General features: G+C 43.3%; 108 protein-coding genes, 19 tRNA genes, 9 rRNA genes and 2 other annotated features (2 of these 138 cut by a window edge). Of the genes, 5 read left to right on the top strand and 131 right to left on the bottom strand.

The genetic code is table 11. The features are described from left to right. On the bottom strand, positions 1 to 636 hold the 5' end (the start) of the coding sequence (locus A361_RS01160; RefSeq protein ID WP_019381206.1) for an efflux RND transporter permease subunit. 2,448 nt of this gene lie to the left of the window's left edge; only the first 636 of its 3,084 coding nucleotides appear in the window; its start codon is at positions 634 to 636; the stop codon falls past the left edge of the window. Positions 637 to 730: 94 nt separating this feature from the next. On the opposite strand from A361_RS01160, the gene A361_RS01155 reads away from it, so the two are divergent. Next, entirely contained in the window at positions 731 to 1,567 is an 837-nt protein-coding gene (locus tag A361_RS01155) for a TetR/AcrR family transcriptional regulator (RefSeq protein ID WP_009336376.1), read from the top strand. Positions 1,568 to 1,652: 85 nt separating this feature from the next. Here A361_RS01155 and A361_RS01150 read toward each other — a convergent pair whose 3' ends face one another. The 9 genes from A361_RS01150 to A361_RS01105 all read right to left on the bottom strand — a co-directional run bounded on the left by A361_RS01150 (position 1,653) and on the right by A361_RS01105 (position 9,713). After that, positions 1,653 to 2,291 (bottom strand): O-methyltransferase, encoded by a 639-nt coding sequence (locus A361_RS01150; RefSeq protein ID WP_019381205.1) that lies wholly within the window; start codon positions 2,289 to 2,291, stop codon positions 1,653 to 1,655. A gap of 15 nt (positions 2,292 to 2,306) precedes the next feature. Beyond that, a complete protein-coding gene (locus A361_RS01145; protein WP_009336380.1) occupies positions 2,307 to 2,633 on the bottom strand; it encodes a hypothetical protein in 327 nt (108 codons plus the stop codon). Between the two features lie 138 nt (positions 2,634 to 2,771). Next, on the bottom strand, positions 2,772 to 3,797 hold the full coding sequence (locus A361_RS01140; RefSeq protein WP_026041659.1) for a siderophore ABC transporter substrate-binding protein: 1,026 nt from the start codon (positions 3,795 to 3,797) through the stop codon (positions 2,772 to 2,774). A 208-nt stretch (positions 3,798 to 4,005) separates the two neighbouring features. Beyond that, entirely contained in the window at positions 4,006 to 4,773 is a 768-nt protein-coding gene (locus A361_RS01135; RefSeq protein WP_009336384.1) for an ABC transporter ATP-binding protein, read from the bottom strand. Beyond that, the gene (locus A361_RS01130) at positions 4,770 to 5,723 is read right to left on the bottom strand and encodes an iron chelate uptake ABC transporter family permease subunit (RefSeq protein WP_009336386.1); all 954 of its coding nucleotides are present in this window, start codon (positions 5,721 to 5,723) and stop codon (positions 4,770 to 4,772) included. The genes A361_RS01135 and A361_RS01130 overlap by 4 nt, the downstream gene beginning before the upstream one ends. Beyond that, positions 5,713 to 6,666, bottom strand: a complete 954-nt coding sequence (locus tag A361_RS01125) for an ABC transporter permease (RefSeq protein ID WP_009336388.1) — start codon at positions 6,664 to 6,666, stop codon at positions 5,713 to 5,715. The genes A361_RS01130 and A361_RS01125 overlap by 11 nt, the downstream gene beginning before the upstream one ends. A 341-nt stretch (positions 6,667 to 7,007) precedes the next feature. Next, positions 7,008 to 7,397, bottom strand: coding sequence for a ribbon-helix-helix protein, CopG family (locus A361_RS01120; protein WP_009336391.1), 390 nt, complete (start codon positions 7,395 to 7,397; stop codon positions 7,008 to 7,010). A gap of 218 nt (positions 7,398 to 7,615) precedes the next feature. Next, positions 7,616 to 8,778 (bottom strand): IS3 family transposase gene (locus A361_RS01115; protein ID WP_099049166.1). Its coding sequence is split into 2 segments (ribosomal slippage): positions 7,616 to 8,520 and positions 8,520 to 8,778, totalling 1,164 coding nucleotides; the frame shifts between segments, so codons are not numbered across the junction. A 554-nt stretch (positions 8,779 to 9,332) separates the two neighbouring features. After that, on the bottom strand, positions 9,333 to 9,713 hold the full coding sequence (locus tag A361_RS01105) for a hypothetical protein (RefSeq protein ID WP_162271995.1): 381 nt from the start codon (positions 9,711 to 9,713) through the stop codon (positions 9,333 to 9,335). A 684-nt stretch (positions 9,714 to 10,397) separates the two neighbouring features. Here A361_RS01105 and A361_RS01100 point away from each other — a divergent pair. Continuing rightward, positions 10,398 to 11,099, top strand: a complete 702-nt coding sequence (locus tag A361_RS01100; RefSeq protein WP_019381140.1) for a hypothetical protein — start codon at positions 10,398 to 10,400, stop codon at positions 11,097 to 11,099. Between the two features lie 64 nt (positions 11,100 to 11,163). Here the strand turns inward: A361_RS01100 and A361_RS01095 are convergent, their stop codons facing one another. From A361_RS01095 to sigW, 14 genes are all read right to left on the bottom strand, one after another. Then, a complete protein-coding gene (locus tag A361_RS01095; RefSeq protein WP_162271994.1) occupies positions 11,164 to 13,062 on the bottom strand; it encodes a TnsD family Tn7-like transposition protein in 1,899 nt (632 codons plus the stop codon). Then, positions 13,019 to 14,728, bottom strand: coding sequence for an ATP-binding protein (locus A361_RS01090; RefSeq protein ID WP_019381142.1), 1,710 nt, complete (start codon positions 14,726 to 14,728; stop codon positions 13,019 to 13,021). Before A361_RS01090 ends, A361_RS01095 begins: the two co-directional genes overlap by 44 nt. Next, positions 14,706 to 16,874 (bottom strand): Mu transposase C-terminal domain-containing protein, encoded by a 2,169-nt coding sequence (locus A361_RS01085; RefSeq protein ID WP_019381143.1) that lies wholly within the window; start codon positions 16,872 to 16,874, stop codon positions 14,706 to 14,708. Before A361_RS01085 ends, A361_RS01090 begins: the two co-directional genes overlap by 23 nt. Before the next feature lie 15 nt (positions 16,875 to 16,889). Then, the gene (locus tag A361_RS01080) at positions 16,890 to 17,654 is read right to left on the bottom strand and encodes a TnsA endonuclease N-terminal domain-containing protein (protein WP_162271993.1); all 765 of its coding nucleotides are present in this window, start codon (positions 17,652 to 17,654) and stop codon (positions 16,890 to 16,892) included. A 378-nt stretch (positions 17,655 to 18,032) separates the two neighbouring features. Further along, positions 18,033 to 18,530 (bottom strand): hypothetical protein, encoded by a 498-nt coding sequence (locus A361_RS01075; RefSeq protein WP_157888515.1) that lies wholly within the window; start codon positions 18,528 to 18,530, stop codon positions 18,033 to 18,035. Positions 18,531 to 18,785: 255 nt separating this feature from the next. Beyond that, positions 18,786 to 21,347, bottom strand: a complete 2,562-nt coding sequence (locus A361_RS01070) for a DEAD/DEAH box helicase (protein ID WP_019381146.1) — start codon at positions 21,345 to 21,347, stop codon at positions 18,786 to 18,788. Beyond that, the gene (locus tag A361_RS01065; protein ID WP_019381147.1) at positions 21,347 to 22,318 is read right to left on the bottom strand and encodes a DUF1837 domain-containing protein; all 972 of its coding nucleotides are present in this window, start codon (positions 22,316 to 22,318) and stop codon (positions 21,347 to 21,349) included. Before A361_RS01065 ends, A361_RS01070 begins: the two co-directional genes overlap by 1 nt. A gap of 502 nt (positions 22,319 to 22,820) precedes the next feature. After that, positions 22,821 to 24,623, bottom strand: a complete 1,803-nt coding sequence (gene glmS, locus A361_RS01060) for a glutamine--fructose-6-phosphate transaminase (isomerizing) (protein WP_009336393.1) — start codon at positions 24,621 to 24,623, stop codon at positions 22,821 to 22,823. Positions 24,624 to 24,718: 95 nt separating this feature from the next. Next, positions 24,719 to 24,844 (bottom strand): hypothetical protein, encoded by a 126-nt coding sequence (locus A361_RS31155; protein WP_019381148.1) that lies wholly within the window; start codon positions 24,842 to 24,844, stop codon positions 24,719 to 24,721. 279 nt (positions 24,845 to 25,123) lie between these two features. Next, entirely contained in the window at positions 25,124 to 26,473 is a 1,350-nt protein-coding gene (gene glmM / locus A361_RS01055; protein ID WP_019381149.1) for a phosphoglucosamine mutase, read from the bottom strand. Positions 26,474 to 26,507: 34 nt separating this feature from the next. Continuing rightward, on the bottom strand, positions 26,508 to 27,839 hold the full coding sequence (locus A361_RS01050) for a YbbR-like domain-containing protein (protein ID WP_019381150.1): 1,332 nt from the start codon (positions 27,837 to 27,839) through the stop codon (positions 26,508 to 26,510). Next, positions 27,832 to 28,659, bottom strand: a complete 828-nt coding sequence (gene cdaA, locus A361_RS01045; RefSeq protein WP_009336400.1) for a diadenylate cyclase CdaA — start codon at positions 28,657 to 28,659, stop codon at positions 27,832 to 27,834. Before cdaA ends, A361_RS01050 begins: the two co-directional genes overlap by 8 nt. Before the next feature lie 177 nt (positions 28,660 to 28,836). Continuing rightward, a complete protein-coding gene (locus tag A361_RS01040) occupies positions 28,837 to 29,472 on the bottom strand; it encodes an anti-sigma factor family protein (RefSeq protein WP_019381151.1) in 636 nt (211 codons plus the stop codon). A gap of 16 nt (positions 29,473 to 29,488) precedes the next feature. Next, positions 29,489 to 30,052, bottom strand: a complete 564-nt coding sequence (sigW, locus tag A361_RS01035) for an RNA polymerase sigma factor SigW (RefSeq protein WP_009336403.1) — start codon at positions 30,050 to 30,052, stop codon at positions 29,489 to 29,491. A gap of 174 nt (positions 30,053 to 30,226) precedes the next feature. Here sigW and A361_RS29200 point away from each other — a divergent pair, with 174 nt between their 5' ends. Continuing rightward, the gene (locus A361_RS29200; protein WP_019381152.1) at positions 30,227 to 30,385 is read left to right on the top strand and encodes an aspartyl-phosphate phosphatase Spo0E family protein; all 159 of its coding nucleotides are present in this window, start codon (positions 30,227 to 30,229) and stop codon (positions 30,383 to 30,385) included. Positions 30,386 to 30,426: 41 nt separating this feature from the next. Here A361_RS29200 and rocF read toward each other — a convergent pair whose 3' ends face one another. The 15 genes from rocF to A361_RS00960 form a co-directional block, all read right to left on the bottom strand. Next, positions 30,427 to 31,332, bottom strand: a complete 906-nt coding sequence (rocF, locus tag A361_RS01030) for an arginase (protein WP_009336405.1) — start codon at positions 31,330 to 31,332, stop codon at positions 30,427 to 30,429. 215 nt (positions 31,333 to 31,547) lie between these two features. Then, positions 31,548 to 31,623 (bottom strand) — tRNA-Ala (locus tag A361_RS01025). Positions 31,624 to 31,630: 7 nt separating this feature from the next. Next, a tRNA-Gly gene (locus A361_RS01020) sits at positions 31,631 to 31,705 on the bottom strand. Between the two features lie 68 nt (positions 31,706 to 31,773). Then, positions 31,774 to 31,846: transfer RNA gene (locus A361_RS01015), tRNA-Lys, on the bottom strand. A 154-nt stretch (positions 31,847 to 32,000) separates the two neighbouring features. Then, positions 32,001 to 32,075: transfer RNA gene (locus A361_RS01010), tRNA-Gln, on the bottom strand. A 65-nt stretch (positions 32,076 to 32,140) separates the two neighbouring features. Next, a tRNA-Tyr gene (locus A361_RS01005) sits at positions 32,141 to 32,224 on the bottom strand. Positions 32,225 to 32,240: 16 nt separating this feature from the next. Beyond that, a tRNA-Thr gene (locus tag A361_RS01000) sits at positions 32,241 to 32,316 on the bottom strand. Between the two features lie 5 nt (positions 32,317 to 32,321). Beyond that, positions 32,322 to 32,397, bottom strand: a tRNA-Val gene (locus tag A361_RS00995). A gap of 4 nt (positions 32,398 to 32,401) precedes the next feature. Next, positions 32,402 to 32,476: transfer RNA gene (locus A361_RS00990), tRNA-Glu, on the bottom strand. Positions 32,477 to 32,503: 27 nt separating this feature from the next. Next, positions 32,504 to 32,576: transfer RNA gene (locus A361_RS00985), tRNA-Thr, on the bottom strand. 35 nt (positions 32,577 to 32,611) lie between these two features. After that, a tRNA-Asn gene (locus tag A361_RS00980) sits at positions 32,612 to 32,686 on the bottom strand. 19 nt (positions 32,687 to 32,705) lie between these two features. Beyond that, positions 32,706 to 32,822, bottom strand: a 5S ribosomal RNA gene (gene rrf, locus A361_RS00975). 252 nt (positions 32,823 to 33,074) lie between these two features. Beyond that, positions 33,075 to 36,010, bottom strand: a 23S ribosomal RNA gene (locus A361_RS00970). Positions 36,011 to 36,216: 206 nt separating this feature from the next. Beyond that, positions 36,217 to 37,766 (bottom strand): 16S ribosomal RNA (locus tag A361_RS00965). Together the 16S, 23S and 5S rRNA genes with 10 tRNA genes alongside form the textbook arrangement of a ribosomal RNA operon. 265 nt (positions 37,767 to 38,031) lie before the next feature. Further along, positions 38,032 to 38,262, bottom strand: coding sequence for a hypothetical protein (locus tag A361_RS00960; protein WP_019382796.1), 231 nt, complete (start codon positions 38,260 to 38,262; stop codon positions 38,032 to 38,034). Positions 38,263 to 38,406: 144 nt separating this feature from the next. Here A361_RS00960 and pdaB point away from each other — a divergent pair, with 144 nt between their 5' ends. After that, positions 38,407 to 39,159 (top strand): polysaccharide deacetylase family sporulation protein PdaB, encoded by a 753-nt coding sequence (gene pdaB / locus A361_RS00955; RefSeq protein WP_009336623.1) that lies wholly within the window; start codon positions 38,407 to 38,409, stop codon positions 39,157 to 39,159. Positions 39,160 to 39,270: 111 nt separating this feature from the next. On the opposite strand, the gene A361_RS00950 is transcribed toward pdaB, so the two are convergent. Further along, positions 39,271 to 39,903 (bottom strand): KinB-signaling pathway activation protein, encoded by a 633-nt coding sequence (locus A361_RS00950; RefSeq protein WP_019382795.1) that lies wholly within the window; start codon positions 39,901 to 39,903, stop codon positions 39,271 to 39,273. A gap of 147 nt (positions 39,904 to 40,050) precedes the next feature. On the opposite strand from A361_RS00950, the gene gerD reads away from it, so the two are divergent. Further along, the gene (gene gerD / locus A361_RS00945; RefSeq protein ID WP_019382794.1) at positions 40,051 to 40,692 is read left to right on the top strand and encodes a spore germination lipoprotein GerD; all 642 of its coding nucleotides are present in this window, start codon (positions 40,051 to 40,053) and stop codon (positions 40,690 to 40,692) included. A 50-nt stretch (positions 40,693 to 40,742) separates the two neighbouring features. On the opposite strand, the gene A361_RS00940 is transcribed toward gerD, so the two are convergent. The 91 genes from A361_RS00940 to dusB form a co-directional block, all read right to left on the bottom strand. Next, positions 40,743 to 41,801 (bottom strand): Mrp/NBP35 family ATP-binding protein, encoded by a 1,059-nt coding sequence (locus A361_RS00940; RefSeq protein WP_019382793.1) that lies wholly within the window; start codon positions 41,799 to 41,801, stop codon positions 40,743 to 40,745. Positions 41,802 to 41,939: 138 nt separating this feature from the next. Further along, a complete protein-coding gene (gene cwlD / locus A361_RS00935) occupies positions 41,940 to 42,662 on the bottom strand; it encodes an N-acetylmuramoyl-L-alanine amidase CwlD (protein ID WP_026041792.1) in 723 nt (240 codons plus the stop codon). A 100-nt stretch (positions 42,663 to 42,762) separates the two neighbouring features. After that, positions 42,763 to 43,206 (bottom strand): YbaK family protein, encoded by a 444-nt coding sequence (locus tag A361_RS00930; protein ID WP_019382791.1) that lies wholly within the window; start codon positions 43,204 to 43,206, stop codon positions 42,763 to 42,765. A gap of 227 nt (positions 43,207 to 43,433) precedes the next feature. Next, positions 43,434 to 44,702 (bottom strand): glutamate-5-semialdehyde dehydrogenase, encoded by a 1,269-nt coding sequence (locus A361_RS00925; protein ID WP_019382789.1) that lies wholly within the window; start codon positions 44,700 to 44,702, stop codon positions 43,434 to 43,436. Between the two features lie 18 nt (positions 44,703 to 44,720). Continuing rightward, positions 44,721 to 45,839, bottom strand: a complete 1,119-nt coding sequence (gene proB / locus A361_RS00920; protein ID WP_009336616.1) for a glutamate 5-kinase — start codon at positions 45,837 to 45,839, stop codon at positions 44,721 to 44,723. Between the two features lie 36 nt (positions 45,840 to 45,875). After that, positions 45,876 to 46,718: a pyrroline-5-carboxylate reductase gene (gene proC, locus A361_RS00915; protein ID WP_019382788.1), complete on the bottom strand. Its 843-nt coding sequence runs from the start codon at positions 46,716 to 46,718 to the stop codon at positions 45,876 to 45,878. A gap of 361 nt (positions 46,719 to 47,079) precedes the next feature. Then, entirely contained in the window at positions 47,080 to 47,472 is a 393-nt protein-coding gene (gene rpsI, locus A361_RS00910; RefSeq protein WP_009336614.1) for a 30S ribosomal protein S9, read from the bottom strand. A gap of 20 nt (positions 47,473 to 47,492) precedes the next feature. Next, positions 47,493 to 47,930, bottom strand: coding sequence for a 50S ribosomal protein L13 (rplM, locus tag A361_RS00905; RefSeq protein WP_009336613.1), 438 nt, complete (start codon positions 47,928 to 47,930; stop codon positions 47,493 to 47,495). 234 nt (positions 47,931 to 48,164) lie between these two features. Continuing rightward, on the bottom strand, positions 48,165 to 48,902 hold the full coding sequence (truA, locus tag A361_RS00900) for a tRNA pseudouridine(38-40) synthase TruA (protein ID WP_019382786.1): 738 nt from the start codon (positions 48,900 to 48,902) through the stop codon (positions 48,165 to 48,167). Positions 48,903 to 48,914: 12 nt separating this feature from the next. Next, entirely contained in the window at positions 48,915 to 49,712 is a 798-nt protein-coding gene (locus tag A361_RS00895; RefSeq protein WP_009336611.1) for an energy-coupling factor transporter transmembrane component T family protein, read from the bottom strand. Next, on the bottom strand, positions 49,709 to 50,578 hold the full coding sequence (locus tag A361_RS00890; protein ID WP_019382785.1) for an energy-coupling factor ABC transporter ATP-binding protein: 870 nt from the start codon (positions 50,576 to 50,578) through the stop codon (positions 49,709 to 49,711). The genes A361_RS00895 and A361_RS00890 overlap by 4 nt, the downstream gene beginning before the upstream one ends. Further along, the gene (locus A361_RS00885) at positions 50,554 to 51,393 is read right to left on the bottom strand and encodes an energy-coupling factor ABC transporter ATP-binding protein (RefSeq protein WP_019382784.1); all 840 of its coding nucleotides are present in this window, start codon (positions 51,391 to 51,393) and stop codon (positions 50,554 to 50,556) included. Before A361_RS00885 ends, A361_RS00890 begins: the two co-directional genes overlap by 25 nt. Before the next feature lie 580 nt (positions 51,394 to 51,973). Continuing rightward, the gene (gene rplQ, locus A361_RS00880) at positions 51,974 to 52,336 is read right to left on the bottom strand and encodes a 50S ribosomal protein L17 (protein WP_009336608.1); all 363 of its coding nucleotides are present in this window, start codon (positions 52,334 to 52,336) and stop codon (positions 51,974 to 51,976) included. 79 nt (positions 52,337 to 52,415) lie between these two features. Beyond that, positions 52,416 to 53,360: a DNA-directed RNA polymerase subunit alpha gene (locus tag A361_RS00875; RefSeq protein ID WP_009336607.1), complete on the bottom strand. Its 945-nt coding sequence runs from the start codon at positions 53,358 to 53,360 to the stop codon at positions 52,416 to 52,418. 173 nt (positions 53,361 to 53,533) lie between these two features. Further along, positions 53,534 to 53,923 carry a 30S ribosomal protein S11 gene (rpsK, locus tag A361_RS00870; protein ID WP_009336606.1) on the bottom strand — a complete coding sequence of 130 codons (390 nt, stop codon included), beginning with the start codon at positions 53,921 to 53,923 and terminating at the stop codon, positions 53,534 to 53,536. Between the two features lie 21 nt (positions 53,924 to 53,944). Next, positions 53,945 to 54,310, bottom strand: a complete 366-nt coding sequence (rpsM, locus tag A361_RS00865) for a 30S ribosomal protein S13 (RefSeq protein ID WP_009336605.1) — start codon at positions 54,308 to 54,310, stop codon at positions 53,945 to 53,947. Positions 54,311 to 54,333: 23 nt separating this feature from the next. Beyond that, entirely contained in the window at positions 54,334 to 54,447 is a 114-nt protein-coding gene (rpmJ, locus tag A361_RS00860) for a 50S ribosomal protein L36 (protein ID WP_000868344.1), read from the bottom strand. 35 nt (positions 54,448 to 54,482) lie between these two features. Further along, on the bottom strand, positions 54,483 to 54,701 hold the full coding sequence (gene infA / locus A361_RS00855; protein WP_009336604.1) for a translation initiation factor IF-1: 219 nt from the start codon (positions 54,699 to 54,701) through the stop codon (positions 54,483 to 54,485). Beyond that, a complete protein-coding gene (locus A361_RS00850; protein ID WP_009336603.1) occupies positions 54,679 to 55,014 on the bottom strand; it encodes a KOW domain-containing RNA-binding protein in 336 nt (111 codons plus the stop codon). Before A361_RS00850 ends, infA begins: the two co-directional genes overlap by 23 nt. Positions 55,015 to 55,030: 16 nt before the next feature. After that, positions 55,031 to 55,777 carry a type I methionyl aminopeptidase gene (gene map, locus A361_RS00845; protein WP_019382783.1) on the bottom strand — a complete coding sequence of 249 codons (747 nt, stop codon included), beginning with the start codon at positions 55,775 to 55,777 and terminating at the stop codon, positions 55,031 to 55,033. Continuing rightward, entirely contained in the window at positions 55,774 to 56,424 is a 651-nt protein-coding gene (locus A361_RS00840; RefSeq protein ID WP_009336601.1) for an adenylate kinase, read from the bottom strand. The genes map and A361_RS00840 overlap by 4 nt, the downstream gene beginning before the upstream one ends. Positions 56,425 to 56,483: 59 nt before the next feature. Beyond that, complete coding sequence (secY, locus tag A361_RS00835) at positions 56,484 to 57,779, bottom strand: preprotein translocase subunit SecY (RefSeq protein ID WP_009336600.1); 1,296 nt, start codon at positions 57,777 to 57,779, stop codon at positions 56,484 to 56,486. Beyond that, entirely contained in the window at positions 57,779 to 58,219 is a 441-nt protein-coding gene (rplO, locus tag A361_RS00830) for a 50S ribosomal protein L15 (RefSeq protein WP_009336599.1), read from the bottom strand. The genes secY and rplO overlap by 1 nt, the downstream gene beginning before the upstream one ends. A 32-nt stretch (positions 58,220 to 58,251) precedes the next feature. Then, positions 58,252 to 58,434: a 50S ribosomal protein L30 gene (rpmD, locus tag A361_RS00825; RefSeq protein ID WP_009336598.1), complete on the bottom strand. Its 183-nt coding sequence runs from the start codon at positions 58,432 to 58,434 to the stop codon at positions 58,252 to 58,254. A gap of 13 nt (positions 58,435 to 58,447) precedes the next feature. After that, positions 58,448 to 58,948: a 30S ribosomal protein S5 gene (gene rpsE / locus A361_RS00820; RefSeq protein WP_009336597.1), complete on the bottom strand. Its 501-nt coding sequence runs from the start codon at positions 58,946 to 58,948 to the stop codon at positions 58,448 to 58,450. Between the two features lie 24 nt (positions 58,949 to 58,972). After that, positions 58,973 to 59,335 carry a 50S ribosomal protein L18 gene (gene rplR, locus A361_RS00815; RefSeq protein ID WP_009336596.1) on the bottom strand — a complete coding sequence of 121 codons (363 nt, stop codon included), beginning with the start codon at positions 59,333 to 59,335 and terminating at the stop codon, positions 58,973 to 58,975. A gap of 32 nt (positions 59,336 to 59,367) precedes the next feature. Beyond that, entirely contained in the window at positions 59,368 to 59,904 is a 537-nt protein-coding gene (gene rplF / locus A361_RS00810; RefSeq protein ID WP_009336595.1) for a 50S ribosomal protein L6, read from the bottom strand. Positions 59,905 to 59,935: 31 nt separating this feature from the next. After that, positions 59,936 to 60,334 carry a 30S ribosomal protein S8 gene (rpsH, locus tag A361_RS00805; protein WP_009336594.1) on the bottom strand — a complete coding sequence of 133 codons (399 nt, stop codon included), beginning with the start codon at positions 60,332 to 60,334 and terminating at the stop codon, positions 59,936 to 59,938. A gap of 29 nt (positions 60,335 to 60,363) precedes the next feature. After that, positions 60,364 to 60,549 (bottom strand): 30S ribosomal protein S14, encoded by a 186-nt coding sequence (gene rpsN, locus A361_RS00800; protein WP_009336593.1) that lies wholly within the window; start codon positions 60,547 to 60,549, stop codon positions 60,364 to 60,366. 25 nt (positions 60,550 to 60,574) lie between these two features. Further along, positions 60,575 to 61,114: a 50S ribosomal protein L5 gene (gene rplE / locus A361_RS00795; RefSeq protein WP_009336592.1), complete on the bottom strand. Its 540-nt coding sequence runs from the start codon at positions 61,112 to 61,114 to the stop codon at positions 60,575 to 60,577. Positions 61,115 to 61,140: 26 nt separating this feature from the next. Continuing rightward, on the bottom strand, positions 61,141 to 61,452 hold the full coding sequence (gene rplX / locus A361_RS00790) for a 50S ribosomal protein L24 (protein WP_009336591.1): 312 nt from the start codon (positions 61,450 to 61,452) through the stop codon (positions 61,141 to 61,143). Positions 61,453 to 61,489: 37 nt separating this feature from the next. After that, complete coding sequence (gene rplN / locus A361_RS00785) at positions 61,490 to 61,858, bottom strand: 50S ribosomal protein L14 (RefSeq protein ID WP_009336590.1); 369 nt, start codon at positions 61,856 to 61,858, stop codon at positions 61,490 to 61,492. Between the two features lie 40 nt (positions 61,859 to 61,898). Continuing rightward, positions 61,899 to 62,162: a 30S ribosomal protein S17 gene (gene rpsQ, locus A361_RS00780; protein WP_009336589.1), complete on the bottom strand. Its 264-nt coding sequence runs from the start codon at positions 62,160 to 62,162 to the stop codon at positions 61,899 to 61,901. A gap of 21 nt (positions 62,163 to 62,183) precedes the next feature. Then, entirely contained in the window at positions 62,184 to 62,384 is a 201-nt protein-coding gene (gene rpmC / locus A361_RS00775) for a 50S ribosomal protein L29 (RefSeq protein WP_009336588.1), read from the bottom strand. Continuing rightward, on the bottom strand, positions 62,374 to 62,808 hold the full coding sequence (gene rplP / locus A361_RS00770) for a 50S ribosomal protein L16 (protein WP_009336587.1): 435 nt from the start codon (positions 62,806 to 62,808) through the stop codon (positions 62,374 to 62,376). Before rplP ends, rpmC begins: the two co-directional genes overlap by 11 nt. Position 62,809: 1 nt before the next feature. Then, a complete protein-coding gene (rpsC, locus tag A361_RS00765) occupies positions 62,810 to 63,466 on the bottom strand; it encodes a 30S ribosomal protein S3 (RefSeq protein WP_009336585.1) in 657 nt (218 codons plus the stop codon). A 3-nt stretch (positions 63,467 to 63,469) separates the two neighbouring features. Then, positions 63,470 to 63,811, bottom strand: coding sequence for a 50S ribosomal protein L22 (rplV, locus tag A361_RS00760; RefSeq protein ID WP_009336582.1), 342 nt, complete (start codon positions 63,809 to 63,811; stop codon positions 63,470 to 63,472). Positions 63,812 to 63,829: 18 nt separating this feature from the next. After that, on the bottom strand, positions 63,830 to 64,108 hold the full coding sequence (gene rpsS, locus A361_RS00755; RefSeq protein WP_009336580.1) for a 30S ribosomal protein S19: 279 nt from the start codon (positions 64,106 to 64,108) through the stop codon (positions 63,830 to 63,832). Between the two features lie 60 nt (positions 64,109 to 64,168). Next, a complete protein-coding gene (gene rplB / locus A361_RS00750; RefSeq protein ID WP_009336578.1) occupies positions 64,169 to 64,999 on the bottom strand; it encodes a 50S ribosomal protein L2 in 831 nt (276 codons plus the stop codon). A gap of 32 nt (positions 65,000 to 65,031) precedes the next feature. Next, positions 65,032 to 65,316: a 50S ribosomal protein L23 gene (gene rplW, locus A361_RS00745; protein WP_009336576.1), complete on the bottom strand. Its 285-nt coding sequence runs from the start codon at positions 65,314 to 65,316 to the stop codon at positions 65,032 to 65,034. Next, a complete protein-coding gene (gene rplD, locus A361_RS00740) occupies positions 65,316 to 65,939 on the bottom strand; it encodes a 50S ribosomal protein L4 (RefSeq protein WP_009336574.1) in 624 nt (207 codons plus the stop codon). The genes rplW and rplD overlap by 1 nt, the downstream gene beginning before the upstream one ends. Positions 65,940 to 65,967: 28 nt before the next feature. After that, a complete protein-coding gene (gene rplC / locus A361_RS00735) occupies positions 65,968 to 66,594 on the bottom strand; it encodes a 50S ribosomal protein L3 (protein ID WP_009336573.1) in 627 nt (208 codons plus the stop codon). Between the two features lie 40 nt (positions 66,595 to 66,634). Further along, complete coding sequence (rpsJ, locus tag A361_RS00730; RefSeq protein ID WP_009336571.1) at positions 66,635 to 66,943, bottom strand: 30S ribosomal protein S10; 309 nt, start codon at positions 66,941 to 66,943, stop codon at positions 66,635 to 66,637. 534 nt (positions 66,944 to 67,477) lie between these two features. Next, complete coding sequence (tuf, locus tag A361_RS00725; protein WP_009336569.1) at positions 67,478 to 68,665, bottom strand: elongation factor Tu; 1,188 nt, start codon at positions 68,663 to 68,665, stop codon at positions 67,478 to 67,480. Positions 68,666 to 68,784: 119 nt separating this feature from the next. Then, on the bottom strand, positions 68,785 to 70,863 hold the full coding sequence (gene fusA / locus A361_RS00720) for an elongation factor G (protein ID WP_009336567.1): 2,079 nt from the start codon (positions 70,861 to 70,863) through the stop codon (positions 68,785 to 68,787). A 51-nt stretch (positions 70,864 to 70,914) separates the two neighbouring features. Further along, positions 70,915 to 71,385 (bottom strand): 30S ribosomal protein S7, encoded by a 471-nt coding sequence (rpsG, locus tag A361_RS00715; RefSeq protein ID WP_009336565.1) that lies wholly within the window; start codon positions 71,383 to 71,385, stop codon positions 70,915 to 70,917. Between the two features lie 42 nt (positions 71,386 to 71,427). After that, positions 71,428 to 71,850: a 30S ribosomal protein S12 gene (gene rpsL, locus A361_RS00710; RefSeq protein ID WP_009336562.1), complete on the bottom strand. Its 423-nt coding sequence runs from the start codon at positions 71,848 to 71,850 to the stop codon at positions 71,428 to 71,430. A gap of 103 nt (positions 71,851 to 71,953) precedes the next feature. After that, positions 71,954 to 72,202: a 50S ribosomal protein L7ae-like protein gene (locus tag A361_RS00705; protein ID WP_009336559.1), complete on the bottom strand. Its 249-nt coding sequence runs from the start codon at positions 72,200 to 72,202 to the stop codon at positions 71,954 to 71,956. 156 nt (positions 72,203 to 72,358) lie between these two features. Further along, a complete protein-coding gene (gene rpoC / locus A361_RS00700) occupies positions 72,359 to 75,958 on the bottom strand; it encodes a DNA-directed RNA polymerase subunit beta' (protein ID WP_019382782.1) in 3,600 nt (1,199 codons plus the stop codon). 130 nt (positions 75,959 to 76,088) lie between these two features. After that, positions 76,089 to 79,643 (bottom strand): DNA-directed RNA polymerase subunit beta, encoded by a 3,555-nt coding sequence (gene rpoB, locus A361_RS00695; RefSeq protein WP_026041789.1) that lies wholly within the window; start codon positions 79,641 to 79,643, stop codon positions 76,089 to 76,091. A gap of 373 nt (positions 79,644 to 80,016) precedes the next feature. Next, positions 80,017 to 80,619: a class I SAM-dependent methyltransferase gene (locus tag A361_RS00690; RefSeq protein ID WP_009336553.1), complete on the bottom strand. Its 603-nt coding sequence runs from the start codon at positions 80,617 to 80,619 to the stop codon at positions 80,017 to 80,019. 301 nt (positions 80,620 to 80,920) lie between these two features. Then, complete coding sequence (rplL, locus tag A361_RS00685; protein WP_009336551.1) at positions 80,921 to 81,286, bottom strand: 50S ribosomal protein L7/L12; 366 nt, start codon at positions 81,284 to 81,286, stop codon at positions 80,921 to 80,923. 57 nt (positions 81,287 to 81,343) lie between these two features. Further along, positions 81,344 to 81,844: a 50S ribosomal protein L10 gene (rplJ, locus tag A361_RS00680; RefSeq protein ID WP_009336549.1), complete on the bottom strand. Its 501-nt coding sequence runs from the start codon at positions 81,842 to 81,844 to the stop codon at positions 81,344 to 81,346. Between the two features lie 33 nt (positions 81,845 to 81,877). After that, positions 81,878 to 82,017 (bottom strand) — a sequence feature (ribosomal protein L10 leader region). A 50-nt stretch (positions 82,018 to 82,067) separates the two neighbouring features. Beyond that, complete coding sequence (gene rplA, locus A361_RS00675; protein ID WP_026041788.1) at positions 82,068 to 82,811, bottom strand: 50S ribosomal protein L1; 744 nt, start codon at positions 82,809 to 82,811, stop codon at positions 82,068 to 82,070. 236 nt (positions 82,812 to 83,047) lie between these two features. Beyond that, positions 83,048 to 83,473 (bottom strand): 50S ribosomal protein L11, encoded by a 426-nt coding sequence (rplK, locus tag A361_RS00670; protein WP_009336545.1) that lies wholly within the window; start codon positions 83,471 to 83,473, stop codon positions 83,048 to 83,050. A 209-nt stretch (positions 83,474 to 83,682) separates the two neighbouring features. Next, complete coding sequence (gene nusG / locus A361_RS00665; protein WP_009336543.1) at positions 83,683 to 84,216, bottom strand: transcription termination/antitermination protein NusG; 534 nt, start codon at positions 84,214 to 84,216, stop codon at positions 83,683 to 83,685. 132 nt (positions 84,217 to 84,348) lie between these two features. Beyond that, a complete protein-coding gene (gene secE, locus A361_RS00660; RefSeq protein ID WP_009336541.1) occupies positions 84,349 to 84,531 on the bottom strand; it encodes a preprotein translocase subunit SecE in 183 nt (60 codons plus the stop codon). Positions 84,532 to 84,666: 135 nt separating this feature from the next. Beyond that, entirely contained in the window at positions 84,667 to 84,810 is a 144-nt protein-coding gene (rpmG, locus tag A361_RS00655; protein ID WP_009336538.1) for a 50S ribosomal protein L33, read from the bottom strand. Positions 84,811 to 84,909: 99 nt separating this feature from the next. Next, complete coding sequence (gene sigH / locus A361_RS00650; RefSeq protein WP_009336536.1) at positions 84,910 to 85,566, bottom strand: RNA polymerase sporulation sigma factor SigH; 657 nt, start codon at positions 85,564 to 85,566, stop codon at positions 84,910 to 84,912. A gap of 70 nt (positions 85,567 to 85,636) precedes the next feature. Beyond that, on the bottom strand, positions 85,637 to 86,146 hold the full coding sequence (locus tag A361_RS00645) for an NYN domain-containing protein (RefSeq protein ID WP_009336534.1): 510 nt from the start codon (positions 86,144 to 86,146) through the stop codon (positions 85,637 to 85,639). 2 nt (positions 86,147 to 86,148) lie between these two features. Continuing rightward, positions 86,149 to 86,892: a 23S rRNA (guanosine(2251)-2'-O)-methyltransferase RlmB gene (gene rlmB, locus A361_RS00640; protein WP_009336532.1), complete on the bottom strand. Its 744-nt coding sequence runs from the start codon at positions 86,890 to 86,892 to the stop codon at positions 86,149 to 86,151. Beyond that, a complete protein-coding gene (locus A361_RS00635) occupies positions 86,889 to 87,314 on the bottom strand; it encodes a Mini-ribonuclease 3 (RefSeq protein WP_019382778.1) in 426 nt (141 codons plus the stop codon). The genes rlmB and A361_RS00635 overlap by 4 nt, the downstream gene beginning before the upstream one ends. 3 nt (positions 87,315 to 87,317) lie before the next feature. Beyond that, positions 87,318 to 88,721: a cysteine--tRNA ligase gene (gene cysS / locus A361_RS00630; RefSeq protein WP_009336528.1), complete on the bottom strand. Its 1,404-nt coding sequence runs from the start codon at positions 88,719 to 88,721 to the stop codon at positions 87,318 to 87,320. Further along, complete coding sequence (gene cysE / locus A361_RS00625) at positions 88,702 to 89,370, bottom strand: serine O-acetyltransferase (RefSeq protein WP_009336526.1); 669 nt, start codon at positions 89,368 to 89,370, stop codon at positions 88,702 to 88,704. The genes cysS and cysE overlap by 20 nt, the downstream gene beginning before the upstream one ends. 127 nt (positions 89,371 to 89,497) lie before the next feature. Beyond that, positions 89,498 to 89,726: a binding site (T-box leader), on the bottom strand. 43 nt (positions 89,727 to 89,769) lie between these two features. Continuing rightward, the gene (gene gltX, locus A361_RS00620) at positions 89,770 to 91,227 is read right to left on the bottom strand and encodes a glutamate--tRNA ligase (protein ID WP_019382777.1); all 1,458 of its coding nucleotides are present in this window, start codon (positions 91,225 to 91,227) and stop codon (positions 89,770 to 89,772) included. Between the two features lie 278 nt (positions 91,228 to 91,505). Next, complete coding sequence (gene ispF, locus A361_RS00615; RefSeq protein ID WP_009336523.1) at positions 91,506 to 91,991, bottom strand: 2-C-methyl-D-erythritol 2,4-cyclodiphosphate synthase; 486 nt, start codon at positions 91,989 to 91,991, stop codon at positions 91,506 to 91,508. 13 nt (positions 91,992 to 92,004) lie between these two features. After that, on the bottom strand, positions 92,005 to 92,691 hold the full coding sequence (gene ispD, locus A361_RS00610; protein ID WP_019382776.1) for a 2-C-methyl-D-erythritol 4-phosphate cytidylyltransferase: 687 nt from the start codon (positions 92,689 to 92,691) through the stop codon (positions 92,005 to 92,007). 85 nt (positions 92,692 to 92,776) lie between these two features. Continuing rightward, on the bottom strand, positions 92,777 to 93,865 hold the full coding sequence (locus tag A361_RS00605) for a PIN/TRAM domain-containing protein (protein WP_019382775.1): 1,089 nt from the start codon (positions 93,863 to 93,865) through the stop codon (positions 92,777 to 92,779). Positions 93,866 to 94,092: 227 nt separating this feature from the next. After that, positions 94,093 to 95,166, bottom strand: a complete 1,074-nt coding sequence (disA, locus tag A361_RS00600) for a DNA integrity scanning diadenylate cyclase DisA (protein WP_009336517.1) — start codon at positions 95,164 to 95,166, stop codon at positions 94,093 to 94,095. 2 nt (positions 95,167 to 95,168) lie between these two features. Then, entirely contained in the window at positions 95,169 to 96,548 is a 1,380-nt protein-coding gene (radA, locus tag A361_RS00595; RefSeq protein WP_009336516.1) for a DNA repair protein RadA, read from the bottom strand. A gap of 313 nt (positions 96,549 to 96,861) precedes the next feature. Beyond that, positions 96,862 to 99,312, bottom strand: a complete 2,451-nt coding sequence (gene clpC / locus A361_RS00590; protein WP_009336514.1) for an ATP-dependent protease ATP-binding subunit ClpC — start codon at positions 99,310 to 99,312, stop codon at positions 96,862 to 96,864. A 4-nt stretch (positions 99,313 to 99,316) separates the two neighbouring features. Next, complete coding sequence (locus A361_RS00585) at positions 99,317 to 100,396, bottom strand: protein arginine kinase (protein WP_009336512.1); 1,080 nt, start codon at positions 100,394 to 100,396, stop codon at positions 99,317 to 99,319. A gap of 2 nt (positions 100,397 to 100,398) precedes the next feature. Further along, positions 100,399 to 100,947, bottom strand: coding sequence for a UvrB/UvrC motif-containing protein (locus tag A361_RS00580; protein WP_009336510.1), 549 nt, complete (start codon positions 100,945 to 100,947; stop codon positions 100,399 to 100,401). Between the two features lie 23 nt (positions 100,948 to 100,970). Beyond that, positions 100,971 to 101,432, bottom strand: a complete 462-nt coding sequence (locus A361_RS00575) for a CtsR family transcriptional regulator (RefSeq protein ID WP_009336509.1) — start codon at positions 101,430 to 101,432, stop codon at positions 100,971 to 100,973. Positions 101,433 to 101,941: 509 nt separating this feature from the next. Then, positions 101,942 to 102,058 (bottom strand): 5S ribosomal RNA (gene rrf, locus A361_RS00570). A 203-nt stretch (positions 102,059 to 102,261) separates the two neighbouring features. Beyond that, positions 102,262 to 105,197 (bottom strand): 23S ribosomal RNA (locus tag A361_RS00565). Positions 105,198 to 105,498: 301 nt separating this feature from the next. Beyond that, a 16S ribosomal RNA gene (locus A361_RS00560) occupies positions 105,499 to 107,048 on the bottom strand. A 163-nt stretch (positions 107,049 to 107,211) separates the two neighbouring features. Next, a tRNA-Ala gene (locus A361_RS00555) sits at positions 107,212 to 107,287 on the bottom strand. Between the two features lie 8 nt (positions 107,288 to 107,295). Then, positions 107,296 to 107,372: transfer RNA gene (locus A361_RS00550), tRNA-Pro, on the bottom strand. Positions 107,373 to 107,377: 5 nt separating this feature from the next. Continuing rightward, a tRNA-Arg gene (locus A361_RS00545) sits at positions 107,378 to 107,454 on the bottom strand. A gap of 14 nt (positions 107,455 to 107,468) precedes the next feature. Then, positions 107,469 to 107,557 (bottom strand) — tRNA-Leu (locus A361_RS00540). Positions 107,558 to 107,564: 7 nt separating this feature from the next. Then, positions 107,565 to 107,639, bottom strand: a tRNA-Gly gene (locus tag A361_RS00535). 8 nt (positions 107,640 to 107,647) lie between these two features. Next, positions 107,648 to 107,732: transfer RNA gene (locus A361_RS00530), tRNA-Leu, on the bottom strand. Between the two features lie 15 nt (positions 107,733 to 107,747). After that, positions 107,748 to 107,823, bottom strand: a tRNA-Lys gene (locus A361_RS00525). 143 nt (positions 107,824 to 107,966) lie between these two features. Further along, positions 107,967 to 108,042 (bottom strand) — tRNA-Thr (locus A361_RS00520). An 8-nt stretch (positions 108,043 to 108,050) separates the two neighbouring features. Further along, positions 108,051 to 108,126: transfer RNA gene (locus tag A361_RS00515), tRNA-Val, on the bottom strand. A gap of 9 nt (positions 108,127 to 108,135) precedes the next feature. After that, a 5S ribosomal RNA gene (gene rrf / locus A361_RS00510) occupies positions 108,136 to 108,252 on the bottom strand. 203 nt (positions 108,253 to 108,455) lie between these two features. After that, positions 108,456 to 111,391, bottom strand: a 23S ribosomal RNA gene (locus A361_RS00505). A gap of 301 nt (positions 111,392 to 111,692) precedes the next feature. Continuing rightward, a 16S ribosomal RNA gene (locus tag A361_RS00500) occupies positions 111,693 to 113,242 on the bottom strand. A gap of 386 nt (positions 113,243 to 113,628) precedes the next feature. After that, positions 113,629 to 115,128 (bottom strand): lysine--tRNA ligase, encoded by a 1,500-nt coding sequence (lysS, locus tag A361_RS00490; RefSeq protein WP_026041724.1) that lies wholly within the window; start codon positions 115,126 to 115,128, stop codon positions 113,629 to 113,631. Between the two features lie 201 nt (positions 115,129 to 115,329). After that, positions 115,330 to 115,343, bottom strand: the final stretch of a protein-coding gene (dusB, locus tag A361_RS00485) for a tRNA dihydrouridine synthase DusB (RefSeq protein ID WP_009336626.1). Its footprint extends 988 nt past the window's final position; the window shows 14 of its 1,002 coding nt (coding positions 989–1,002); the start codon falls outside the window, past its right edge; the stop codon is at positions 115,330 to 115,332.

The following is a 115,343-nucleotide window of genomic DNA, read 5'->3' as shown; positions in this document are numbered from 1 at the left end:
AGCCATGTTGCTTGCCTGAATCATTTCCTTTACTTTATCTTCAGTCAGTTCCAGCTCAGCCAGTTTTTCTTCGTTGTATGTGAGCTGCACCTCTTCCACATGCTGACCAGTGATGGTCGCTGAGGCTACACCATCAATTTTTTCAATTTTTGGAAGTATGATATCTTCTACAGTTGAGGTTAACTCAACAATATCCTCTGATTTACTGCTTACACTCAGTGCAGCAACCGGCATCATATTCATGCTGATAGCCGTGATGGAAGGTTCCTGTGCTCCTTCCGGCAGCTCCACTGTATCAAGAGCTGATTGGAGAGCCCGCTTGGCCTCGACCATATCAATACCATAGTCATATTCCACTTGGATATTTGACATGTTAGAATATGAATTTGAGTAAACTGATTTAACATCTTCAAGGCCTTCTACGGCCTTTTCAATTGGGATGGACACATCTTCCATCACTTTTTCAGGAGTCGCCCCCGGATATACGTCCATTACCATTAAGTAAGGGATTGAGACATCCGGAATGGTCTCCATATTCATCCGCGTACCTGAATAGATGCCAGATACCGTGATAATAATTGTTAACAGCCAGACTGCAAGTTTATTCTGCAGGACGAAATTCACTAAACCTTTCACTTGTGCACCTACCCTTAATTGACTTGTTAGACTCAATTACATATAATAATGACTGGTTGGTCATTTGTCAATCAAAAAGGAGTGACACCATTACATGAGCAAAAAGCAATTAATTATGGAAAGCGCTTTAGAACTCTTTGCGAAGCAAGGGTTTGAAGCTACATCTGTACAGCAGATCACAGAGCACTCCGGTATTTCCAAAGGAGCTTTCTACTTATCATTCAAATCAAAAGATGAACTGATCATGGCCTTGATTGATCATTTTATGGAGCAATTCGTTTCAGATATTGACCATATAGTCAAAGACTCGAATAACACGGGAAAAGAGCTTTTAAGAAAGTTTTTTTATACCACATTCCACTCCTTTCAAAAGCATTCAGACTTTGCCAAGATTTTTATTAAAGAACAGGCACATACATTTAACGAAGAGCTTATATCAAAAGGGCGGCACTTTGACCAATTAATCGATGATATCACCCTATCCATGCTTGATCAGTTATATGGAGAAAGTGTCCAGCATACCAAATACGATTTAATCTATTGCATCAAAGGCTTTATGCATGTGTACTCTCACTTATTTTTATTTTTCAATGTGCCTTTGGATTTGGACCTTCTGTGCAGATCACTTGCAGAGAAAACAGAACTTCTTGCAAACAATTCGACTATCCCGTTTATAACCGACGAGCTTTACGAGATGTTCAGGAAGACGGGACATGAAGAGATGACTCACGGGCAACTAATTGAAATTATGGAGCAAAAAATAGAGGAATTAGAAGACTCGATTGAAAAGGAATCCCTCATCCTGCTAAAGGAGGATATACAGGAGCGCAGCTTGAATCCTGCTATCGTAAAAGGGCTGATTACAAATATCAGAAACAACCCTCATTGCAGATGGATTGCTTATCTGCTTCTCCATTACTATGAGGTTTAAACAATAAAAGGCAGAATGCTTTAGCAAGCATCCTGCTTTTTGTGTATGGTGCATATTTACCTTATATAGATTGCGAATAATGTTTTTATTTTTTTACTTTTGAGATAGTCAGCCCATCACCAATAGGAATAAGCACAGATTCCAATTGAGGATGGTTAGCCACTGTTTCATTAAATTTTTTCATGAATTCAGTATGACGTTCAGGTTCAGCACTCTCGTCTGCTACAGTGCCTCTGGCCAATACATTATCACAAACAATTAATGCTCCATTTTCCGCTAGTCTGATGCAATAATTTAGATAGTTTTCGTAGTTTTCTTTATCTGCATCGATAAAGAAAAAATCAAATTGTCTATTATCGCTAACAAGCTGTTCGAGACTTTGCAGAGCTGGTCCGGTTAAATATGATACTTGACTGCCAAAACCGGCTTTAGACAGATTAGTATTCGCTAATTCTGCGTAGCTCTCCATAAGTTCAAGGGAAGTTAATGTTCCTGACCGATCGAGCCCTCTGGCTAAGCAAATCCCGCTATACCCCCCAAGGGCCCCGATCTCCAGGACATTTTTTGCCCCTGACATGGATACTAGCAGCGTAAGAAGCTTACCAGTAGAAGGAGATACTGAGATGGATCGCATACCGTTCTCTTTTATGGAATTAAGAACCTCCTCTAAAATATCATCTTGGCTGTAAAAAACTGAATCGATATATCTGTTAATTTGTTTCATTTTCCCCGCCCCTTTTTATTTTTTCTCTTCATTGGAATCTTCCTTGTCTTCCGTTTTGCTATTTACTGCTTCCCCTTCTTCAAATTCGTAAAGCTCAAATAACTGTACGAATTCGCTGATCACCATATCAATTGCTTTTAGTTCCCCGACTAGGATCGGATTAATTGATTGCAGCTCTGGTGTTTCTAATTGTTTCTTTAGTGCAGAGCGTTTAAGGCTCATTCTCTCTAAAAAGGTAAGGGCTCTTCCTCTGCGAAATGTTTTTGCACCGCGATCCCTTCGTTCATGACCATCTTTTTGATGTCTGTTTTCACCACGAACTCTATGTTTTTCGTTATTCATAGTAAGCCGCCTTTCTTCGTATACACATGTATACGATGCATCATTTTAAATTGTATACACATGTATACAACCAGTCAATAAAAAGGGACTGCCAGAGGGTCAGTTTTCACTGACATTCTGGACAGTCCCTTACATAGTTTATTTCAACTCAGCTAAAACTTCTTCAATTTTAGCAAGCTCGGATTGTAAACCGCCTCCGCTTAGGTACCATAGAGGTCCATCTAAGTAAACGATTCTTTTATTTTTAAAGGCATCAGTTTTCTTAATGATGTCGTTTTCCATATCAGCTTCAATATTAGAGTCGCCACCAGTAGCTGCTGTTCGGTCAATTACAAATAGCACTTGTGGGTTAAATTCCAGGACGGCTTCAAAACCGAAGTTAGAACCGTGAGAAGAAGACTCGATATCTTCTGTTACCGGCTTGAATCCATAAATGTCATAAATGTAGCCGAAACGGGAGTTTGTTGCAAAACCTGATAATTTTCCTTCATTGTACATTGTAACTAGAGAGGTTTCGTAGTTTCCAGCTAAAGCTTTGATTTCTTCTAAAGCTGAATCATATTTTGCCATGTATTCTTCAGCTTCTGCTTCTTTATCAAACATTTTCGCCGCTAGATCTACAGAAGATTGGAATGTGTTCCAGTAATCAGTCTCAGAAGTACCAACAAACACGACAGGAGCGATTTCTTTTAATTCTTCATAGAATGCTGACTGACGCCCAGAGATAAAGATTACATCCGGATCCATTTCAGCGATATCTTCAAGTAAAGGTTCCTTTAATCCACCAACGCTTTTATACTCATCAGATGCGTATTTTTCAAGGTGAGCTGGCAGGGTAGAATCTTTTGCAACCCCAACAATTCCTTCAACACCTAGAGCATCTAATGTATCTAAGAAACCATAATCGAATACAGCAATTTTTTCTGGCATCTTTTCAAATTTCACATCTTCAAAATTAGTTGTACCACCCTCATTGCCTTCAGTTGAGGCAACTGTTGGAGATACCGTCATTGGATAAGCAGAGCTTCCTTCTGTTCCAGCTCCATTTGTTTCTTCCTCTGCACCTTTATCAGTTGATTCTTCTTTTGAAGCTTCTTCGTTAGAACCACATGCGGCAAGCAATAATACCATAGCTGCTAACAATGCATAAAATAGTTTTTTCATCTTTCTTAACTCTCCCTTTTCATTTATTATTTGATATTGATTATCATTATCAATCATGATGATAATTATTATTGAATAATCTTTATTAGTCAATAACTTTTTGATATTTTTTTAAATTATCTTCCAATTTTTCAATAATCTTACACAAAAAAGCTAATCCCTGAAGAAATCCAATAGATTTCTCCAGGTATATTTAATACTTCATTGTTTACGTATGTGAATTAAAATAGACACAAATTCTGCAGCCATTCTGTTCTTGAATTGGAATATCCATATCATAAATTTCACGAAGCACATCAGAATTTATGATTTCACTGGTCGGCCCATTTTTCATCAGCCGGCCATTTTTCAACGCTACGATACGATCAGAATAAACAGATGCAAAATTTATGTCATGCAAAACAATGACAACTGTCTTTCCAAGTTCATCAACCAGCTTGCGCAAAATTTTCATAATTTGAACTGAATGCTTCATATCCAGGTTATTTAAAGGCTCATCCAGCAGGATATAATCCGTATCCTGAGCAATGACCATTGCAATGAACGCCCGTTGCTTTTGACCACCTGATAATTCATCTAAATATTTGCCTTCCATATCAGCTAAATTCATATATTCAATGGCTTGATCAACAAACTTTTCGTCTTCAGCCGCTAAGCGACCTCTTGAATAGGGATAGCGCCCAAATGACACAAGCTCACGCACTGTCAATCTCACATTAAGGTAATTGGCTTGTTTCAAAATGGATACTCTCTTTGCAAAATCCGAAGACTTCCACTTTTTCACATTATTCTGATCGAGTAATACCTCACCTGTATCTGCTTCTAATAAACGGCTTACCATAGAAAGAAGTGTTGATTTACCAGCACCATTCGGTCCAATAAAAGAGGTGATGGTCCCCGGCTCGATTGTGACTGTAACATCCTCTACAACAGGCTTTTTACCAAATTGTTTTGTTAATCCCTTGATTTCAATCATCCTGCTGCCCTACTTTCCTTAAGTAATAGATAAATAAAGTAAATACCGCCGATAAAGTTAATAATGACACTTAATGTTGTACGCAACTCAAAAATATGTTCCACAAGGAAATTACCGCCGACCAATGCAATAATACTGATCAAGCTCGCCCCTAATATGTGGATGGAGTGTTTATATGTCACCAGATATTGATAGGAGAGATTGGCAACAATTAATCCAAAAAATGTAATTGGTCCGACAAGCGCTGTAGATGTGGCAATTAAAACAGACGATAAAATTAAAATTCTCATTACCATGCCGTCATAATTAATGCCAAGATTTATCGCATTTTCGCGGCCCAGTGACATAACATCCAGTTTATCCATAATAAGGTAGCCATAGAGAAATGCAAGAAATAGGATGCCAATTGAAATAAATAATAACTCAGCCTTTACGTTTGTAAAGGTCGCAAACAACCGGCTTTGAAGACTCAAATATTCGACTGGATCTATCAATACTTGCAGGAATGTGACAAAGCTTCCCAGAAGTGTCCCTATAATCATCCCTATTAATAGAAGAAAATAGATGGGATGCTTATCAGCCCTGAACAAAAATCGATATAAAATCAGGGCAAAGACGACCATGGCAAAAATGGCTGCGCCAAAGTTTAAGTATTTATTTAACACCCACACTGACATCGACCCTGCAAAGAAGTAGATTAATGTTTGTACTACTTGATACATAGAATCAAGGCCCATAACAGAAGGTGTCAAAATACGGTTATGTGTAATTGTCTGGAACACAACTGTAGAATAAGCAATTGCGATTCCTGTTATAACCATCGCTGTAACTCTGAGCATACGCTTAGGAAAGGCATAATCAAAGCCGCCTTTAATATCATAAAAGCCATATAACAAAATAAACACAAGAGCAATAGCTGCTAAAATCATCAGTTTTGTACTATTTCGCATATGCTCTCCCCCTAAGCAGCATCGTTAAGAAGATTGCACTGCCTATCACTGCCACTGTTACATTAACTGGAATTTCATAAGGATGAATGATGATGCGCCCTAGAATGTCACATATTAATAAGAAGACAATCCCTAACACCGCTGTATGCGGAATTGTTTTGCGCAGGTTGTCACCTAAATATAAGGAGACAATATTGGGAACTATGAGCCCTAGAAATGGAATTACCCCGACAGTAAGGACAACCGTTGTCGATATAACCGCAACAAGGACCAGACCAATATTTAGTACTAGCTTATAGCTTAAACCAAGATTTCTCGCAAAATCTTCACCCATTCCGGCAACTGTAAATTTATTCGCATAAAGATACGCTAGAATAATAGCTGGAATACTAACATATAAAAGCTCATAACGGCCAGCAATAATCAAAGTGAAACTTCCCATAAGCCAGGAAGATATATTTTGCAGCAGATCCGCTTCATATCCAAAGAACGTTGTAATAGAAGATAGTATATTTCCATACATAATTCCAATTAACGGAACAAAGATAACATCTTTAAATTTTATACGATCTAAAATCTGCATGAAGAGAAATGTACCCGCTAAAGCAAAGGCAAAACTAAAAATAACTTGCTGTGTATAGGTTACATTCGTAAAAAACAGCATGGAAATTAAAATACCCAGTTTTGCTGCATCCAAAGTTCCAGCAGTTGTTGGTGATACAAACTTATTTCGGCTTAAAGACTGCATAATTAAACCGGCAATACTCATCCCTGCCCCCGCTAATATTATCGCTAATAACCGTGGGATGCGGCTGATAAGGAAAATATGTGTTTCATCTGATTCCCAATTGAGCAGATCCTTTGGCGTTATATCTATTGCTCCGATAAATAGCGAGATAAAAGACAGAACGATGGCTGCAATTCCTAACATCCATAATCTCATTAATAACCCTCATAACATGTTTATTATCAATCAACAATTGAAAAAATCATTATTCCAAGTTAAGGAATAGGAGTAACTCTATAAAACTATTTTTAAAAGAATGATAATCATTATCATCTAATAGCAAAAAAAAGAACCTTGATATGTATAACTTTTTGGTTTATTGAAAATGATTATCAACTTGCCACCACAATTAATGTATCACAAAAAATAATAAAAGAAAAGAGGCAGATTGTAAATTCCGGCAATTGTCTAAATTTATTCTCACTTTAAGATATAGTAGGAAGCTCACATTAAAAGGAGATTCAAACAGAAAAGTTGAAACTCCCATTTGCTTGCCACTATAGTGTTTTAATTAGAACCCGAATAGCTTCCGATACGTCGATCTGATTCTCCTGGCAGTGATTCGTGAGCTGCCGATACGTTTCCTCATCCAGCCTTACATGAACAGTGTGTAAATATTTTTCAGAATCAAGTTTTTTTGGCCTTCCTCTCGTAACTTTTCTTTTGCCGCTGCCATCTTTCCATACATTTATGATGACATATCCGTGTTTTTGAATCCAAAGATCACAATCATACTCTTTCCACATTGTTTTGGCTCTTTGCAGGAACTCAAGTTTGAATTTTACTAGCTCATCACCTTGAAGTCCTTTCATGATCGCTTTTTCCATCGCCTTATGCTCGTTAAATTGGAGAAATTGGTCGTAAGATTTGAATGTTAATTCTTTCATTATTCCGCTCCCATTATCTATTATCTATCTATAAAAATCATACCCTTTAAGAAAACGGTTGTAAATCCTGACTAAATCCTTAACTTCCTTCATTTTATTTACATTAGACGGCAAAATTTTTACTGTTTATATGAATGCTGAATGATATGCAATTTCTTATTAAAAAAAGACCCAATCTGCACATAACCCTGTCAAGTAGACATTGAAAAAAGAGTATACTAAGCTGCGGCCTTTTCTCGATATTCTATCGGGGAAAGGTCGTTTAATTTACTTTGAAAACGGTCTTGATTGTAAAAATGTATATAATCCTGAATTGCTACGTAAGCTTCTTCCATTGTTTTGGGACGTACTAAATAAACTTTCTCCGTCTTTAAATGAGAAAAGAAACACTCTATACAAGCATTATCATGACAGTTTCCTCTTCTTGAATGGCTGCCTATAACTTGGAGGTCCTCCTTCACTTGTTTTTCGTATGCTTTGGTTGTATATTGAAACCCCTGATCTGAGTGGATTAAAGCATTTTTTGCGAACTGCTTGCCTTCTAGCTGTTTTATAGTATCTATGACTAACTTAAGATCGTTCCTTTCAGATAACTGCCATGAAACAATTTCATTGTTATATAAGTCTAAAACAGCTGACAGATAGACAAACTCATCCCCAACTCGGATGTAAGTAATATCTGTGACGAGTTTTTCATACGGTTTTTCAGCAAAGAACTCCCGATTTAAGACATTGGGAAATAAAACGGATCCTTTTCGTCCATAGAATGGACGTTTCTTGCGAATGACAGAACGAATACCTAATTCCCTCATTAATCTTCTGACCCGTTTATGATTAGCTACAATTCCCTCCCGGGAAAGAGCCCTTGTCATTCGTTTATATCCGTAGTAAGGATGCATTTTGTGGATGGCTAAGATATGCTCTTTTACTAAAATATTCTCCTCAAGACGGATTCTTCGTATAGGATTTGTATTGCGCCACTTGTAATATCCTGCTTTTGAAACTTCCCCAATTTTCAGTAGCCACGCAAGGGGATACTTTTCCCTTAAATTATCAATAATTTGAAATCGATCTGCTTTTAGGACCATTCCTTCCCATGTAGATTTGGATTGCGCTTTTTTAAGTATTCCACCTGCGCTTTCAGATAGGCATTCTCTTCTTCCAAATTATTAAAGTTTTTCTTATTCCAATGCCCACGCTGGTCATCAAATGATTCTCCGTTTCGTACTTTTTTAACCCAATTTGCAATTTGGGCATCACTTTTAATACCAAAATGTTCTCGAAGCTGTTTATAAGACCATTTCTCCTCCAACTTCAAACGAACAACTTCTCGCTTAAACCCCTCTGTATAGGTTTTAAAGGTTTGTCCTTTTTTGGCCATAGAAAAAACCCCTCCAAGTAGACTAGTAAGAACATCATATCATGTTCTCTTTTTTTACTGTCTACCTGAAGGGGATAATAACAATCCAGTAGTTGGATTGGGTCTTTTTTGATCAGACAGTATGAATGTTGTGGAGCAGCAGTTTTCAATTCGGCATCCCCGACTTTACTGATCCAGCATTATGTTAAATGACAACAAAGTCGGGTACTGTAAAACACTGAAACCCGCATTCCTATGTTTAAAATTCATTTCGTAAAAAAAGATAGTTGGGTACCGACTTTTTTCTAGCTTTACAACAAAGTTGGGTACTCGACTACCTAAAATATTATATTTTTGTAACTGTTACTTGCTGTTGATCACCAACAAAACGAAGACCATTCTTATTTTGTGTAATCCGTTCAACAAAGAAGGACTTGGGTATATAATAACCAAGTTTCTCATCTCTTTTAATACCCAAATGTACCATTGCATCATTAAATTGATCATGGAATACAATTTCACAGTCTATATTTGTGGGAGTTCCAATTACCTTTGACTTATCAAACAGTACCCCTTTAGTTATCTAATAATTTGGGGAGTATGTAAAAAAATACATATTTGTCCTTATTGTTATTAAAAACTTTTTTTGTGGGTTTCTGACGAAGAGAAGGAATAGTAATTGTTCCGTTTTTCACATTGTTCCACCCGTCAAGGCTTTTAAATTGCTTTAATTCTGTACTGTTCTTTACACGTTGAACAATTTTCTCAATTGCTAATAGATGACAAAAATTTTCTTTATCAAATTTTAAATTAACTGTGAAAGTGATGGGCTTGTCACCAGATGTATCTAATACTCGGTACTGAAATGTGTAAGGATTCAGATAACTATCATAAAAATCACACAATAAACTCAGACTAATTTCATTTATCTTTGGACTTTGAGCTAAATTATACAATTGATGAATAGACGTAATCATAGTTTCTCCCCAAGAATTTCTTTTATATCTATATAACTAAGAGAAAGCCCTGATCAACAATAATCAGGGCTTTCTCTGTTTGCAACTTTAAGTCACGTCTCATTTTTAAGTTCTCCGACGGGGAGAATTCGGGAGTTGCAGCCCGAATGACTTTTCAGTCCCTTATTTTAATATATTCAACTAGTCAAAAAAAAATTCTAGATGTTAACCCATTTTTACAAATTCTGCAACTTTAAAGGTCACGTCTCATTTTTTAGTTCTCCGACGGGGAGAATTCGAGAGTTGCAGCCCGAATGACTTTTCAGTCCCTTATTAATACCCTAGGTAATAAAAATCAAAACTTTGCAACTTTAAAGGTCACGTCTCATGTTTAACCTCTCCGACGGGGAGAATTCGAGAGTTGCAGCCCGAATAAATTAACTACAAACATATACTAACATATAAAATAATATTGGTCAAGGGAAGAATATAGCTTAAATAAAAATTAGATTCAATTACCCCGAATATCCTTTATAAGGATATTCGGGGTAATTGATCGAAAATCCTTTTTTTATCAAAAAATTGTTGCCAGCTCTTTTTCTCGCTCATCCCTTGCTGTTTATTCATGAAATTCTTTGGTAATATAAGGGTATATACTACTTGGACAGGTGAAGGGTGAGGGCCTTGAAAGAAAATACAATTGATAAAGCAGAAAAATATAATGCTTTTTTTTCCGATTCAGATTCCAACTCGCAAGAAGAGGATAGGAAAGCTGATAATAAGAAAAGGTTAGCTCTGGAGCATGCTTTAGATATAAGGAAATTTGAAATTGAAATGTATTGGAAAAGAGCCACCTACTTTTGGACCTTTATTGGGGCGACGCTTGCTGGTTTTTTTCTTCTTATTTCAAGAATGGACTTAGATAAAAGAAATTCAACTGATGGTATAATTTTACTCGCATTGTGCTCTTTAGGATTCACTTTTACATATTGTTGGTATTTAGTAAATCGAGGGAGCAAATTCTGGCAAAATAATTGGGAACGACATGTTGATATGTTGGAGGATGAAATAATAGGTCCCCTTTATAAGACTGCTATAAACATGCAATCTGCAGAATTTTGGAAGTTACATAAGGAATACCCCTATTCTGTTTCAAAGATTAATCAATTACTCTCACTTTTCTTAGTTTTCACCTGGATTGTATTTGGTATTTGGGCATCTATATACTTTGATCTTTTTGATAAACAAAATCTCATTGCATATGCATTATGTCTAATAACATTTATTTTCGTTCTTATGGTATCATTTTTTGGATTATCCGAGTTAAATCTTCAGGAAAAAGATAATCGTGAGATTTTTGTTAAGAGAAATAACTTCCTCAAATAATTTTTGGTTAATGGTTTTCTGTTCTCCATACGCGATCAATAAGGATGCCATATCATTGGCATCCTTATTTTACTTTTATTAAATTGTATTCATTTACTTTTAATGTAACAAAACGTTTTACATCATCGGATACAGATTGCTTTAGTCCCGCTAAGCGGTGTATTTTCCATTCTGAAATAGGTTCGCCAGTATAACTTAATTTCTGAATAATAAATTCCACTCGACGCTTTTGGTAAGCTACTGTATCCTCTGTGTTTTTAATAATATAATCCATTGTAGTTGGTAACTTAACAGCATAATTTTCAATCATTGCAAGTTTCTTTAATTTTTTACCAATTGAAGTAACAGTAATCCTTGTTGGCTTTTCACAATCTCTATCCCAAGTTCGAATCAGTTGCTTTACTTTTTTTAGCAACTCTTTATCCCTTTGCTCCCAATCAACACGTTGATTGGGAGTTTGTATTTTTTTCTTTAAAGGAGAAAATTCATTAAGCCAATCAGGGGCATTCCGATACAAAAAAGCATAAACATCTGGAACCAGCTTCCTTAATTCTGTTTTGGATTTTTCAGGATAATTCTCTTGAAGTTTTATCCATTTATTTTTTCTTTCAGTTAATTGAATTTCATTTTCCCCTAAAGACTGATTGATGTTTTTATTTTTAGATTTTGGCAATGTCCAGGGGACTTTTAATTGAAGTTCTGCGGCATATTTTTTAATCGTTGATCGATCCGCTTGCATTTCCTTTGAAATTTCTGTAAGAGTGTTGCCATCAATGACCAATTCTGTCAATTTAGCTTTCCAAACGTGACCGTAATCTTTTATTGTTCCAATGCAGTATTTATCATCCTTGTTTTTGTCTGGCCCTCTTCTTGAAAAAACAAAACCGCAATCACAACGGAAAGTCCCCACAGGTTTTCTAGTGTTGTAACAAATGGTGATATTTAAATCAGTTACAACTGTTTTTTTATAATTAGAGCACGCTACGTTAAGACATAACCAAGGTCCCTCCCCAAACGGGATGTATTCTTTATTGTCAAACAAATGGTCTATATCTATATCTAAAAAAATCATTACCAATAAGTGCCTTATCGGATGAAAAGACTTACGATGTTTTTGAAAAATCTTAGTCAGCCAATCCGATTCTTCAAAGATTACTGGTGACTGCAATAGTTCCAAAGTTTTGTCGGAGAATCTTGCACCAAAACTTTGATACAGTTTGTCCCTTTTCACCATACCGTTTACAGTTGCATACCCTTTTTGCTTCAGTAGTTCCATATATTTTAACCGTATGGTATTATCCATCGATTGAAGAAGGGTGTTGTTTAAAACAGATTCGGTTGCTTTTGAAATCTTAATCAAGAGATGAAACTCTTCTGTATTTAATTCATTTAAATTTACTCTTTGCCTTTCAACATCTGGGGTTGCAACAATAAACTCATGTTGGTTTTGAGATTTGACTGAGGCATTCGTTTCTTCCAATACAATTTCATGTTTTGGACATACAAAAATACCAGGAGCTTGGAGAACCCGCCTCCAATACGTTTCACCATATGAGCCCATGTCCTCTTTGATGCAATCACTACACACCCAAAGATTCGTTTTTAATTTTACTTTGCTTGCCGCAATGCCAATTCTTGTGTGAATCGTGCTTCCTTTACTCTCCAACATAGACTTCTTGACTTGTTTTGACTGATTCGGAAGCAAGAAAGCTGCATAATAAGGGTACATAGTATGATTAAAAATCAATTGGTCAGCATCACAATAAGAACCCATTTGATTCAGTAAAATATTTATATTAGCAGGCAAATCCCAAACGGAACGAACTGTCCGTTTTCCAAACAGTTCTTCTATTGTCATTTTGGGACTTATATTTCCAGACCACACATGATACCGTGCCAAAACGCTATACAACAGTTCATCAGGATAAGGTGTCGGAAACCAATGCAGCATCTTCTTCATCATCCCAGAATTCATCTAATGTTTGTTTAATGATACCTTTATCCAGAAAATATTCATGTACTGATATTTTCTTTTTCCTTGCTTCTTGCATTAATTGAACCAAGTAATTTTCGCTTGATAAGTAAACCTCTTTTTTCTTGGCGGTTCTTTCTGCTTTCTTTTCGTCTTTATCAATAAGGAGCTTGACCGCCTCTTTTAGCAATGTTGATTTATCGATTTCTTCCTCCGACTTTTTGAACACTTTCTTTACTGCTCCATCGACTAATTTTGGGTCAAAGTCCATTTCTAACAATAGCAATGTTACCTGTTCCAAAAGAGATTGCTCTTTCTTCTGACGTTTTTTCTGCTGCAACTTCTTTTGAATCCGAATCTTTTCCTGCAAATCAAGGGATGCTTTGTATTTTTCGATTTCCTCATCCATATCAATTGGACGAATGTCCTCGTATTTGGCGAACTCACTAGGTATGCCAGACCGTAACGCATCCAGCATTGGTTTTACCAACCGTAAACTGTCATTTGCCACTTGTTTCATAATTTGCTTGGTTATTTTTTCATACCCCGTTACAATTGCTTTTATCTGTGAGAACATAAAGAGTTTGACCGCAATATCAAGAATACCTTGACTCTCCTCATAAAGAAGATCGCTAAATTCACTTGTTAATTCAGTGAAATTCTGTGTCCATTGATACTCCCACATACCCTCAACAAATAATTCCCAGGATTCATCTTTTGGCATCTGCGACCAAACCATATCTCCTTGACCGCTTCCGCGTCTTGCCTGACGAAATTCACTTTGCAAAATGGAAATGGCTTTATTAGTTCCAACCATTAAGACAGGAATACCAATCGTGTTAACCAATGTTACGAAGAAGTTCAACATTTTATCAGAACCGCCACTTTTGCTAAGGCTAAGATGTTGAACTTCATCAATGATTAAAAGTCCGATCCCATGGCGGCTTGCTAAATGTGCCATTCGCTGCATCATTAAATCCGTTGTATTTTTTTGTGCCCCGAATTTATTTAAATAATTGGAACCGAGTAGCCGATCAAGTTCAGAGAAAAAACTCATACACAAACCTTTTAAAGAACCATCAAACGGACAATCGAGCTTCAGCCAACTTATCTGTGTAAATTGAAACGGTTTTCCCTTGTATTCTTGATGCTTGATAAGTTGCGGATAAAATGACAGCACTCTCTCGATTGCAGTTGATTTTCCTATACCTGATAGTCCAATGATGGTAAAACCAGTCGCTGTCCGTTTTGCTTCAGTTTGGTACGTTTTTAAAAACCTACCCTCTTTAATCGCTTTGTAGCTTTCATGAACCCTTAGCACTTCTTCTCTATTCATTGGATTTCGACGCAAGTAACCTTGACGAATCGCACTTGAAATTCGCTGTTCAAGGTCCAGATGCTTTTCAAACGGCTGGAAGTATTGAAACAATCTTTGCACACAATGAAAGCGATAAGTGGCATTTAAAGAACGTTCCTTTTCGTCATGCGGAGGGAAAACTGATAATTGTTCGATTACGTCATCCTCCGTGAAAATGGGAGGAAGAGCTTCAATTAAAGGATTATCTTCGTAATCTTGAACAATCTGCTCGCTGTAAATAGCGTCCACCATTTCTTCACCATGAAGTATCTGTGATTCACTTGCTTCTAACCCTTGCACGATTCAACTTCTCCTTTTGTTTTTGACGTAATAATTCGATCTTTGAAACACCTTGTTTTGGTGCCGTTTCCTCCACAATTTTCTCATCAATCGGTAGCGTACACTGCTGTGCATCTGCAAGTAAAAAGGCTTCTTCTTTCTGTCTTGCTTCTTTTTCCGCTGATCGATTACCACGAATTCCTTTTACTTTTTGGTTGTTGCTTATTTCCACCTTCTCTTTATCCAACGACTTCTTCGCCTTTTCAGTAATGTGTGCTATCTTGCTATCTAAATCGGAATTGGCCTGCTTTTCCTCATGTGAATATCCCTGTTCCTTAAACAATTGATAGTTAAAGTAATATTCAACTTCTTCCATGGTTTTGCCACTATATTTCTTTTGGTGATCAAGCAGCGTTGCCACTTCATAGCTTCTGCCATCTTCACTAGGCAAGTATATGTGGGACATATCTCTTGAATCGTAGCAAATTGGTATTTTCCAGCTCTTTACACTTGCTTCACCGAACCAATTTTCTTTTAATGCGGTTTCACTGCTGAAACGCATCTTTTTAAACACGATGCCTTGATCCGTTACCGTTGCATTTGCGGTCGGTAGGAGATGAAGTTTTACGATATCCTCCGAATAAGAACGGAGTTTACCTGAACGGTTTTTAATCCCCCAATTCCAAAGTACTCGCGGAATAAGAGAAACCTCATCCTGAATCATCATTTCATCTTGATTATAGTTTTTTAGCCAATGATGATTATTGTGGTGCAGGACACAATGAATGATAACACTTGTGAATTCTTCCAATGTTAGGGTAGCGTCAAGGCGGTAATCCCTGTCACCTCTTACCCTGACATCAGTATCTACCATTCCAGGTAAAAATGGTTTAACTTTTGTGTTGATTACCCGAAAGTGCTGCTCGACAATCCCTTTCCAATCTGCTCGATATGGCGGTGTATTTTCTACTTTCATATGAAAAGCGTTAATAAGCCGCTCCACATTGTAACCTTCTAGTTCTCCGCGGTCTGCTAATAATACTTGAGGAAGGTAATGACAATCCCACTCTTCTTTTGCTATATCAATTCTGTATTGCTTACAATAAGAAACTTTATCGCTTGCGGTATTGGCTAATGCCATCATCGCTCCAAACCAAGAAGGCCCTTCAAGTCCTACATATAAGCCAACTACCATTCGGCTAAATACATCTATGACCACATAAATTACAGGGCGACCGATAATCCAATTCCGATTAAAGGAACTTACCAGATAAACATCAGCAACCGTCGCATCGATTTGATATTTCGTTCCTGGTCCATATAAATCACCTACGGATGTTCCCAGAACCGCACGATGTTCTAATTCGTATTTTCGGTTTCCTTTTCTTTTACGAAGTTTTTCTTCCGCTTTATAGGTCTTCTGATACCAAAACTGGAATTGCCTATATGATGGGAGCTTATCCTGATTCTGAAGAATGGGCAACTTTACACCACATTCATAGCGGTAGTCCTTCACAAAGAATGTTTTGAGCATTAAATCATATGTCTTTGCAAGTGGGTTTTGTTTAACTGTATGATAAAATCTCTTAACACTAACCTCAAAAATCCTTTTGATTTCATCATTAATAACGATGCCTTCTCCAATTGTTGATTTAAACTTTCTAGGTCGTCCCGTTTTTACGGTAAAATTCTTTTCCTTTCCCTTTCCTCCAGAATTTTGAAAGTCAGGCAACAAAGCATTCTTTGATTTGCCTCTTTGCCAATATTGGGTCAAATATTTATAAAGCAGCCGTTTCGTCTTTCGCGTACTCTCCATAGCATGGCGAATCAGGGGACCTCTTTTCTCGGCATCAAAAATTTCAGGTTCTTTTAAAACCATATCCTTGATGCATTCCCACCGTTCATCTCGCAACAACCTGCTTTTTTCGGGAAGCTGTTCATCATCTTTATAAATAAACCCAAAAGGATCTTCATCGACAAATGATAATAATTGATCCGAATCCATTTGTTGTAAATCAGAGATTTTCCGCTTAATGGGAAGGGTTTTTTCTTTTTCCATGTCAATGGTGAAACAAACAACGTTGCCTTCATCTATCCAAATAATTCGTTCCAATCGTTTTTTGCCATCAGCTGCTTCGATATTAATAATGTCATTGATTACAAACATTTAATTCCTTCCTTCTTATATAGAATCGATTTTTATTACATCTCCTACCCAAAGGTGGGTGTAAATCTTCCTTGTTATATCAACGGGGACTTCTTTCCGAGCGATTAAATGCTTGAGGATTTCAAGCCCCATTCCATTATCTAGTTGAAAGGTTTGATCGAATTCCGAAACCATTTCAATAATGGAAGTGTTATATTTTTTGATAGATAATTTCATTTGCTGGGCGTAGGAATTAAGTGTTGCGGCGGGCAAGTCCTCAATTTCGTAATAGGATAGATGTAACCATTCAACATTTTCAACCATATCCTTTGGAATTTCTTTTTCCGTAATAATCCCCCAATCCATTCCGCGACCTTCCCAATATGCACGTTCAATTTCAAATTTCTCAATTGTCCGCTCGTTTTCCAATTCACTTGACGGCTTTATGGTTCGTGCGACCTTCTTGGTCCCTTTGGAATCTTTTAATGTGATAATAAAGTCGGTTGTCATCACAATAGGAACTTGGGATTTTGGGTCGATCGGATGTTTAATTCCTTTCTCGCTAGCAATGTGCCAAGTATCATCACGAATCAGTGGAAACTGCTCCTGTATATCCAAAACAGAGTTACACCATTCCAAAATATAGAAATAATCACTTTCCAGTTTGGATAAGAATTGGTGGATGCGATTTGTTTTCCACCCTTTTCCTCTAGTTGCTAATCCCTTAGATGGAAAGTCCTGAATATTAATCCACGGTTTATACCTATCTAAGCCCCCTTGCCCTCGGCCTTCCTTTTCCATTTCTACAATTTTCTTTTCAGTTAGGATATTTTTTCGTTTAGCCATCTAGTGAATCACTTCCTTGCATTTTCTATATATAGTAAATAGGAAAACCATTCCTTGCATGGGATAAAGTTTTCCAACATTGATTATTACTATCGAACTTCATAATGATTGAAATAAAATAAAAAGATATTATTGTATCTTTTTATTTTTCCAATCAAATGTATGTTTTTAGAAAAAAATATATTTTATTGTAGTTTATAAACAACGTATATTTATTTTTTAATGATTATATTGTAGTTTATAAACTACATTTTCTGATATCTTTAACAAGAAACGTCTTTTATATTCAATTTAATTTAAAAAAAGCCCTGTTATTTTCATAACAAGGCTTCATTAACGCATCCCAATTTTCAAGAATTGGTTAAATTGATATAGCTGGTTGTAAAATTGTTCATGATTATTACTACTGCAAAATTTAATGGAAAGCTGGAACATCGTTTTAACTTCTTTAATGATCTGTTCATCTTCTAAATGCTTCATAATATCTGGTGATATTGTACGATCCTCTGTCACTTTTATTAATAGTTCTCTCCATGTTGTTGGCATATTGACTTTCTTTTTATTTAATGCGTTTATGGCACCATCAGAAGTAAATTCATCGAAAGTTAATAGATAAGACTCAAATGAGTCTATCTTTGGGTCTCTTCCTGCAACAAATTCATCCACCCTTTGCTTCAATTCGGATGGCTTTACATTCTTACTATAATTTTTCCGTAGTACAAGTCGTAACCTCTCTAAATACTCTTTATATTCCTCTGGCTTTAACTCACTAATAGCCGTGCGGATATTATCAACGTACATGGCCAATCCCCTCTCGATTTCTTCTCTCAATATCATCTTTTCCTAAATAAGTATTTAACAATACTCAGAATTGTCATTTTATTTATTATAGAATATATTCGCTATCAAGAGCATTCCATTTAATAAAAAAACCCTACTTTAGGAAATAGTAGGGTGTTGTACCTCTAGATAAAGAGTTTTCTAATTTTTATTCTTACAAAGTCCGATTCCATTTTCTCCATACAATACATTGGTCATTCTGCAGCCATTTCTAGGAAGAACATTTTCTAATATATTCTTTACCATTTATACATAAAGCTGGACAACTTGTGCAACTTCCCTTTGTATGATGGGGGAGATAGACAGCCTTTCCCAATTTATCTTTGCAAGCAAATCTACGCATTCTTCTCGATCTAGGTTTTGATCTTTTAATATTTCTGATAAACTGATTGCAGTAGTTCTTGTAAAACCTAAGCTAATTAATGAAATGGTTGTTTTCTCTGATGCACCTAATTCTAACCATAAATTAAGATCTGGAAACTCAATACCTGAGACTATTTCTTCTGTTTCTAAAAAGAAAGTCAAAATATCTCGATAGCATGCAAAATACTTAATAAATTTAAAGCGTGCAAATTCCTCGATGTCTTTCATGGTGTCTCGAATTATCGCTTGTTTATTCTTGCTTTTGTCTTTTCCTTTCCAAAACCTAAGATTTCGGTCAATTATACGTGATAATGGATATCCCCTCATCCACTCTAAAATTAATAAGGAATAATGATAATTTTTCCCTGGATGTTCTCCTGATAATATTTCTTGAATGGTATTAATAATTGTTTGATAATAACCTAGAGCTTTTTGGTTACTCGGATGTACTGGAGTATACATATCAATTACTAATTCATTTCTTCTAAAGAATTCCAACAGTTGTTGCTGAGCAATAGGACTAACACCTGAATGTTTTAGAATAATAGCGGGTGGAATCTCAAGCTCTTTTATTGCTGCTCCTATTGTTCGTTCAAGTCTTTCAATGGAATCTTTTCCATACTTCTCTAAAGAAGGAGCATCTTTTAAACCTTCATTTCGGATATATTCTCCTGTTAAGTAGGAAAAACCATATTCTAATTCTGGAAATTTTACACTTTTGTCGCGAGGTGAGCCTTCATTTATAAAATCTATTAGGCGGTCAATATGTTTAATTAAAAGGTTGTCTACTGTTCTTTCAATAACATATTTTTTTCGTGCTCTTGGTGGAATGTAATTCCATAATTCTTCTTTGTTTGTATCTACACATATAACATTCCCTTGAAATTCTTTTCCTTGCCTTCCTGCTCTACCTGCTAAATTCCAAAAGTCCATTTCTCCCATCGGAATTCCTCTACCTTTTTGAGGGCCTCGAACAAAGATATTCTTTGCGGGAAGATTGATGCCCTCAATTAGGGTGGAGGTACAAACAAGAAAATGAATGACACCTTCTGAAAATAATCTTTCTATTTCATTTTTTATAATTAAGGGCATATTTCCGTAATGATAACCTACACCTCTTGTTAAAACATGGGCAAGTGTATAATCAGGATTTACGGTATCTTTAATTAGTTTAATCAACTCATGAATCTCAGGATGCGTTGATTCTTTCTCTGGACCTCTTAATTCCCATAGTTTCCACGCACACTTCTCTGCACTGGAAGGGATGTTAGCATAAATGAGATTTCCACTAATAGTATCCGCTAGCCTATGAGCAATGTATGGTAATCGTTCCGCATCCTTTGGCTTTTCACCCAATGTTAATCTCCCAAGGTTTACAGTTTTCTCCTCTGTACACAAATACAATTCCCATTCTTTCGGTTTTCTAAATACTTGATTTATCCATAATAAATTTTGGTTAACTGTAACCTGCTCTTTCTCAATAGTTTCTTTGCGTACATTTTGGTTAGATTGTTCCAGCAGTATTTCTGGATTAGAAGTCATTGGACTAGAAAAAATCACCTTAACTCTCGACGATCTCCTGGAGATATCCTCAATTGTTTGTTGCAAGATAATCCCCCGCGTACCGTCCCCTATTTTTTGGGCCTCATCAATAATTAGGACATTCGGAACAAAATCCTGGTAATCGTTTAGGAGCCATTGTAACCTCTCTTGAGTGAGGACAAATACAACCTTTTTATAGCTTTCCATCATTTTATCAAGGATTGGTACAATGGAGACAAATGTGTCTTTCATTTTATGTTCGATAAACATTTTCTTAACATCGACTTCTACTTGTTGGATTAGTGCTCTAGTTGGTACAACGTAGATAATAACTCCCTCCGAGACACTTTCAAAATACCGTCTTATCTGCTGTAATAGAATATACGATTTCCCTGCTGATGTGGGTGCTGATATACTTACCCAATCACTCCTCATAATTCCTTCCAACACTTCATATTGAAACTTATTTATAGGGATTATATTCTCATGCTTATCAAAAATAGAATATTTCATAAGTCTGTTCATAATTTCTAATTGAAACTCCAATGGCGTCTTATCCTCAAAATCTGCGGGGATTCGTTGTCTCTCGATAGCAAGGTTAATTGCTCCCTGATTCGTCATTTTACTAAGCACATACGCTGCTGAAACTTTTTGATTTTCGGTAGTGGCGTCACACTGTATAACGTATTGGGCAATACGATATGCCGCATCTAAATATTTAGCTTCTAATGACTCCGCAAAAATGCTTGCACACATTAATAAGTAGCGGAAATCCAAATCAACATATTTCGTATGTTCCCCTAAGTCAAATTGTTCGGAAACTGATTGATATAATAGGGGTTGGTACTTTTCTTGAAAGCCACGAAGTCCATAAATCTTTGTTGGTAAAACAGAATTTTGCATTAAGATATAGCCTCCAAGAATTTATCTCGAAAATCTTGAACAGAAGGAAAAGGTACCAGAAAAACCTCTAAAGTAAATTTATTTAAATGCTGATGCTTAGTGATTCCACTATTGATCTTTCCTAACCAACTCGTCAGGGAACTTTTTAATTCCTCCATGACAATCTCTTGAGTTTTGTCAAAAGGAGTTTTGCAATAGGAACTACTGTCAAAGCCTATCAAACAAGCACCTCTATATTCTAGTAAGTTATACGAAGGATGATGGGGATCTAAATAATTCAGTATAGCTGTCTCTAGTTCTGAATTAGCGAGATCCAGATTCGTCAATAATAGCTGCATATCCCGTTCTCTGGGATCTTCAGCACCGCCTGGGGAAATTAAATAAGGTGAGAGGCTTTTAAAACAATTTGTGATTGCTTGGTCAAGTGATTGATATAGCTTTGCTTCTCCCCAATACAATTGTAATTTTTGAGTAGAAGCATCATAGCCCATGTGAACAGCATCTGCACCTTGATAATGCATTTGATTACTTGTTTTTAATGACATTTTGGAAATTACTTGAGGCAATCTCAAAACACTTTGTATCAGTAAATAAAGTAACAATTCGCCACCTTCACCTGTTTTCTTAAGTTTAGTGAACAACTTCCTTGCTTTCCTTGCCAAAGCGGAAGTATGGAGAGTCGTATTTTCTTCACTATCTAAATTTTTAGCTTTTTTTATCTCAGACCTTGGAATCGCATAATCGATCATAAAATCCGCTAAGCGTAATGCTAGGTCTTCTACTCTCGGCATAGTTTGTGCATTAGATTTCACCATATAACATCTTGTAATCGCTTTTGTTCCAACTACTGTTTGATTTGATTCTACTTGTACGAGATATGAATTTAGCTCCTCCCCTTTACCTCGTAAAAGTGATGCTATATATCGTTCTATAATATCTTCATATCGAGAAGCCTGTGTAGATGACGCCAATTTTCCCCCTCCTATTATAATAATTATGTTTCATTATCAGAATTTGCCGAATTATATACCTTGATTATACCAAGTTACTGATTTTTCCATAAGAGAACTTGGGTTCGGTCTTTTGAACTATTGCCAGTAGTGTAGTTTTTTTAATATCACCATATACAAAGTTAATAACTATATTTGGTTTAAGGAATTAGGGGGACGATTTATAAGTAATATTGAAAATAATAAAGAGATATTTAAAATGAAAAAGGACTCCATTGAATATTTCATGGAGTCCTATATATATATTGATATTAAGTGGGCTATTTATTTTTTTGGTACGCGACATCGTTAACTATTAACCAACTTTGTTGGTGGTACCACTTTTATTGTGATCAAACAAACCAATCAAGTCAGTTCCCGACTTTCTTGTCCAGTACCCAACTTTGTTGTCTAGTACCCGATTTTGTTGTCTAGTACCCGACTTTGTTGTCACTCAACACATTATTTTCAGTACAGACTTTCCTTACTCCACAGTAACCGACTTAGCCAGGTTACGCGGCTTATCTACGTCACACTCACGGTGCAGCGCAGCAAAGTAAGAGATTAATTGTAAAGGTATTACAGAGATAAGAGGTGTTAATAGCTCGTTCACTTCCGGAATGATGAAGCTGTCTTCTTCTGTTTCCAGCCCTTTCATGGAAATGATGCAAGGGTTTGCTCCTCGGGCAACAACCTCTTTGACGTTGCCGCGAATGCTTAAGTTAACACTTTCTTGAGTTGCCAGGGCAATGATTGGCGTACCATTCTCGATTAAAGCAATGGTTCCATGCTTTAATTCTCCGCCTGCAAAGCCTTCAGCTTGAATATATGAAATTTCCTTCAGCTTAAGTGCACCTTCAAGGCCAACATAGTAGTCGATCCCACGGCCAATAAAGAACGCATTGCGTGTAGTAGAAAGGAATTTGCGTGCTATATCTTCGAACTCTTCCTTTGCATCGCAAAGGACTTCCATTGCGTTAGCAACAATGCCTAGCTCCTGAACAAGGTTGAAGTCCAATTCCAATCCGCGGCTCTTCGCTGTAACTTCTGCAAGAATGGATAATACAGCAATCTGGGCTGTATATGCCTTTGTAGAAGCAACCGCAATTTCAGGACCGGCATGAAGCAATAATGTGTAATCTGCTTCACGTGATAGAGTTGAACCTGGAACGTTTGTAATGGTTAACGCCTTATGGCCCATTTTCTTCACATTTACAAGTACGGCACGGCTATCTGCTGTCTCGCCGCTTTGAGAAATAAAGATAAATAGCGGCTTCTCTGAAAGCAACGGAATATTATAGCCAAACTCACTTGAAATATGAACTTCTACTGGGATTTTTGCGATTTTTTCAATGAACTGCTTTCCAACAAGACCTGCATGATAAGAAGTCCCGGCAGCAATGATATAAATGCGGTCTGCATCGTTCATCGCTTCAACGATTTCCTGGTCGATTGTCAGCTCGCCATTTTCATTTTGATACTTCTGGATGATTTTGCGCATCACTAAAGGCTGCTCATCGATTTCTTTCAGCATGTAGTGAGGATATGTTCCTTTTTCGATATCGCTTGCATCCAATTCAGCCGTATACGGATCACGGCTGATTTCCTCGCCATTCAGCGTCTGAATTTTAACAGCATCTTTTGTGACAATAACGATTTCTTTGTCCATTAGTTCAACATATTGATCTGTAACTTGCAGCATCGCCATTGCATCAGAAGCGACTACATTGAATGTTTCACCTAATCCAACCAGAAGAGGACTCTTGTTTTTCGCAACAAAAATCGTTTCAGCGTTTTCTGCATCCAAAAGGGCGATTGCATAAGAGCCTTTTAAAAGTGTCAGCGTTTTGCGGAACGCTTCTTCAGTATTAGAACCTTCGTTCACGAATAATTCAATCAGCTGAACGATGATTTCTGTATCTGTATCACTTTTAAGGGCAACTCCCTGCAAATATTCGCGTTTTAAGATGTCATAGTTCTCAATTACGCCATTGTGAACAAGCGTAAAACGGCCGGAATTGCTTTGATGAGGGTGAGCATTTACTGTGCTTGGAACACCGTGTGTCGCCCAGCGGGTGTGTCCGATCCCTGTGTTTGCCATCACATCTTCATCAACAATATTGCGAAGGTCCGCAATACGGCCTTTTTCCTTGAAAACCTGAACGCCGTTATCATTCATAACCGCGATGCCAGCTGAATCATAGCCTCTATATTCAAGCTTTTCCAAGCCCTTTAATAAAATTTCCTTTGAATCTAAGTTTCCAATATATCCAACGATACCACACATACTTCTTTTCCTCCTAATAATGAAGGGGCAAGAAGCCTTTTCGGGGCAGTCCTGCCCCTTATCTCTGTTTTTTTATATACGCAGCTCCAGGGGCATTACAGCCTCTTGAATGAGCGTTTCTTAGTTTTAGCATTCCCTTCTCTTTGTGCATTCAGTTGCCAGAATGTTTTAAAGAAGAAATCATCGGTTGTGCTTTCAACCGGGAGGCATCCGCCGAACATTCGATAAACCTCCTCCTCGTCAACTGATCCTTACGTCCAGGATCAGTTCAGGCGCTTTATATTTAATTAATTTCTCACGATCCACCTTTCTCTTCTTGAATAAAGATGTCCTGTATTCCTAAATACAAAAACAGGATTATCATACATCAAAGTCAGACTTCCGTCAACAGATAAGTTAAGGCAGCTGCCAGCCTTCCATTTGGTTGGGGCTGTAAACTCCATATATAAAAATATGCATAAGGGAGTTCAGGAGTTCCCTTATGCATATGATTTGTGCTTTTATTCTTTTAATCCCATTTCACTTTCAACAACAGCAGCGATGCGCTCTACATAGGATGCGCAAAGTTCACCCGTTGGGGCTTCCGCCATTACGCGGACAAGCGGCTCTGTACCGGAAGGACGTACCAGAATCCGGCCGTTTCCGTTCATTTCTTCTTCAACCTGCGCAATGACTTCTTTCACTTTTTCATTGTCTGTCACATGATGCTTATCCGTTACACGAATGTTTACAAGCTTCTGCGGGAATTTCTGCATTTCATTCGCAAGCTCAGATAGCGGCTTCTTGGTTACTTTCATGATGTTAACAAGCTGAAGGCCTGTCAAAAGACCATCTCCAGTTGTGATGTAGTCCAGGAAAATGATATGACCTGACTGTTCTCCGCCAAGGTTGTAGCCGTTCTTCTTCATTTCCTCCACAACATAGCGGTCACCTACAGCTGTCTGAACACTTTCTACACCGTTGGCTTCAAGCCCTTTATAATATCCAAGGTTGCTCATCACAGTGGAAACAACTGTGTTTTGCTTAAGTCTTCCCTGCTCCTTCATGTATTTTCCACAGATATACATGATTTGGTCGCCATCAACAATATCGCCATTTTCATCAATGGCAATTAAACGGTCGCCATCTCCATCAAAAGCCAAACCTACATCGGCTTCTTTTTCCTTAACAAAGGCAGACAATGCCTCAGGATGAGTAGAACCGACTCCTGCATTGATATTTAATCCGTTAGGAGATGCTCCCATCATGGAAAGATCAGCATCAAGATCAGCAAATAGATGTGTTGCCAGCGGAGAAGTGGCCCCATGTGCACAATCGAGCGCAATGTGGATGCCTGAGAAATCTTCATCAACCGTCTGCTTTAAGTATTGAAGATACTTCTGTCCGCCTTCAAAATAATCATTTACCTGTCCCAGGCTGCCTCCGACCGGTCTTGGAAGCTGGTCTTCTGCCATATCCATTAATCCCTCAATTTCAGCTTCCTGGTCATCGGATAATTTAAACCCATCCGGGCCAAAGAATTTGATTCCGTTATCTTCAACAGGATTATGGGATGCAGAAATCATTACGCCAGCTTCTGCACCCAGAGCTTTTGTTAAATAAGCGACGCCAGGCGTTGAAATGACACCGAGGCGCATAACTTCTGCTCCAATTGATAAAAGCCCCGCTACCAGTGCGCCTTCGAGCATATGGCCCGAAATACGGGTATCACGGCCGATTAATACTTTCGGACGATCATGGTCCTTCGTTAATACATAACCCCCAAAACGGCCCAGTTTAAAAGCCAGCTCTGGTGTCAATTCACTATTTGCAACTCCTCGTACTCCATCTGTACCGAAATATTTACCCATTTTATAATCGCTCCTTCTAACTTTAAAAACTATATTAAGCTTCTTCTTTTCGCGTAATTGTTATAGTCGCATTACCTGATGCAGGTTTTACATCCACCCCTGAAGGGCCATCGACATTGATTGGCACCTCATGATCACCTTCACCAAGGTCTGACAGGCTCAAATATAGATTAAAATCCTCCGCTTTGAGATCCTGAACCGTGCTGCTTTTTCCGGTAACCGTAATACTTGTCCGTCCGGAAGCTGGATTTCTTAGTACTGCTTCATATTCTTCAGCTAAGCCGGCTAAATTGATGGGAAGGCTTGAAAAGGTTTTGGTTTCCTCTTGTTCCTGTGCCTGTGTTTCTTCAGCAGGCTCTTCGGTGTTTTCCTCTTCTCTATCAGCATTCTCTGCATTCTCTGCATTCTCCTCAGTACTAACGTCAATAGACGCCTTCACTGTCTTAGGGTCCACTGCAGAAATGCCATCCGGGATAATAACCGGCAAGGTGAGCACGGTATCTTTTTCAATCTTGCTGACATCCACCTCTACCCTGACACTTTCAGTCTCATTTAATATTTCTTCCCGGCCCGTTATGGAAGCCTCGTTAACATCGAGTTCAATCGAATTAATGGTAACACCATCTTGAGGGTCCCCCTTCCGGACGATCGTAACGGGAACCGTCTTGCTTAACTGCTTAACCGGCACTGTTACTTGAATTACTTGGGGTTCCACAATAACATCAAGCTTATTCATCTCACGGTCCAATACCCTGACAGTTGCTTCATCAGTGATTGTCTCGGTTATTGGTCCCTTTACATCCAAGGTTGCTTTAACAAAGCTGATCCGCTCGATCACTTCTTTTGCTCCTGTGATTTTTACCGTCTTTGGTTCCGCAGATGCCGCATCGGCTGAATACCCCTCACCAAGCAGGCCATTATTAAATTCTGCATCCACTTTAAACTCCTGGGTCACTTTTTCGTGGACTGTCACATCAGCATATTGCGGATTGATCGTCACATCAAGTTTATCTGAGATATCGCGGATCTTAATTTCCACTCTTTGAGAGCCGATTTCTGCATTTGTCAAATCTACATATACTTCAAAGTTCTGCAGTTTTTTAGCTTGCTCCAGATGGCTTTTTGGCCCTTCTATACTTAAGTCCACTGTTTCCGGAATACCGGTAACGACCAGATTTTCCGTATCATAATAGCTTTTCACCGGGACATCTTCAACAATGCCTGAATCCTGCTGGCCAGGAACGTTTATATCCTTTAATTCCTTATCTGCATCATAAACAGAGTCAAATAGAAAAAGTGCCAGAATCAACGCAACAATTTTCATGAACCAGCGGGTATCTACCAATTTATCAATTAACTTATCCATTCTTTTTCCCCCTCCAGTTCCAAAGACCTGAAGAAGTCTGCTTTATTTTCTGTTGAACAAGCAATTCACTTGAAAGCATATCTTTAAAAGCTTCAGCTTTTAAATCACGGTGCAGCTCACCGTTTTTGGTTAGGGAAACACTTCCTGTTTCCTCCGAAACGATAATGGTAATACTGTCGGTTACTTCACTTATACCTAAAGCAGCCCTATGTCTGGTGCCGAGCTCTTTTGAGATGAATGGGCTTTCTGACAGAGGCAGATAACACGCTGCTGCTGCCACACAATTCTTTTGAATGATAACGGCTCCGTCATGCAGCGGTGTATTCGGTATAAATATATTAATCAGGAGCTCAGATGAAATTTTAGAATCCAGCTGAATACCGGTTTCAATATAATCGTTCAGCCCTGTTTCCCTCTCAACTGAAATAAGCGCCCCAATGCGGCGTTTAGCCATATAATCCACAGCCTTAGCAATGGATTCGACCAGTTTCTCCTGATTTTCCTCCTCCTGATTAGCTGTCCTTGAGAAGAATCTCCCTCTCCCCAATTGCTCCAATGCTCTTCGCAGCTCCGGCTGGAAAATGATGATGATGGCCAGAAATCCCCAAAGAAGCACTTGTTCCATCATCCAACCTAATGTTTGCAGGTGGAACTTGTCGCTTGCTACTTTGACCAGGATAATGACAAAAATCCCTTTTAGCAATTGGACAGCCTTTGTTCCTTTTACAATCATTATCAGTTTATAGATGACATACCAGACAAGGAGAATGTCTATTGTATTAGCCAACAATTTCAAAATAGAGAAATCTGCAAACGACATTATCCTTCCTCCAAATATATATTTCAAAAGCAATACATGCTTAAAGTTCCTTTATGTAACTTTCATATTATATCATATTTGACGCTAATTCCAATTTTGAGACAACAGACACTACCTGGAAAAATAAGTACACTAAGAATCCCTGCATTAAAGCAGGGATTCTTACTATGGTTATGTCTATTTCTCTTTATCTGTTTCTCCGCTTTCAAATACATTTACAGCATCCTTGGCTGCCTTTTTGATGTGGTACCACAGCCATTCGAAAATGGCATCAACCTCTTCGATTTCTCCGGTAACATTACCGGCTGAAGCCATATATTGCTGGCCATTGATGACCGTAACATTTCCGTCTATTTCGCCCTGGATTTCCAAGTCTCCGTTCTTAACTACTACATCGCCTTTTACCACTTCGCCTTCTGGTACAATCACCTTATCGTTCTCCACCACAAGGTTTGGCTGTTTGGAAACTGATAGTTGGTGATCCTGATCCCAGGATGATACGACGCTTCCCATCATCAGAACAAGAAAGAGGGATGCAGCAGTTAAAAGCGGATGATGCCTGAACCAGCGCTGGACCCCGACTTTCCGCTTTTCTTTGGGCAATTTCGCCATAACGTTTGCCGTGAAATTTTCAGGTGCCTGTATATGTGAAGTGCTTTGGACTAAAGCGATCGTCTTCTTTAATTCATGGAAATGAATTTGGCATTCCTCACAGTTCTGCAGATGTGCCCTTAATTCCTTCTCATGTTCGGCTGAGATCTCTTCATCTAGGTACTCATGCATATAAACAACCATTTCTGCTGGACATTTCAAAGTTCTCACCCTCTTTTTAAACGTATCTTAATTGATTCCTAAGTGCTTCCCTGCCCCGGTGAATCCTGGTTTTAACCGTTCCCAGAGGAAGATCGAGCGTTTCACTGATCTCGTTCAGCGATAATTCTTCAATATATTTTAGAACAATAACCGAACGGTATTTTTCCGGAAGCTTCGATATTTCCCTTTGGATTGTTTCCTGCAATTCCAGACTTTCTACATCTTCCTCCGGCAGCCTCGCATCTGAAGCAATTTGAGAATACATGTTCAGTCCATCCGTTCCTGCGACCTCTGCATCCAGATAATAATCAGGCTTCTTTTTTCTAATTCTGTCTATACAAAGGTTAGTGGCAATCCGATAGAGCCACGTGGAAAATTTCAAGTCAATATTAAAGCTGGCAATGTTTATATAGGCTCTTAAGAAAGCCTCCTGAGCGATATCCTCTGCCTCATGCCTGTTTCCCAGCATTCTGTAGCAAATCTGAAAAACTTTATCTTTGTATATTTCAACAACTTCAGCATAAGCATCCTGGTCGCCTTTTAATACTTGCTTTATCCTCTTCTTTACGATTGTCTCCATTTTTTTACCTCCGCTCCAGTGCGGCTAATCGATAATACGAATCGATAGCGGAAAAGGTTTCATTTTAATTAAAAAACATTCAATTTCTATATTAGCAAATTTTTACTTATTCTGGTTTATTTTTTTCCTTTTAGGGTATAAAAGTACTAAATTAATCGAAAAGGGTTGATTACGGTGTGTGTTAAGGAATTATTGAGAGATATTGAGGAATGCCGGTCAAGAATGATCCAGTTAACAGCTTCCGCTTCTTTTACAGACCACTCGGTAGTTGATACGAGCACAAAACTTGATCAGCTTCTAAATAAATATTATACACTCACAGCAAAAAAATGAGCAGAACTTGTTTACGTTCTGCTCATTTTTAATTCAATTATTTATAGAAGCTTCTCGCCAAATAGTGAACCCATAAGCGCGACCGCCACAGTAGCTGTTTTGTTTTTGTCATCCAGGATTGGGTTAACCTCTACAAACTCAGCCGATGTAATGATCTGCGATTCTGCAAGCATCTCCATGGCCAAGTGGCTTTCACGGTAGCTGATGCCTCCAATAACCGGAGTTCCAACACCAGGGGCATCATGCGGATCCAGCCCATCTAAATCCAGAGACAGATGAACACCATCTGTATTTCTTTCTTTTAAATATGTAATAGACTCCTCCATAACCTTTGTCATCCCAAGCCGGTCAATTTCGTGCATGGTGTATACTTTAATGCCTTTTTCCTTAATAAGCTCCCGCTCTCCTTCATCCAAAGATCTTGCCCCAATAATGACAATATTCTCTGGCTTAACCTTTGGAGCATATCCCCCTACATTGGTTAAAAGCGGGTGGCCAATTCCCAGGCTTACCGCAAGAGGCATGCCATGTATGTTCCCTGAAGGTGATGTTTCAGCTGTATTTAAATCCCCGTGGGCATCATACCAGATTACCCCAAGATTTTTGTAGTGCTTCGAAACACCGGCCAATGTTCCAATTGCGATGCTGTGATCCCCGCCCAGTACTAATGGAAAAGAACCACTTTCTATTGCTTTATCAACTTCTTCGCCCAGTTTTTCTGTTTTTTCAGCAATAAGGTCCAAGTTTCTAAGATTTGATTTTGGATCGATTTGAACTTCCGGACGGCCGATGGCAATATCGCCCTGGTCATGGATTTCTTCGAATAAACACTTTAATCGCTCATTCACACCGGCATATCGGATCGCACTTGGCCCCATGTCCACACCGCGTCTCATCTGGCCAAGATCCATTGGCATTCCAATTATCGATAATTTCTGTCTTTTCATAGTAAAGTCCTCCCTTTCCCTTCATACTCATATTTTAACCGCTTTCAAACACATGACTCAACTCGACAAAATCGTGTATATATATGCGGCTGCCGGAAAAAGAAGCTTCTAAAAATACCATAGTAACTTTCTAAGTTTTGCCACTTATTGTTTTGTGAAATAAAATAAAAAATCCCTAAACCATGCTGGTTTAAGGAATGTCGTATTATGTATGATGGTGGAGCCTAGCGGGATCGAACCGCTGACCTCCTGCGTGCAAAGCAGGCGCTCTCCCAGCTGAGCTAAGGCCCCATTTATTTGGAGCGGAAGACGGGATTCGAACCCGCGACCCCCACCTTGGCAAGGTGATGTTCTACCACTGAACTACTTCCGCAAACATATTTATATTCACAAGTAAGACCTTCAGGACTCGATTCCCAAGGTCTGTGTTTTTCTATAAAGTGAGCCATGAAGGACTCGAACCTTCGACCCTCTGATTAAAAGTCAGATGCTCTACCGACTGAGCTAATGGCTCGAAATATAATTCTGATGCCTAAACTTCATTTGCAGATGTGCTTCAAAGCCCTGCGGTCTTTGTCGCAGATTTTAAAAGCTTGCCATTCAGGATGTAACGCTTCGATGCTGCAATCTTTTAAAATCCTCTACCGACTGAGCTAATGGCTCAAAAATGGCTGGGCTAGCAGGATTCGAACCTGCGAGTGACGGAGTCAAAGTCCGGTGCCTTACCGCTTGGCTATAGCCCAATAATTACAAAATAAAAAGGACATTCATAGCTTGTCCAGTTTTTTGTGTTTTTATTAAAAATAAATGGTGGAGGGGGGCAGATTCGAACTGCCGAACCCGAAGGAGCGGATTTACAGTCCGCCGCGTTTAGCCACTTCGCTACCCCTCCATCTATAAAAAAAAGATGGTGCCGGCGAGAGGACTTGAACCCCCAACCTACTGATTACAAGTCAGTTGCTCTACCAATTGAGCTACACCGGCAAATATGGTGGAGGATGACGGGATCGAACCGCCGACCCTCTGCTTGTAAGGCAGATGCTCTCCCAGCTGAGCTAATCCTCCATTATGGTGACCCCTACGGGATTCGAACCCGTGTTACCGCCGTGAAAGGGCGGTGTCTTAACCGCTTGACCAAGGGGCCTAGTACTCTAGTTGTCTACATTAAAAGAGCTTCCAACCGGGCTCGAACCGGTGACCTCTTCCTTACCATGGAAGTGCTCTACCTGCTGAGCTATGGAAGCAACAGCTCATAATTCCCAAAAGGGCTTTATGGAAATGGCTCCGCAGGCAGGATTCGAACCTGCGACCGTTCGGTTAACAGCCGAATGCTCTACCACTGAGCTACTGCGGAAAAGTGGTATTTGTAAACAGCCCGGCAGCGTCCTACTCTCACAAGGGGACAGCCCCTAACTACCATCGGCGCTGAGAAGCTTAACTTCCGTGTTCGGTATGGGAACGGGTGTGACCTTCTCGCCATCGCCACCAGACTATTTTCAAAAGACAAGTATGATTATACTTTCTTTTGATGTTTTTTTCAAGAGGAAATTTCATTTTTTCGTTCCCTCAAAACTAGATAATGTATGAAGAAGCATTTGCCGAGTATTCACCAATGACTTGTCTAGCTTCGGCTCCTAACCTCTCGGCCGTTTCGATCCGTCCCTCCAAATCCCAAAACCAGGATTTGAATGGCCGGCTCTCCAACGTCTCTCAAAGTTGAACAGTCGCCTCCGCTTTTCGTTTTGGTTAAGTCCTCGATCGATTAGTATCAGTCAGCTCCACATGTCGCCACGCTTCCACCTCTGACCTATCAACCTGATCATCTTTCAGGGATCTTACTAGCTTGACGCTATGGGAAATCTCATCTCGAGGGGGGCTTCATGCTTAGATGCTTTCAGCACTTATCCCTTCCGCACATAGCTACCCAGCGATGCCTTTGGCAAGACAACTGGTACACCAGCGGTGCGTCCATCCCGGTCCTCTCGTACTAAGGACAGCTCCTCTCAAATTTCCTGCGCCCACGACGGATAGGGACCGAACTGTCTCACGACGTTCTGAACCCAGCTCGCGTACCGCTTTAATGGGCGAACAGCCCAACCCTTGGGACCGACTACAGCCCCAGGATGCGATGAGCCGACATCGAGGTGCCAAACCTCCCCGTCGATGTGGACTCTTGGGGGAGATAAGCCTGTTATCCCCGGGGTAGCTTTTATCCGTTGAGCGATGGCCCTTCCATGCGGAACCACCGGATCACTAAGCCCGACTTTCGTCCCTGCTCGACTTGTAGGTCTCGCAGTCAAGCTCCCTTGTGCCTTTACACTCTGCGAATGATTTCCAACCATTCTGAGGGAACCTTTGGGCGCCTCCGTTACTTTTTAGGAGGCGACCGCCCCAGTCAAACTGCCCACCTGACACTGTCTCCCGCCCCGATAAGGGGCGCGGGTTAGAATTTCAATACAGCCAGGGTAGTATCCCACCGACGCCTCCACCGAAGCTGGCGCTCCGGCTTCTCAGGCTCCTACCTATCCTGTACAAGCTGTACCAAAATTCAATATCAGGCTACAGTAAAGCTCCACGGGGTCTTTCCGTCCTGTCGCGGGTAACCTGCATCTTCACAGGTACTATAATTTCACCGAGTCTCTCGTTGAGACAGTGCCCAGATCGTTACGCCTTTCGTGCGGGTCGGAACTTACCCGACAAGGAATTTCGCTACCTTAGGACCGTTATAGTTACGGCCGCCGTTTACTGGGGCTTCGATTCAAAGCTTCGCTTGCGCTAACCTCTCCTCTTAACCTTCCAGCACCGGGCAGGCGTCAGCCCCTATACTTCGCCTTGCGGCTTCGCAGAGACCTGTGTTTTTGCTAAACAGTCGCCTGGGCCTATTCACTGCGGCTCATCAGGGCTATTCACCCTAATGAGCACCCCTTCTCCCGAAGTTACGGGGTCATTTTGCCGAGTTCCTTAACGAGAGTTCTCTCGCTCACCTTAGGATTCTCTCCTCGCCTACCTGTGTCGGTTTGCGGTACGGGCACCTTTTCCCTCGCTAGAGGCTTTTCTTGGCAGTGTGGAATCAGGAACTTCGGTACTAAATTTCCCTCGCCGTCACAGCTCAGCCTATGTGGTAACGGGATTTGCCTCGTTACCGGCCTAACTGCTTGGACACGCTAATCCAGCAGCGTGCTTACCCTATCCTCCTGCGTCCCCCCATTGCTCAAACGGTAAAGAGGTGGTACAGGAATATCAACCTGTTGTCCATCGCCTACGCTTTTCAGCCTCGGCTTAGGTCCCGACTAACCCTGAGCGGACGAGCCTTCCTCAGGAAACCTTAGGCATTCGGTGGATGGGATTCTCACCCATCTTTCGCTACTCATACCGGCATTCTCACTTCTAAGCGCTCCACCAGTCCTTGCGGTCTGGCTTCAACGCCCTTAGAACGCTCTCCTACCACTGACATCGGAAGATGTCAATCCACAGCTTCGGTGATACGTTTAGCCCCGGTACATTTTCGGCGCGGAGTCACTCGACCAGTGAGCTATTACGCACTCTTTAAATGGTGGCTGCTTCTAAGCCAACATCCTGGTTGTCTAAGCAACTCCACATCCTTTTCCACTTAACGTATACTTTGGGACCTTAACTGGTGGTCTGGGCTGTTTCCCTCTTGACTACGGATCTTATCACTCGCAGTCTGACTCCCATGGATAAGTCTTTGGCATTCGGAGTTTGTCTGAATTCGGTAACCCGATGGGGGCCCCTAGTCCAAACAGTGCTCTACCTCCAAGACTCTTACTACATGAGGCTAGCCCTAAAGCTATTTCGGAGAGAACCAGCTATCTCCAAGTTCGATTGGAATTTCTCCGCTACCCACACCTCATCCCCGCACTTTTCAACGTGCGTGGGTTCGGGCCTCCATCCAGTGTTACCTGGACTTCACCCTGGACATGGGTAGATCACCTGGTTTCGGGTCTACGACCACATACTCATTCGCCCTGTTCAGACTCGCTTTCGCTGCGGCTCCGTCTCATCAACTTAACCTCGCATGTAATCGTAACTCGCCGGTTCATTCTACAAAAGGCACGCTATCACCCATTAACGGGCTCTAACTACTTGTAGGCACACGGTTTCAGGATCTCTTTCACTCCCCTTCCGGGGTGCTTTTCACCTTTCCCTCACGGTACTGGTTCACTATCGGTCACTAGGGAGTATTTAGCCTTGGGAGATGGTCCTCCCTGCTTCCGACGGGATTTCTCGTGTCCCGCCGTACTCAGGATCCACTCTGGAGGGAACGAAGTTTCAACTACAGGGCTTTTACCTTCTCTGGCCGGCCTTTCCAGACCTGTTCATTTACCTCGTTCCTTTGTAACTCCGTGTAGAGTGTCCTACAACCCCAAGAGGCAAGCCTCTTGGTTTGGGCTAATCCCGTTTCGCTCGCCGCTACTCAGGGAATCGCGTTTGCTTTCTCTTCCTCCGGGTACTTAGATGTTTCAGTTCCCCGGGTCTACCTTCTATACCCTATGTATTCAGGTAAAGATCCTATCCCATTACGGATAGGGGGTTTCCCCATTCGGAAATCTCCGGATCAAAGCTTACTTACAGCTCCCCGAAGCATATCGGTGTTAGTACCGTCCTTCATCGGCTCCTAGTGCCAAGGCATTCACCGTGCGCCCTTTCTAACTTAACCGTATTTGACGGGTTCATCGAAGATGAACAGCATCAAAGGTTTTTTACTCTATTTAACATAGAGAGAATTTACTAAAATGGCGATTACTCGGTTATTGCTTCTTCATTAACATTATCTAGTTTTCAAAGAACGAATCTTTCATTGAGAGATTGAACTCTCAAAACTGAACGAACAAAACACGTCGCGTTTCATGTAAATATCCTTAGAAAGGAGGTGATCCAGCCGCACCTTCCGATACGGCTACCTTGTTACGACTTCACCCCAATCATCTGTCCCACCTTAGGCGGCTGGCTCCAAAAGGTTACCCCACCGACTTCGGGTGTTACAAACTCTCGTGGTGTGACGGGCGGTGTGTACAAGGCCCGGGAACGTATTCACCGCGGCATGCTGATCCGCGATTACTAGCGATTCCGGCTTCATGCAGGCGAGTTGCAGCCTGCAATCCGAACTGAGAATGGTTTTATGGGATTCGCTTAACCTCGCGGTCTCGCAGCCCTTTGTACCATCCATTGTAGCACGTGTGTAGCCCAGGTCATAAGGGGCATGATGATTTGACGTCATCCCCACCTTCCTCCGGTTTGTCACCGGCAGTCACCTTAGAGTGCCCAACTGAATGCTGGCAACTAAGATCAAGGGTTGCGCTCGTTGCGGGACTTAACCCAACATCTCACGACACGAGCTGACGACAACCATGCACCACCTGTCATCCTGTCCCCCGAAGGGGAACGCCCTATCTCTAGGGTTGTCAGGAGATGTCAAGACCTGGTAAGGTTCTTCGCGTTGCTTCGAATTAAACCACATGCTCCACCGCTTGTGCGGGCCCCCGTCAATTCCTTTGAGTTTCAGCCTTGCGGCCGTACTCCCCAGGCGGAGTGCTTAATGCGTTTGCTGCAGCACTAAAGGGCGGAAACCCTCTAACACTTAGCACTCATCGTTTACGGCGTGGACTACCAGGGTATCTAATCCTGTTTGCTCCCCACGCTTTCGCGCCTCAGCGTCAGTTACAGACCAAAGAGTCGCCTTCGCCACTGGTGTTCCTCCACATCTCTACGCATTTCACCGCTACACGTGGAATTCCACTCTTCTCTTCTGCACTCAAGTTCCCCAGTTTCCAATGACCCTCCCCGGTTGAGCCGGGGGCTTTCACATCAGACTTAAGGAACCGCCTGCGCGCGCTTTACGCCCAATAATTCCGGACAACGCTTGCCACCTACGTATTACCGCGGCTGCTGGCACGTAGTTAGCCGTGGCTTTCTGGTTAGGTACCGTCAAGGTACCGGCAGTTACTCCGGTACTTGTTCTTCCCTAACAACAGAGTTTTACGATCCGAAAACCTTCATCACTCACGCGGCGTTGCTCCGTCAGACTTTCGTCCATTGCGGAAGATTCCCTACTGCTGCCTCCCGTAGGAGTCTGGGCCGTGTCTCAGTCCCAGTGTGGCCGATCACCCTCTCAGGTCGGCTACGCATCGTTGCCTTGGTGAGCCGTTACCTCACCAACTAGCTAATGCGCCGCGGGCCCATCTGTAAGTGATAGCCGAAACCATCTTTCAGCTTTCCCTCATGTGAGGGAAAGAATTATCCGGTATTAGCCCCGGTTTCCCGGAGTTATCCCAGTCTTACAGGCAGGTTGCCCACGTGTTACTCACCCGTCCGCCGCTGACTTCAGGGAGCAAGCTCCCATCTGTCCGCTCGACTTGCATGTATTAGGCACGCCGCCAGCGTTCGTCCTGAGCCAGGATCAAACTCTCCATATAAGAGTTGATTAAGCTCATAAATTGTCTTTTCAAAAAAGACTAAAGAATTAACGTTGACGTTTTTGTTCGTTCAGTTTTCAAAGATCAATCCGCCGCTCAGAAGCGACTTTCTTAATATATCACGTGTCAGCATCGACGTCAACAACTTTTTTTAAGTTGTTTTTTATTGGTGCTTTCCGTCATCAGCGACGTTTATTAATATACCAAGATACCAATAACAAGTCAACAGCTTTTTATATTTTTTTAATAAGAAAAGAAATATCTATTATCCCTTATTTTCCCGATGCTGTCTTGAACGCATGTATTTAAGGCAGTCTGCTGGCGTTGCCATACGCTGAAATAAAGAAAATAAGATTTTATATCGTTCTTCCATAGCTCTTTTGACAATATGGTCGATCCTGTCATCTTTTAAATCGAATAATATTTCGTCCATTTCCCGCTTAATGAGGTACTCGATTTCTTTCAGCTCTTTTTGGTTTAATAGCATTCCAATCATTTTGATTGCCTCCATTGTATTTTTCAATTTGTTTTCTGTAGTATTTTTCCATTTAGGATTTATTATGAGTGAATTTTTTATACATGGAAGAGACAAGTTCAGCATAGGTATGGATTAGGAAGGTATCGGACGAGGTGAATTGTTATGAACTTTTTTTATGTATTGAATGGTAAGTCTTTAAAACAAGTTTCGCTGGTTGTCATTGCAGCATTTTTCACAGCTTGGTTCCTCTATATGCAGAGCATTGTCCATTTGCCTGCTTTTTCAGCCAAAGACGGGCCTAAAGCGATATACAAAGGGGAAAAGGATTTAGCCCTCACATTTAATATTGGATGGGGGGATGTAAAAGCAGAACCCATACTGGATATTCTCAAAGAAGAGAATGTTAAAGCGGCGACCTTTTTTCTGGCTGGTTCCTGGGCCGAACGACATCCGGATTTAGTTTCAAGAATCGTCAAAGAAGGTTACGAAATTGGGATTCTGGGCTATGGCTATGAAGATTATACAGAGCTAGAAGAAGACAAGATCAGAAGAGACCTCGCAAAAGCACAGGAAGCATTTAGAAAGCTGAATATTAAAGACATTAAGCTTGTGCGCGCCCCAACTGGACATTTTGACCAGAAAACGTTAAAGGTCGCTGAAAGAATGGGCTACACTGTTGTCCATTGGAGTGTTGATTCAAAGGATTGGACCAATCCGGGTGCAGAGAGGATTGCAGAAAATGTATCAAAAGCTAAAAAAGGAGACATTGTACTTCTGCATGCGTCCGATTCTGCAAAACAAACAGCCAAAGCCCTTCCGCTCATTTTAAATGATGTAAAAGCCAAGGGACTCAAATTCGTTTCCGTTTCTGAAATGATTGCTAATGCTGAGACGAAGACAAGTGAAATAAAATAGATAAACGAAGCGCCTTGCCCACCCCCGATAAGCACAAGACGAGAGGGCAGGATGCTTGCGCCAGACAGTTATCGACATTCAAAATTCTATACTTAAAACAAAAGCCATCCATTATTTGGATGGCTTTTGAGCTAGATTGCTTCTTTGTTTTTGAGAATCCTCATTTAATTTATGAAGGATAAGCAGCTGGTAGGTGTTGCAGACTAGTAATGGGAACAGCATTAAATATAACCAGCTTTCCTCATTTACCCTTAAGACCGGCACCCACTCAATTGCGGTTACAACCACCATAAAAAATACTGCAGGAATAAATGCATGCTGATTGGTCTGCTTTGCTTTAATTGCAGCAACCACAAGTGCGACTATAAGAAGAAAAGCCGCTACGCCAATATACGGAAGCATGCTGTCTCCCCCTCCCGCAAAAGCCTTATAGCGGAAGTAAACCAAGTCAAACAAAGCAAATAAAATCAGGACAATCTGAATAGGATTCCACAATCCTTTAAAAATCCCCAACCCGAAGCGGTGTACCGTCAAATATGCAAAGAAGCCCATTTGGCTAATGATGCTGAAGATTAATCCTACACCTATAAGCCAGAAGAATACCGACAGAATCTCAAGGAAATCGAAGTCAGTAAAAATAGGCGCAAATTCATCCCAGCGCACAATAAATCCGACAACTCCAGTAGTTAATCCTCCAACTAAAAGAGTTGATATAAAAAGCTTTACCCAATTACGGCTAGTCAATTTATTTTTCCCCCATAATAAATAAATTCATTCTTTATGATTGTACCAACCAAAGTTTGAAAAATCTAGGCATTGTATTTCCAGCGCATAATATTTGCTGAATTTCTTCATTCTAAAGGTAAGGACACCTCTGAAAGGAGCTTCATCATGATAAAAAAATTCCGTTTGCTCCTTCCATTAGCGCTAGTGTTTTTCATATCAGGCTGCGGCCAAGGTGAAACGGGCAACGGCCAAATGGATTATGAGCAGACTAAAAAAATGGTTGTAGATATATTAAAGACCGATGAAGGAAAAAAGGCGCTCGAAGAATTGATGGCTGATGAAAAAATGCAGCAAAAGATGGTCATGGACCAAAAGGTAGTAGCCGATACAATTGAAAAAACCTTAACCTCTGATAAAGGTACAGAGTTTTGGAAGAAGTCCTTTGATGATCCAAAGTTTGCCGAAAGCATGGCAAAAAGTATGCAGAAAGAAAATGAACAGCTATTAAAAGATCTAATGAAAGACCCTGAATATCGGGGAATGATGATAGAAGTACTTAAAGATCCCGAACTCGAAAAAGAAGTTACGGATGTCCTTAAAAGCAAGGAATATCGGGAGCATATACAGAAAGTAATGACCGAGACATTTGAAAGCCCGCTTTTTAAAGCAAAAATTCAGGACATCCTTCTGAAAGCAGCAGAGGAAACGAAAAGCGGTCAGCAAGGCGGTGAAGAAAGCGGCGGTGAAGGCGGCGGCCAGGGTGCAGACCAAGGCGGCGGCGGTGAAGGCCAGGGAGGCGGAGCATAACTCCACCTTTAAAAAGAAAACCTCTTCCAATTCGGAAGAGGTTTCTTTCATTACTTGCTTTCAATTGATTGGATAACTTTGCGGGCGATATCTGTATAAATCTGTCCGAGCTTATGTTCTTCATCATAAATGGACGGTGCGAAGTCTTCTTCATTCCAATCAGGCTGCTGAAGAGGCAGCTGGCCCAGCACTTCTGTCCACAGTTCCTCAGCAAGCTTTTCACCGCCGCCTTGACCAAATACGTGCTCTCTTTCACCAGTCAATTGGCTCTCGAAATAGGCCATGTTCTCAATAACACCCAGGATTTCATGCTCAGTACGAAGTGCCATAGCACCCGCCCTCGCAGCGACAAACGCAGCTGTAGGATGCGGAGTTGTCACAACGATTTCCTTGCAGGAAGGGAGCATTGTGTGCACATCCAGGGCCACATCTCCTGTTCCCGGCGGCAAATCAAGAAGAAGGTAATCCAATTCGCCCCATTCTACTTCATTGAAGAAGCTGTTCAGCATTTTGCCAAGCATTGGGCCTCTCCAGATAATTGGTGCATTATCTTCTACAAAGAATCCCATTGAAATCACCTTTACTCCAAAGCGCTCAACCGGCAGAATCCTTTCTCCTCTGACTACGGGGCGCTTTGTAATGCCCATCATATCCGGTACGCTGAATCCATAAATATCGGCATCGATCAGACCGACCTTTTTTCCTAAACGGGCCAGGGATACTGCCAGGTTTACAGATACGGTGGATTTGCCGACTCCGCCTTTTCCGCTGGCAATCGCAATAAACTCAGTTTTATTTCCAGAAGAAAGCAGGCCTTTGTCTTCTTCAGCCGCTGCCTCTCTATATTGTGAAAGCACTTCATCCGGAAGCTCGCTGAAGCGTATGCCAACGGTTTCCGCTCCTGCCTCTTTTAGAAGATTGACGATTTGAGTCTGAAGCTGAAGCTGTTCAGCTGTACCTGTCTTGGCAATTTGAATCTTGACGCTGACATGGTTCTTTTCTTCCTTGATTTTAATTTCTTCAATGGCGTTAAGTTCGCCCAATGTTCTATGTATAAATGGTTCCTTTAAGCCGTTTAAAGCTTCTTTGACTTTCTGTTCAGTTAACATACATTGCACCCGCCTTCTGAATTCGTTTCCAATTTAGTATAACATATTGAATATTCTATACTGTTAATTCTATCACACCAGGGATACATTCACTATTTCCCTGCATCTAAAAAGAAAAGGCACTTTTTAAGCGCCTTTTCATTCCCATGTTTCGGTCAGTTCTTTTTCATTGGTATAGTAGCGCATGATTCCATTGTAAATGGAGGCAGCAATTTTATCCTGATATTCATCAGTTTTCAGATTGGCCCGTTCCCCCGGATTTGATAAGAACCCAACTTCTACTAGGACACCTGGCTTTTTGGCGTATTTTAAAATAAAAACATTGTTTAAAGGCTTCGAATTCCGCTTGGTATTCTCCAGGTTGCGGCGGAGTTCGTCCTGTATGAACTTTGCCGCTTTGGCATTTTCCTTAATCGCCGGTGCATAGAATGTCTGCGCTCCGCTCCATCTGGGGGAAGGAATTGAATTTAAATGAATGCTGACATAAAAATCAGAATTAGAAGTATTGATCATTTCAAGCCGTTTCTTCAGGTCTTCTACTTTCCTCCGGCTGTAACCCCTGGTTCCCTCTGGTGCAAGGTCTCTGTCTTCCTCCCTCGTCATCAGCACAAGCGCTCCCTGCTCCTGAAGGTAATCCCTTACTTTTAATGATACATCCAATGCGATATCCTTCTCGAGTGCACCTTCATCGCCTGCCCCGCCATCCGGACCGCCATGGCCTGGATCAAGCAAGATAATCTTTCCTGTTAAAGGCAGATTCCACGATTCCCAGGAATCATCATCCGTAAAGTCATATTGCAAAATTAGAAAAAGGGCGATAAGCCCGATCGCAAACCCGCCTATTTTTAATTTTTTCTTCATATGTCCCAATCAGTCCCCCCTGCTTATCCTCATTTCAATATATGGGACAAGATGGAGATCTAGAACTTTGATCAGGACACCCCTTTTTACATTGTACTTTTCAGTGGAGACGCAATTTATGCCTTCTCTCCCCTTTATTGAATCCTTCCGACCACCAGCTGCTTACATATTGCTCACACATATAATAAAGGGATTCGCTCATTACCGCTTCCGAACCATGACCCCAATAAAGGAAAAAGTTATATAGTGTGTCCACTAAATGCTTATACTCTTTTTCACATCTATAGCGGACCTGATCCAGCGATTCGCCATAGAGCCCAAAACGGCTGTAGTTGGCCCCCAGCAAATAGGCTTCAATCGCAACATCATAGCATGCCTCCTCAATTCCGGCATTCATCATCAGACCGGAGACAAATCTGGAAGAACCAAAAAATTGCTGTACCTTCTCTTTTAAAGCTTTTATCGAAATTTCCCGAAGGACGGATTTTTCATATTTGATCTGCTTTTCTCTTTTTTTCTCTTTAAACGTTGTTATGACAGTCACTGCTTTCTCACCCCTTGAAGATAGTCTTTATCTGCAGAGGGAGAGAAATGCAAAAAGCAGCCGCGAATCGGCTGCCAATTTTTTATCAGAAAAGCGAAAGGAGCCCGCTTAAAGGAACCCCGATTAAAATCGCCTCTTCCTATAGTCAGACAGTTATCTAATACAGGAATAAATTCTTATTTTTTACGCAAAGCACCAGCCGGAGCTGATGCTTTTAAAAACGCTTTTTATCGGATCTGTCCATTTCCGGACATAAGATATTTTCGGGTTGTTAATGCCGGCAGTCCCATTGGGCCTCTCGCATGGAGCTTCTGTGTGGATATGCCGATTTCAGCACCGAAGCCAAGAGCACCACCATCCGTGAATCTGGTCGAGGCATTATGGTACAATGCTGCAGCATCTGTCAGCTGCATGAATCTTTTGGCTGTTTCACCATTTTCCGTAATGATCGCCTCAGAATGCTTTGTTCCATATCGGTCAATATGATCAATGGCCTGTTCAAGGCTATCAACGGTTTTTACCGCCAAATCCAGGCTTAAATATTCATTTGCCCAATCGCTCTCGCCCGCTGGCACAACATTAGGCAAAGCTTTTGCCGCAGCCTTATCTCCATGTACTGTTATACCGTGCTTTTTCAGAGCTTCTGCAAGCAAATCTTTATGCTGGTTAAGCCATGCTTCATGTACAATCAGCGTTTCTGCTGCGTTGCAGACAGCCGGACGGTCTGTTTTGGCATTAACCAGGATATTGATTGCTTTTTCAGGATTCGCTTCCTTATCTACATAGATATGGCAGTTTCCCACCCCTGTTTCAAGAACAGGCACTGTTGCATTCTCAACCACTGCCTTAATAAGGGATGCGCCGCCTCTTGGAATTAAGACATCAATATGCTCTTTCATTGTAAACAGCTGCATTGCCGCTTCTCTGTCTGCTGTGGCAATAAATTGAACAGCCTCTTTAGGTATTTTCGTTTTTTCAAGAGCACCATGAATGATCTCCACTATAGCCTGATTCGAATTAAGGGCTGATGATCCGCCTTTTAGGACAATGGCATTTCCTGACTTTAAAGCCAGACCTGCTGCATCTGCTGTTACATTGGGTCTTGCTTCATAAATCATGCCGATGACACCCAGCGGAACCCGGACCTCTTCAACCTTCAGCCCATTATCCAAAGTCCATCCAGACATGACGTCTCCAACCGGATCGGGAAGTTCAGCTACCTGGCGAAGGCCAGCTGCAAATTCAAAAACCCGCTCTTTAGTCAATGACAGCCGGTCCATATATGCCTCTTCAAATCCATTTTCCTTGCCGTTTTTTAAATCGGCCATATTGGCTGCAAGAATTGATTCATATCCAGTCTCCAAATCATCTGCAACTGTATGGAGTGCTTCGTTCTTTTCTTCCGTTGTTAAAATACTTAATGTTTTGGCAGCCTTCCTGGCTTTTTTCGCCTGTTCTTCTACATTATTTGTCTTTACTGCTGATGCAGTAGTCATTGAATCCCTCCTATTAGTTTAAACAAGTGCCGGCAGCTTAAAGTCGCGGGAACATACAAACGTTTCTTGAGCAATGGCCGGTTCCAGCTCTTCATCTGCTGTATGGTCATTTAACTGTTCGTTTGAATAATTAATGCGGCCGAGGCCGATTTCTTTTCCCTCTTCATCCAGAATGCGGACAACTGCGCCATTTTTAAATCGCCCTTTTACTTCCTGAATATCAGAGAGATAAAGGTTTTCCTGATGATCCACAATCGCCTCTATCCCATGAGAGCTGATGGTCACCTTGCCTTCAGGGCCTGAGTGAAATGCAATCCACTGTTTCTGGTTATCCAGATTGAATGCATCCGGTTCCGGCTTGAAGTAGGTTCCTTTCGCCCTGCCTTCCACAGCTTCCATTAAGATATTTTCCGTACCTGCTTTTCCTAAAAAAGAATCAATTCCCGCAGCCATGGCAATTTTCACTGCCTGGATTTTTGACTTCATGCCGCCTGTTCCTACAGCACTTCCAGATCCTCCTGCAGCAGCTTCAATTTCAGGTGTAATGCTGTGAACCCTCTCCAGAAGACTTGCACCAGGATTGTCATTGGGGTTGCAGTCATAGAGGCCGTCAACGTCTGATAAAATAATCAATAAATCAGCATCGATCAGACCTGCCACTTTTGCCGCCAGGGTATCATTGTCCCCGAATCGCAAACGGTCGACTGTAACCGTGTCATTTTCATTTATAATCGGGATGATTCCGCGCTCCAGCAGCACATTCATGGTGTTATGCATGTTGCCATAACGCTTTTCATCGGAGAAATCGCTTCTGGTAATTAAGATTTGTGAAGCGACATACCCGTGAGATAAAAAGAGTTCTGAGTAAGATTCCATTAATAAGCCCTGGCCAATTGAAGCAGCAGCCTGTTTTTCCGGAAGGGAAGAAGGACGGTTAAGGCAGCCGAGCTTCCGGTAGCCTGCAGCTACAGCACCTGATGACACGACAGCTGTTTCATAGCCAGCATCCTTCAGCTCGACAATTTGCTCTGCAAATTTTTCAAGCTTTCTGCGGCTGATCTCCCCATGCATGCTTGTTAGTGAGCTGCTTCCGATCTTAATAACAACTCTTTTTATCTGCTTTTCTTTACTCAACATCCAATACCTCCTGTGAACTTATAAATCCCATTTCCCTTAGGAAGTGACAAGGGCGCCTTCCAATTCTTCGCTGATCTCCTTTGAACGTTTGGCGGCATGCTCCACTGCCTGTGTGATAGCTTCTCCTCCATTGTATCTCCTTAAAGCTTCGAGCCCTGAAGCAGTTGTGCCATTTGGCGAGGTCACTTTCTCTCTAAGAGAAGTTGGAGCTTCATCCTTTTCAAGCACCATCTTAGCTGCTCCAAAAATCGTCTGGGCGACAATTTTTCGTACAGTCTCTTCATCCATGCCTTTTTGCACCCCTACCCGCTCCATATTTTCCATCAGATAATAGAAGTAAGCAGGACCGCTTCCGGCTAATCCCGTAAAAACATCCATCTGGTCTTCATCAATGATATACACTTCCCCCATGCATTCCAGCAATTCCTTAACCAATTCTACATTGGCCATGCTGGTATTCTTGCCTGCCACGACAGCCGTCGCAGATTCCTGAATCATGCTCGAAGTATTTGGCATCACACGCACAACCTGCTGTCCCGGATTTAAATGGTCTTCCATGAACTCAGTTGTAATGCCTGCCAAAACAGAAAGAATTACCTGGCCGGGATTTAATTTATCTTTAATCGAACGCAGAGCTTCCTCTGCACCTTTTGGTTTCATGGCTAAAATGAATAAATCAATCTCCTCAAATGGAAGCTCGCTTTGGGGCATCGCACTCACACCGTACTTATCATGAATCTCTTCCAGTCTGTCTGCATTGCTCCTATTCGTTACAAATACTCGATCGGGTGATATTTCCCCAGCTGTCATCACTCCCGAGATCATTGATTCAGCCATTGACCCTGCTCCTAAAAAAGCAATTGTTTTATTGGCTAACATGGACATCCTCCTTTAAATGAACAAACTGTTCGTATAACCGTTCGTATTTTATCAACGTTATCTATCGTAACATGCTTAAATACATATTCAAGGGTATTAGGGAAAGACGGGAGGATATGGGCGAGATAGTGAATGAAAACGCTAACATATGCTGCCTAAGATTCGCTGAGGCTCCCTCAGCGTGAATAATCCCCTCTCAGGCCCATATTTGCAAAAATATATTTTCCCATTTCTTAAAAGTGCACAAACACAAAGCCTGGCCAACTGGCTGAGCTGTGCCGAATAAAAAAGCTGCAAATAAATAAAATAAGAAATAAAAAAACTCCCAGCCAAAATGGCTGAGAGCTTTGATAAGCAAATATTAACGCTTTGAGAACTGAGGAGCACGACGAGCACCTTTAAGACCGTATTTCTTACGCTCTTTCATACGTGCGTCACGAGTTAATAGTCCTGCGCGCTTTAATGTTGGACGGAATTCTGGATCTGCTTGAAGCAATGCACGAGCGATGCCGTGGCGGATTGCGCCAGCTTGACCAGTGTATCCACCGCCGTTTACATTTACAAGAATGTCGTAGCTGTTAACAGTTTCAGTAGCTACAAGCGGCTGTTTTACAACTTCACGTAAAGCTGCAAAAGGAATGTAATCTGTGATTTCACGACCATTGATGATGATTTTACCGTCGCCTGGAACTAAACGAACACGTGCAACGGAGCTCTTACGACGACCAGTACCAATATATTGAACCTGTGCCAAGTTAATAACCTCCCTAAAAATTATCCACGAAGTTCGTAAACTTCAGGTTGTTGTGCTTGGTGCTTATGTTCGCTACCAGCATATACGTGTAATTTCTTGAACATTTGACGACCAAGAGAGTTCTTTGGAAGCATGCCTTTGATTGCAAGCTCAAGCATTCTCTCAGGGTAGTTTGTACGCATTTCAAGAGCAGTTCTTGTTTTTAGACCGCCTGGGTGCATGCTGTGACGATAGTAGATCTTGTCAGTAAGCTTTTTCCCAGTAAGTTCGATTTTTGAAGCATTGATAAGAATTACATGATCACCAGTATCAACATGTGGTGTATAAGTTGGTTTATGTTTACCACGTAGAATTGATGCAACTTCACTAGCAAGACGACCAAGAGTTTTGCCTTCAGCATCAATCACGTACCATTTACGTTCGATATTGTTTGAATTCGCCATAAACGTTGTACGCATCAGTTTCCCTCCTAATAATTCCATTCATAATCATTTTTTTGGTTTATCTATTCGACACAATAAGTTCCGGGGCTTATCGTGGTTTTAATAATAATACCATATGCTATAATATAACTTTGACAGTCCAATGTCAAGCGAATGTTACACCTGGTTTAGTTGTTTTAAACTCTTTTTTTATATGAGTTTGGCTTTACAACGCGCCCTCGCGGTTCTTCAATTGTTTTTTCCAAAATTTTAATAAAAAACTTTCCACAAATATAAACCTTGAGGAGGCGCTGTTTTCCCTGCAGCTGATCTGTTTTTTTCTTTAAGAACAGAAGGCATGGAATCGGGGTCTCTTTCCCCTGAGCCAACTTCAAGTAGTGTGCCGGCCAGGATGCGGACCATATTATATAAGAATCCGGTGCCTCTAAAGCGGAAGATGAGCATATCCTCTTTTTCCTGCACCTCTATCTCCTGTAGTTCCCTGACCTTATCCTCCACTTCCGTCTTAGCGGAGCAGAAGCTTGTAAAATCATGTGTCCCTATTAAATCCGCAGCCGCTTGTTTGATTGCATCCGTATTTAAGGGATAGGGGTAATGATAGGCATAATGTCGTTTAAAAGGGTCTCTCCTGGATGAGCGATGCACGAAGTACCGATATTCCTTCCCTTTCGCATCAAAACGGACATGAAAGTCATCAGGCACTGTCTCAGCCCCCACTATGGCCACCTCATCCGGCAGCAGGGAATTAAGGGCGATTTCCCATTTTCCAATAGGAATATTCAAAGGGGAATCGAAATGGATCACCTGGCCCCTTGCATGGACACCCGCATCGGTTCTGCCTGAGGCTGTGACCTTGATGTCTTCTCCTTTATGAAGCTTCTTTAAGGCCCTCTCCAGCTCTCCTTGAACAGTCCGCTTGCCAGGCTGCACCTGATAGCCTGCAAAATGGGTGCCGTCATACGTTATATTACATTTAAATCTTTGCATAGGGTCACCTCATTACGTCCTCAGCAGGATTAACACCAGAGTCAGGGCTGCAAGCATTGCCAGCATAGCCGTATCCTTAAGACCCCAGTTAAGCTGCCTGTATTTCGTTCTGCCTTCCCCGCCTCTATAGCCGCGTGACTCCATCGCTACAGCAAGCTCCTCAGCCCGTTTGAACGAACTGACAAACAAAGGGATTAAGAGAGGAATAATGGCTTTGATACGTTCTTTAATCGGGCCGCTTGAAAAGTCGACTCCCCTGGCTGTCTGAGCTTTCATGATTTTATCCGTTTCCTGCATAAGTGTCGGGATAAAGCGAAGAGAAATCGACATCATTAATGCCAGTTCATGCACCGGAAACTTGATTTTATTCAATGGAGCCAGCAGGCTTTCCAGACCATCCGTTATTTCAATCGGAGTCGTTGTCAAAGTCAGAATGGAAGTCATCAGAATGAGCAGGAAGAAGCGCAATGATATGAAAATCCCCTGTCTCAAACCTTCTTCATAGATTGTAATCCATCCAAAACGGAAGAGGACTTCACCCTCTTTTGTCAAAAACAAGTGGAGGAATAATGTAAAAATAACAAGCAGAAGGACCGGCTTTAACCCTGTATAGATAAACCGGATCGGAACCTTCGATAAAGCAATCATCAAAAAGGTGTAAACCGTCAGTAAGCCGTATGTCAGCATATTATTTGCCAGGAAGACAATGCACACGAATAAGAAAATAAGGACTAGCTTAGAACGGGGATCCATCCTGTGCAGGACAGACTCTGCCGGAACATAGCGCCCAAAGATCATTTTATCCATCATTTTGGCGTCCCCCTTTTCATCGCAGCAGCAATCTCATCCGTCAGCTCATCCATGGTCAGACATGTCTTAGAGAAACGGATGTTAAGTGATTCTTCCATTTTCAGCTGAAAACGGACAACCTCCGGAACATCGAGGCCAAGCTTAAGCAAGCCTTCCGGAGAAGAAAAGATTTCTTTAGGCGTTCCCTTTCTGTACACTTCACCGTTGTGCATGATGACAATCTGATCAGCATAGCGGGAGGCGTCCTCCATGCTATGTGTCACGAGCACTGTCGATAGCCCTCTTGTACCATGCAGGCTGTAGAACATATCCATGATTTCTTTTCTGCCCCGCGGGTCAAGCCCTGCAGTAGGCTCATCCAGGACAATGACATCAGGCTCCATTGCCAGTACTCCGGCTATCGCCACCCGTCTCATTTGGCCGCCTGACAGGTCAAATGGGGACTTGTGTAAAATTTCCTCCGGCAGGCCAACCTGGCTTATGGCTGCTCTTGCTCTTTTTTTGGCTTCCTCTTCTGACACTCCGAAGTTCATCGGACCAAAGCATATATCTTTCTCGACCGTTTCCTCAAACAGCTGATGCTCAGGAAATTGAAACACGATGCCGACCCTTTGGCGGATTTCCTTCAGGTTTTTTTGTTTCTTATGCGAGGTGATCAGACGCTCTCCAATCACTACCTGGCCTTCTGTCGGTTTAAGCAGGGCATTTAAATGCTGGAGGACAGTCGATTTGCCTGATCCCGTATGACCGATAATTGCCAGAAACGTGCCTGATGGAATATCAATGGAAACATCCTTTATCGCGAGGCGTTCAAATGGCGTATTGACCTGATACCGGTATTCTACATTTTGGAGTGAGATGTCCATAATTCTTCCACCAACTCTTCTTCAGATAAATAATGCCTTGATAACGGCAAGCCTTTTTCTCTTAATATCTTGCTTAGCTTCACAGGAAAAGGAATATCCAGGCCCAGCTTTACAAGCTCTTCATCCATTTGAAAGATTTCCTCAGGTGTGCCTTCCCGATATAACTGTCCTCTGTTCATAACCACGATGCGATCAGCCTTTGCAGCTTCCTCCAAATCATGTGTGATGGAAATGACTGTCATATGATAGTCCTGCTTCAGCTCTCTGACGGTTTCAAGCACCTCTTCACGCCCTCTTGGATCAAGCATGGAGGTTGACTCGTCCAGAATTATAATGTCCGGCCTTAGGGCGATGACGCCGGCAATGGCCACCCTTTGTTTCTGGCCGCCAGAAAGATGGTGCGGCTCTTGATTAAGAAATTGTTCCATTTTGACTTTCTCCAGTGATTGCGCAACACGCTGAACCATGTCATTTCTTTCAATTCCATGGTTTTCTAAACCAAAAGCCACATCATCCTGTACGGTCGTTCCGACAAACTGGTTATCCGGATTCTGAAAAACCATGCCGATCTTCTTTCTGGTTTCCCAGACGGTCTCTTCGGTCAATGGAATTCCTCCTACTGCAATACTGCCTTCCAGAGGATAATGCAGGCCATTCAGCAGTTTGGCTAGTGTTGATTTCCCGGAACCATTATGGCCAACAATAGCAAGCCATTCCCCTTTCAAGATATTGAAAGAGACATTGTGCAGCGCATATCCAGCCTCTGCATCGTATTTAAACGAAACATTTTTCAATTCTACCAGCGGCTCGTTCATGTGAAGTCCTCCTCTCAGCTCTGCTTCTCTATTTCAGCTCTGCTCCTAATGAAAAAACCCGCCATTTTTGGCGAGCTTTAAATAGTTCGATAATAGGTTATGTTACCGGATAGCAAGCGTTGAATGATACCATTCTCCCACACTTGTAATACACAAGAAAATCTGGATTTCTGCTATCTAAGCTTATTGGATGCCTATTATGCCTCCCTATTAAAAGCTCATACTGACGCAGTATGGTGGTTGGTTCTTGCTATAGTATGACTGTTCAGAGACCTCGATTTCCTTATGGTTTATGAACATACTAAATTTAAAAAAGCCTGCACCTCTTTCCGTCAGGCAGTAAACTGCCGGGCGCAAATCTTCTTTCCGGAAGAGGTGCATGAGCTAGACAAGACAGTGTACCAGGTAATGGGGAATCTATTGGTCATCCATCCCTGTATAATAGCTGTACATGCTCATCGTAACGCTCGTTTTTGGCCTGAAATAGGCGTTCCTAACATAATAAGGAAACAGCCGCTTTTATAGAAAAAGGGCAAAGAACAAGTTCAATGAAACCGTCCCGCGCCCTTTCCTTAAAAAATTATACTAACTCGATGATTACCATTGGCGCACCGTCTCCACGACGAGGTCCAAGTTTCATAATACGAGTGTATCCGCCTTGGCGCTCTTCATAACGAGTTGCGATGTCGCTGAATAATTTTTGAACTGCATCCTGGTCAGTTTCAGCGTTAGCTACCTCATTGCGAACAAAAGCAGCTGCTTGACGGCGTGCATGCAAGTCGCCGCGCTTTCCAAGAGTGATCATTTTCTCAACAACTGAACGAAGTTCTTTTGCACGAGCTTCAGTTGTTTCAATGCGCTCATTGATGATTAGATCTGTTGCTAAGTCACGCAGCATAGCTTTACGTTGTGAGCTAGTGCGTCCTAACTTTCTGTATCCCATGAAAGTTTCCCTCCTTTGTTGAAGTCATTCAATCTGCTGAAAGCCAAACATATAAAGATGATGAATCAATTTACATCAATCAATCGTCTTTGCGTAAGCCCAGTCCAAGATCTTCTAATTTATGTTTTACTTCCTCAAGTGACTTTCTGCCCAGGTTACGGACCTTCATCATATCCTCTTCAGTCTTATTGGCTAATTCCTGAACAGTATTGATGCCAGCACGCTTTAAGCAGTTGTAAGAACGTACAGATAAATCAAGTTCTTCAATTGTCATCTCAAGTACTTTCTCTTTTTGGTCTTCTTCTTTTTCAACCATGATTTCGGCATTTTGAGCTTCATCAGTTAAACCGACAAAGATATTCAAATGCTCAGTTAAGATCTTCGCTCCAAGTGCAACCGCATCTTGAGGACCTGTACTTCCGTCAGTCCAAACATCGAATGTTAACTTATCATAGTTAGTCATTTGACCCACACGTGTATTCTCTACCTGATAAGAAATGCGAGATACTGGAGTGTAGATGGAATCGATCGGAATCACACCGATTGGCTGATCTTCTCTCTTGTTTTGGTCAGCTGGTGTATACCCTCGTCCGCGTCTTGCAGTTAAACGCATGCGCAGGTGGGCATTTGAACCTAGAGTAGCAATATGAAGATCCGGATTAAGGATTTCAACATCGCTGTCATGAGTTACGTCAGCTGCCTTCACTACACCTTCACCCTGAACATCGATTTCCAATGTTTTTTCTTCATCAGAGTAGATTTTAAGTGCTAGTTTTTTAATGTTTAAAATGATAGATGTTACATCTTCTACGACGCCTTCAATTGTTGAGAACTCATGAAGTACCCCATCAATTTGGATCGATGTGACAGCGGCACCTGGGAGTGAGGATAAAAGGATACGACGTAAGGAGTTACCCAAAGTTGTACCATATCCACGCTCAAGTGGCTCGACGACGAACTTGCCGTACTTGGCATCATCGCTGATCTCAACCGTTTCGATTTTTGGTTTTTCTATTTCGATCATCAAAATATACCCTCCTTCAAAACGTCGAAACCCCGGCTAGCAATCTCTAACCGAAATTCCCCCATGTATACGTTCCCGTTTTGTGCACAACAACTGGAATAATTGTTCTGTATAACTAAAAAATTAGTATCATATCCCATTATAGACAAGGATACAAAATCTATACAGAAAAATTATACACGGCGGCGTTTTGGTGGACGACATCCGTTATGAGGAACTGGAGTTACGTCTCTGATAGCAGTAACTTCTAGACCAGCAGCTTGAAGAGCACGGATAGCAGCTTCACGTCCTGCACCAGGTCCTTTAACAGTTACTTCAAGAGATTTCATACCGTGTTCCTGAGAAGTTTTAGCTGCAGTTTCAGCTGCCATTTGCGCTGCGAATGGAGTAGATTTACGAGAACCTTTGAATCCAAGAGCTCCAGCACTTGACCAGGAAACAGCATTTCCATGAACATCAGTGATAGTTACGATTGTGTTATTGAAAGTAGAACGGATATGTGCAATACCTTGTTCAATATTCTTTTTCACACGACGCTTACGTGTATTAGTTTTACGAGCCATTTAAAGTACCTCCTTTACCGATTATTTCTTCTTGTTCGCTACAGTCTTACGAGGACCTTTGCGAGTACGAGCGTTGTTTTTTGTGTTTTGTCCGCGAACCGGTAAACCACGGCGATGACGTAGACCGCGATAGCTTCCGATCTCCATTAGACGTTTGATGTTAAGTGATACTTCACGGCGAAGGTCACCTTCAACTTTCAATTTGTCAATGATGTCACGGATTTTGTTAAGTTCATCTTCTGTAAGATCACGAACACGAGTGTCTTCAGAAACACCAGCTTCAGCCAAAACTTTTTGAGCTGTAGATTTACCAATACCAAAGATATAAGTTAATGAGATTACTACACGTTTTTCACGTGGAACATCTACACCAGCAATACGTGCCATTGTATAAGCGCACCTCCTTCAATTTAACCTTGTTTTTGTTTATGTTTAGGGTTTTCACAGATAACCATTACTTTTCCACGTCTGCGGATAACTTTACACTTTTCGCAGATTGGTTTAACTGATGGTCTTACTTTCATTATCCTAACCTCCTTAATAGTACGGAGTGCAATGATTATTTAAAACGATATGTGATTCTACCGCGTGTTAAATCATATGGAGATAGCTCAACTGTTACTTTATCTCCAGGTAAAATGCGGATGAAGTGCATACGGATCTTACCGGATACATGAGCTAGCACTGTATGACCATTTTCTAATTCTACCTTAAACATTGCATTTGGCAAAGTATCAACAACTGTGCCTTCTATTTCAATTACATCGTCTTTCGCCATTGAACGATACTCCCTTCTTCATATCATATACGAATTCATTTACATACTTTGCAAGCGCAAAGCGCAACTTTCCGTTTGTTACACGGCCGGTCTCCTCGAGACTGGTCTGAACTTCTGGAGAGATATAATTAAGCAATTGCAGATGCTGAATGTTCTTTTTCTTCGGGCAATCGAATTTCTTCCTGCCGCCGTCAGCAAGCATAACAAACCTTTCATCCATCAACCTTATAATTATAGCATATTGACCAGCATCGCGCCCGCTTTTGATCAAAACAATTTGACCAGGCTGCGGATTCGTATCAGAACCAACCAATGGAATCACCTGCACCTTAGGCTTTTGTTAATATTTCATAACCGGTTTCAGTGATCGCTATTGTGTGCTCAAAATGTGCACACCTTTTACCGTCAACCGTTACAACTGTCCAGTTATCGGTTAAGGTTTTAACATAACGACTTCCTGCATTCACCATAGGTTCAATAGCAAGTACCATACCCGGCTTTAAGCGCGGCCCTCTGTTAGGCGGTCCATAATGAGGAATTTGGGGATCCTCATGTAAGTCTTGCCCTACACCATGGCCGACATACTCGCGTACAATGGAAAAGCCATTAGATTCCGCATACGTTTGGATAGCATGGGAGATGTTCGACAAGCGCTCACCCGGTTTTGCTTCTTCAAGACCCTTATATAACGATTCCTCTGTCACATCCATCAGACGCTCGGATTCCTCATCAATTTGGCCAATAGCATAAGTCCAGGCTGAGTCACCATGATAACCGTTATATTTAGCACCGATATCAATGCTGATTATATCACCGTTATTTAAAACTCGATCACCAGGGATCCCATGAACAAGTTCATCGTTAACTGAAGCACAAATGCTGCCGCGGAAACCATTATACCCTTTAAAAGACGGGATTGCATCGTGTTTACGGATAAACTGGTCAGCAATATCATCTAATTCGCGGGTTGTGATTCCGGGTACAATATGTTTCTTCAGTTCCTGGTGTGTAAGTGCTACGATCCTGCCGGCCTCACGCATTATATCAAGTTCACACGGGGTTTTGCAAATGATCATTGTAAGCCCCCGAGCAAAGCATCAAGATCAGAAAATACTTTATTAATATCTTGCTGACCATCAATATTGCGCAGATAACCTTTCGTTTCGTAGAAATCAAGCAACGGTTTTGTTTGTTTAATATTAACGTCAAGTCTATTCTGAACAGTAGCTTCATTATCATCAGCACGCTGATACAGCTCACCGCCACAGCGATCGCACACTCCGTCCTTCGCTGGCGGATTGAATACTAAGTGATAAGTAGCTCCGCAGTCTTTACAGATGCGGCGTCCGGTAAGACGTTCCATTAGAATGCTCTGATCAACATCAATATTTATGACATAATCAATTTTCTTGTTTAAATCAGAAAGGATGTTTTCAAGGGCATCTGCTTGGGCAACCGTTCTTGGGAAGCCATCCAGCAAAAAGCCTTTTTCGCAATCATCCTTGCTTAAACGTTCACGGACAATGCCGATTGTTACTTCATCAGGAACAAGCTCGCCTTTATCCATGAATGATTTTGCTTTAAGGCCTAGGTCCGTTTCGTCTTTAATAGCCGCACGGAACATATCTCCAGTAGAGATATGAGGGATGCCGTATTTTTGGACGATCTTCTCGGCTTGTGTACCTTTTCCGGCACCAGGGAGCCCCATTAAAACTAAATTCACGTCAATTTCCCCCTAGTCTCTAAATGGTATAAGGGAACGAGACGCTCCCTACACCCAAATTATTTAATGAAACCTTTATAATGACGCTTAACCAGCTGTGCTTCAAGCTGCTTCATCGTTTCAAGTGCAACACCGACAACGATTAGCAGGCTTGTGCCTCCAATTTGCGCAGATTCAGGTAATCCAGCGATATTAATGAAGAATACCGGCAGGATAGAAATGACCGTCAGGAAGAGCGCACCGACCAATGTTAAACGATATAAGACGCGAGTCAAATATTCCTGCGTGTTATTTCCTGGACGGATGCCCGGGATATAACCGCCCTGCTTCTTCAGGTTTTCCGCAACTTGCTCCGGATTCACCTGAATGAAAGCATAGAAATAAGTAAAAGCAATGATTAATGCACTATAAATGACCATCCCGATTGGAGACGTGTAGTCAAATATTCTTTGAATCCAAAGCGTCACATCATTCTGCTCAAAGAAACCTGCAATGGTTCTTGGCGTGATGATGAAAGAAATCGCAAAGATTACTGGAATTACACCAGCTGCATTAACTTTTAACGGAAGATGAGTTGATTGTCCGCCAGCAGAATTTTTCCCTGCTGTTACGCGCTTAGCGTATTGAATAGGAATTTTTCTTAATGCCTGTTGGATAAAGATCGTTCCCACAACAATAGCGATGACTGCAACCAGGATAAGCACGACTGTCACAATGCGAAGGAATAGCTGCTCTCCAGCATTTTCAAACTGCTGAGCATAAATCTGGTTAACCGTTGAAGGAATACCAGCTGCGATACCAGCAAAGATAATGATGGAAATACCATTGCCAACGCCTTTTGATGTAATCTGCTCGCCAAGCCACATTAGAAATGCAGTTCCGGCAGTCAATACTACAGCAATCAATAGATAAGAAGTAATTCCCGGATTTTCAATCAGCATTCCGCCTGCTAGGTTATTAAACCCATAAGACATACCGAGAGCCTGGATAAAACCAAGCACGATAGTAAAGTAACGGGTAAACTGAGCTAACTTACGGCGTCCAACCTCACCCTGCTTAGACCATTCCGTAAACTTAGGAACAACATCCATCTGCAGAAGCTGCACAATGATGGATGCCGTAATGTACGGCATGATGCCCATCGCAAGGATTGAGAAGTTCAGGAGCGCCCCGCCGCCGAATGTATTCAGAACACCGAATACATTAAGTTCATCCTGGGCTTTTAATAGATCTGCATTTACGCCCGGTACAGGGATAAATGTACCGATGCGAAATACGATCAGCATTAAAAGGGTGAAAATAATCTTTCGTCTTATATCACCCACACGCATAAAATTGGAGATTGTCTGAAACATTAAATCACCTCAGTTTGACCGCCGGCAGCTTCGATAGCTTCCTTTGCAGCAGAGGAGAATTTATGAGCTTTAACTGTAAGCTTTTTCTCAACTTTGCCTTTTGCAAGAATCTTGATTCCTGCTTTTTCGTTGCTTACTACACCAGTTTCGATAAGAAGCTCAGGAGTTACTTCTGCTCCATCTTCGAAACGGTTTAAAGCATCAAGGTTCACAACCGCGTATTCTTTACGGTTGATGTTAGTGAAACCGCGCTTAGGCAAGCGTTGGAATAAAGGTGTTTGACCACCCTCGAATCCAGGACGGACACCGCCGCCAGAACGAGCGTTTTGACCTTTATGACCCTTACCAGCAGTTTTACCATTACCGGAACCGATACCACGGCCTTTGCGTTTGCGTTCTTGACGAGAACCTTCTGCAGGCTTTAATTCATGAAGTTTCATGTTGGCACCTCCTTATTTGTAGAAGAATAGAATTATTTTTCTTTTACCACAACAAGGTGAGCAACTTTGTTGATCATTCCGCGGATAGCAGGATTATCTTGATGCTCAACTGTTTGGTGCATTTTGCGTAAGCCAAGAGCCTTAACTGTTTCGCGCTGGTCTTGCGGGCGACCAATCACGCTGCGAGTGAGGGTTACTTCTAGTTTATTCGCCATTTGATATCCCTCCTTATCCTAACAGTTCTTCTACTGATTTACCACGTAATTTCGCTACGTCCTCAGCACGTTTTAATTGAGTTAAACCGTTCAAAGTGGCGCGAACCATGTTGATTGGTGTGTTAGTACCTAAAGATTTAGATAAGATATCACCAACACCAGCTAATTCTAGAACCGCACGAACTGGACCTCCGGCGATTACTCCCGTACCTTCAGAAGCAGGCTTAAGAAGGATTTCTCCAGCACCGAAGTGACCGATTACCTGGTGAGGAATTGTAGTTCCAACCATAGGTACTTCGACTAAGTTTTTCTTAGCATCTTCAATAGCTTTGCGGATTGCTTCAGGAACTTCCTGTGCTTTACCTGTACCAAAGCCAACGTGACCGTTTTTGTCACCTACTACTACAAGAGCAGAGAAACGAAAACGACGTCCACCTTTAACAACCTTTGCTACACGATTAACCGTAACTACGCGCTCTTCAAGTTCAAGTTTGTTTGGATCAATACGACGCATCTTTTTGTGTCCCTCCTTTGTCTATTAAAATTCTAAACCATTTTCACGTGCTGCATCAGCTAATGCTTTAACACGTCCATGATATAGATAGCCACCACGATCGAAAACGACAGCTTTAACGCCTTTTTCGACTGCGCGCTTTGCAACTAATTCTCCGACCTTAACTGCTGCATCAACGTTGCCAGTTGCATCAAGGTTTACTTCTTTATCTTGTGTAGAAGCACTTGCTACAGTAACTCCGTTTACATCATCAATAAGTTGAGCATAAATGTGCTTGTTTGAACGATACACATTTAAACGAGGACGAGCCGCAGTTCCAGAAAGTTTCGCACGCACACGAGCATGTCTTTTCTTACGAACTGCATTTTTATCAGCCTTCGTAATCATTTCGGTCACTCCTTTCGTTTACCTAAGCGGCATTACTTACCAGTTTTACCTTCTTTACGACGAACATATTCGCCTTCATAGCGGATACCTTTACCTTTGTAAGGCTCTGGAGGACGAACATCACGGATGTTGGCAGCCAATGCACCAACACGCTCTTTGCTAGTACCTTTAACAATGATCTTTGTGTTAGATGGCACTTCAACTTCAATACCTTCTTCAGGCTCGATTTCAACAGGATGAGAGTAACCAACGTTTAAAACAAGCTTTTTGCCTTGTTTTTGAGCACGGTAACCGACACCGATAAGCTCTAGTCCTCTTTCGAATCCTTTTGACACACCTTCAACCATGTTAGCTAGAAGTGCGCGAGTTGTTCCGTGCAATGCGCGGTGTTCTTTCGCTTCAGATGGACGGGAAACGTTGATTACGTTCTCCTCCACCTTGATTTCGATATCCTGGTTGAATGAACGGGAAAGTTCACCTTTAGGACCCTTCACAGTAACAGTGTTATTGTCGATAGTAACAGTAACACCAGATGGAATTTCGATTGGTTTTTTACCTATACGAGACATTTAATTGCACCTCCATTCATGAAAAACTCTATTACCAAACGTATGCTAATACTTCTCCGCCGACTTGTTTAGCGCGAGCTTCTTTGTCTGTAAGAACTCCTTGAGAAGTAGAAACTAGTGCGATTCCAAGACCGTTAAGTACGCGAGGTACTTCATCAGCCTTTGCGTATACACGAAGACCAGGCTTACTGATACGCTTAAGACCAGTGATAACGCGTTCGTTGTTTGAACCGTATTTTAAGAAAATGCGGATGATGCCTTGCTTGTTATCCTCGATAAGCTCAACATCACGTACAAAACCTTCACGCTTTAAGATCTCAGCAATTTCCTTCTTGATGTTAGAAGCAGGAACTTCTAATTTTTCGTGACGAACCATGTTCGCATTACGGATGCGAGTTAGCAAGTCTGCAATTGGATCTGTCATGACCATTGTTTTTACCTCCTTCCCATACTTGGGGTTTACCAGCTAGCTTTTTTCACGCCAGGAATTTGTCCTTTATATGCTAATTCACGGAAACAAATACGACAAAGCTTAAATTTACGGTATACAGAATGTGGACGTCCGCAGCGTTCGCAGCGAGTGTACTCCTGTACCTTGTGTTTAGGCGTGCGTTTTTGCTTCGCAATCATTGACTTTTTAGCCACGTTTTCGCCTCCCTCTATTTAGCGATTACTTTTGGAATGGCATTCCAAATTGAGTTAAAAGTTCACGAGCTTCTTCATCAGTGTTAGCTGTAGTTACGATAACGATATCCATACCACGAACTTTGCTTACTTTATCGTAATCAATCTCAGGGAAGATCAACTGTTCTTTGACACCTAGAGTATAGTTACCACGGCCGTCAAATGACTTCTTAGAGATACCGCGGAAGTCACGTACACGTGGAAGAGATACAGATACTAACTTATCAAAGAACTCATACATGCGCTCTCCACGAAGAGTAACTTTCGCACCGATTGGCATACCTTCACGAAGACGGAAGCCAGCGATAGATTTCTTAGCGCGAGTGATAACCGGCTTTTGACCAGTAATCAATGTTAATTCCTCAACAGCTTTATCTAGTGCTTTAGCGTTTTGAACAGCGTCACCAACACCCATGTTGATAACGATTTTTTCAAGCTTAGGTGCTTGCATAACTGATTTATAGTTAAACTTGCTCATTAGAGCAGGAGTAATTTCTTTTGAATGCTTTTCTTTTAGGCGGTTCATCCATTGTACCTCCCTTCTTCTTTAAACTATTTATCTAGAACTTCACCGGATTTTTTTGCAACACGTACTTTTTTGCCATCAACCGTTTTATAGCCTACACGAGTTGGTTCACCAGATTTAGGATCGACAGGCATAACGTTTGATACATGAACAGGTGCCTCTTGGCTGATGATTCCGCCCTGCGGGTTCATCTGAGAAGGCTTAGAGTGTTTCTTTACAATGTTAACTCCTTCAACAAGCACTCGGCTTTGTTTAGGGAACGCTGCAAGAATAACGCCCGTTTTGCCTTTATCCTTACCAGAGATGACCATAACTTTGTCACCTTTTTTCACATGCATCTGTGCGCACCTCCTTAAAGGCAATTTAATTTGTTATTTATAATACTTCTGGAGCTAAAGATACAATTTTCATGAAGTTGTTTTCACGTAGTTCACGGGCAACTGGTCCGAAGATACGAGTTCCGCGTGGTCCTTTGTCATCACGAATAATTACACATGCGTTTTCATCGAAACGAATGTAAGTACCGTCATTACGGCGTACACCGCTCTTAGTACGAACAACTACCGCTTTAACAACATCACCTTTTTTAACAACGCCACCTGGTGTTGCTTGTTTCACTGTACAAACGATAACATCACCGATGTTAGCAGTCTTGCGGCCAGAGCCACCAAGAACTTTAATTGTAAGTACTTCACGAGCACCAGAGTTGTCAGCAACTTTTAAACGTGATTCTTGTTGAATCATGTGTGTAACCTCCCTTCGGGATAAACCTTATTCCGAACAATTAGATAATAACTGCTTTTTCAACTACTTCTACAAGACGGAAGCGTTTAGTCGCAGATAGTGGACGAGTTTCCATAATACGAACGATATCGCCAGTTTTTGCTTGGTTTTGCTCATCATGAGCTTTGAACTTTTTAGAGTACTTAACGCGTTTACCGTAAAGTGGATGCTTTTTGTAAGTTTCGACAAGAACCGTTACTGTCTTATCCATTTTGTCAGAAACGACGCGTCCAGTGTAAACTTTGCGTTGGTTGCGTTCACTCATTGTGCGAACCTCCTCTCAATATCACTTGCTAAAGCCGATTTCTCTTTCACGAATAACAGTTTTCATGCGGGCAATCGCTTTGCGTACTTCACGAATGCGAGCTGTGTTTTCAAGTTGTCCAGTCGCCAATTGAAAGCGAAGGTTGAAAAGCTCTTCTTTTAATGATTTTACTTTTTGTTCAATTTCGGCAGTGGTAAGGTCACGAATTTCATTAGCTTTCATTTGATTCACCACCAATTTCTTCTCGTTTTACAAACTTGCACTTAACTGGAAGTTTGTGTGATGCAAGACGTAATGCTTCACGAGCGATCTCTTCAGATACACCAGCGATTTCGAACATTACTTTACCAGGCTTAACAACTGCAACCCATCCTTCTGGAGCACCTTTACCGGAACCCATGCGGACTTCTAGAGGCTTTGCAGTGTAAGGCTTATGCGGGAAAATTTGAATCCAAACCTTACCGCCACGTTTCATGTAACGAGTCATTGCGATACGTGCAGATTCAATTTGACGGTTAGTGATCCAAGAAGCTTCAAGAGCTTGAAGACCATATTCACCGAAGTTTACTTCAGTTCCGCCTTTTGATTGACCACGCATTTTTCCGCGGTGTACACGACGATATTTAACGCGCTTTGGCAATAACATATTATTTGCCTCCTTCCCCAGTTTTCTTCTTAGTAGGAAGGACCTCTCCACGATAGATCCATACTTTTACGCCCAATTTACCGTAAGTTGTATCAGCTTCAGCTGTAGCATAATCGATATCAGCACGAAGAGTATGAAGTGGAACTGTTCCTTCGCTGTATGATTCTGAACGAGCGATATCAGCACCGCCTAAACGACCAGATACCATTGTTTTGATACCCTTAGCGCCAGCGCGCATTGCACGTTGAATAGTTTGTTTTTGAGCACGACGGAAAGATACGCGGTTTTCTAATTGACGAGCAATGTTTTCCGCAACCAATTTCGCATCAATGTCTGCTCTTTTAATTTCTAGAATGTTGATATGAACACGCTTGCCAGTTAATGAGTTAAGTGACTTGCGAAGTGCTTCAACCTCAGTACCACCTTTACCGATAACCATTCCTGGTTTCGCAGTGTGGATAGTGATGTTCAGGCGATTAGCAGCACGTTCGATTTCTACTTTAGAAACAGAAGCATCGCTTAAACGCTTTGTGATGTACTCACGAACCTTAAGGTCTTCGTGTAAAAGATCAGCATAGTCTTTGCCTGCGTACCATTTTGACTCCCAATCACGGATGACACCGACACGCAAACCGACTGGATTTACTTTTTGACCCACTGATTATCCCTCCTTCTTTTCTGATAAAACGATAGTAATATGACTAGTGCGCTTGTTGATTTGGCTTGCACGGCCCATAGCGCGAGGACGGAAACGTTTTAAAGTTGGTCCTTCGTCTACGAATGCTTGAGCAACTACCAGATTGTTAACGTCCATTTCGTAGTTGTGCTCAGCGTTAGCTAGTGCAGATTTTAAAACTTTCTCTACGATTGGAGAAGCAGCTTTAGGTGTAAGGTTCAAAATCGCTACTGCTTCGCCTACTTGCTTTCCTCGAATTAAATCTACGACTAAACGAGCTTTACGAGGAGCAATACGAACTGTTCTTGCAACAGCTTTAGCTTGCATTAGAATGCCCTCCTCTCATTAACGTCTTGTTTTCTTATCATCATTGCCATGGCCTTTGTACGCACGAGTTGGAGCGAATTCTCCAAGCTTGTGGCCTACCATGTCTTCAGTGATGTATACAGGCACATGTTTACGACCATCATAAACTGCGATTGTGTGTCCGATGAATTGTGGGAAGATCGTAGAACGGCGAGACCAAGTTTTAGTAACTTGCTTGCTTTCTGTTTCGTTAAGCTTTTCGATCTTTGTCATTAAATGTTCATCAACAAAAGGTCCTTTTTTTAAGCTGCGACCCATGATTGAACCTCCCTTCGTGATTGCTCTACGGTTCTTATTTGGAACCGTAGTACAATCCCGTTATTTTTTACGACGACGTACGATAAATTTGTCTGATTTGTTGTTTTTCTTGCGTGTCTTGTAACCAAGTGTTGGTTTGCCCCAAGGAGTCATTGGAGACTTACGTCCGATTGGCGCACGTCCTTCACCACCACCGTGCGGGTGATCGTTAGGGTTCATTACAGATCCACGTACAGTTGGGCGCTTGCCTAACCAGCGTGAACGACCTGCTTTACCAATGTTAATAAGCTCGTGCTGCTCGTTGCCAACCTGACCTACAGTTGCGCGGCACTCAGCAAGAATCATGCGAACTTCACCAGAGTTCAAACGAACTAATACATACTTTCCTTCTTTACCAAGAACTTGTGCAGAAGTACCAGCAGAACGTACTAATTGTCCGCCTTTACCAGGTTTTAATTCGATGTTGTGGATTACAGTACCCACTGGAATATTAGCTAGTGGAAGTGCATTACCCACTTTGATATCCGCTTCAGGACCTGACATTACTTCCATGCCCACTTGTAAATTCTTAGGAGCAAGGATGTAACGCTTTTCTCCATCCACATAGTTAATTAGTGCAATATTTGCAGAGCGGTTTGGATCATACTCGATTGTGGCAACGCGTCCTGGAATGCCATCTTTGTTACGTTTGAAATCGATGATACGATATTGACGTTTATGACCGCCGCCTTGATGACGAACTGTCAACTTACCTTGGTTGTTACGGCCGCCTTTTCTCTTAACAGGAGCAAGTAAAGACTTTTCTGGTTTGTTAGTCGTGATTTCTGCGAAATCAGATACCGTCATGCCGCGACGACCATTAGAGGTAGGTTTATACTTTTTAATCGCCATTTCGTTTCCCTCCTCTTCTAGTTATAGTAGTTTTAAGCTTCAAATAGCTCGATTTCTTGACTTTCAGCTGTTAATTTAACGATCGCTTTACGGCGTTTGTTAGTGTAACCGCCAAATTTGCCCATACGCTTGAACTTACCTTTGTAGTTCATGATGTTAACTTTCTCAACTTTAACGCCAAAGATTTGCTCTACAGCGTCCTTAACTTGAGTTTTGTTAGCTCGTACGTCAACTTCGAACGTATATTTTTTATCAGCCATAATATCAGTAGAACGTTCAGTGATTACGGGGCGCTTAATGATTTCGCGTGCATCCATTATGCAAGCACCTCCTCTACTTTTTCAACCGCTGCTTTCGTCATGATAAGCTTATCATGGTTTAAAACATCTAAAACAGTGATTCCAGAAGCAGACACAACTGTTACACCAGGGATGTTGCGAGCAGATAATGCTACGTTCTCATCTAGGTCAGCAGTTACGATAAGTGCTTTTGAATCAACAGAAAGACCAGTTAATACACCTTTGAAGTCTTTTGTTTTAGGAGTTTCGAAAGCAAGGCCTTCTAATACTAGGATGTTTTCTTCTAACACTTTAGAAGATAACGCAGATTTGATTGCCAGACGGCGAACCTTTTTAGGTAGTTTGTAGCTGTAGCTGCGTGGTACAGGACCAAATACAGTACCGCCTCCGCGCCATTGTGGTGAACGGATAGAACCTTGACGTGCACGGCCTGTGCCTTTTTGGCGCCATGGCTTGCGTCCTCCGCCCGCTACTTCAGAACGAATTTTAGTTTTATGAGTCCCTTGACGTAAAGAAGCTCTTTGCATAACAATAGCTTCGAATAATACGTGCTGGTTAGGCTCGATACCAAAGATCGCATCATTAAGTTCGATATCACCAACTTTAGATCCGCTTTGGTTAAACAATGCTACTTTCGGCATTCTGTTTTCCTCCTTTCCGGTTTAATTATTATGCTTTTACCGCACTTTTGATTTTTACTAATGCTTTTCTAGCACCAGGTACGTTACCTTTGATCAATAGCAAGTTGCGCTCAGCATCAACTTTAACGATTTCAAGGTTTTGTACAGTGATTTGCTCTCCGCCCATACGTCCAGGTAATAGTTTACCTTTAAATACACGGTTTGGAGCTACAGGACCCATTGAACCAGGGCGACGGTGGTAACGAGAACCGTGAGCCATAGGCCCGCGAGATTGTCCGTGGCGCTTGATGGCACCCTGGAAACCTTTACCCTTTGAGATTCCTGTTACATCAACAGTTTCGCCTTCTGCGAATATATCAACTTTGACTTCTTGACCAACTTCATATTGTCCTAAATCAGCTCCGCGGAATTCGCGTACGAAGCGCTTAGGAGCAGTGTTTGCTTTAGCAACATGGCCTTTTTCAGGTTTGTTGGATAGCTTTTCGCGCTTATCTTCAAATCCAAGCTGGATCGCTTCATATCCATCAGTTTCAACTGACTTCATTTGAAGAACAACGTTTGGAGCTGCCTCAACAACTGTTACCGGGATAAGATCACCGTTTTCAGCAAATACTTGAGTCATACCAATCTTTCTTCCTAAGATTCCTTTGGTCATTTCAGTCACACCTCCTAATTTTCTTATGATTATTTATTGATTAAAGTTTGATTTCGATATCTACACCAGACGGTAAGTCTAAACGCATTAGAGAATCAACCGTTTGTGGTGTTGGGTTAACGATGTCGATTAGACGTTTATGCGTACGCATTTCGAACTGCTCACGAGAATCTTTGTACTTGTGAACCGCACGAAGGATTGTGTAAATAGACTTTTCAGTTGGTAATGGAATCGGACCTGAAACAGCCGCACCAGAACGTTTTGCAGTCTCAACAATCTTTTCTGCTGATTGATCAAGAATTCTGTGATCATACGCTTTTAAACGAATACGAATTTTTTGTTTTGCCATTATTTTCCCTCCTTTTCGCCTATTTTAATATAGACATTCTCCGTGAAAATTTCCCACACACTCGCCATGGCAAAGCGGCCGGGTGTGTCAGCAACCTTTCACATCATCGCAGTCAAAGACCAACATTGTCTATTATACAGAAACAATAAATGAAATGCAACATGTATATGTTATTTCTTTATGTTTCGCACACTTTTACTATTATAACTGCAGATTACAAAGTTTTCAATAGGATAGGAAGAAGTCTAAATATTTGCTTTAGGTCCATGGGAACTGTCAAATGATGTAGTTAGAATAGGTGATTATATATAGAAGAAAGTAATGTATATAATAGGATACTTTTGATGAGCTTTGGTTGTTTAAGCTGCAGAATCTTGATGGTTAGCATTGAAGCGATTTAGTAAATTCGATCTCTATCTCAGCAGGAGCACAAAGTTTCATACTGTCAAAGAAACTATGCTGATATTTTGCCCGACGCAAAAACACAAAAAAAAAACAGATGGGTTGTCACCCATCTGTTTTTATCTATTGCAATTACTCTTGGATTGTAGCAACTACGCCAGCGCCTACAGTACGTCCACCCTCACGGATAGAGAACTTAGTACCTTCTTCGATAGCGATTGGAGCAATTAGTTCTACAGTCATTTCGATGTTATCTCCAGGCATAACCATTTCTACGCCTTCAGGAAGATTACAGATACCAGTTACATCAGTTGTACGGAAGTAGAACTGAGGACGGTAGTTTGTGAAGAATGGAGTGTGACGTCCACCTTCTTCTTTTGAAAGAACGTATACTTCAGCTTTGAACTTAGTGTGTGGAGTGATAGAACCTGGCTTAGCAAGTACTTGTCCACGTTGGATATCTTCACGTGCTACACCACGAAGAAGGGCACCAATGTTGTCTCCAGCTTCAGCATAGTCAAGAAGCTTACGGAACATTTCTACACCAGTTACAGTAGTTGATTTTGGCTCTTCAGCAAGACCGATGATTTCAATAACGTCACCGACTTTAACTTGTCCACGCTCAACACGTCCTGTAGCAACAGTACCACGGCCAGTGATTGAGAATACATCCTCAACAGGCATCATGAATGGCTTGTCAGTGTCACGAGTTGGAGTTGGGATGTACTCATCAACAGCAGCCATAAGCTCTTCGATTTTAGCTTCCCACTCAGCTTCACCTTCAAGAGCTTTAAGAGCAGAACCTTTGATTACTGGGATATCATCACCAGGGAATTCGTACTCAGAAAGAAGGTCACGAACTTCCATTTCTACTAATTCAAGTAGTTCTTCATCGTCAACCATGTCACACTTGTTCATGAATACAACAAGGAAAGGTACACCAACCTGACGAGAAAGAAGGATGTGCTCACGAGTTTGTGGCATTGGGCCGTCAGCAGCAGATACTACTAGGATACCGCCGTCCATTTGAGCAGCACCAGTGATCATGTTTTTAACATAGTCAGCGTGACCTGGGCAGTCAACGTGTGCATAGTGACGGTTTTCAGTTTCGTACTCAACGTGTGCAGTTGAGATTGTGATTCCACGCTCGCGCTCTTCTGGAGCTGCGTCGATTTGATCGTATCCGCGTGCTTCACCGCCGCCTTTTTTAGAAAGAACAGTTGTGATAGCTGCAGTTAAAGTAGTTTTACCATGGTCAACGTGTCCGATTGTACCGATGTTAACATGGGGTTTTGAACGGTCGAATTTAGCTTTTGCCATTTGAAAAATCCTCCTTCAGATTATAAAAGTTAAGTAATTTTTGCTGTGGAGAGGTTTCCCTTCCCACAGCGCTTTTTGCCTACAATAGTAGTTATACTTTATTAAAAAGGTAAAATCAATTATTCACCTTTATTTTTTTTGATGATTTCTTCAGAAATTGATTTAGGTACTTCTTCATAGTGGTCGAAGTGCATTGAGAATGTACCGCGGCCCTGCGTATTAGAACGCAATGCAGTTGCGTAACCAAACATTTCTGATAGTGGAACCATCGCACGAACTACTTGTGCATTACCGCGAGCTTCCATACCTTCAACGCGTCCACGGCGTGATGTAACATCACCCATGATATCACCCATGTATTCTTCAGGGATTACTACTTCAACTTTCATAACCGGCTCAAGAATTACAGGATTACATTTTGACGCTGCATTTTTAAGTGCCATAGAGGCAGCAATTTTAAATGCCATTTCAGAAGAGTCGACATCATGGTAAGAACCATCAAATAGTCTAGCTTTGATATCTACTAATGGGAATCCAGCAAGTACTCCTCTTTCAAGAGCATCTTCAAGACCAGCTTGAACTGCAGGGATGTATTCACGTGGAACAACACCACCGACAATGCCATTTTCGAATTCGAAGCCTTTACCTTCTTCATTTGGAGCAAATTCGATCCATACATGACCGAATTGTCCGCGTCCACCGGATTGACGGGCGAATTTACCTTCAACCTGAGCTGAAGAACGGAAAGTTTCGCGGTATGCAACCTGAGGTGCACCTACGTTTGCTTCCACTTTAAATTCACGTTTCATACGGTCAACTAGAATATCAAGGTGAAGCTCACCCATACCAGCGATAATAACCTGTCCAGTTTCCTGGTCAGTATGCGCTCGGAATGTAGGATCTTCTTCTTGAAGTTTCTGCAGAGCAGTAGTCATCTTATCTTGGTCAGCCTTGGATTTCGGCTCGATAGATAATGAGATAACTGGTTCTGGGAACTCCATAGACTCAAGAATAACAAGATTCTTTTCATCACATAGTGTATCTCCAGTGCTAGTATCTTTAAGACCTACAGCTGCTGCGATATCTCCAGCGTGAACTACTGAGATCTCTTCACGAGAGTTAGCGTGCATTTGCAGGATACGTCCTACACGCTCGCGCTTCCCTTTAGTAGAGTTCTGTACATATGAACCTGAGTTCAATGTTCCAGAGTAAACACGGAAGAATGTAAGTTTACCGACATAAGGGTCAGTCATAACTTTAAATGCAAGAGCTGAGAAAGGTGCATCATCGCTAGAAGGACGAGTAACCTCTTCTTCCGAATCTGGAAGTGTACCTTTGATAGCTGGTACATCTAATGGAGAAGGAAGATAATCGATTACTGCATCTAGCATTTTTTGTACACCTTTATTTTTGAAAGCAGAACCACAGATTACAGGATAGAACTCAACGTTTACTGTACCTTGACGAATAGCTGCTTTTAGCTCTTCGTTAGTGATTTCCTCACCGCCAAGGTATTTCTCCATTAATTCTTCATCAAGTTCAGCTACCGCTTCAATTAGCTTTTCACGGTATTCTTCAGCTTGATCCATGTATTCTTCTGGGATATCACGCTCTTCGATATCAGTACCAAGGTCATTACCGTAGAACGTAGCTTTCATTGTGATAAGATCGATGATTCCTTCGAACTGGTCTTCAGCACCAATCGGTAATTGGATAGCTGCCGCATTAGCTTGCAGACGATCATGAAGTGTCTTCAATGAATATAAGAAGTCAGCACCGATTTTATCCATTTTGTTTACGAATACCACACGTGGTACTCCGTAAGTAGTTGCCTGGCGCCAAACTGTTTCAGTTTGAGGCTCAACTCCTGACTGTGCATCAAGTACCGCAACCGCACCATCAAGAACACGAAGTGAACGCTCAACTTCAACTGTGAAGTCTACGTGTCCAGGAGTGTCAATGATGTTTACGCGGTGGCCTTTCCACTGTGCAGTTGTTGCAGCAGAAGTGATTGTGATTCCACGCTCTTGCTCCTGCTCCATCCAGTCCATCTGTGAAGCACCTTCGTGTGTTTCACCGATTTTGTGGATACGGCCAGTGTAGTAAAGTACACGCTCAGTTGTTGTTGTTTTACCGGCATCAATGTGAGCCATGATACCGATATTGCGAGTATTTTCTAAGGAGAACTCTCTAGCCATTGGGTCTTTCTCCTTCCTAGTATGAGTGTTATTTTAGTTAAGCTGTATATCTTACCAGCGGTAGTGAGCAAACGCTTTGTTCGCTTCTGCCATTTTGTGTGTATCTTCACGCTTCTTAACAGATGCACCAGTGTTGTTAGCTGCATCTAGGATTTCGTTAGCTAAACGCTCTTCCATAGTCTTTTCACCGCGAAGACGCGCATAGTTTACTAACCAGCGAAGACCAAGAGTAGTACGGCGGTCAGGACGCACCTCAACTGGTACTTGGTAGTTAGCTCCACCTACACGGCGTGCTCTTACTTCAAGTACAGGCATGATGTTTTTAAGTGCCTGATCGAAAACTTCCATTGGCTCTTTGCCAGTGCGCTCGCTGATGATATCGAACGCAGAGTAAAGAATAGCTTGAGATTTACCTCTCTTACCATCGATCATCATTTTGTTGATCAGACGGCTAACTAGCTTTGAGTTGTAAATCGGATCCGGCAATACGTCTCTTTTTGCTACAGGACCTTTACGTGGCATGGATTGTTCCTCCTTTCAAAGATGGTTGTCTATTATTTAGAATTATTTTTTAGCTGCTTTTGGACGCTTAGCACCGTATTTAGAACGGCCTTGCATACGGTTGTTAACACCAGCAGTATCTAAAGCGCCGCGCACGATGTGGTAACGTACACCCGGTAAGTCTTTTACACGTCCTCCACGGATAAGAACAACACTGTGCTCTTGAAGGTTGTGTCCGATACCAGGAATGTAAGCATTAACCTCGATACCGTTTGTTAAACGAACACGAGCATATTTACGTAATGCAGAGTTCGGTTTCTTTGGAGTCATTGTACCAACACGAGTACAAACACCACGCTTTTGAGGTGAAGCTACGTTTGTTTGAGCTTTCTTGAAGCTGTTGTAGCCTTTGTTAAGAGCTGGTGAATTTGACTTCTCTGACTTAGTTTGACGAGGCTTGCGCACTAATTGGTTAATAGTAGGCATTTGATTTTTCCTCCCTTCGAATTTGTTTAAGCCCACACATCCAGGTGGTTCATTTTGATGCAAAAACAAAGTTCTTGCAGATAGCAATCTACAAAAACAGTTTTTAAAAAGATATGGCAACAGCTGCTGCCCCAACTTCGATTCCGCATGCTTTACCGAGCTTTTTCATCGAATCAACATACACAATCGGAACGTTCATCTCATTCGCTGTACTAACCACTTTAGCTGTAACCCTAGGATCAGCATCACTGGCGACTACGACTTCATCAATTGTTCCCAGTTTGAGAGCCTTGACTGTTTGCTTTGTTCCTACAATAAAACTTTTAGCCTGCAATACTTTATCATAAGACATTTACGACATCCTCCAAAGTATCCGGTGAATAGGAGCACCTTTGCTATAGTACCATCTTCATTTTTCGATGTCAACAAGCAAAATGAATTTTATTTTATTTATTCACTTTAAAATGCGGTACTTGCTGGTAAATAAGCAAGCACCGCAATAATAAAGTTATTCTACAGTAACAGTATTTTCAGCAGTTTCCTCATTTGTATAAGGCTCTGCTCTTCTATAGCGCTGCATTCCTGTTCCGGCAGGGACAAGCTTACCAATAATTACATTCTCTTTCAGGCCAAGAAGCTCATCGCGCTTGCCTTTAATCGCTGCATCGGTAAGAACTCTTGTGGTCTCCTGGAAGGATGCTGCTGATAAGAATGAATCTGTTTCAAGAGATGCTTTTGTGATACCAAGCAGAACCGGACGTCCTGTTGCAGGCATTTTGCCAGCAAGAAGGGCTTTTTCGTTGGCATCTGTAAATTGATGGATATCAAGCAGAGTACCTGGCAGTACATCTGTTTCTGCTGCATCAATTACACGCACTTTGCGAAGCATCTGGCGTACCATTACCTCGATGTGCTTATCGCCAATTTCAACACCCTGCATGCGGTATACCTTCTGAACTTCACGCAGCAAGTATTCTTGAACAGCTGTTACATCTTTTACTTTAATTAACTCTTTAGGGTCAATAGAACCTTCAGTCAATTCCTGTCCACGTACTACTTCATCGTTTACAGCTACTTTTAAGCGGGCTGTATAAGGTGCTGTATACGTCTTGGACTCCACTTCACCCTGAACAACAATCTCATGCTGGCGGTCACGGCCTTCATTGATGCCAACTACCACACCATCAATTTCAGAAATGACTGCCTGACCTTTAGGGTTACGCGCTTCGAAGATTTCCTGGATACGCGGTAAACCTTGAGTGATATCGTCTCCTGCTACCCCACCGGTATGGAACGTACGCATTGTTAACTGTGTACCTGGTTCACCGATGGATTGGGCAGCGATGATACCTACTGCTTCACCAACTTCAACCTCTTGTCCGGTTGCCAGGTTGCGGCCGTAGCACTTTTTACAAACCCCATGACGTGTGTTGCATGTGAACGCGGAACGGATCCATACTTTTTCGATGCCGGCTGAAACAATTTCAACTGCAATATCTTCAGTGATCAATCCGTTTTCAGCTACAATCACTTCATTTGTCTCAGGATGTTTGATATTTCTTCTTGCATAACGGCCAATCAGACGCTCTTCAAGCGCTTCAATAACTTCAGTACCATCTTTAAGAGATGCGATCAGCAATCCGCGGTCAGTTCCACAATCATCATCACGAACGATGACATCCTGTGCTACGTCTACCAGACGGCGAGTCAGGTAACCTGAGTCAGCTGTTTTAAGGGCTGTATCGGCAAGTCCTTTACGGGCACCGTGTGTAGAAATAAAGTACTCGAGTACTGTTAAACCTTCACGGAAACTTGATTTAATCGGTAATTCAATGATACGTCCAGCCGGGTTGGCCATGAGTCCGCGCATACCAGCTAACTGAGTGAAGTTGGATGCGTTACCACGGGCACCGGAGTCACTCATCATGAAGATTGGGTTGGATTTATCCAATGACTTCATCAATTTTGCCTGGATATTATCCTTCGCTGCACTCCAGATTGAAATAACACGATCATAACGCTCATCTTCGGTAATAAGACCGCGTCTGAACTGTTTCATGACATTATCAACCTTGCTTTGTGCTTCGTGGATAATTTCCTGCTTCTCGCCCAATACCACGATGTCAGCTACACCAACCGTGATGCCGGCTTTTGTGGAGTATCTGAATCCAAGATTTTTCATGCGGTCAAGCATTTTAGACGTTTCAGTGATTTTAAAGCGTTTGAAGACTTCCGCAATGATGTTTCCAAGGATCTTTTTCTTAAACGGATCTACTAGAGGCATTTCCTTGATAACAGCAGCTACATCAGTAGCAGGCTCTACAAAGTATTTCTCAGGAGTTTCAATCTCAAGGTTTTCTTTTGTAGGCTCGTTGATGTATGGGAATGTCTCAGGCAGAATCTCGTTGAAAACAAGCTTACCAACCGTAGTTAATAAAAGCTTTTTATTTTGTTCTTCGGTGAATGTCTGGTTATTCAAGGATCCAGCATGGACAGCTACTCTTGTATGCAAATGAACATAGCCGTTCTGATAGGCAAGCAGTGCTTCACTTGTATCATTGAAGATCATGCCTTCTCCGACAGCGCCGGCTCTTTCAAGTGTCAAGTAATAGTTACCTAATACCATATCCTGTGAAGGAGTAACAACTGGCTTACCGTCTTTCGGGTTCAGGATGTTCTGTGCTGCAAGCATCAGCAGGCGGGCTTCTGCCTGTGCTTCTGCTGAAAGCGGCACGTGAACAGCCATTTGGTCACCGTCAAAGTCTGCGTTGTATGCAGTACACACAAGCGGATGAAGACGAATAGCGCGTCCTTCCACCAATGTCGGTTCAAATGCCTGAATGCCCAGTCTGTGAAGAGTTGGGGCACGGTTAAGCAATACAGGGTGCTCTTTAATGACACTTTCAAGAACATCCCAAACTTCCGGCTGCACTCTTTCGATCTTGCGTTTTGCAGACTTGATGTTGTGGGCTAAGCCTTTTTCCACCAATTCCTTCATAACGAATGGCTTGAATAATTCCAATGCCATTTCTTTCGGAAGTCCGCACTGGTACATTTTTAAGTTTGGTCCTACGACGATAACCGATCGTCCAGAATAGTCAACACGCTTACCAAGCAAGTTTTGGCGGAAACGTCCCTGCTTCCCTTTAAGCATATGCGACAGGGATTTTAACGGACGGTTTCCTGGTCCTGTTACCGGTCTTCCGCGGCGGCCGTTATCGATTAGCGCATCTACTGCTTCCTGAAGCATGCGCTTTTCGTTTTGAACAATAATGCTTGGAGCACCAAGGTCCAATAGACGCTTTAGGCGGTTGTTGCGGTTGATTACACGGCGGTACAGATCATTTAAGTCGGAAGTGGCAAAACGTCCGCCATCCAGCTGTACCATCGGACGAAGTTCCGGAGGAATAACCGGAAGAACGTCAAGAATCATCCAGGATGGTTCATTTCCGGAGCCACGGAAAGCTTCAAGAACTTCCAGGCGCTTGATAGCACGAGTGCGTCGCTGGCCCTGGGCAGTTTTCAGTTCCTCTTTAAGGGTATCTACTTCTTTGTTGAGGTCTATGTCAGAAAGAAGTTTCTTAATGGATTCAGCACCCATGGATGCCTGGAACTTGTTTCCATACTTTTCACGGTATGCACGGTATTCTTTTTCGGAAAGCAGCTGCTTCTTTTCAAGAGCCGTATCGCCAGGATCCGTTACAACATAAGAAGCGAAGTAAATAACTTCCTCAAGTGCACGCGGAGACATGTCCAGCACAAGACCCATACGGCTTGGGATGCCTTTGAAGTACCAAATGTGGGATACAGGGGCTGCAAGTTCAATGTGGCCCATTCTTTCACGGCGCACTTTTGCACGTGTTACTTCAACGCCGCATCGATCACAGACAACGCCTTTGTATCGAACACGCTTATACTTTCCGCAGTGACATTCCCAGTCTTTTGTCGGTCCGAAAATGCGTTCGCAGAATAAACCGTCTTTTTCTGGTTTTAATGTACGATAGTTGATCGTTTCAGGCTTCTTAACCTCACCATGTGACCAAGAACGTATCTTATCCGGTGAAGCAAGACCTATTTTCATATACTCGAAATTATTTACATCTAGCAAGGGGCCTACCTCCCTTTTGATCTCCGGGTTTTACCCTTATTGCTCAAACAGCAGCAAAAGTGCCAATAATATCCCCAGCAGCCTCCGCCATTTAGGGCGGAGCGCCCAGGGATTAAGGATTTATATTAAATTATTCTTTCGTAACTACCTGTTCTTCATTTTGCGTTTCCGGAGCGATTGTCAATGATTCAGCCTGCTGAACATCATCTTCATCTTCCAGGTCGCGCATTTCAATTTCTTCTTCATCGCCAGAAAGGATCTTAACATCCATACCTAAACTTTGAAGTTCTTTGATTAGTACCTTGAATGATTCCGGTACGCCCGGTTCAGGAACATTCTCGCCTTTGACGATTGATTCGTAAGTCTTAACACGTCCAACGACGTCATCGGACTTAACCGTTAAGATTTCCTGAAGTGTATAGGCAGCACCATATGCTTCAAGTGCCCAAACCTCCATCTCACCGAAACGCTGTCCGCCAAACTGAGCTTTACCGCCCAATGGCTGCTGCGTAACAAGAGAGTAAGGTCCTGTTGAACGGGCATGGAGCTTATCGTCAACCATGTGCGCCAGTTTGATCATATACATGACTCCTACTGATACGCGATTGTCAAACGGCTCGCCTGAACGTCCATCATAAAGGACAGTCTTAGCATCACGCGCCATGCCTGCTTCTTCGATCGTTGCCCATACATCTTCCTCGCGGGCACCATCAAATACAGGAGATGCTACGTGAATGCCCAATGCTCTGGCAGCCATACCAAGGTGAAGCTCAAGCACCTGTCCGATGTTCATACGCGATGGAACCCCGAGAGGGTTTAACATGATGTCTACTGGGGTGCCATCCGGCAGGTAAGGCATGTCTTCTTCCGGTAAAATACGGGAGATAACACCTTTGTTACCGTGGCGTCCGGCCATCTTGTCACCTTCAGAGATTTTACGCTTCTGAACGATATATACACGCACAAGCTGGTTAACACCTGGAGGAAGCTCATCTCCATCTTCTCTGTTAAATACTTTAACATCGAGTACGATACCGCCGCCGCCGTGTGGCACACGAAGGGAAGTATCGCGGACTTCACGAGCTTTTTCACCAAAGATTGCGTGCAATAGCCGTTCTTCAGCTGTTAGTTCCGTTACCCCTTTAGGAGTTACTTTACCAACAAGAAGGTCGCCATCTTTTACTTCCGCACCTGTGCGGATAATTCCGCGTTCGTCCAGATTGCGCAGTGCATCTTCCCCAACGTTAGGGATATCTCTTGTGATCTCTTCAGGTCCAAGCTTTGTATCGCGTGATTCTGATTCATATTCTTCAATATGGATAGATGTATAAACATCATCTTTTACGAGGCGCTCACTCATAATGATCGCATCCTCGTAGTTATATCCATCCCATGTCATAAACGCGACGAGAACGTTGCGTCCAAGCGCTAATTCACCAAGTTCCATGGAAGGTCCGTCAGCAAGGATTTCTCCTTTAGTTACACGGTTGCCTACAGCAACGATTGGGCGCTGGTTGTAGCAAGTTCCCTGGTTGGAACGGATGAATTTAAGCATTCTGTATTTATCAAGATCGCCTTTAACTTCCTGGCCATCCACGTTTTGAATGCGGCGAACCCAAACTTCGCGAGCTTCTACGTGCTCAACGATCCCCTCATGCTTACAGATGACTGCAGCACCTGAGTCTTTACCTGATACATATTCCATACCAGTACCAACTCTTGGCGCTTCCGGCTGCATCAAAGGCACAGCCTGACGCTGCATGTTCGCTCCCATCAGGGCACGGTTGGAGTCATCGTTTTCCAGGAATGGGATACATGCCGTCGCAGCAGAAACTACCTGTTTAGGCGATACATCCATGTAGTCAACACGGTCTCGCTTCACAACTGTGTTTTCACCTTTGAAACGGGCAACTACTTCTTCGTCAAGGAATGAGCCATCGTCACCAAGAAGTGCATTCGCCTGGGCCACTACATAGTTATCCTCTTCATCAGCTGTCAGATAGTCGATGCGGGATGTAACTTTTCCGGTCTCAGGGTCAATTCGGCGATACGGTGTTTCGATAAATCCGAAACGGTTTACCTTCGCAAATGAAGATAAGGAGTTAATCAAACCGATGTTTGGTCCCTCCGGCGTTTCAATCGGACACATACGGCCATAGTGAGAGTAGTGAACGTCACGTACTTCGAAGCCGGCACGTTCACGTGTCAGACCACCAGGTCCTAACGCAGAAAGACGGCGTTTATGTGTCAGTTCAGCGAGCGGATTTGTCTGGTCCATGAACTGGGACAACTGCGAGCTTCCAAAGAACTCTTTAATTGACGCAATAACAGGACGGATATTAATCAGCTGCTGAGGCGTAATGGTATTTGTATCCTGGATGGACATTCTCTCGCGGACCACACGCTCCATACGGGAAAGACCGATGCGGAACTGGTTCTGCAATAGTTCTCCGACTGAACGAAGACGTCTGTTTCCAAGATGGTCGATATCATCTGTATCTCCTACAGAGTGCAGAAGGTTAAAGAAATAACTGATTGAAGCAATGATGTCAGAAGGTGAAATGTTTTTCACTGCTTCTTCAACATAAGCATTGCCAATTACATTGATGACTTTTTCGCCATCTTCATTAGGCGCGTAAATCTTAATAGACTGAAGCAGCACTTCATCATCTACAACTCCGCCTAAAAGGCTTACGGTTTTAAAGCCGATATCCTTCTCCAGGTTAGGAAGGATCCGGTCTAAAGTGCGGCGGTCAAGCGTAACGCCTTTTTCCGCAATGATTTCGCCAGTTTCTGGATCCACAAGCGTTTCAGCCAGTTTTTGACCGAACAGGCGATTTTTGATATGAAGCTTCTTATTGATCTTATAGCGTCCAACATTCGCCAGGTCATAGCGCTTTGGATCGAAAAACCTTGAGACAAGCAAGCTTTTCGCATTTTCAACCGTTGGCGGTTCGCCCGGACGAAGGCGCTCATAAATTTCAAGCAGCGCTTTCTCTGTACTTTCAGTATTATCTTTTTCAAGAGTGTTGCGAATGTACTCGTTGTCTCCAATCAAATCGATGATCTCTTGATCAGAGCCGAACCCAAGTGCACGCAAAAGAACCGTAACGGGCAGTTTCCGAGTACGATCTATTCTGACGTATACGACGTCTTTGGCATCTGTTTCATACTCAAGCCAAGCGCCGCGGTTCGGGATTACGGTTGCTGTAAAGCCTTTTTTCCCGTTTTTATCAAGCTTTCCACTGAAATATACGCTCGGTGAACGTACTAACTGGGATACAATGACACGTTCCGCTCCGTTAATAACGAACGTACCTGTCTCTGTCATAAGCGGGAAGTCACCCATAAAGACATCCTGGTCTTTAACTTCGCCTGTTTCTTTGTTTACAAGACGCACTTTCACACGTAAAGGTGCAGAATATGTAACATCTCGTTCTTTCGATTCCTCAACGGAATATTTTGGTTCGCCAAGGCTGTAATCAATAAATTCAAGCGACAAATTACCAGTAAAGTCTTCAATCGGAGAAATATCATGGAACATTTCTCGTAAACCCTCATCAAGAAACCATTGATAAGAAGAGGTTTGGATTTCGATTAGATTTGGTAATTCTAAAACTTCACTGATTCGTGCGTAACTTCTACGTTGGCGGTGTCGTCCATACTGAACTAGTTGACCTGTCAACTGATTCACCCCTCAAATCAAGCGTTATTGTTGCTAATAGCAATTTATATCATCTTATAAGAAAAGCTATAGAGCGCCTGCCTATCGGCAACAAGCAAAAGAGCCGGAACCGATGGCGCAAAGTGCCGCCAGCGAACTGGCTTAGAAGCTGGACTTTTCCCGAAAAAGTACAGGGACATAAGCCAAACCTCCATTCTTATAAGACAAAAAGAAAAAGGGTTTTCACTTCAAAAACCACATTTTCACAATACGACTATTATTTTGTTAGCTTTCCCATTAAAACCAAATTTATACAACTATTAGATAAATTTAGTTATAAATAGAAATATAATATGTTGGCATTTTACAATACTATCATAGCAAAAAAGTCAAGTCAATCTTTTTTTGCTCTTAAAATAAAATAGCCTTTTTTCTTTTCTGCTGTCTCTACTTCACCGAATAACTCTGTCAGTTTATCTATGGCAGATGGTGCACCCTGCTTTTTCTGGATGACAACCCATAGCTCACCTCCAGAAATCAGCGAATGAAAACTTTGTTCAAATATATCATGAACAACCTTTTTCCCGGCGCGGATCGGCGGGTTTGTCAGAATGGCCGCAAACTTATTTCCTTTTGTATTTTCAAGGCGGTCACTTTCATAGATTTGCACATTTTTAATGCCGTTCAATTCAGCATTTTCTTTCGCAAGTCCAAGCGCCCTCTCATTTACATCAACCATATGAACTGTCCGTTCAGGCATCAGCTTTGCTGCAGTCAGCCCAATGGGCCCGTATCCGCAGCCTACATCGAGAATGTTACCTTCAGCTTCCGGCTCTTCAAAAGTCTCAATTAATAACCTTGAACCAAAATCCACTTCACCCTTTGAAAAAACACCATTATCTGTTTTAAATCGGAATGGATACTCCTTTAGAGTATAACTCCAGGTTTTAGGGCTGCTTTCAACTTTTTGCGTTTGGGAATAGTAGTGTTCAGACATGAAATCACCTCCAGGGAGAATATATAAGAAGAAAATAGAAGAATCACAATTAAGTGGTTTCGAAGGAATTATATAGGATTGCCCATCAAAAAGCAAAAAGTAAACAGAAAAGCAGAAGCGCCCTTCCCTTCCCCGACACCTCGAGGGAACAGGCTCCTCCGTAACACGATGCTTTTAGTCGTACGATGATAAAGCTGACGAAGCGTTCCTTGTTTAGCTGGACAGTACCTTCAGATTAAAGTTATAGATTTTACAGCAAAACAAAAAGCCCGCTTAAGCAGCGGACTTTTCATAAATGTTATTACTTAACTTCAACGCCAGCTCCAACTTCTTCAAGCTTAGCTTTAACTTCTTCAGCTTCTTCTTTAGAAACGCCTTCTTTAAGAGCTTTTGGAGTGTTGTCAACAAGTTCTTTTGCTTCTTTAAGTCCAAGACCTGTGATTTCACGTACCACTTTGATAACTTTGATTTTTTGGTCGCCTGCAGAAGCAAGAACAACGTCAAATTCAGTTTTCTCAGCAGCAGCGTCTCCACCAGCAGCTCCGCCCATTACAGCTACAGGAGCAGCAGCAGTTACACCAAATTCTTCTTCGATAGCTTTTACTAAGTCGTTAAGTTCTAAAACAGTCATATTTTTAACTGCTTCAATGATTTGTTCTTTAGTCATGATTATGTTTCCTCCTTATTTTTGGTTTGAATCTATTAGTTTAACGCTAAAATCAACTTACGCGCCTTGTTCTTCTTTTTGATCTGCAACAGCTTTTGCAGCAAGAGCAAGATTGCGGATAGGTGCTTGAAGTACGCTGAGTAGCATAGAAAGCAAGCCTTCGCGTGATGGTAGTTCAGCAAGAGCTTTGATATCTTCTACTGAAGCGACATTTCCTTCGATTACACCTGCTTTAATTTCAAGTGCTTCATGCTTTTTCGCGAAATCATTAAGGATTTTCGCTGGAGCAACTACATCTTCTGTGCTGAACGCGATTGCGTTAGGTCCAGTTAAAGCTTCGTTTAAACCCGAAAGTTCAGCAGCTTCAGCAGCACGGCGAGTCATTGAATTCTTGTATACTTTGAATTCCACGCCAGCTTCACGAAGCTGTTTACGAAGTTCAGTAACTTCAGCAACAGTAAGACCACGGTAGTCAACAACAACTGTTGATAAACTTGATTTAAGCTTATCAGCAATTTCTTCTACGATTTGTTTCTTTTGTTCGATAACGCTGCTCATCCTTACACCTCCTGTAGAATTTCTACATTCATACCGTCCAATAAAAAACCTCCACGACTTTGCAGACATGGAGGAAGTATACAATAGCAAGAAAAAGCAATTCTATCGTAATACCTCGGCAGGAAATTAAGCAATTAAGCACCTGCTGTCTACGGCACAAATGTTATTATATTTTAACAACAAAATACATATTACAGCATGTATTTTAGAATGTCAATTGTTATTATTTTACTGCAACAGATGAAGGATCTACTTTTACGCCAGGTCCCATAGTAGAAGTAACAGAAACGTTCTTCATGTAAGTTCCTTTAGCAGCAGCAGGCTTCACTTTCATCATTGTATCGAAAATAGTGTTGAAGTTTTCAACAAGCTTTTCGTCTTCGAAAGATACTTTACCGATTGGCACGTGGATGTTACCAGCTTTGTCAACACGGTATTCAACTTTACCTGCTTTGATTTCGTTAACTGCTTTTTGAACGTCAAAAGTAACTGTGCCAGTCTTAGGGTTTGGCATTAAGCCTTTAGGTCCTAATACGCGGCCAAGTTTACCAACTTCACCCATCATGTCAGGTGTAGCAACGATTACATCAAAGTCGAACCAGCCTTGGCTGATTTTGTTGATGTATTCAGAATCACCTACGAAATCTGCTCCAGCAGCTTCTGCTTCTTTCGCTTTTTCACCCTTAGCGAAAACAAGAACGCGCTGAGTTTTACCAGTTCCGTTTGGAAGAACAACTGCTCCACGGATTTGCTGGTCAGCTTTCTTAGGGTCAACTCCTAGACGGAATGCTACCTCAACAGTTGCATCAAATTTTGCAAAATTAGTTTTCTTCGCAAGTTCAATCGCCTCAGCAATTGGGTAAGCTTTTGAAGAATCAACAAGCTTCACAGCTTCTGCGTATTTCTTACCTTTTTTAGCCATTTTTATTTCCTCCTTGATTGTGGTTTTAGCGGAATAACCTCCCACGAGTAAAAGCGGAGGCGCCTCGGTCAGCCCCGACAAGCATAAGACGAGCCTCACTGAAAGGTGATCTTTACCTTTCCGGGAGGATTAGCTTATGACTCGAGGGGCTAGGCGCCGCAGCTAGACACTAAAAGCGGAGGCGCCTCGGTCAAAGGCGCCTGCTCTAGACAGAACAAAGGTTGCGAGTGAAACAAAATTCAGCGTCGCAACCTCATCCCTAAATCTGCTTCGTGCATGGATTAGTCCTCGATAACGATACCCATGCTGCGTGCAGTACCTTCAACCATACGCATTGCAGCTTCTACACTAGCAGCGTTTAGATCAGGCATCTTTGTTTCAGCAATCTCGCGTACCTTGTCACGCTTGACTGTTGCTACTTTATTACGGTTTGGTTCACCAGAACCAGACTCGATTCCAGCCGCTTTCTTAAGAAGAACTGCAGCAGGAGGAGTTTTCGTAATAAATGTAAATGAACGGTCTTCAAAAACCGTGATTTCAACAGGAATGATTAAGCCAGCTTGTTCAGCTGTGCGAGCGTTAAATTCCTTACAGAATCCCATGATGTTAACACCTGCTTGACCTAGTGCCGGTCCTACTGGTGGTGCAGGGTTTGCTTTACCTGCAGGGATTTGCAGCTTTACAAGTTTGATTACTTTTTTAGCCACGAGACACACCTCCTTAAAGTCCGTGATGTGGTAATAGGGAAAATTCCCTCCCACTCAACTTATAGTCTTTATATTAAGATAAAGAACTTTTAACAATTGTCCAGTCTCTTTGTCCGAGACATACTGACCTTTGAAATATTATCACTTTTCAAAGGCAATTTCAAGTTTTTTTACAAAGATATATAAAAGTACTTTCAGCAGACTGCTTCTTACAGTTTTTCAATCTGTGAAAAATCTAATTCAACCGGAGTGTCACGGCCAAACATGTTGACAAGCACTTTAATCTTCGCCTTATCTTTATCAATATCTTCAATGGTGCCTGTGAAGTTCGCAAACGGACCTTCTTTCACCTGAACTGTTTCACCGATCTCAAAGTTGATATCAAAGCGTGCTTCTTCAACACCCATATGCTTAAGGATGTTCGTAACTTCTTCCGGCAATAGTGGAGTCGGCTTTGAGCCAGAACCTGCTGAACCTACGAATCCAGTTACACCCGGAGTATTTCTTACTACATACCAGGAATCATCCGTCATCACGATTTCTACTAGTACATAACCAGGGAAGACTTTGCGCTTCACTACTTTTTTCTTGCCGTTTTTCAATTCTGTTTCTTCTTCTTCCGGAACTACCACGCGGAAGATCTTATCTTGCATACCCATTGATTCAACACGTTTCTCCAGATTGGCTTTGACTTTATTTTCATAGCCGGAGTACGTGTGAACAACATACCAATTCTTTTCCATTTACGAGGACTTGTTCGTCCTTCCCTCCCTGTATTCAACAATTTATTATTTTTGACCAAATTAAAAAACCCGTTTCCGGGCTTTGCAAATGTTTCCTGTGTTATTCTCCATTATACCATGGAAACTCAGGGGTTATTCAAGAATTAAACGAATCAATTCAGAAATTCCCAGGTCAATCACCGCAAAAAACAGAGCGAAGAACGTAACCGTAGCAAGAACGGTAACAGTATAGTTTGTCAGCTCTTTGCGTTTAGGCCAGCTGACCTTTTTCATTTCCCGGCCAACTTCACGGAAAAAATTCACGATGCGCTGCATTTCGTAACCCCCAACTTTCAAGAGATGTACCCTTTAACAAGAAGCGAAAGCGGCTTCAAAATCAGACCAATCTTCCAGTCTGCATAAAACGCTCAGGCTTCTGCTATTAAAAGAGCAAACTTCTTATCTATATAATCACTTTGTTTCTTTATGGATCGTATGAGCGCTGCATGTGCTGCAGAACTTCTTCAGTTCCAGCCTTGCAGAATCATTTTTGCCCGCAGTGGAATAATTTCTGGAACCACATACAGAGCAAGCCAAAATTACCTTTTTAGTCATATTTCCACCTACTAAGTCACATTACGCCCTTAAAACTTTAACACGCACCCCAAAACATGTCAATAACTGCAAAAAAAGCAAGGTGTTGGGAAATTCTGTCTATAGGGAAAATTCACGCACTTCCAAATATCTTTCCAGCTTTCTTTTCACCCGCTGCAGGGCGTTGTCAATCGATTTAACATGGCGGTTCAGTTCTTCGGAAATTTCCTGATAGGACTGCCCATCCAAATAAAGGGCAAGCACCTTTCGTTCAAGGTCACTCAGAAGCTCTGACATTTTCACTTCAATGTGATCAAATTCTTCCTGGTTGATAATAAGCTCTTCAGGGTCCATAACCTTCGCCCCAGAGATTACATCCATAAGCGTCCTGTCCGATTCCTCATCATAAATGGGCTTGTCCAAAGACACATAAGAGTTCAGCGGAATATGCTTTTGGCGGGTCGCTGTCTTGATGGCGGTTATGATTTGCCTGGTGATGCACAGTTCGGCAAACGCTTTAAATGAAGACAGCTTGTCCTCTTTAAAATCGCGGATCGCCTTGTATAAGCCGATCATTCCCTCTTGTACAATATCTTCTTTATCTGCGCCAATCAAAAAATAGGATCTTGCTTTTGCCCGGACAAAATTGCGGTACTTATGAATCAGATAATCAAGGGCCTCACTCTCGCCCTTATGCACGAGCTCAACTATTTCTTCGTCCTCAAGCTGGATAAAGTCTATAAGATTTTCGTCGATTGTCTTGAAGTCAGCACTCACTAGGATCCCCCCGACCGTACAAGCATGGTTAGAAATATTATACAGCACGGATTTTTCAAGCGTCAACCGCTCATTGTCCTCCTCTGCGCCATTTTTCAAAAATTTCTGCCACTTCATCACTGAGAGGTATCTTGGATACAGGCTTTTTCTGCTGAATTTTTTTTACTTTTTTTTCGATGCTGCTTTCAATCAAATTCATTTCATTGAGCAGCTCCCTTGCTGATTTTCTTAGAGCTCCCTGGCCAAATATGACCCATTGCTCTGTGAAATCGGAGGTTGCCACATGAATTTGGGTTTTAATATTACTGAGATCAATAGCCAATTTTTCAATGCGTTCATCGGCCGTCTCATTATTTCTTGTAAAAATAACTTCGACCTTTGAATCCTTAAACTTTTTTTCCGTGCCCTTTACATAATGGGCATCAAACACGATAATCACTCTGTACCCGGAATATCCCTGGTACTCGGCCATTTTTTCAATCAGGCGGTCTCTTGCTGACGATAAATCCTTGTTTTTGAGCTCCCTGAGTTCTGGCCAAGCACCAATTATGTTGTATCCATCAACAAGAAGGATGTCCATTTCTATCCCTCAAGCGGGTGCCGTTTCCGATAAACCTCATACATGAGCAGCGCAGCAGCAACTGATGCGTTAAGGGAAGTAACATGTCCAGCCATCGGCAGGTTAATAAGAAAATCACATTTATCGCGAATCAGGCGGCCCATCCCTTTACCTTCGCTTCCAATTACAAGACCTAAAGGCATCGTTCCATCCATCTGACGGAAGTCTTGTTTCCCTTTTGCATCGGTACCGGCAATCCAGACGCCTCTTTCTTTTAATTCATCAATTGTTCTGGCCATATTCGTAACCCGGACAACCGGGATATACTCGATCGCTCCTGTTGAGGCTTTGGCTACTGTTGCCGTGAGCCCGACCGCTCTTCTCTTCGGAATAATGATCCCGTGCGCCCCGACTGCATCTGCGGTTCTCATGATGGAGCCAAGATTATGGGGATCTTCTATCTCATCCAGCAGCAAGAAGAAAGCTGCTTCATTTTTCTTTTCTGCAGCAGCAAACAAATCGTCGATTTCTGCATATTGATAAGCAGCAACCTGTGCAATAACACCCTGATGATTCCCCTCTGCCATCCCATCTATTTTTTTCTTGGGAACGAACTGGACCAGTACCCCGGCGGACTTCGCCAAACCGATTACCTGCTGCATCTGCCCGCTTTGCGAACCTTCTGCAATGAATATCTTATTAATATCCCTCTCTGACTTTAATGCTTCAATAACGGGATTTTTCCCGATGATAAAATCCTGGCTCACTTTGCCGCTCCTCCTTTCCTTTTCTCAACTAAATGTATGGATTCCAGAATCAGCTCTTCCATCCGCTCCTGTCTTTTCGACAAAAACAGATATCCGATAAGAGATTCAAAAGCTGTGCTGTATCTGTATGTTTGGACATCTGTATTTTTCGGCACCGATCCGGACTTTGCATTTCGCCCCCTGCGGACTACTGCCAGTTCTTCCTCCGTCAGCCGTTCAGAGTCAATTAATTCATGAATGATTATGGACTGGGCTTTTGCAGAAACATATCGGGTTGCCTCCTTATGGAGAAAATGGGGCCGAACCCGTCCATTCTGAAGGAGATGGTGGCGTATATAGGTTTCAAATACCGCATCCCCCATATACGCCAAGGCAAGACTATTCAATTGTTTTTCATCTATTTTGTTTTCATAGTGAAGCATTGCTTAGCCTCTTTTCCATCTGATTCCCTGCGGTGTATCTTCAAGGATAATATTCATCTCTTTCAGCTGATCGCGGATTTTGTCTGCCAGTTCGAAATTACGCTCTTTTCTGGCCTGCTGCCTCTGCTCAATCAGCTGTTCGATTTCCTCATCCAGAAGGTCAGCATTTGTTTCTTCAAGAGAAAGGCCCAATACGTCAAACAGCGTTTCGAATTCTTTCGTGAAAGCATCAATCACTTCAACAGCTGTGTTTTTCTCCATCAGATAATAATTCGCAAGCTTAGACAGTTCGAACAAAATAGATACGGCATTGGCTGTATTGAAATCATCATCCATATCTTGAATGAACTGTTCATGTAGAGAGGTTATTTTATCCAGCCACTCCTGATTATTATCAGTCAGGTTCACACTTGCTTCTTTGCGATGCTGCAAATTGTGATAAGACGTTTTAATGCGCTCGAGCCCTGTACGGGTATTTTCAAGAAGCTCATCACTGTAGTTAATCGGATGTCTGTAATGTACGGACAGCATGAAAAATCTTAGAACCTGCGGGTCATGCTTTTGGATAATGTCATGAACCAGGACGAAATTCCCCAGTGATTTAGACATTTTTTCGTTGTCGATATTAATATAGCCATTGTGCATCCAATAGCGGGCAAACGTTTTGCCTGTCAATGCTTCCGATTGGGCGATCTCATTTTCATGATGCGGGAAAGACAGATCCTGTCCGCCGGCATGAATATCAATTGTGTCCCCGAGGTATTTCCTTGCCATAGCCGAGCACTCAATATGCCACCCCGGCCTTCCCTGTCCCCAAGGGCTCTCCCACGCGATTTCCCCTTCCTTCGCTGCTTTCCAAAGAACAAAGTCGAGAGAATCCTGTTTCTTTTCGCCGACCGCAATGCGGGCACCGACCCGCAACTCATCAATGGACTGATGGGACAGTTTTCCGTACTCATCGAACTTACGGGTATGGTAATAAACATCCCCTTCTGATTCATACGCGAAGCCTTTATCAATCAATGTCTGGATAAACTCAATAATGATATCGATGCTTTCTGTCACTCTCGGGTGGACATCAGCCTTTCTGCAGCCCAGTGCAGAAACGTCTTCGAAGTAGGCATTAATGAATCGTTCCGCGATGCTTGGAACATCCGTTCCCAGTTCATTGGCTACGCGGATCAGCTTATCATCCACATCAGTAAAATTGGATACATACTGAACATCGAAGCCGCGGAATTCAAGATATCTGCGCACAGTATCAAATACAATTGGCGGGCGCGCATTCCCTATATGGATATAGTTATAAACGGTAGGACCGCACACATACATTTTCACTTTTCCCTCTTCTATGGGAATAAAATCTTCTTTTTGACGAGTAAGTGTATTATAGATTTGAATGGCCATGAATCTGGCTCCTTTCTTTCCTCAGCGTTTCGACTTCGCCTTTTAATTCCTGCAGCTCCTTCTCCAATTCCTTAAACCGGTCTGCAATTGGATCGGGAAGATCACAATGATTTAAATCCTTGCTAATTTTTACTCCATCCCGGACTTTCACTCTTCCAGGAATGCCGACTACGGTTGAATTGGGCGGAACCTCATGAAGGACAACAGAGCCTGCCCCTATCTTAGAATTCTCTCCAATAGTAATGGAACCCAAAACCTTCGCACCAGTCGCGATCAGCGCGTTGTCCTTAATTGTAGGATGCCGCTTGCCTTTTTCCTTTCCGGTTCCCCCAAGTGTCACACCCTGGAAAACAGTTACATTATCACCGATTTCACAAGTTTCCCCGATGACAACCCCCATGCCATGGTCGATAAAAAAGCGTCTGCCGATCTTAGCTCCAGGGTGAATTTCAATTCCTGTGAAAAAGCGGCTGACCTGGGAAACAACTCTTGCAAGAAAATAAAACTTCCTTTTAAAAAGTGCGTGGGCTATGCGATGCGACCAGACAGCATGCAATCCTGAGTATGTTAATACTACTTCCAAATAACTTCTTGCTGCCGGATCCTGTTCAAATACCACTTCGATATCTTCCTTCATTCTTGCAAACATTGTTCATTTCCCCTCCCGACATAGATCTCGATCTCTTTTTTTATTTTTCTAAAGCTTTTCCCCTATAATATTTCTCCGCCCATAAAAGTAGGTTTTAAAATATAAAAAAGCGCCTCTGCCACAATCGGACAGAGACGCTTTATGCGCGGTTCCACTCTGTTTAGGCTTCAGAAGCCTCAACTTTAACTTGTTAACGGATAAGTTCCGCTCAAATCTACTAGGAAACATGGGCATCCGTTCAAATTGAGGCTCTGAGGCGCACTTCGGAAAAAGGAGAGGCTTAAACCACTTTCAGCCGGTGATGGTTCTCTCTAAAAAGCATCTTTTTTCTTACTTTTCCTCTTCAACACTTTTCGATATAGAATTTACTTAATACTATATTACATTTTCTCCAAGATGTTAACCAATAATGCTCATTAATCGAGTTTTTACTTTTTCTTTTCCTAAAAGCTCGATGGCCTGCGGCAGATCAGGCCCATGGGTTTGGCCAGTAGTAGCTGAACGGATTGGCATGAACAGTTTCTTGCCCTTGTGGCCTGTTGATTTTTGCACAGCCTTCATGGCCGCTTTAATTTCATCCGCTTTGAACTCTGACATATTATCAATTTCCTGCAGGAAAGCAGACAGCACTTCAGGAACCTGCTCTTCAGCCAGAACTTCCTTCGCTTCTTCATCAACTGTCATTTCTTCTGTAAAGAACAGTTCTGAAAGCTCAGCAATTTGAGCGCCATAGCTCATTTTTTCCTGATAAAGAGTGATCAGGCTTCTAACCCAATCTTCATTTTCCTGCTTCCAGTTTTCACTGATCTTACCTGCCTTTACCAGGTGAGGGGCTGAAATGGCCACCAGACGGTCTTGATCAAGCTTCTTCATGTACTGGTTATTCATCCACTCAAGCTTCTGCTTATCGAAAAGGGCAGGAGATTTTGATAATCTGCTTTCATCAAAAATATCAATGAATTCTTCTTTGGAGAAGATTTCTTCATCGCCTGCAGGAGACCAGCCAAGCAGAGCAATAAAGTTAAAGAGCGCTTCCGGCAGATAGCCGAGCTCTTCATACTGCTCAATGAACTGGATAATTGTCTCGTCCCGCTTGCTCAGTTTTTTGCGGCTTTCATTGACAATCAGCGTCATATGGCCAAACGTCGGAATGTCCCAGCCTAATGCTTCGTATATCATCTGCTGCTTAGGCGTATTGGAGATATGGTCATCTCCGCGCAGGACATGAGAAATTTTCATAAGGTGGTCATCCACTGCTACGGCAAAGTTATAAGTAGGAGTGCCATCCTTTTTGACAATGACAAAATCGCCAAAGCCTTCAGATTCGAATGACACTTCGCCTTTTACCATGTCATTGAATGTCAATTCCCTGCCTTTTGGCACTAAGAAGCGGATGCTTGGCTTTCTGCCTTCTGCTTCCAGTGCAGCTCTTTCATCCTCTGTCAGATGACGGCATTTTCCTGAGTAAGCAGGAGTATCGCCTTTTGCAGATTGAGCTTCTCGCTCTGCTTCCAGTTCCTCTTCTGTACAATAGCATTTATAGGCATGCCCTTTGTCGAGCAATTCCATGTAGTATGTTTCATAGATATGATTTCTTTCAGATTGGCGGTATGGGCCAAATTCGCCTTCCTGGTCGATGCTCTCGTCCCAATCCATGCCAAGCCATTTTAAATAGTGAAGCTGGCTTTCTTCGCCGCCTTCAATATTCCTTTTCTTATCTGTATCCTCAATGCGGATGATGAATTTCCCGCCTTTGCTTCTTGCAAACAAATAGTTGAAAAGCGCCGTTCTTGCATTTCCGATATGCAAATGTCCAGTCGGACTCGGAGCATAGCGGACGCGGATTTCATTTGACATACTAATTGCCTCCTTAAAATCTTAACGATAAAGTGAAACTCAATCAGTGGTACAACTATGGGGATTTGTTGCTGATACAAACGATAGAACACTTATTTGCTCATTTAGCCAGCTTTCCCGCTACTGATTGCTGGTTGAACCAATCGGGCCTATACGGGCAGTTTGACTCCCGCGTATCTCCCTTGGAATCCTTTGAGTCCAAAATCGGGAGTCTTACTGCCCATTAGACTGCAATAAGCTATATTTTAACACTCAGGTTTTTCTTCTGAAAGGTAATTTTACTGGCTCTCTTTCTTTTTCAGCAAAACAGCGGCCTGGGAGGCGATTCCCTCCCCCCGTCCTGTAAATCCAAGCTTTTCTGTAGTTGTTGCTTTCACATTAATATTTTCTTTCCCGGTTTCCAGAAGCTCTGCAATCCGCTCCTGCATTTTCCCGATATGAGGAGCCATTTTCGGCTTCTGGGCAATGATGGTGCAGTCTGCATTAACCAGCTCATACCCTTTTTCTTTTACGATTCCCCACACATGCGCGAGCAGCTTCGCAGAATCGGCATCCTTGAATTCAGGATCAGTATCAGGAAAATGCCGACCAATGTCTCCTTCTCCAATTGCTCCAAGGCAGGCATCGGCCACTGTATGCAGCAGGACATCTGCATCTGAATGCCCCAGCAGCCCTTTCTCATATGGTATTTCAATACCCCCGATAATCAGCGGGCGCCCTTCTGCAAACTGATGAACATCAAAACCTTGTCCAATCCGAAACATTATACAATCTCCTTTATATATGACTTCTTTTCTTTATAATTGCTTCCGCAAAATAAATATCTTCTGGTGTAGTCAGCTTAATATTATCGTAACTTCCTTGAACAATCACCACTTCATTGCCTAAACGCTCCACAAGGCTGGCATCATCTGTTCCCAGGAAGCCGTCTTCCTCGGCCTTGCGGTGTGCCTCAAGCAGGGAAGAAACACGAAAGGCCTGTGGAGTTTGAACAGCCCACAGGCAGGAACGTTCAAGTGTTTCTGTAATTAAATTTCCGTCAGCTTTTTTAACTGTATCCTTCAGCGGTACTGCAAGAACAGCAGCTCCTTTTTCCCATGCTGCTTTCACCAGCGGCTGCAGTAAATCCCGGGTAATAAAAGGGCGGGCAGCGTCATGAACCAGCACCACTTGCTCACCCGAAGCCGCCTTGGCCGCATTATAGACGCTATGCTGCCTTTCCTGCCCGCCTTCTGCCATAGCGGCCACTTTTGTAATCTGATGCTCTTTTAACAGAATGCGTATTTCTTCCTCATCCTGAGGATTGATTGCCAGATAAATGCCCGTGCATTCCGGGTCACTTTCAAAAACTCTTAACGTATGTATAAACACAGGGACATTCCCGATTTCCAGGAGAAGCTTATTCTTTCCGGCTCCCATTCTTTTCCCCTGCCCGGCCGCCGGGAGAATCACTTGATAATTCATATTATGGCTCCTATCTTTTAAAAAAGCAGGAAAAAGGCAGGGAAAGCAATCTCCCTGCACATTCTGTCCTACTTTCTATCATACATTATAAAGCTTTTTCCAGAAGCTTAGGTTTTGCAAAGATCATTCGTCCGGCTGATGTCTGCAGAACACTTGTGACAAGAACATCGATATGTTTGCCAATATAATTTCTGCCTTCTTCCACTACAATCATCGTGCCGTCGTCCAGATAAGCAATTCCCTGATTCTGTTCCTTGCCGTCCTTAATAACCTGTACCTTCATTTCTTCGCCTGGAAGCACAACCGGTTTGACGGCATTTGCCAGGTCATTAATATTGAGGACTGCCACTTTTTGCAGTTCACATACCTTGTTTAAGTTAAAGTCATTGGTCACAACGACGCCATTCGTCAGCTTAGCCAGCTTCACGAGCTTGCTGTCCACCTCTTGGATTTCTTCAAAATCGCCTTCATAGATTTCCACATTAATCGAAAGCTCTTTTTGGATCCGATTCAGTATATCCAGACCCCGTCTGCCACGGTTGCGCTTTAATACATCTGAAGAATCAGCAATGTGCTGAAGCTCTTCGAGTACAAACTGAGGAATGACAATCGTACCTTCCAGAAAGCCCGTCTGACAGATATCAGCAATGCGTCCATCGATAATAACGCTGGTATCAAGAATCTTGAGTGAGTTTTTGGGTGCAGCTTCAGGTTCGGGTTCTTCTTCACTGCTCTTCTTTTTCTTGCTTGAAATTAAACTTAAAAGCTCATCCCGCTTTTTAAAGCCCACCTGAAATCCTAGATAGCCGAACAGGAGCGTCAGAACAATCGGAGCAACGGTATTCAGAATCGGGACCTCAATCGCATTTAGTGCATATCCGATTAAAAAGGCAATGACTAATCCAAAAACCAGGCCGACACTTCCAAAAATAATATCTGTTATAGGTACTTTTACCAGTGATTCTTCTGCCCATCTCACGAAATTGACGACATGATCAACCGCCCAAAAAGTTAAAAGATAAAAAATAATAGCACCTAAAATGGCGGACACATATGGATTATTTAAAAGAGGAATGTCATCTAAACTGATTAATTTTAATAAGTCAGGAATCAAAAATATACCCAGCGTTACCCCGATAATAAGGAAGCATGCCTGTACAATACGTTTTAACATTCCGTCACCTCCTTTTAATCATTATAAACAAATTCACAAAATTGAAACCCTGAATCCGGGGGATTTTCAATTTTTCCCTAATAATTATTTCACGATAGTAAAAAAACGTCTTTATACTGCTTAAATTTTTACTTCTACACACTTTAAGGGTAGCACCATTGGCAATAAACTGTCAAATAATTAACTTATCATTTTAGCATAACTAATTACATAGTTCAATGGTCTCTTTATAGCTGACGGTCCGCAAAAACCTGCTCTTTTATGAGCTTAAGTCCTTCTTTAATTTTTCTGGCCCTTACCTCTCCGATTCCTTCTACCTCATCGAGCTCCTCTACTGTCGCCGTGATGATATTCGGAAATTCTTCAAACCGGTTAATCAGATTGTCGATAATAATCGGCGGAAGGCGGGGAACTTTATTCAGCATGCGGTAGCCGCGGGGGCATTTGAATTCTTCCGTATGAATATACCCATTGTAGCCAAGAAGCTTAAGAATGACAGAATCTTCGAGCATTTCCCCTTTTGATAGCTCCTGAAGCTTAACAATTGCATCCCTTGAGTCGATGTCCCTGGATTGAGCATAGTCTTTTATAATCCATTCTGCTTCTCGTTCAAGCTCCATCAGCAGCTCATTCATCTGGAGCCGAATCAGCCTTCCTTCAGTACCCAGTTCACTTAAGTAGGTGAGCAGTTCATTTTTAATGCGCAGAACCATTTCGATATTATGAAAAACATGCAGGATGTCACTGTATGTAACAAGCTCTTCAAATTCCAGGATGCTAAGGTTGCCGATGCTCTGTTCAAGAACGACCTTATACTTTTCAAGAGTCTGCACGGCTACATTCGCCTTAGTTAAAATGACGCCAATATCACGCAGGGCATAGCGTGAATGGCCTTTATAAAGGGTAATGACATTTCGTCTCTGGGAAATGGCAATCACTAATGCGCCTGTTTGCCTGGCAACCCGCTCAGCCGTCCGGTGCCGCATGCCCGTTTCGGTTGAAGGTACACCAGGATCGGGAGCCAGCTGAGCATTAGCAATGAGAATCTTGTTCCCTTCTTCATTTAAAATAATGGCTCCATCCATCTTGGCCAGTTCATACAAATAGCTTGGCGAAAATGGGCAATTGATTTGGAACCCGCCATCAACAAGGTTACTCAACTTTTCCTTTGATCCCAATACAATCAGCCCGCCTGTATTAGCGCGAAGAACATTATCAATCCCTTCCCTGATAGGCGTACCCGGAGCCATGAACCGAAGGATTTCACTCATCGTTTTTTCGCCCATTTTTTTAGTCTCCATCTTTATCCCCCTAACGCAGCCTTAAGAGCTTCACCGACCGAACTTACTCCGATTAGTTCAATTCCTCCCGGTGCGCTCCAGCCGCCAAGATTGTTCGCCGGCAGGATAACCCGCTCAAAACCCAGCTTGGCTGCCTCCTGCACTCTTTGTTCTATTCTTGATACTCTCCTGACCTCTCCTGTGAGTCCTACTTCTCCGATGATGCAGTCTGTTGCCTTTGTTGGCTTATCCCGAAAGCTTGACGCAATACTCACAGCAATGGCCAGATCAATAGCCGGTTCATCAAGCTTCACTCCGCCAGCCACTTTTAAGTATGCATCCTGATTTTGCAGGAGCATCCCGACCCGTTTTTCCAAAACCGCCATCAGGAGCGGAACCCGGTTATGATCAATTCCTGTCGCCATTCGTCTTGGATTTCCAAAGCTTGTTGGAGAAATCAGCGCCTGAATTTCAACCAGGACTGGCCTCGTTCCTTCCATAGAAGCAACTACTGTTGAACCGGCAGCTCCCTGTGACCGCTCTTCCAGGAAAATTTCTGACGGGTTAGCCACTTCCTCAAGCCCAAATTCCTTCATTTCAAAAATGCCCATCTCGTTTGTTGAGCCAAATCTGTTTTTCACTGCCCGCAGGATCCGGTATGTATGATGGCGTTCACCCTCAAAGTACAAAACCGTATCAACCATATGCTCCAGAAGTCTTGGACCGGCAATGGACCCTTCCTTTGTAACATGCCCTACGATAAAAATGGCAATTCCCTTCGTTTTGCCGATGCGCATTAGCTCAGCGGTACATTCCCGGACCTGAGAAACGCTGCCAGGCGCTGATGTCACTTCAGGATGAAAGATCGTCTGAATGGAGTCTATAATGACAAAGTCAGGACTCACTGAATCAATTGTTCTGCTGATTTCATCAAGGCTGGTTTCCGAGTAAACAAGCAGATTGTCTGAAGAAACACCTAAGCGGTCAGCACGCAGCTTCGTCTGACGCATGGATTCTTCCCCTGATATATAAAGAACAGAATGCTTCCTGTTCGCCAGCTGTGATGACACTTGAAGAAGAAGCGTTGATTTCCCGATGCCCGGATCTCCCCCAATAAGAACAAGGGAACCTCTAACGATTCCTCCCCCAAGGACACGGTTTAATTCTATTAAATCGGTATGTATGCGTGGTTCGCTGACTGTTTCAATGGATGTAATCGGTGTAGCTTTCGCCGCTATGGCAGAGCCCTGTGAATGAGCAAAAGCGCCCCTTCTCGTTGAAGCAGGCTTCTCCACCTCTTCCACCATCGTATTCCACTGTCCGCATCCCGGACATTTCCCCATCCACTTCGGTGATTCATAGCCGCATTCCTGGCACATGAATTTCGTTTTTCTTTTAGCCATACTTCTTCCCCTCTCTGTACACATTCATCCAGCCGTATTAAAGGAAATCTTAATATTACCGGCCTTGCATGAAAGAACCAGTGATGACAGAAGTACGGTTTACTTCCTATTCCCTTTTCCAACGGGTCTTAAAATGTTTTTGTCCTGATATCTCTTTCTCTCTTAAAATTAACATAAAACGGCAGAATAAACCTCTTTTAAGGCTGTAATGAAAAAATGGGCTGATAGAGTACAAAAAGGTACACGTATAACAGGGACGTGTACCTTTTTGCTGTGTAAAATCTATTGATGCTTTATTAGGGGTTCGTTAACCTTATTTCTGAAGATTTGCTGTTCCGCTTGGTTCAGCCGTTTTCACAACAAATTCTCCATCCTTTACATCGATTACCACGGATTGCCCGGTTAGGACTGTGCCCTTTAACAGCTCTTCGGATAAGCGGTCTTCAATATGCTTTTGAATAGCCCGGCGAAGCGGACGTGCACCGTACTCAGGATCATAACCCTCAACCGAGATTTTTTCTTTGGCTGCATCCGTCAATTCCAGTGTAATATCCTGTTCCTTCAATCGTTTCGTTAACGTGTCAGACATCAGCGAAACAATTTCCTGAAGATGCTTTTTCTCCAATGCATGGAAAACGATGATTTCATCGATACGATTCAGGAATTCCGGTCGGAAGGACTTTTTCATCTCCTCCATTACTTTTCCTTTCATATCTTTGTAATCCTGTTCCCCATCCTGGATGTTAAAACCAACGTATTTGTTCCGCTTAAGTGCTTCAGCACCTACATTGGATGTCATAATCAGAACGGTATTGCGGAAATCAACGGTTCTGCCCTTAGAGTCTGTTAATCTTCCGTCTTCCAATACCTGTAAAAGGATGTTGAATACATCAGGATGTGCCTTTTCAATTTCATCCAGCAGCACAACAGAATATGGCTTTCTGCGGACTTTTTCGGTTAACTGCCCGCCTTCTTCATATCCTACATAGCCCGGAGGTGAACCTACCAGACGGGATGTAGAGTGTTTCTCCATGTATTCTGACATATCGATGCGGATCATCGCATCCTCGTCACCGAACATCGCTTCTGCTAATGCACGGGCTAGCTCCGTTTTACCTACACCAGTCGGCCCAAGGAATACAAATGAGCCAATCGGGCGCTTCGGATCTTTAAGGCCTGCACGGGCACGGCGGACAGCCTTCGAAATGGCCTTAACCGCTTCTTCCTGTCCGATTACACGGGAATGAAGAATTTCTTCCAGGTTCAGAAGCTTTTCTGTTTCTGTTTGGGCCAGCTTCGATACAGGGATTCCAGTCCAGCTGGCCACAACATTGGCGATGTCCTCAACCGTCACTTCACTGTTCTCTTTGCCCTGCTTTTCTTTCCATGTTTTCTTCGTTTCTTCAAGCTGTTCGCGCAGGCGCTGCTCTGTATCTCTTAAGGAAGCCGCCTTTTCAAATTCCTGGCTTTGAACGGCAGCATCTTTCTCTTTCCTTACATCCTCGAGTTTAACCTCCAGCTCTTTCAGGTTTGGAGGGGTAGTATAAGATCGAAGTCTTACCTTCGAACCCGCTTCGTCAATTAAATCAATCGCTTTATCTGGAAGGAAGCGGTCTGAGATGTAGCGGTCTGATAGTTTTACAGCCGCTTGAATGGCTGCATCCGTAATCGTCACGCGATGGTGTGCCTCATAACGGTCACGAAGACCTTCAAGAATCTGTACTGATTCTTCCGCAGTAGGCTCATCAACCGTAATAGGCTGGAATCTTCTTTCAAGTGCCGCATCCTTTTCAATGTATTTTCTGTATTCATCAAGAGTTGTTGCACCTATGCACTGAAGTTCACCGCGTGCCAGAGAAGGCTTTAAGATGTTGGAAGCATCTATCGCCCCTTCTGCTCCGCCTGCACCTATTAATGTATGAAGCTCGTCAATGAATAAAATAATGTTTCCGGCCTGCCTGATTTCATCCATTACCTTCTTCAGGCGGTCTTCAAATTCACCGCGATACTTCGTTCCAGCTACAACTGTACCCATATCAAGCGTCATAACCCTTTTATCACGAAGAGTCTCCGGCACTTCGTTATTAATGATCTGCTGTGCCAGGCCTTCTGCAATGGCTGTTTTACCTACACCAGGCTCACCGATCAAAACCGGGTTGTTTTTCGTCCTGCGGCTTAATACTTCGATTACGCGCTGAATTTCTTTGCTTCGCCCAATAACCGGATCCAGGCTTCCTTCTCTGGCAATAGCAGTCAAGTCACGTGCCAATCCATCCAGTGTCGGTGTGTTCGCATTGGCTGCGGACCCTCCCTGATGGCTGCCGGACTCATTGCTGCCTAATAGCTGAAGCACTTGCTGACGCGCTTTATTGAGGCTGACTCCTAGGTTATTCAACACTCTCGCTGCCACGCCTTCGCCCTCGCGGATCAGGCCAAGCAGGATATGCTCTGTTCCTACATAGGAATGGCCAAGCTTTCTTGCTTCGTCCATGGAAAGTTCAATAACTTTCTTGGCACGCGGTGTATAGTGAATGGTCTGGGAAGCATCCTGCCCCCTGCCGATTAAATTCTCAACCTCTTTTTGGATCTTATCAGAGCCGAGGCCTAAAGCATACAAAGCTTTTGCAGCAATGCCTTCACCTTCGCGTACAAGCCCCAGCAGAATATGCTCTGTTCCGATGTTGTTATGTCCTAAACGGATTGCTTCCTCCTGTGCTAAAGCCAATACTTTTTGAGCTCTTTCCGTAAATCGTCCGAACATCATATTTTCATCCTCCCAACTCTTGATCTTCCATTTTTAATCTTTCCCTGATTAATGAAGCCCTGCGGATATCGCGTTCATGCGGTCTCAGCGGCCCGCCTGCATATTGCTGCAGGAATCCGGGCTGTGTCAGGATCATCAGCTCATTCAATATATTTTTTGATATGTTTTTAATGTACTTCATATCAATCCCCAGGCGAACATCAGACAAGCATTGTGCTGCTTCCTTTGATTCAATGATCCGGCTATTTGATAAAATGCCATAAGAGCGGAAGACTCTGTCTTCTAATTGTATGTTAGAAGTCTTTGCTAATGCTTCCCTTGCCGATCTTTCCTGAGAAATCAGCTGGCTGACAACGCTTTTCAGATCCTCTGCGATATCCTCTTCTGATTTTCCGAGAGTGATCTGATTTGAAACTTGAAAGATGTTACCTAAAGCTTCGCTGCCCTCCCCGTAAATTCCTCTAACAACTAAACCAAGCTGGTTAATTGCCGGAATAATCCGGTTCATTTGCTGTGTGAGAACGAGGCCCGGCAAATGCATCATAACCGATGCCCTGAGCCCTGTACCTACATTTGTGGGACAGCTTGTTAAAAAGCCAATATTTTCATCAAATGCATAATCGGCTTCTTCCTCCAGCCAATCATCAATTTCATTCGCCATACTTAAGGCTTCAGAAAGCTGAAACCCCGGAAACAGGCATTGAATCCTTATATGGTCTTCTTCATTAATCATGATGCTGACTTCTTCATTTTCAGAAAGAAGGCAGGCACCATAAGTTGAATTCTCAGCAAGATGGGGACTGATCAGATGCTTTTCCATCAGCACTCTTTTTTGAAGAGGCTGAAGGCGATCCATTAATAAAAGCTCCATTTCCCCAAGTTTCGAAAAAGAAGAATGCTCCACCCTCGCCTTTATTTTTTCAATGACTGCTTCTGCTTCTTCATTTGAAAATAAAGTGGGGAATTTATATTGCTTTATATTGCGGGCAAGCCTGATTCGTGAACTTAATACAATATCGGAATCAGGACCTTCCGCACTCATCCAGGAGCTAATAGCTTGATTCATGAAACGTTCCAGCGACAAGCTTACTCCCCTCCCTTTTGATCGGCATTGAGCTGCTTTTCCAATTTCCTTATTTCGTCCCTCAATTCTGCCGCTCTTTCAAACTCTTCTTTGGCAATCATTTCTTTTAAATTGTTTTTTAAATCATCAATATTCCTTCGCAAGTGAATGGTTCCCCCGATTCGCGCAGGAATTTTTCCGCTGTGTGAGAAATTCCCGCTGTGTAGCCTTCTAAGAATAGGGTTCAATTGATCTTTAAAGGTCTCATAGCAGTTGGCGCATCCAAAGCGGCCTACTTTAATAAACTGCTGAAAGGTGAGGGAACATTGTTCACACTGCAGGACTTTCTCCTGCTGAAAAGCGTCCTGGCCCGATTCCTGAAAGGCAGGCTGAATATTCAGAAGACCAGCAAGCAAGTTATTTATTGAAAAACCAGACCCGCTGCCCAGCATAAACATTTCACCTTTTTCCTGTGCGCATTTCTCGCAAAGATGAAACTCTGCTTTCTCGCCATTTACAACCTTTGTAAAGTGCAGCGTGGCCGGCCTTTGGTTACATTCCTGACAAATCATGACGTCACCTCTCCAGCTCACTACTATTTATATTTCAAAGTGGTTAACATTGCCTTAAGCATTCTTGCCCTCAGCTCATCCCTGAATGGAAGATCAATATACAGAACAGAGCGGTCTATAACACTAAGCATTATTTTAGCTTCCCTATGTGTTATAATCTCTTCTTCTACCAGACGGTAAATGACATTCTCTGCACTGCTCTGGGCAATCCTGCTTTGAACCAATGATATTAACTGGTCAATTAAATCAGCATGGTCATAGGACTGGACTTTCATAATCCGGATGAAGCCCCCGCCTCCCCGCTTACTTTCTACTGCATAGCCTTTCTCAATCGTGAAACGGGTGTTGATCACATAATTGATCTGAGAAGGAACACACTGGAACTTATCAGCAATTTCACTTCTTTTAATTTCCACGATTTCCCTTTCGCTCTTCTCTAAAACCTGTTTTAGATAATTTTCAATTATGTCGGATATATTCCTCACCAGGCCTCCCCCTATCTGACTTTGACTATATTTGACATTAATTATACATGATTTATGTAATTTCTTGCAATTGGCGGGTATTAATAATTTTCCCCCATTTTTTGACTTCCCAAACCTGAAAATGGAAGTTAATGTCGATAACAATATATTTTTGATTGGGCGGGTTTGTGCTTGGATGGGAGAAGTTTTTTTGGAGGCTGGGAAGTGTTTTGCGCTTGATTGCCAGATGGACAGATGATATGGTTAGCTGTCCTGGCTTGATGTTCGGTCGGAATAGAGAGATGGAATCCTGCAGAATGGCTGAATGAACCTGCTGAATGCCCTGATTCTGGATTCTATGAAGCTGCGATGCAGTTAGCGATACTTTTATCTAGCATGAATTGAGCTTTATGAAGTAAACTCACATTTAGCTCAATTTCCCACTAAAAAGCAGAGTCCAAATAAGAAATTTGTATTCAATAAATCTCCAGACATACAAAAAAGAGCACCCATCAGGTGCTCTTTCATATGCCCGGCAGCGTCCTACTCTCACAGGGGGACAGCCCCCAACTACCATCGGCGCTGAGAAGCTTAACTTCCGTGTTCGGTATGGGAACGGGTGTGACCTTCTCGCTATCGCCACCGGACTATTTGGTTGAAGAAACTTCGTTCCCTCAAAACTAGATAATGCATGAAGAAGCATTTGCCGAGTATTCACCAATGACTTGTCTAGCTTCGGCTCCTAACTTCTCGGCCGTTTCGATCCGTCCCTCCAAATCCCAAAACCAGGATTTGAATGGCCGGCTCTCCAACGTCTCTCGAAGTTGAACAGTCGCCTCCGCTTTTCGTTTTGGTTAAGTCCTCGATCGATTAGTATCAGTCAGCTCCACATGTCGCCACGCTTCCACCTCTGACCTATCAACCTGATCATCTTTCAGGGATCTTACTAGCTTGACGCTATGGGAAATCTCATCTCGAGGGGGGCTTCATGCTTAGATGCTTTCAGCACTTATCCCTTCCGCACATAGCTACCCAGCGATGCCTTTGGCAAGACAACTGGTACACCAGCGGTGCGTCCATCCCGGTCCTCTCGTACTAAGGACAGCTCCTCTCAAATTTCCTGCGCCCACGACGGATAGGGACCGAACTGTCTCACGACGTTCTGAACCCAGCTCGCGTACCGCTTTAATGGGCGAACAGCCCAACCCTTGGGACCGACTACAGCCCCAGGATGCGATGAGCCGACATCGAGGTGCCAAACCTCCCCGTCGATGTGGACTCTTGGGGGAGATAAGCCTGTTATCCCCGGGGTAGCTTTTATCCGTTGAGCGATGGCCCTTCCATGCGGAACCACCGGATCACTAAGCCCGACTTTCGTCCCTGCTCGACTTGTAGGTCTCGCAGTCAAGCTCCCTTGTGCCTTTACACTCTGCGAATGATTTCCAACCATTCTGAGGGAACCTTTGGGCGCCTCCGTTACTTTTTAGGAGGCGACCGCCCCAGTCAAACTGCCCACCTGACACTGTCTCCCGCCCCGATAAGGGGCGCGGGTTAGAATTTCAATACAGCCAGGGTAGTATCCCACCGACGCCTCCACCGAAGCTGGCGCTCCGGCTTCTCAGGCTCCTACCTATCCTGTACAAGCTGTACCAAAATTCAATATCAGGCTACAGTAAAGCTCCACGGGGTCTTTCCGTCCTGTCGCGGGTAACCTGCATCTTCACAGGTACTATAATTTCACCGAGTCTCTCGTTGAGACAGTGCCCAGATCGTTACGCCTTTCGTGCGGGTCGGAACTTACCCGACAAGGAATTTCGCTACCTTAGGACCGTTATAGTTACGGCCGCCGTTTACTGGGGCTTCGATTCAAAGCTTCGCTTGCGCTAACCTCTCCTCTTAACCTTCCAGCACCGGGCAGGCGTCAGCCCCTATACTTCGCCTTGCGGCTTCGCAGAGACCTGTGTTTTTGCTAAACAGTCGCCTGGGCCTATTCACTGCGGCTCATCAGGGCTATTCACCCTAATGAGCACCCCTTCTCCCGAAGTTACGGGGTCATTTTGCCGAGTTCCTTAACGAGAGTTCTCTCGCTCACCTTAGGATTCTCTCCTCGCCTACCTGTGTCGGTTTGCGGTACGGGCACCTTTTCCCTCGCTAGAGGCTTTTCTTGGCAGTGTGGAATCAGGAACTTCGGTACTAAATTTCCCTCGCCGTCACAGCTCAGCCTATGTGGTAACGGGATTTGCCTCGTTACCGGCCTATCTGCTTGGACACGCTAATCCAGCAGCGTGCTTACCCTATCCTCCTGCGTCCCCCCATTGCTCAAACGGTAAAGAGGTGGTACAGGAATATCAACCTGTTGTCCATCGCCTACGCTTTTCAGCCTCGGCTTAGGTCCCGACTAACCCTGAGCGGACGAGCCTTCCTCAGGAAACCTTAGGCATTCGGTGGATGGGATTCTCACCCATCTTTCGCTACTCATACCGGCATTCTCACTTCTAAGCGCTCCACCAGTCCTTGCGGTCTGGCTTCAACGCCCTTAGAACGCTCTCCTACCACTGACATCGTAAGATGTCAATCCACAGCTTCGGTGATACGTTTAGCCCCGGTACATTTTCGGCGCGGAGTCACTCGACCAGTGAGCTATTACGCACTCTTTAAATGGTGGCTGCTTCTAAGCCAACATCCTGGTTGTCTAAGCAACTCCACATCCTTTTCCACTTAACGTATACTTTGGGACCTTAGCTGGTGGTCTGGGCTGTTTCCCTCTTGACTACGGATCTTATCACTCGCAGTCTGACTCCCATGGATAAGTCTTTGGCATTCGGAGTTTGTCTGAATTCGGTAACCCGATGGGGGCCCCTAGTCCAAACAGTGCTCTACCTCCAAGACTCTTACTACATGAGGCTAGCCCTAAAGCTATTTCGGAGAGAACCAGCTATCTCCAAGTTCGATTGGAATTTCTCCGCTACCCACACCTCATCCCCGCACTTTTCAACGTGCGTGGGTTCGGGCCTCCATCCAGTGTTACCTGGACTTCACCCTGGACATGGGTAGATCACCTGGTTTCGGGTCTACGACCACATACTCATTCGCCCTATTCAGACTCGCTTTCGCTGCGGCTCCGTCTCATCAACTTAACCTCGCATGTAATCGTAACTCGCCGGTTCATTCTACAAAAGGCACGCTATCACCCATTAACGGGCTCTAACTACTTGTAGGCACACGGTTTCAGGATCTCTTTCACTCCCCTTCCGGGGTGCTTTTCACCTTTCCCTCACGGTACTGGTTCACTATCGGTCACTAGGGAGTATTTAGCCTTGGGAGATGGTCCTCCCTGCTTCCGACGGGATTTCTCGTGTCCCGCCGTACTCAGGATCCACTCTGGAGGGAACGAAGTTTCAACTACAGGGCTTTTACCTTCTCTGGCCGGCCTTTCCAGACCTGTTCATTTACCTCGTTCCTTTGTAACTCCGTGTAGAGTGTCCTACAACCCCAAGAGGCAAGCCTCTTGGTTTGGGCTAATCCCGTTTCGCTCGCCGCTACTCAGGGAATCGCGTTTGCTTTCTCTTCCTCCGGGTACTTAGATGTTTCAGTTCCCCGGGTCTGCCTTCTATACCCTATGTATTCAGGTAAAGATCCTATCCCATTACGGATAGGGGGTTTCCCCATTCGGAAATCTCCGGATCAAAGCTTACTTACAGCTCCCCGAAGCATATCGGTGTTAGTACCGTCCTTCATCGGCTCCTAGTGCCAAGGCATTCACCGTGCGCCCTTTCTAACTTAACCTACTTCGGCCGCTGATCGACTGCGGATCTCTGCGTCAGCTCTCTCGCTCCGCTCCTCACGTACTGAAGTACGCTCCGGTGCTCACTCGGTCGCTTCCTTGATCTCCTTGCCGCTCATCGTCCTCATGGTTTGTGCTCTTACTTATTTTCAAAATCAGAGAAAAAAACTAAGATGGCGATTACTCAGTTATTGCTTCTTCATTAACATTATCTAGTTTTCAAAGAACGAATCTTTCATTGAGAGATTGAACTCTCAAAACTGAACGAACAAAACACGTCACGTTTCATGTAAATATCCTTAGAAAGGAGGTGATCCAGCCGCACCTTCCGATACGGCTACCTTGTTACGACTTCACCCCAATCATCTGTCCCACCTTAGGCGGCTGGCTCCAAAAGGTTACCCCACCGACTTCGGGTGTTACAAACTCTCGTGGTGTGACGGGCGGTGTGTACAAGGCCCGGGAACGTATTCACCGCGGCATGCTGATCCGCGATTACTAGCGATTCCGGCTTCATGCAGGCGAGTTGCAGCCTGCAATCCGAACTGAGAATGGTTTTATGGGATTCGCTTAACCTCGCGGTCTCGCAGCCCTTTGTACCATCCATTGTAGCACGTGTGTAGCCCAGGTCATAAGGGGCATGATGATTTGACGTCATCCCCACCTTCCTCCGGTTTGTCACCGGCAGTCACCTTAGAGTGCCCAACTGAATGCTGGCAACTAAGATCAAGGGTTGCGCTCGTTGCGGGACTTAACCCAACATCTCACGACACGAGCTGACGACAACCATGCACCACCTGTCATCCTGTCCCCCGAAGGGGAACGCCCTATCTCTAGGGTTGTCAGGAGATGTCAAGACCTGGTAAGGTTCTTCGCGTTGCTTCGAATTAAACCACATGCTCCACCGCTTGTGCGGGCCCCCGTCAATTCCTTTGAGTTTCAGCCTTGCGGCCGTACTCCCCAGGCGGAGTGCTTAATGCGTTTGCTGCAGCACTAAAGGGCGGAAACCCTCTAACACTTAGCACTCATCGTTTACGGCGTGGACTACCAGGGTATCTAATCCTGTTTGCTCCCCACGCTTTCGCGCCTCAGCGTCAGTTACAGACCAAAGAGTCGCCTTCGCCACTGGTGTTCCTCCACATCTCTACGCATTTCACCGCTACACGTGGAATTCCACTCTTCTCTTCTGCACTCAAGTTCCCCAGTTTCCAATGACCCTCCCCGGTTGAGCCGGGGGCTTTCACATCAGACTTAAGGAACCGCCTGCGCGCGCTTTACGCCCAATAATTCCGGACAACGCTTGCCACCTACGTATTACCGCGGCTGCTGGCACGTAGTTAGCCGTGGCTTTCTGGTTAGGTACCGTCAAGGCACCGGCAGTTACTCCGGTACTTGTTCTTCCCTAACAACAGAGTTTTACGATCCGAAAACCTTCATCACTCACGCGGCGTTGCTCCGTCAGACTTTCGTCCATTGCGGAAGATTCCCTACTGCTGCCTCCCGTAGGAGTCTGGGCCGTGTCTCAGTCCCAGTGTGGCCGATCACCCTCTCAGGTCGGCTACGCATCGTTGCCTTGGTGAGCCGTTACCTCACCAACTAGCTAATGCGCCGCGGGCCCATCTGTAAGTGATAGCCGAAACCATCTTTCAGCTTTCCCTCATGTGAGGGAAAGAATTATCCGGTATTAGCCCCGGTTTCCCGGAGTTATCCCAGTCTTACAGGCAGGTTGCCCACGTGTTACTCACCCGTCCGCCGCTGACTTCAGGGAGCAAGCTCCCATCTGTCCGCTCGACTTGCATGTATTAGGCACGCCGCCAGCGTTCGTCCTGAGCCAGGATCAAACTCTCCATATAAGAGTTGATTAAGCTCATAAGTTGTCTTTTCAAAAAAGACTAAAGAATTAACGTTGACGTTTTTGTTCGTTCAGTTTTCAAAGATCAATCCGCCGCTTGAGGCGACTTTATTATCTTATCAGGTTTAAAGACCTGAGTCAATAACTTTTTTTGAAAGTTTTTTTGGTGGAGCCTAGCGGGATCGAACCGCTGACCTCCTGCGTGCAAAGCAGGCGCTCTCCCAGCTGAGCTAAGGCCCCAATATTAATGGTCGGGAAGACAGGATTCGAACCTGCGACCCCTTGGTCCCAAACCAAGTGCTCTACCAAGCTGAGCTACTCCCCGTAATATGGCGCGCCCGAGAGGAGTCGAACCCCTAACCTTTTGATCCGTAGTCAAACGCTCTATCCAATTGAGCTACGGGCGCAATATAAAATTAAATGGTGCCGAGGACCGGAATCGAACCGGTACGGTAGTCACCTACCGCAGGATTTTAAGTCCTGTGCGTCTGCCAGTTCCGCCACCCCGGCATAAAAATGGAGCGGAAGACGGGATTCGAACCCGCGACCCCCACCTTGGCAAGGTGATGTTCTACCACTGAACTACTTCCGCTTAAAGAATGGTGCGGGTGAAGGGAGTCGAACCCCCACGCCTTGCGGCGCCAGATCCTAAGTCTGGTGCGTCTGCCAATTCCGCCACACCCGCAATATGAAATTAAAATGGTGAGCCATGAAGGACTCGAACCTTCGACCCTCTGATTAAAAGTCAGATGCTCTACCGACTGAGCTAATGGCTCATAATTTTATGAGAATTCCTAAAGCCTGTTATGTGCAGTCAGATGTTCCAAAGCTAAACGCTTTGTCACAGATTGCTATTCAGATGAAGAAATTCACTGATGCTGCAATCTGCTCTACCGACTGAGCTAATGGCTCGTTGAAGTGGTGCCGGCGAGAGGACTTGAACCCCCAACCTACTGATTACAAGTCAGTTGCTCTACCAATTGAGCTACACCGGCAAGTTGTATGGTGGAGGATGACGGGATCGAACCGCCGACCCTCTGCTTGTAAGGCAGATGCTCTCCCAGCTGAGCTAATCCTCCATAATATACGCCCGGCAGCGTCCTACTCTCACAGGGGGACAGCCCCCAACTACCATCGGCGCTGAGAAGCTTAACTTCCGTGTTCGGTATGGGAACGGGTGTGACCTTCTCGCTATCGCCACCGGACTATGTAATTGAAGAAACTTCGTTCCCTCAAAACTAGATAATGCATGAAGAAGCATTTGCCGAGTATTCACCAATGACTTGTCTAGCTTCGGCTCCTAACTTCTCGGCCGTTTCGATCCGTCCCTCCAAATCCCAAAACCAGGATTTGAATGGCCGGCTCTCCAACGTCTCTCGAAGTTGAACAGTCGCCTCCGCTTTTCGTTTTGGTTAAGTCCTCGATCGATTAGTATCAGTCAGCTCCACATGTCGCCACGCTTCCACCTCTGACCTATCAACCTGATCATCTTTCAGGGATCTTACTAGCTTGACGCTATGGGAAATCTCATCTCGAGGGGGGCTTCATGCTTAGATGCTTTCAGCACTTATCCCTTCCGCACATAGCTACCCAGCGATGCCTTTGGCAAGACAACTGGTACACCAGCGGTGCGTCCATCCCGGTCCTCTCGTACTAAGGACAGCTCCTCTCAAATTTCCTGCGCCCACGACGGATAGGGACCGAACTGTCTCACGACGTTCTGAACCCAGCTCGCGTACCGCTTTAATGGGCGAACAGCCCAACCCTTGGGACCGACTACAGCCCCAGGATGCGATGAGCCGACATCGAGGTGCCAAACCTCCCCGTCGATGTGGACTCTTGGGGGAGATAAGCCTGTTATCCCCGGGGTAGCTTTTATCCGTTGAGCGATGGCCCTTCCATGCGGAACCACCGGATCACTAAGCCCGACTTTCGTCCCTGCTCGACTTGTAGGTCTCGCAGTCAAGCTCCCTTGTGCCTTTACACTCTGCGAATGATTTCCAACCATTCTGAGGGAACCTTTGGGCGCCTCCGTTACTTTTTAGGAGGCGACCGCCCCAGTCAAACTGCCCACCTGACACTGTCTCCCGCCCCGATAAGGGGCGCGGGTTAGAATTTCAATACAGCCAGGGTAGTATCCCACCGACGCCTCCACCGAAGCTGGCGCTCCGGCTTCTCAGGCTCCTACCTATCCTGTACAAGCTGTACCAAAATTCAATATCAGGCTACAGTAAAGCTCCACGGGGTCTTTCCGTCCTGTCGCGGGTAACCTGCATCTTCACAGGTACTATAATTTCACCGAGTCTCTCGTTGAGACAGTGCCCAGATCGTTACGCCTTTCGTGCGGGTCGGAACTTACCCGACAAGGAATTTCGCTACCTTAGGACCGTTATAGTTACGGCCGCCGTTTACTGGGGCTTCGATTCAAAGCTTCGCTTGCGCTAACCTCTCCTCTTAACCTTCCAGCACCGGGCAGGCGTCAGCCCCTATACTTCGCCTTGCGGCTTCGCAGAGACCTGTGTTTTTGCTAAACAGTCGCCTGGGCCTATTCACTGCGGCTCATCAGGGCTATTCACCCTAATGAGCACCCCTTCTCCCGAAGTTACGGGGTCATTTTGCCGAGTTCCTTAACGAGAGTTCTCTCGCTCACCTTAGGATTCTCTCCTCGCCTACCTGTGTCGGTTTGCGGTACGGGCACCTTTTCCCTCGCTAGAGGCTTTTCTTGGCAGTGTGGAATCAGGAACTTCGGTACTAAATTTCCCTCGCCGTCACAGCTCAGCCTATGTGGTAACGGGATTTGCCTCGTTACCGGCCTATCTGCTTGGACACGCTAATCCAGCAGCGTGCTTACCCTATCCTCCTGCGTCCCCCCATTGCTCAAACGGTAAAGAGGTGGTACAGGAATATCAACCTGTTGTCCATCGCCTACGCTTTTCAGCCTCGGCTTAGGTCCCGACTAACCCTGAGCGGACGAGCCTTCCTCAGGAAACCTTAGGCATTCGGTGGATGGGATTCTCACCCATCTTTCGCTACTCATACCGGCATTCTCACTTCTAAGCGCTCCACCAGTCCTTGCGGTCTGGCTTCAACGCCCTTAGAACGCTCTCCTACCACTGACATCGTAAGATGTCAATCCACAGCTTCGGTGATACGTTTAGCCCCGGTACATTTTCGGCGCGGAGTCACTCGACCAGTGAGCTATTACGCACTCTTTAAATGGTGGCTGCTTCTAAGCCAACATCCTGGTTGTCTAAGCAACTCCACATCCTTTTCCACTTAACGTATACTTTGGGACCTTAGCTGGTGGTCTGGGCTGTTTCCCTCTTGACTACGGATCTTATCACTCGCAGTCTGACTCCCATGGATAAGTCTTTGGCATTCGGAGTTTGTCTGAATTCGGTAACCCGATGGGGGCCCCTAGTCCAAACAGTGCTCTACCTCCAAGACTCTTACTACATGAGGCTAGCCCTAAAGCTATTTCGGAGAGAACCAGCTATCTCCAAGTTCGATTGGAATTTCTCCGCTACCCACACCTCATCCCCGCACTTTTCAACGTGCGTGGGTTCGGGCCTCCATCCAGTGTTACCTGGACTTCACCCTGGACATGGGTAGATCACCTGGTTTCGGGTCTACGACCACATACTCATTCGCCCTATTCAGACTCGCTTTCGCTGCGGCTCCGTCTCATCAACTTAACCTCGCATGTAATCGTAACTCGCCGGTTCATTCTACAAAAGGCACGCTATCACCCATTAACGGGCTCTAACTACTTGTAGGCACACGGTTTCAGGATCTCTTTCACTCCCCTTCCGGGGTGCTTTTCACCTTTCCCTCACGGTACTGGTTCACTATCGGTCACTAGGGAGTATTTAGCCTTGGGAGATGGTCCTCCCTGCTTCCGACGGGATTTCTCGTGTCCCGCCGTACTCAGGATCCACTCTGGAGGGAACGAAGTTTCAACTACAGGGCTTTTACCTTCTCTGGCCGGCCTTTCCAGACCTGTTCATTTACCTCGTTCCTTTGTAACTCCGTGTAGAGTGTCCTACAACCCCAAGAGGCAAGCCTCTTGGTTTGGGCTAATCCCGTTTCGCTCGCCGCTACTCAGGGAATCGCGTTTGCTTTCTCTTCCTCCGGGTACTTAGATGTTTCAGTTCCCCGGGTCTGCCTTCTATACCCTATGTATTCAGGTAAAGATCCTATCCCATTACGGATAGGGGGTTTCCCCATTCGGAAATCTCCGGATCAAAGCTTACTTACAGCTCCCCGAAGCATATCGGTGTTAGTACCGTCCTTCATCGGCTCCTAGTGCCAAGGCATTCACCGTGCGCCCTTTCTAACTTAACCTACTTCGGCCGCTGATCGACTGCGGATCTCTGCGTCAGCTCTCTCGCTCCGCTCCTCACGTACTGAAGTACGCTCCGGTGCTCACTCGGTCGCTTCCTTGATCTCCTTGCCGCTCATCGTCCTCATGGTTTGTGCTCTTACTTATTTTCAAAATCAGAGAAAAAAACTAAGATGGCGATTACTCAGTTATTGCTTCTTCATTAACATTATCTAGTTTTCAAAGAACGAATCTTTCATTGAGAGATTGAACTCTCAAAACTGAACGAACAAAACACGTCACGTTTCATGTAAATATCCTTAGAAAGGAGGTGATCCAGCCGCACCTTCCGATACGGCTACCTTGTTACGACTTCACCCCAATCATCTGTCCCACCTTAGGCGGCTGGCTCCAAAAGGTTACCCCACCGACTTCGGGTGTTACAAACTCTCGTGGTGTGACGGGCGGTGTGTACAAGGCCCGGGAACGTATTCACCGCGGCATGCTGATCCGCGATTACTAGCGATTCCGGCTTCATGCAGGCGAGTTGCAGCCTGCAATCCGAACTGAGAATGGTTTTATGGGATTCGCTTAACCTCGCGGTCTCGCAGCCCTTTGTACCATCCATTGTAGCACGTGTGTAGCCCAGGTCATAAGGGGCATGATGATTTGACGTCATCCCCACCTTCCTCCGGTTTGTCACCGGCAGTCACCTTAGAGTGCCCAACTGAATGCTGGCAACTAAGATCAAGGGTTGCGCTCGTTGCGGGACTTAACCCAACATCTCACGACACGAGCTGACGACAACCATGCACCACCTGTCATCCTGTCCCCCGAAGGGGAACGCCCTATCTCTAGGGTTGTCAGGAGATGTCAAGACCTGGTAAGGTTCTTCGCGTTGCTTCGAATTAAACCACATGCTCCACCGCTTGTGCGGGCCCCCGTCAATTCCTTTGAGTTTCAGCCTTGCGGCCGTACTCCCCAGGCGGAGTGCTTAATGCGTTTGCTGCAGCACTAAAGGGCGGAAACCCTCTAACACTTAGCACTCATCGTTTACGGCGTGGACTACCAGGGTATCTAATCCTGTTTGCTCCCCACGCTTTCGCGCCTCAGCGTCAGTTACAGACCAAAGAGTCGCCTTCGCCACTGGTGTTCCTCCACATCTCTACGCATTTCACCGCTACACGTGGAATTCCACTCTTCTCTTCTGCACTCAAGTTCCCCAGTTTCCAATGACCCTCCCCGGTTGAGCCGGGGGCTTTCACATCAGACTTAAGGAACCGCCTGCGCGCGCTTTACGCCCAATAATTCCGGACAACGCTTGCCACCTACGTATTACCGCGGCTGCTGGCACGTAGTTAGCCGTGGCTTTCTGGTTAGGTACCGTCAAGGCACCGGCAGTTACTCCGGTACTTGTTCTTCCCTAACAACAGAGTTTTACGATCCGAAAACCTTCATCACTCACGCGGCGTTGCTCCGTCAGACTTTCGTCCATTGCGGAAGATTCCCTACTGCTGCCTCCCGTAGGAGTCTGGGCCGTGTCTCAGTCCCAGTGTGGCCGATCACCCTCTCAGGTCGGCTACGCATCGTTGCCTTGGTGAGCCGTTACCTCACCAACTAGCTAATGCGCCGCGGGCCCATCTGTAAGTGATAGCCGAAACCATCTTTCAGCTTTCCCTCATGTGAGGGAAAGAATTATCCGGTATTAGCCCCGGTTTCCCGGAGTTATCCCAGTCTTACAGGCAGGTTGCCCACGTGTTACTCACCCGTCCGCCGCTGACTTCAGGGAGCAAGCTCCCATCTGTCCGCTCGACTTGCATGTATTAGGCACGCCGCCAGCGTTCGTCCTGAGCCAGGATCAAACTCTCCATATAAGAGTTGATTAAGCTCATAAGTTGTCTTTTCAAAAAAGACTAAAGAATTAACGTTGACGTTTTTGTTCTTTCAGTTTTCAAAGATCAATCCGCCGCTCAAAGGCGACTTTATTATCTTATCAGATTCGACCACCTGAGTCAATAACTTTTTTTAAAATCTTTTTTGCAAGTCGCTGTCTCGCAGCAACGAATATAAATATATCACCTTGCAGGACAACATGCAATATGTTTTTTTCTTTTTTATCCGCAAAAAAGAAAGAAAAAATATTCCCATTATTCTGCTCGGGAAAAAGTATCATTTATGCAGATTTTACGTCCCCAAATCCTTTATATAAAACAAAAAAAAAGACAGAGTACGTACTGTACTCTGCCTGATTTTATTAATTTTAACGATGGCGCATTAACGGGAATAACAGAACATCTCTAATAGAAGGAGAGTTTGTCAGCAGCATAACAAGGCGGTCGATTCCGATGCCAAGTCCTCCAGTTGGCGGCATGCCGTATTCAAGAGCTTCAATGAAGTCGTCATCCATCATATGAGCTTCATCATTGCCCTCTTCACGTTCTTTAAGCTGTGCTTCAAAACGCTCGCGCTGGTCAATCGGATCATTCAGCTCAGTGAAAGCATTCGCATGCTCTCGGGCTACAATGAATAATTCAAATCGATCAGTAAAGCGTGGATCTTCTTCATTTTTCTTCGCAAGCGGTGAAATCTCGACAGGATGGCCATAGATGAATGTAGGCTGAATTAATTTCTCTTCAACCTTCTGCTCGAAGAATTCGTTAACAATATGTCCATACTCCATATTGTCTTTGATTTCAACACCGTGTTCTTTGGCTAGCTGCTGTGCTTCTTCCTTGCTTGTTTCTTTCCAAAAGTCTACCCCTGTATATTCCTTAATGGCATCTACCATATGGAGCCTTTTCCATTCAGGCTTAAGATCCACTTCATACTCACCGTATTGCACAGAAGTTGTTCCGAGAACTTCTTGGGCAATGTGGGCAATAAGGTTTTCTGTCAGGCTCATGATATCTCTATAGTCAGCATAAGCCTCGTACAATTCAATCATAGTGAATTCAGGATTGTGCCGTGTAGATACACCTTCATTACGGAATACCCGGCCAATTTCATACACTTTTTCAAGGCCGCCCACAATCAGGCGCTTCAGGTGAAGCTCAATCGCGATACGCATATAAAGTTCCATATCCAGCGCATTATGATGAGTGATAAATGGTCGTGCAGATGCCCCCCCTGCAATGGAATGCATCATAGGTGTTTCAACTTCAAGGTAGCCATGACTGTCAAGGTAGCGGCGCATGGATTGGATAATGCGGCTTCTCGTGATGAAAGTCTGTTTGCTTTCCTCACTCATAATTAGATCCAGGTAACGCTGGCGGTAACGCTGCTCAACGTCTTTAAGACCGTGGAACTTATCCGGAAGAGGACGCAGGGATTTTGTCAGAAGGTCAAATTCCTGCGCTTTAACAGACAATTCGCCTACCTTTGTTTTAAAGAGCGTACCGCTGACCCCAATGATATCTCCCAGGTCGGCAGATTCGAAGATTGCATAGTTCTCTTCCCCAACTGCATCTTTGCGGATGTAGATTTGAATTTGTCCTGATAGATCTTGTATATGAGCGAATCCAGCTTTCCCTTTTCCGCGCTTTGTCATAATACGGCCTGCCAGAGTGACAGAAACATTCTTTTCTTCAATTTCTTCTTTTTCAAGCTCACCGTACTGCTCTATTAATTCTTTGCTTTGGTGTGAACGGTCGAAACGTTTCCCGAAAGGATCCATTCCCTGTTCGCGCAAGCTGTTCATTTTCTCGCGTCTTACTTTTAACTGGTCATTTAATTCTTCATGACTCTGGCTCACTGAAATCATCTCCATTTTGTAAATCTTTTTATGTACGCACAATTCTGCGATCCTTCAAAAATGTATATCTCTATTATTTTACACAAAGTGAGTAAATCAGACATCCTAAATATTTAAATAGAATAAAAACTGCCAGTTCATGCACTGGCAGTTTCCTTTTATCAAAAGTATTATAGGCAAAGAAAGACTGCCTGTCAAACTTTACGCAGCTTATCCTGCCTGTA

It is taken from the genome of Cytobacillus oceanisediminis 2691, from assembly GCF_000294775.2.
GTDB classification, from domain to species: Bacteria; Bacillota; Bacilli; order Bacillales; family Cytobacillaceae; genus Cytobacillus; species Cytobacillus pseudoceanisediminis.
The sequence above is the reverse complement of the archived record's forward strand: the minus strand, read 5'-3'. Positions and strand labels throughout refer to the sequence as shown.

Coding starts and splice junctions, on each gene's coding strand:
- A361_RS01155 (WP_009336376.1), top strand. CDS start 731: ATGAGCAAAAAGCAATTAATTATGGAAAGCGCTTTAGAACTCTTTGCG.
- A361_RS01150 (WP_019381205.1), bottom strand. CDS start 2,291: ATGAAACAAATTAACAGATATATCGATTCAGTTTTTTACAGCCAAGAT.
- A361_RS01145 (WP_009336380.1), bottom strand. CDS start 2,633: ATGAATAACGAAAAACATAGAGTTCGTGGTGAAAACAGACATCAAAAA.
- A361_RS01140 (WP_026041659.1), bottom strand. CDS start 3,797: ATGAAAAAACTATTTTATGCATTGTTAGCAGCTATGGTATTATTGCTT.
- A361_RS01135 (WP_009336384.1), bottom strand. CDS start 4,773: ATGATTGAAATCAAGGGATTAACAAAACAATTTGGTAAAAAGCCTGTT.
- A361_RS01130 (WP_009336386.1), bottom strand. CDS start 5,723: ATGCGAAATAGTACAAAACTGATGATTTTAGCAGCTATTGCTCTTGTG.
- A361_RS01125 (WP_009336388.1), bottom strand. CDS start 6,666: ATGAGATTATGGATGTTAGGAATTGCAGCCATCGTTCTGTCTTTTATC.
- A361_RS01120 (WP_009336391.1), bottom strand. CDS start 7,397: ATGAAAGAATTAACATTCAAATCTTACGACCAATTTCTCCAATTTAAC.
- A361_RS01095 (WP_162271994.1), bottom strand. CDS start 13,062: ATGATGAAGAAGATGCTGCATTGGTTTCCGACACCTTATCCTGATGAA.
- A361_RS01085 (WP_019381143.1), bottom strand. CDS start 16,874: ATGTTTGTAATCAATGACATTATTAATATCGAAGCAGCTGATGGCAAA.
- A361_RS01080 (WP_162271993.1), bottom strand. CDS start 17,654: ATGGAAAAGGAAGGCCGAGGGCAAGGGGGCTTAGATAGGTATAAACCG.
- A361_RS01070 (WP_019381146.1), bottom strand. CDS start 21,347: ATGCAAAATTCTGTTTTACCAACAAAGATTTATGGACTTCGTGGCTTT.
- glmS (WP_009336393.1), bottom strand. CDS start 24,623: ATGTGTGGTATCGTTGGATATATTGGAAACTTAGATTCAAAGGAAATT.
- A361_RS31155 (WP_019381148.1), bottom strand. CDS start 24,844: ATGTTCGGCGGATGCCTCCCGGTTGAAAGCACAACCGATGATTTCTTC.
- glmM (WP_019381149.1), bottom strand. CDS start 26,473: ATGGGTAAATATTTCGGTACAGATGGAGTACGAGGAGTTGCAAATAGT.
- A361_RS01050 (WP_019381150.1), bottom strand. CDS start 27,839: ATGGATAAGTTAATTGATAAATTGGTAGATACCCGCTGGTTCATGAAA.
- cdaA (WP_009336400.1), bottom strand. CDS start 28,659: ATGTCGTTTGCAGATTTCTCTATTTTGAAATTGTTGGCTAATACAATA.
- sigW (WP_009336403.1), bottom strand. CDS start 30,052: ATGGAGACAATCGTAAAGAAGAGGATAAAGCAAGTATTAAAAGGCGAC.
- rocF (WP_009336405.1), bottom strand. CDS start 31,332: ATGAAAAGACAGAAATTATCGATAATTGGAATGCCAATGGATCTTGGC.
- A361_RS00960 (WP_019382796.1), bottom strand. CDS start 38,262: ATGATTGGAATGCTATTAAACCAAAAAGAGCTGAAAGAAATCGAGTAC.
- pdaB (WP_009336623.1), top strand. CDS start 38,407: ATGAACTTTTTTTATGTATTGAATGGTAAGTCTTTAAAACAAGTTTCG.
- gerD (WP_019382794.1), top strand. CDS start 40,051: ATGATAAAAAAATTCCGTTTGCTCCTTCCATTAGCGCTAGTGTTTTTC.
- A361_RS00940 (WP_019382793.1), bottom strand. CDS start 41,801: ATGTTAACTGAACAGAAAGTCAAAGAAGCTTTAAACGGCTTAAAGGAA.
- cwlD (WP_026041792.1), bottom strand. CDS start 42,662: ATGAAGAAAAAATTAAAAATAGGCGGGTTTGCGATCGGGCTTATCGCC.
- A361_RS00925 (WP_019382789.1), bottom strand. CDS start 44,702: ATGACTACTGCATCAGCAGTAAAGACAAATAATGTAGAAGAACAGGCG.
- proB (WP_009336616.1), bottom strand. CDS start 45,839: ATGTTGAGTAAAGAAAAGCAGATAAAAAGAGTTGTTATTAAGATCGGA.
- proC (WP_019382788.1), bottom strand. CDS start 46,718: ATGTTAGCCAATAAAACAATTGCTTTTTTAGGAGCAGGGTCAATGGCT.
- rplM (WP_009336613.1), bottom strand. CDS start 47,930: ATGCGTACAACGTTTATGGCGAATTCAAACAATATCGAACGTAAATGG.
- truA (WP_019382786.1), bottom strand. CDS start 48,902: ATGCAAAGATTTAAATGTAATATAACGTATGACGGCACCCATTTTGCA.
- A361_RS00895 (WP_009336611.1), bottom strand. CDS start 49,712: ATGATGGATAAAATGATCTTTGGGCGCTATGTTCCGGCAGAGTCTGTC.
- A361_RS00890 (WP_019382785.1), bottom strand. CDS start 50,578: ATGGACATCTCACTCCAAAATGTAGAATACCGGTATCAGGTCAATACG.
- A361_RS00885 (WP_019382784.1), bottom strand. CDS start 51,393: ATGAACGAGCCGCTGGTAGAATTGAAAAATGTTTCGTTTAAATACGAT.
- rplQ (WP_009336608.1), bottom strand. CDS start 52,336: ATGGGATACAGAAAGTTAGGACGCACTAGCTCACAACGTAAAGCTATG.
- A361_RS00875 (WP_009336607.1), bottom strand. CDS start 53,360: ATGATCGAAATAGAAAAACCAAAAATCGAAACGGTTGAGATCAGCGAT.
- rpsK (WP_009336606.1), bottom strand. CDS start 53,923: ATGGCTCGTAAAACTAATACACGTAAGCGTCGTGTGAAAAAGAATATT.
- rpsM (WP_009336605.1), bottom strand. CDS start 54,310: ATGGCACGTATTGCTGGTGTAGATGTTCCACGTGAAAAACGTGTAGTA.
- rpmJ (WP_000868344.1), bottom strand. CDS start 54,447: ATGAAAGTAAGACCATCAGTTAAACCAATCTGCGAAAAGTGTAAAGTT.
- infA (WP_009336604.1), bottom strand. CDS start 54,701: ATGGCGAAAGACGATGTAATTGAAATAGAAGGCACAGTTGTTGATACT.
- map (WP_019382783.1), bottom strand. CDS start 55,777: ATGATCATTTGCAAAACCCCGTGTGAACTTGATATAATGCGTGAGGCC.
- secY (WP_009336600.1), bottom strand. CDS start 57,779: ATGTTTCAGACAATCTCCAATTTTATGCGTGTGGGTGATATAAGACGA.
- rplO (WP_009336599.1), bottom strand. CDS start 58,219: ATGAAACTTCATGAATTAAAGCCTGCAGAAGGTTCTCGTCAAGAACGC.
- rpmD (WP_009336598.1), bottom strand. CDS start 58,434: ATGGCGAATAAACTAGAAGTAACCCTCACTCGCAGCGTGATTGGTCGC.
- rpsE (WP_009336597.1), bottom strand. CDS start 58,948: ATGCGTCGTATTGATCCAAACAAACTTGAACTTGAAGAGCGCGTAGTT.
- rplR (WP_009336596.1), bottom strand. CDS start 59,335: ATGATTACGAAGGCTGATAAAAATGCAGTTCGTAAGAAAAGACATGCT.
- rplF (WP_009336595.1), bottom strand. CDS start 59,904: ATGTCTCGTATAGGTAAAAAACCAATCGAAATTCCATCTGGTGTTACT.
- rpsH (WP_009336594.1), bottom strand. CDS start 60,334: ATGGTCATGACAGATCCAATTGCAGACTTGCTAACTCGCATCCGTAAT.
- rplE (WP_009336592.1), bottom strand. CDS start 61,114: ATGAACCGCCTAAAAGAAAAGCATTCAAAAGAAATTACTCCTGCTCTA.
- rplX (WP_009336591.1), bottom strand. CDS start 61,452: ATGCATGTGAAAAAAGGTGACAAAGTTATGGTCATCTCTGGTAAGGAT.
- rplN (WP_009336590.1), bottom strand. CDS start 61,858: ATGATTCAACAAGAATCACGTTTAAAAGTTGCTGACAACTCTGGTGCT.
- rpsQ (WP_009336589.1), bottom strand. CDS start 62,162: ATGAGTGAACGCAACCAACGCAAAGTTTACACTGGACGCGTCGTTTCT.
- rpmC (WP_009336588.1), bottom strand. CDS start 62,384: ATGAAAGCTAATGAAATTCGTGACCTTACCACTGCCGAAATTGAACAA.
- rplP (WP_009336587.1), bottom strand. CDS start 62,808: ATGTTATTGCCAAAGCGCGTTAAATATCGTCGTGTACACCGCGGAAAA.
- rplV (WP_009336582.1), bottom strand. CDS start 63,811: ATGCAAGCTAAAGCTGTTGCAAGAACAGTTCGTATTGCTCCTCGTAAA.
- rpsS (WP_009336580.1), bottom strand. CDS start 64,108: ATGGGTCGCAGCTTAAAAAAAGGACCTTTTGTTGATGAACATTTAATG.
- rplB (WP_009336578.1), bottom strand. CDS start 64,999: ATGGCGATTAAAAAGTATAAACCTACCTCTAATGGTCGTCGCGGCATG.
- rplW (WP_009336576.1), bottom strand. CDS start 65,316: ATGGATGCACGCGAAATCATTAAGCGCCCCGTAATCACTGAACGTTCT.
- rplD (WP_009336574.1), bottom strand. CDS start 65,939: ATGCCGAAAGTAGCATTGTTTAACCAAAGCGGATCTAAAGTTGGTGAT.
- rplC (WP_009336573.1), bottom strand. CDS start 66,594: ATGACCAAAGGAATCTTAGGAAGAAAGATTGGTATGACTCAAGTATTT.
- rpsJ (WP_009336571.1), bottom strand. CDS start 66,943: ATGGCAAAACAAAAAATTCGTATTCGTTTAAAAGCGTATGATCACAGA.
- tuf (WP_009336569.1), bottom strand. CDS start 68,665: ATGGCAAAAGCTAAATTCGACCGTTCAAAACCCCATGTTAACATCGGT.
- fusA (WP_009336567.1), bottom strand. CDS start 70,863: ATGGCTAGAGAGTTCTCCTTAGAAAATACTCGCAATATCGGTATCATG.
- rpsG (WP_009336565.1), bottom strand. CDS start 71,385: ATGCCACGTAAAGGTCCTGTAGCAAAAAGAGACGTATTGCCGGATCCG.
- rpsL (WP_009336562.1), bottom strand. CDS start 71,850: ATGCCTACTATTAACCAATTAGTGCGCAAGCCTCGTCAAACTAAGTCA.
- A361_RS00705 (WP_009336559.1), bottom strand. CDS start 72,202: ATGTCTTATGATAAAGTATTGCAGGCTAAAAGTTTTATTGTAGGAACA.
- A361_RS00690 (WP_009336553.1), bottom strand. CDS start 80,619: ATGTCTGAACACTACTATTCCCAAACGCAAAAAGTTGAAAGCAGCCCT.
- rplL (WP_009336551.1), bottom strand. CDS start 81,286: ATGACTAAAGAACAAATCATTGAAGCAGTTAAAAATATGACTGTTTTA.
- rplJ (WP_009336549.1), bottom strand. CDS start 81,844: ATGAGCAGCGTTATCGAACAAAAGAAACAAATCGTAGAAGAAATTGCT.
- nusG (WP_009336543.1), bottom strand. CDS start 84,216: ATGGAAAAGAATTGGTATGTTGTTCACACGTACTCCGGCTATGAAAAT.
- secE (WP_009336541.1), bottom strand. CDS start 84,531: ATGCAGCGCATCGTGAATTTTTTCCGTGAAGTTGGCCGGGAAATGAAA.
- rpmG (WP_009336538.1), bottom strand. CDS start 84,810: ATGACTAAAAAGGTAATTTTGGCTTGCTCTGTATGTGGTTCCAGAAAT.
- A361_RS00645 (WP_009336534.1), bottom strand. CDS start 86,146: ATGGACATCCTTCTTGTTGATGGATACAACATAATTGGTGCTTGGCCA.
- A361_RS00635 (WP_019382778.1), bottom strand. CDS start 87,314: ATGCTTCACTATGAAAACAAAATAGATGAAAAACAATTGAATAGTCTT.
- cysS (WP_009336528.1), bottom strand. CDS start 88,721: ATGGCCATTCAAATCTATAATACACTTACTCGTCAAAAAGAAGATTTT.
- cysE (WP_009336526.1), bottom strand. CDS start 89,370: ATGTTTGCAAGAATGAAGGAAGATATCGAAGTGGTATTTGAACAGGAT.
- gltX (WP_019382777.1), bottom strand. CDS start 91,227: ATGTCAAATGAAATCCGCGTCCGCTATGCTCCGAGTCCGACTGGACAT.
- ispF (WP_009336523.1), bottom strand. CDS start 91,991: ATGTTTCGGATTGGACAAGGTTTTGATGTTCATCAGTTTGCAGAAGGG.
- ispD (WP_019382776.1), bottom strand. CDS start 92,691: ATGAATTATCAAGTGATTCTCCCGGCGGCCGGGCAGGGGAAAAGAATG.
- A361_RS00605 (WP_019382775.1), bottom strand. CDS start 93,865: ATGTTAAAACGTATTGTACAGGCATGCTTCCTTATTATCGGGGTAACG.
- disA (WP_009336517.1), bottom strand. CDS start 95,166: ATGGAGACTAAAAAAATGGGCGAAAAAACGATGAGTGAAATCCTTCGG.
- radA (WP_009336516.1), bottom strand. CDS start 96,548: ATGGCTAAAAGAAAAACGAAATTCATGTGCCAGGAATGCGGCTATGAA.
- clpC (WP_009336514.1), bottom strand. CDS start 99,312: ATGATGTTCGGACGATTTACGGAAAGAGCTCAAAAAGTATTGGCTTTA.
- A361_RS00580 (WP_009336510.1), bottom strand. CDS start 100,947: ATGATTTGTCAGGAATGTAACCAAAGGCCGGCCACGCTGCACTTTACA.
- lysS (WP_026041724.1), bottom strand. CDS start 115,128: ATGATTTCAGTGAGCCAGAGTCATGAAGAATTAAATGACCAGTTAAAA.